The 115343-nt window shown below is 70.8% G+C and carries 71 protein-coding genes, 1 tRNA gene and 2 pseudogenes (1 of these 74 only partly in view); 36 read left to right on the top strand and 38 right to left on the bottom strand.

The annotated features are described in order from the left end of the window. The 5 genes from IE260_RS00860 to IE260_RS42515 all read left to right on the top strand — a co-directional run. Window positions 1-729, top strand: the final stretch of a protein-coding gene (locus IE260_RS00860) for an aldehyde dehydrogenase family protein (RefSeq protein WP_189868447.1). The gene continues 813 nt to the left of window position 1, outside the view; only the last 729 of its 1542 coding nucleotides appear in the window; its start codon lies beyond the left edge, outside the window; it ends in the stop codon at window positions 727-729. A gap of 196 nt (window positions 730-925) precedes the next feature. Beyond that, window positions 926-1010, top strand: a tRNA-Leu gene (locus IE260_RS00855). 110 nt (window positions 1011-1120) lie between these two features. After that, complete coding sequence (locus tag IE260_RS00850; RefSeq protein WP_189868446.1) at window positions 1121-2224, top strand: effector-associated domain 2-containing protein; 1104 nt, start codon at window positions 1121-1123, stop codon at window positions 2222-2224. Window positions 2225-2343: 119 nt separating this feature from the next. Then, the gene (locus IE260_RS00845; RefSeq protein ID WP_506005111.1) at window positions 2344-2517 is read left to right on the top strand and encodes an FxSxx-COOH-like cyclophane-containing RiPP peptide; all 174 of its coding nucleotides are present in this window, start codon (window positions 2344-2346) and stop codon (window positions 2515-2517) included. 53 nt (window positions 2518-2570) lie between these two features. Next, window positions 2571-4457, top strand: a complete 1887-nt coding sequence (locus IE260_RS42515; RefSeq protein WP_189868444.1) for an HEXXH motif domain-containing protein — start codon at window positions 2571-2573, stop codon at window positions 4455-4457. Between the two features lie 34 nt (window positions 4458-4491). On the opposite strand, the gene fxsT is transcribed toward IE260_RS42515, so the two are convergent. From fxsT to IE260_RS00825, 3 genes are all read right to left on the bottom strand, one after another. Then, entirely contained in the window at window positions 4492-8541 is a 4050-nt protein-coding gene (gene fxsT, locus IE260_RS00835) for an FxSxx-COOH system tetratricopeptide repeat protein (RefSeq protein WP_268254908.1), read from the bottom strand. 50 nt (window positions 8542-8591) lie between these two features. Further along, window positions 8592-10079 (bottom strand): VMAP-C domain-containing protein, encoded by a 1488-nt coding sequence (locus IE260_RS00830; RefSeq protein ID WP_189868442.1) that lies wholly within the window; start codon window positions 10077-10079, stop codon window positions 8592-8594. 102 nt (window positions 10080-10181) lie between these two features. Continuing rightward, the gene (locus IE260_RS00825; RefSeq protein ID WP_189868441.1) at window positions 10182-10490 is read right to left on the bottom strand and encodes a trypco2 family protein; all 309 of its coding nucleotides are present in this window, start codon (window positions 10488-10490) and stop codon (window positions 10182-10184) included. Window positions 10491-11059: 569 nt separating this feature from the next. On the opposite strand from IE260_RS00825, the gene fusA reads away from it, so the two are divergent. The 5 genes from fusA (at window position 11060) to IE260_RS00800 (ending at window position 15639) form a co-directional block, all read left to right on the top strand. Further along, window positions 11060-13105: an elongation factor G gene (gene fusA / locus IE260_RS00820; protein ID WP_189868440.1), complete on the top strand. Its 2046-nt coding sequence runs from the start codon at window positions 11060-11062 to the stop codon at window positions 13103-13105. A gap of 240 nt (window positions 13106-13345) precedes the next feature. Further along, entirely contained in the window at window positions 13346-13744 is a 399-nt protein-coding gene (locus IE260_RS00815; RefSeq protein WP_189868439.1) for a hypothetical protein, read from the top strand. A 49-nt stretch (window positions 13745-13793) separates the two neighbouring features. Next, a complete protein-coding gene (locus IE260_RS00810; protein WP_189868438.1) occupies window positions 13794-13946 on the top strand; it encodes a hypothetical protein in 153 nt (50 codons plus the stop codon). Between the two features lie 78 nt (window positions 13947-14024). Further along, window positions 14025-15140, top strand: a complete 1116-nt coding sequence (locus IE260_RS00805; protein WP_229880284.1) for an ADP-ribosylglycohydrolase family protein — start codon at window positions 14025-14027, stop codon at window positions 15138-15140. Between the two features lie 58 nt (window positions 15141-15198). Continuing rightward, on the top strand, window positions 15199-15639 hold the full coding sequence (locus IE260_RS00800) for a hypothetical protein (RefSeq protein WP_189868437.1): 441 nt from the start codon (window positions 15199-15201) through the stop codon (window positions 15637-15639). Window positions 15640-15745: 106 nt separating this feature from the next. On the opposite strand, the gene IE260_RS00795 is transcribed toward IE260_RS00800, so the two are convergent. From IE260_RS00795 to IE260_RS00775, 5 genes are read right to left on the bottom strand one after another with little or no spacing between them, the layout of a single operon-like run. Continuing rightward, the gene (locus IE260_RS00795) at window positions 15746-18691 is read right to left on the bottom strand and encodes a DUF5682 family protein (RefSeq protein ID WP_189868436.1); all 2946 of its coding nucleotides are present in this window, start codon (window positions 18689-18691) and stop codon (window positions 15746-15748) included. Beyond that, window positions 18688-19809, bottom strand: a complete 1122-nt coding sequence (locus tag IE260_RS00790) for an ATP-binding protein (protein WP_189868435.1) — start codon at window positions 19807-19809, stop codon at window positions 18688-18690. The genes IE260_RS00795 and IE260_RS00790 overlap by 4 nt, the downstream gene beginning before the upstream one ends. A 48-nt stretch (window positions 19810-19857) precedes the next feature. After that, the gene (locus IE260_RS00785) at window positions 19858-21282 is read right to left on the bottom strand and encodes a vWA domain-containing protein (protein WP_189868434.1); all 1425 of its coding nucleotides are present in this window, start codon (window positions 21280-21282) and stop codon (window positions 19858-19860) included. Then, complete coding sequence (locus tag IE260_RS00780; RefSeq protein WP_189868690.1) at window positions 21279-22670, bottom strand: hypothetical protein; 1392 nt, start codon at window positions 22668-22670, stop codon at window positions 21279-21281. Before IE260_RS00780 ends, IE260_RS00785 begins: the two co-directional genes overlap by 4 nt. Continuing rightward, entirely contained in the window at window positions 22670-23191 is a 522-nt protein-coding gene (locus tag IE260_RS00775) for a hypothetical protein (RefSeq protein WP_189868433.1), read from the bottom strand. The genes IE260_RS00780 and IE260_RS00775 overlap by 1 nt, the downstream gene beginning before the upstream one ends. Window positions 23192-23387: 196 nt before the next feature. Between IE260_RS00775 and IE260_RS00770 the strand changes: the two genes are divergently transcribed. From IE260_RS00770 to IE260_RS00760, 3 genes are all read left to right on the top strand, one after another. Continuing rightward, the gene (locus IE260_RS00770; RefSeq protein WP_189868432.1) at window positions 23388-25001 is read left to right on the top strand and encodes a phosphodiester glycosidase family protein; all 1614 of its coding nucleotides are present in this window, start codon (window positions 23388-23390) and stop codon (window positions 24999-25001) included. A 66-nt stretch (window positions 25002-25067) separates the two neighbouring features. Next, entirely contained in the window at window positions 25068-26078 is a 1011-nt protein-coding gene (locus IE260_RS00765) for an alpha/beta hydrolase (RefSeq protein ID WP_189868689.1), read from the top strand. 115 nt (window positions 26079-26193) lie between these two features. Beyond that, a complete protein-coding gene (locus tag IE260_RS00760; RefSeq protein WP_229880282.1) occupies window positions 26194-27852 on the top strand; it encodes an HsdM family class I SAM-dependent methyltransferase in 1659 nt (552 codons plus the stop codon). A 6-nt stretch (window positions 27853-27858) separates the two neighbouring features. On the opposite strand, the gene IE260_RS00755 is transcribed toward IE260_RS00760, so the two are convergent. The 3 genes from IE260_RS00755 to IE260_RS00745 form a co-directional block, all read right to left on the bottom strand. Continuing rightward, window positions 27859-29994: a UvrD-helicase domain-containing protein gene (locus IE260_RS00755; RefSeq protein WP_189868431.1), complete on the bottom strand. Its 2136-nt coding sequence runs from the start codon at window positions 29992-29994 to the stop codon at window positions 27859-27861. Between the two features lie 81 nt (window positions 29995-30075). After that, entirely contained in the window at window positions 30076-31326 is a 1251-nt protein-coding gene (locus tag IE260_RS00750) for an McrC family protein (protein ID WP_189868430.1), read from the bottom strand. After that, window positions 31323-33137: a DUF4357 domain-containing protein gene (locus IE260_RS00745; protein ID WP_189868429.1), complete on the bottom strand. Its 1815-nt coding sequence runs from the start codon at window positions 33135-33137 to the stop codon at window positions 31323-31325. Before IE260_RS00745 ends, IE260_RS00750 begins: the two co-directional genes overlap by 4 nt. A 253-nt stretch (window positions 33138-33390) precedes the next feature. Here IE260_RS00745 and IE260_RS00740 point away from each other — a divergent pair, with 253 nt between their 5' ends. Together IE260_RS00740 and IE260_RS00735 are read left to right on the top strand one after the other, a co-directional pair. Continuing rightward, window positions 33391-35586 (top strand): DUF2786 domain-containing protein, encoded by a 2196-nt coding sequence (locus IE260_RS00740; RefSeq protein WP_189868428.1) that lies wholly within the window; start codon window positions 33391-33393, stop codon window positions 35584-35586. Between the two features lie 23 nt (window positions 35587-35609). Then, on the top strand, window positions 35610-35891 hold the full coding sequence (locus IE260_RS00735) for a hypothetical protein (RefSeq protein WP_229880280.1): 282 nt from the start codon (window positions 35610-35612) through the stop codon (window positions 35889-35891). 45 nt (window positions 35892-35936) lie between these two features. On the opposite strand, the gene IE260_RS00730 is transcribed toward IE260_RS00735, so the two are convergent. The 5 genes from IE260_RS00730 to IE260_RS00710 all read right to left on the bottom strand — a co-directional run bounded on the left by IE260_RS00730 (window position 35937) and on the right by IE260_RS00710 (window position 46368). Then, the gene (locus IE260_RS00730) at window positions 35937-36434 is read right to left on the bottom strand and encodes a hypothetical protein (protein WP_189868427.1); all 498 of its coding nucleotides are present in this window, start codon (window positions 36432-36434) and stop codon (window positions 35937-35939) included. A 957-nt stretch (window positions 36435-37391) separates the two neighbouring features. After that, window positions 37392-38042, bottom strand: a complete 651-nt coding sequence (locus tag IE260_RS00725; protein WP_229880278.1) for a hypothetical protein — start codon at window positions 38040-38042, stop codon at window positions 37392-37394. Then, window positions 38039-42580, bottom strand: coding sequence for a DUF6531 domain-containing protein (locus IE260_RS00720; protein ID WP_189868426.1), 4542 nt, complete (start codon window positions 42578-42580; stop codon window positions 38039-38041). Before IE260_RS00720 ends, IE260_RS00725 begins: the two co-directional genes overlap by 4 nt. A gap of 95 nt (window positions 42581-42675) precedes the next feature. Beyond that, complete coding sequence (locus IE260_RS00715; RefSeq protein WP_189868425.1) at window positions 42676-43146, bottom strand: ATP-binding protein; 471 nt, start codon at window positions 43144-43146, stop codon at window positions 42676-42678. Window positions 43147-43263: 117 nt separating this feature from the next. Continuing rightward, window positions 43264-46368 (bottom strand): type ISP restriction/modification enzyme, encoded by a 3105-nt coding sequence (locus IE260_RS00710; RefSeq protein ID WP_189868424.1) that lies wholly within the window; start codon window positions 46366-46368, stop codon window positions 43264-43266. Between the two features lie 1338 nt (window positions 46369-47706). On the opposite strand from IE260_RS00710, the gene IE260_RS00705 reads away from it, so the two are divergent. Continuing rightward, entirely contained in the window at window positions 47707-49173 is a 1467-nt protein-coding gene (locus IE260_RS00705; RefSeq protein WP_229880276.1) for an FAD-dependent oxidoreductase, read from the top strand. A 375-nt stretch (window positions 49174-49548) separates the two neighbouring features. Here the strand turns inward: IE260_RS00705 and IE260_RS00700 are convergent. The 6 genes and pseudogenes from IE260_RS00700 to IE260_RS00675 all read right to left on the bottom strand — a co-directional run bounded on the left by IE260_RS00700 (window position 49549) and on the right by IE260_RS00675 (window position 67579). After that, a pseudogene (locus IE260_RS00700) lies at window positions 49549-49936 on the bottom strand (hypothetical protein). 583 nt (window positions 49937-50519) lie between these two features. Beyond that, window positions 50520-52781 carry a competence protein CoiA family protein gene (locus IE260_RS00695; protein ID WP_189868423.1) on the bottom strand — a complete coding sequence of 754 codons (2262 nt, stop codon included), beginning with the start codon at window positions 52779-52781 and terminating at the stop codon, window positions 50520-50522. A 251-nt stretch (window positions 52782-53032) separates the two neighbouring features. Next, window positions 53033-54283, bottom strand: a complete 1251-nt coding sequence (locus IE260_RS00690; RefSeq protein ID WP_189868422.1) for a hypothetical protein — start codon at window positions 54281-54283, stop codon at window positions 53033-53035. Window positions 54284-54350: 67 nt separating this feature from the next. Then, complete coding sequence (locus IE260_RS00685) at window positions 54351-58334, bottom strand: Eco57I restriction-modification methylase domain-containing protein (protein ID WP_189868421.1); 3984 nt, start codon at window positions 58332-58334, stop codon at window positions 54351-54353. Next, complete coding sequence (locus tag IE260_RS00680; protein ID WP_189868420.1) at window positions 58334-61312, bottom strand: DUF8741 domain-containing protein; 2979 nt, start codon at window positions 61310-61312, stop codon at window positions 58334-58336. Before IE260_RS00680 ends, IE260_RS00685 begins: the two co-directional genes overlap by 1 nt. 30 nt (window positions 61313-61342) lie before the next feature. After that, window positions 61343-67579 carry a protein kinase domain-containing protein gene (locus IE260_RS00675; RefSeq protein WP_373303302.1) on the bottom strand — a complete coding sequence of 2079 codons (6237 nt, stop codon included), beginning with the start codon at window positions 67577-67579 and terminating at the stop codon, window positions 61343-61345. 785 nt (window positions 67580-68364) lie between these two features. On the opposite strand from IE260_RS00675, the gene IE260_RS00670 reads away from it, so the two are divergent. The 9 genes from IE260_RS00670 (at window position 68365) to IE260_RS00630 (ending at window position 83491) form a co-directional block, all read left to right on the top strand. Next, a complete protein-coding gene (locus IE260_RS00670; protein ID WP_189868418.1) occupies window positions 68365-71427 on the top strand; it encodes a sigma-70 family RNA polymerase sigma factor in 3063 nt (1020 codons plus the stop codon). Between the two features lie 65 nt (window positions 71428-71492). Then, complete coding sequence (locus IE260_RS00665) at window positions 71493-74630, top strand: helicase-related protein (protein WP_189868417.1); 3138 nt, start codon at window positions 71493-71495, stop codon at window positions 74628-74630. Beyond that, the gene (gene drmB / locus IE260_RS00660) at window positions 74627-76489 is read left to right on the top strand and encodes an MrfA Zn-binding domain-containing protein (protein ID WP_189868416.1); all 1863 of its coding nucleotides are present in this window, start codon (window positions 74627-74629) and stop codon (window positions 76487-76489) included. Before IE260_RS00665 ends, drmB begins: the two co-directional genes overlap by 4 nt. Next, window positions 76486-77571, top strand: coding sequence for a DEAD/DEAH box helicase (locus IE260_RS00655; protein ID WP_189868415.1), 1086 nt, complete (start codon window positions 76486-76488; stop codon window positions 77569-77571). Before drmB ends, IE260_RS00655 begins: the two co-directional genes overlap by 4 nt. A 130-nt stretch (window positions 77572-77701) precedes the next feature. Continuing rightward, a complete protein-coding gene (locus IE260_RS00650; RefSeq protein WP_189868414.1) occupies window positions 77702-78241 on the top strand; it encodes a hypothetical protein in 540 nt (179 codons plus the stop codon). A gap of 149 nt (window positions 78242-78390) precedes the next feature. After that, complete coding sequence (locus IE260_RS00645) at window positions 78391-78861, top strand: GNAT family N-acetyltransferase (protein WP_373303301.1); 471 nt, start codon at window positions 78391-78393, stop codon at window positions 78859-78861. 104 nt (window positions 78862-78965) lie between these two features. Next, window positions 78966-80471 carry an ABC transporter substrate-binding protein gene (locus tag IE260_RS00640; protein ID WP_189868412.1) on the top strand — a complete coding sequence of 502 codons (1506 nt, stop codon included), beginning with the start codon at window positions 78966-78968 and terminating at the stop codon, window positions 80469-80471. 3 nt (window positions 80472-80474) lie between these two features. Then, window positions 80475-82262, top strand: a complete 1788-nt coding sequence (locus IE260_RS00635; RefSeq protein ID WP_189868411.1) for an ABC transporter permease subunit — start codon at window positions 80475-80477, stop codon at window positions 82260-82262. After that, window positions 82259-83491: an MDR family MFS transporter gene (locus tag IE260_RS00630; protein WP_189868410.1), complete on the top strand. Its 1233-nt coding sequence runs from the start codon at window positions 82259-82261 to the stop codon at window positions 83489-83491. Before IE260_RS00635 ends, IE260_RS00630 begins: the two co-directional genes overlap by 4 nt. Before the next feature lie 326 nt (window positions 83492-83817). Here the strand turns inward: IE260_RS00630 and IE260_RS00625 are convergent, their stop codons facing one another. Further along, window positions 83818-84111 carry a hypothetical protein gene (locus IE260_RS00625; RefSeq protein WP_189868409.1) on the bottom strand — a complete coding sequence of 98 codons (294 nt, stop codon included), beginning with the start codon at window positions 84109-84111 and terminating at the stop codon, window positions 83818-83820. Window positions 84112-84153: 42 nt separating this feature from the next. Beyond that, window positions 84154-84453: a hypothetical protein gene (locus IE260_RS00620; RefSeq protein WP_189868408.1), complete on the bottom strand. Its 300-nt coding sequence runs from the start codon at window positions 84451-84453 to the stop codon at window positions 84154-84156. A 471-nt stretch (window positions 84454-84924) separates the two neighbouring features. Here IE260_RS00620 and IE260_RS00615 point away from each other — a divergent pair, with 471 nt between their 5' ends. Beyond that, window positions 84925-87159: a penicillin acylase family protein gene (locus tag IE260_RS00615; protein WP_229880268.1), complete on the top strand. Its 2235-nt coding sequence runs from the start codon at window positions 84925-84927 to the stop codon at window positions 87157-87159. A gap of 178 nt (window positions 87160-87337) precedes the next feature. Here IE260_RS00615 and IE260_RS00610 read toward each other — a convergent pair whose 3' ends face one another. Next, window positions 87338-88099 carry a CDP-alcohol phosphatidyltransferase family protein gene (locus tag IE260_RS00610; RefSeq protein ID WP_189868407.1) on the bottom strand — a complete coding sequence of 254 codons (762 nt, stop codon included), beginning with the start codon at window positions 88097-88099 and terminating at the stop codon, window positions 87338-87340. A gap of 110 nt (window positions 88100-88209) precedes the next feature. On the opposite strand from IE260_RS00610, the gene IE260_RS00605 reads away from it, so the two are divergent. The 5 genes and pseudogenes from IE260_RS00605 to IE260_RS41380 all read left to right on the top strand — a co-directional run. Next, the gene (locus IE260_RS00605; RefSeq protein WP_189868406.1) at window positions 88210-89196 is read left to right on the top strand and encodes a zinc-dependent alcohol dehydrogenase; all 987 of its coding nucleotides are present in this window, start codon (window positions 88210-88212) and stop codon (window positions 89194-89196) included. Between the two features lie 107 nt (window positions 89197-89303). Continuing rightward, window positions 89304-89702 (top strand): 6-pyruvoyl trahydropterin synthase family protein, encoded by a 399-nt coding sequence (locus IE260_RS00600; protein ID WP_189868405.1) that lies wholly within the window; start codon window positions 89304-89306, stop codon window positions 89700-89702. Next, window positions 89699-90922 carry a glycosyltransferase family 4 protein gene (locus tag IE260_RS00595; RefSeq protein WP_373303297.1) on the top strand — a complete coding sequence of 408 codons (1224 nt, stop codon included), beginning with the start codon at window positions 89699-89701 and terminating at the stop codon, window positions 90920-90922. Before IE260_RS00600 ends, IE260_RS00595 begins: the two co-directional genes overlap by 4 nt. Before the next feature lie 299 nt (window positions 90923-91221). Next, window positions 91222-92220 (top strand): class I SAM-dependent methyltransferase, encoded by a 999-nt coding sequence (locus IE260_RS00590; protein WP_373303300.1) that lies wholly within the window; start codon window positions 91222-91224, stop codon window positions 92218-92220. Continuing rightward, window positions 92193-93161, top strand: a pseudogene (locus IE260_RS41380) (lysylphosphatidylglycerol synthase transmembrane domain-containing protein); the annotation flags it as partial. The gene IE260_RS00590 and the pseudogene IE260_RS41380, both read left to right, overlap by 28 nt. 59 nt (window positions 93162-93220) lie before the next feature. Here the strand turns inward: IE260_RS41380 and IE260_RS00585 are convergent. Beyond that, window positions 93221-93997 carry a creatininase family protein gene (locus tag IE260_RS00585; RefSeq protein ID WP_189868402.1) on the bottom strand — a complete coding sequence of 259 codons (777 nt, stop codon included), beginning with the start codon at window positions 93995-93997 and terminating at the stop codon, window positions 93221-93223. 41 nt (window positions 93998-94038) lie between these two features. Between IE260_RS00585 and ribA the strand changes: the two genes are divergently transcribed. Continuing rightward, window positions 94039-94701, top strand: a complete 663-nt coding sequence (gene ribA, locus IE260_RS00580) for a GTP cyclohydrolase II (RefSeq protein WP_189868401.1) — start codon at window positions 94039-94041, stop codon at window positions 94699-94701. Here ribA and IE260_RS00575 read toward each other — a convergent pair. Continuing rightward, entirely contained in the window at window positions 94691-95920 is a 1230-nt protein-coding gene (locus tag IE260_RS00575; protein ID WP_189868400.1) for a serine hydrolase domain-containing protein, read from the bottom strand. The two genes, ribA and IE260_RS00575, sit on opposite strands and share 11 nt — an antisense overlap. A 127-nt stretch (window positions 95921-96047) precedes the next feature. Between IE260_RS00575 and IE260_RS00570 the strand changes: the two genes are divergently transcribed. Then, a complete protein-coding gene (locus IE260_RS00570) occupies window positions 96048-96485 on the top strand; it encodes a PPOX class F420-dependent oxidoreductase (RefSeq protein ID WP_189868399.1) in 438 nt (145 codons plus the stop codon). A gap of 72 nt (window positions 96486-96557) precedes the next feature. Here IE260_RS00570 and IE260_RS00565 read toward each other — a convergent pair whose 3' ends face one another. Both IE260_RS00565 and IE260_RS00560 read right to left on the bottom strand, forming a co-directional pair. Continuing rightward, on the bottom strand, window positions 96558-97910 hold the full coding sequence (locus IE260_RS00565; protein ID WP_189868398.1) for an MFS transporter: 1353 nt from the start codon (window positions 97908-97910) through the stop codon (window positions 96558-96560). Window positions 97911-98072: 162 nt separating this feature from the next. Next, window positions 98073-98738 (bottom strand): TetR/AcrR family transcriptional regulator, encoded by a 666-nt coding sequence (locus tag IE260_RS00560; protein ID WP_189868397.1) that lies wholly within the window; start codon window positions 98736-98738, stop codon window positions 98073-98075. Between the two features lie 165 nt (window positions 98739-98903). Between IE260_RS00560 and IE260_RS00555 the strand changes: the two genes are divergently transcribed. Both IE260_RS00555 and IE260_RS00550 read left to right on the top strand, forming a co-directional pair. Continuing rightward, complete coding sequence (locus IE260_RS00555) at window positions 98904-99782, top strand: shikimate dehydrogenase (protein WP_189868396.1); 879 nt, start codon at window positions 98904-98906, stop codon at window positions 99780-99782. A gap of 22 nt (window positions 99783-99804) precedes the next feature. Then, on the top strand, window positions 99805-101601 hold the full coding sequence (locus IE260_RS00550) for a bifunctional sugar phosphate isomerase/epimerase/4-hydroxyphenylpyruvate dioxygenase family protein (protein WP_189868395.1): 1797 nt from the start codon (window positions 99805-99807) through the stop codon (window positions 101599-101601). Here the strand turns inward: IE260_RS00550 and IE260_RS00545 are convergent. From IE260_RS00545 to tkt, 7 genes are all read right to left on the bottom strand, one after another. After that, on the bottom strand, window positions 101588-103051 hold the full coding sequence (locus IE260_RS00545) for a membrane-associated oxidoreductase (RefSeq protein ID WP_189868394.1): 1464 nt from the start codon (window positions 103049-103051) through the stop codon (window positions 101588-101590). The two genes, IE260_RS00550 and IE260_RS00545, sit on opposite strands and share 14 nt — an antisense overlap. 90 nt (window positions 103052-103141) lie before the next feature. Continuing rightward, the gene (gene gnd / locus IE260_RS00540; RefSeq protein ID WP_189868393.1) at window positions 103142-104023 is read right to left on the bottom strand and encodes a phosphogluconate dehydrogenase (NAD(+)-dependent, decarboxylating); all 882 of its coding nucleotides are present in this window, start codon (window positions 104021-104023) and stop codon (window positions 103142-103144) included. A 1-nt stretch (window position 104024) separates the two neighbouring features. Continuing rightward, a complete protein-coding gene (gene pgi, locus IE260_RS00535) occupies window positions 104025-105677 on the bottom strand; it encodes a glucose-6-phosphate isomerase (protein ID WP_189868392.1) in 1653 nt (550 codons plus the stop codon). Further along, window positions 105670-106605, bottom strand: coding sequence for a glucose-6-phosphate dehydrogenase assembly protein OpcA (gene opcA, locus IE260_RS00530; RefSeq protein ID WP_189868391.1), 936 nt, complete (start codon window positions 106603-106605; stop codon window positions 105670-105672). Before opcA ends, pgi begins: the two co-directional genes overlap by 8 nt. Continuing rightward, window positions 106602-108359 carry a glucose-6-phosphate dehydrogenase gene (gene zwf / locus IE260_RS00525; protein ID WP_189868390.1) on the bottom strand — a complete coding sequence of 586 codons (1758 nt, stop codon included), beginning with the start codon at window positions 108357-108359 and terminating at the stop codon, window positions 106602-106604. The genes opcA and zwf overlap by 4 nt, the downstream gene beginning before the upstream one ends. Further along, window positions 108356-109498 carry a transaldolase gene (gene tal / locus IE260_RS00520; protein WP_189868684.1) on the bottom strand — a complete coding sequence of 381 codons (1143 nt, stop codon included), beginning with the start codon at window positions 109496-109498 and terminating at the stop codon, window positions 108356-108358. The genes zwf and tal overlap by 4 nt, the downstream gene beginning before the upstream one ends. Before the next feature lie 22 nt (window positions 109499-109520). Beyond that, complete coding sequence (gene tkt, locus IE260_RS00515; RefSeq protein WP_189868389.1) at window positions 109521-111596, bottom strand: transketolase; 2076 nt, start codon at window positions 111594-111596, stop codon at window positions 109521-109523. A 157-nt stretch (window positions 111597-111753) separates the two neighbouring features. Between tkt and IE260_RS00510 the strand changes: the two genes are divergently transcribed. Further along, complete coding sequence (locus IE260_RS00510; RefSeq protein ID WP_189868388.1) at window positions 111754-112665, top strand: helix-turn-helix transcriptional regulator; 912 nt, start codon at window positions 111754-111756, stop codon at window positions 112663-112665. Window positions 112666-112725: 60 nt separating this feature from the next. Here the strand turns inward: IE260_RS00510 and IE260_RS00505 are convergent, their stop codons facing one another. Both IE260_RS00505 and IE260_RS00500 read right to left on the bottom strand, forming a co-directional pair. Continuing rightward, window positions 112726-114123 carry a glycoside hydrolase family 16 protein gene (locus IE260_RS00505; RefSeq protein WP_189868387.1) on the bottom strand — a complete coding sequence of 466 codons (1398 nt, stop codon included), beginning with the start codon at window positions 114121-114123 and terminating at the stop codon, window positions 112726-112728. A 204-nt stretch (window positions 114124-114327) separates the two neighbouring features. Beyond that, window positions 114328-115338, bottom strand: coding sequence for a L,D-transpeptidase (locus IE260_RS00500; RefSeq protein WP_373303296.1), 1011 nt, complete (start codon window positions 115336-115338; stop codon window positions 114328-114330). Window positions 115339-115343 lie beyond the last annotated feature (5 nt).

Genomic DNA, 115343 nt, shown 5'->3' with positions numbered 1-115343 from the left:
CACACCGACTGGGAAGCACTCACAGCGGTGATCCCCAAGCTCTTCGACTACGGCAAACAGCGCTGCACCGCGTACCCGCGCTTCGTCGTCCAGCGCGAGCTGTTCGCCGACTTCCTCGCGGCGTACCTCCCGGCGGTCCGTACCGTGCGCGTCGGCCACCCGCTCGCCGTCGAGCGGCCCGGCGATCCCTACCCCGCGCTGGACTTCGGACCGGTGATCAACGCGGCCAAGGCCAAGGAACTGCAGGACCAGGTCACCGAGGCCGTCGACCGCGGTGCCGTACCCCTGCACCGCGGCGACGCGTCAGAGGCACGGTTCCTGCCGGGCCAGGACACCTCCGCCTACGTCCAGCCGGTCACGCTCCTGAACCCGCCGCCGTCCTCCCCGCTGCACCACGCAGAACCGTTCGGCCCGGTCGACACCATCGTCCTGGTCGACACCGAGGCCGAGCTGCTCGCCGCGATGAACGCCTCCAACGGCGCGCTGGTGGCCACGCTGTCCACGGACGACCGGGAGACGTACGAGCGGCTGGCGCCGCAGATCCGCGCGTTCAAGGTCGGCCACGGCACACCACGCTCGCGCGGCGACCGGGACGAGCTGTTCGGCGGACTCGGCGCCTCTTGGCGCGGCGCGTTCGTCGGCGGCGAACTGCTGGTGCGCGCCGTCACCCGGGGGCCGGCCGGCGAGCGGCTGCCCGGCAACTTCCCGGAGTACCAGCTCATCCCGTGAGCGAGCCGCCTGCCACCCGGAGACCGGCTCCGGGTGACAGGACCGTCACTCGTGGTGCACCCGCGGGCGCATCCCGGCCACCGGGCCCGGAGCGCCGCCCCGGGGACGGAAACGCAGGTGAAAGGCACTGCGAAACCTTGGTATGGTTGTCCATGTCGCCGCGGGGAACACCCCCGGTCACGGCGGCAGACACCTGGTCCGGGTGGCGGAATGGCAGACGCGCTAGCTTGAGGTGCTAGTGCCCTTTATCGGGCGTGGGGGTTCAAGTCCCCCCTCGGACACTCGTGAGAGCGATCTGCGGACGAGGACCCCACCCTTACGGCCGGGGTCCTCGCTCGTTTCCCGGTCCCACCCGTATTTGTGGAGCCGCCCTCTGGGGTAGAAGCTCCGCGTGGGGGAGCAGCAGCGTGCATACCGGGGGCTGGAGATCGCCCGGGTCGCAGAGGTGATCGCGGGCCTGCCCGGCGGCGCACCGGGCCGCCGTGGCTCCGGCTACCGGGTCGCCGAGCGGTACGTGCTGACCGCGGCCCATCTGGTCCAGCCCCCGCTCGCCACCCTCCGGGTCCGCTTCGACGCCGACCGTCCCGCCGAGTGGGACACCCGCGCCCAGGTCGTCCTGCACTCGGGCCCCGCCGACCTGGCCCTGCTGGAACTGACCGACCCGCCTGCCGAGGCCCCGCCGGTGCACCACGCCCCCCGGTACGCGGTGCTGCCGGAGGCCGACGTCACCTTGTCCGTCACCGCTGTCGGATTCCCCCTGTTCAAGATGCGCGAGGACATCGCCCCCGCGCTCCGCGTCCCCGGCGGCACCCTCGGCCGGTACCGGGACTCGTGCCACGTGGAAGGCACCGTGTCCGTCCTCTCCAACCGGCGGGAGGGAACCCTGGAGGTCGCCGTGCCGCCCCCGGCCGACGAGGTCGGTCCGGGCCGGTCGCCCTGGGAGGGCATGTCCGGCGCCGCCCTCTGGTGCGACGGCGCGATCATCGGTCTGATCACCGCCCACCATCGGTCCGACGGCCCCGGACGGCTCGCCGCGGTGCGGGTGCAGCGGTGGTACGAGACGCTGGCCCCCGCCGAACTGGAGCTGCTCCGGATCCGCGCCGGCCTGCCGCAGCAACCCGGCCCGGCCGCTGCCCGCCCCGTCTCCGCGGTGGCGGACCTGCCGCATCCTCGCTCCCCCTCCCTCGACTCGCTGCCGCACACGCTGACCCTGACCGATCTCAGGGACCTGGTGGACGCGTTGACCGCCCTGCCCACACTGCGCAGACCGAACGGCCTCGACGCCGTCCTGGAGAGCGTCGATCCGCGGGTGGCCGCCCACCGGCCCCGCGACGACCGGCTGCGGTTCGAGGTGTACGGCGTGCTGCGCACCTGCCTGCGCTACCCCGGCACCCTGGACGGGTTCATGGCGGCTCTGCGGACGTGGGAGGAGGACTCCGTGGAACTGCGGCGAGTGGACCGGGCGGCAGCCGAACTGGCCTCGCGGCACAGCTGACTTGCCGGACAACTGGCCGGTACGCAGGGTTTCGGCCCACCTTCCCGTGGGCCATCATGAAAAGGGGAACGACTGTGCGGTGCGGACGAGCAGACATACGGGGAGGGGACTTGGCAGCCGTGGAGCGGGCGACGCCGGCCTTCGAGTCCGGACTCATGGACCTCTCAGGAGTATCACTTGAGGCGTTGCGTTCTCTCGACGGTCCAGCCATGTCCGAATCGCTCGAACGCTTACTGGGCAACATCGACGATCCCCATGCGATCACGGTCGCCGGCGTCAATCAGACGCACTGAGAAGCTGGGACGGAGAACGGCGACCGTGGGCGGGGAGAATGCCAGTGCGTCCGGTGGGCAGCACACCCGAGGACCGATCCGCATTTCACAGCATCTCGGCGACCGGCCTGCAGCAGCTCCTCGGAGGCGGTGGCGACGGCGCCGTCATCGATGAGCTGCTGAACGCCGAACGCAGTCGCCGATTACTGCTCCTGCGCGCCCTCCTGGACCGGAGCGTCAGCGGTTCCCCCGGCTCCGCAGAACCGTTCCTGTCGGTCCCCGACGCCTGGGGGCTGCTCGAGCGTGCCCAGACGAGGGACCCCCGGGCGGTCGAGGAGGTCCTGATGGCTCCCGGCACCGGTTCCTGGGTGTCATCGGCTTTGCGACGCCTCAGGGGCGCCCCGCACGGTGACACCCCGGTCCCCGTGTTGCTGGGGCACCTCTCCTGTCTGGCCGCCGCCGCGGCCGCCGCGGCCCGCATCGCGTTCACGGTGTCGGTACCGGCGCGAGGGGGAGCCGTCTTCCTTCCGGGGCTGGGCTGCGCGTCACTCCCGGCCGAAGAGGAGTGGACGACCGCGCGCGTCACCGGGGACGGGCAGTGCCTGCGGATCACCGGCGCGGGCGGCGAGGTCGTCGTGGGGCCCGACTGGGAGCGGCGGTCACCGGGCTGGCGGCCCACCCGGCGGCTGACGCTGGAGCGGGGCGGCCCCGGCACGCTGACCCTCGAAGAGCACGACCCCTATCGCACCTTCTCCGGGCCCGGTGCGCCACGGGCCCTGTCCGAGTCGGAGGCACGGTCCTGGCAGTCCGTGCTCGCCCGGGCATGGCAGATACTGCAGCGCGACGAACCGTCCCACACCGAGGCGATGCGTCGCGGGCTGATGTCCATCGCTCCCGTCCCACGGGGAGAAAGGTTTCGGCCTTACAGCAGTTCCTCCGCGGAGGCGTTCGGCGGTATCAACGCCTCGCTGCCCGACAGCGCCTCCGACCTGGCCGCGACCCTGGTGCACGAGTTCCAGCACATCAAGCTCGGCGCGCTGTCCCACCTCGGCCCCCTGGTACGACGGGCCGAGAAGACCGACGAAGCGCCCGAGCTGTTCCACGCGCCGTGGCGGGACGACCCCCGGCCCCTGGAGGGCCTGCTGCAGGGCATCTACGCCTTCTTCGGCGTCACCCGGTTCTGGCGCGCCCACCGCCACACCGCCGACCCGGCCCACGCGCCGTCGGCGCACTTCGAGTTCGCCCTGTGGCGCGACGCGGTGTGGTCGACGCTCGGCAGCGTACGAGGCCACGCACGGCTGACGCCCCTGGGGCACCGGCTCCTGGAGTCGTTGGCGCGCAGCTGCGCGGGGTGGCTGGGCGAGCACGTACCCGAGGCGCAGGCGCGGCCGGCCCGGGAAGCGGCGGTCAGCCACCGCGCCCGATGGCGCGAGCACCATCTGCAGCCGCCGCCCCACCTGGTGGACGAGGCGGTGCGAGCGTGGCGACGAGGCGACCCGTGTCCGCCTTCCGTACACGGCGCACCGTCGGCCTTGTCACCCGACGAGGGTGCCCGTTTCCTGGACACCGCGGCGGTCCTGGCCAGGCACTGCCTCACGGACCCGGACGGTGCCTGTCGGGACCCCGGCGCCGCCGCGGACCAGGTGCGCGGCGCCGGGCCGGCCGACGTCCTCCTTGCGCGCGGGGACCGGGCGGCCGCCCGGCAGATGCTGTCGGACCAACTGCTGGACGCCGGCCCCGTGGTGGGGGCATGGGCAGCACTCGGCCGGGCCCTGGACGGTGATGCGGAGCAGCGGGCCGCCCGCCGGTTCCTGCTCCGGTCGCCCCAGTGGGCCCGGGCCGTACGGAACGCGCTGGAGCGCGAGTACGGGGAACGGCCCGATCCGGTGACCCTGGCGGCGTGGCTGGCCGGTGCCGCGGCAAGGCCGCGGGAGCAGGGCCGAGCGAGCGCCCGGCCGTAACCGCACGGCCCGTGACGGCCCTCGCCTCACACCCTCACAGGGGCATGGGGTCGATGTCGCAGTTCGCCCGGGCGCCGTTCGAGAAGTCCACGATCGCCGGGTGGGGGGTGGCCTCCTCCTGGTCACCGTGCCGGGTGTCGAGCACCCGGCCCATGCGCTCGCGGGTGTCGAGCCGCAGGGCAGACGCCTCGCTCTCCAGCCCCAGCGACGTCAGGTCGAGCGCCAGGTTGCCGGCACAGGCCAGAGTGGTCGGGTGGTCGGGACCGAAGGTCTCCCGGCACCGCGCCAGCGTCTCACGTCCCCTGCGCGCCGCTTCCTCGTGCTCCCCGAGCGCCGCCAGGTCGCTGGCCAGGTTCACGGCCGCCACCAGGGTGAAGGGGTGGCCGGCACCGAGGCCCTCGGACAGCGCGACGAGCGCCTCCTCGTCGAGCCGGCGGGCCTCCTCCGCCCTGCCCAGCAGGCGCTCGGACACCGCGAGCCCGACGTCCGCGGCCAGGGAGTACGGGTGCTGGGAATGGAAGACCTTGCGGTATCCGGTGCAGGCCTGGGCCCCGCGCGCCCGTGCCGCTTCCAGGTCGCCGTTCTGGCGCAGGGCGATGGCGAGGGGCAGCGCCGTGGCCAGGGACTGGGGATGGGTGTCCCCGTACCGCCGGGTGAAGGACTCGTGGGACTTGATGGCCAGTTCGAGCGCACGGGAGTGGAGACCGGCCTTGCGGCACGCGATGCCCAGTTCCCGTTCGGTGCTGATCGTGGCCGGGTTGTCGTTCCCGAAGACGGTCCGGAAGGCCTCCAGCGCGGCCTCCTGGAGCCGGAGCGCGCCGATGTAGTCCCCCGACTCGCGCACGTCGATGGCGATCGAGTTCTCCGTGATGAGACTGCGCTGGTCGTCGCGTCCGAACAGACGCAGCTTGAGGTGCCAGGTGTTCCGGTCGAGCTGCAGCGCCTCCCGGAACTCCCCGGTGAGGCGCAGGCTCACGCCGAGGTTGTGCGCCATGTTCAGGCTGGCCGGGTCGTCGTCGCCGAAGGCGCGGTGTGCCCGTTCGTAGACGACTCTGTCGAGTTCGGCACCGTCGAGGAAGCGCCCCTGGACACGGCGTACCGCGGCCTCCATCTGGGTGGCGTCCAGGGCCTCCTCGCTGTCGGGCTGCGACACGCGTTCGTGGACGCCCCGGATGCGCTCCACCAGGGTCGACGCGTCGCTGTACCGGCCGACCATCAGGTAGACGAAGACCAGCCACCGCCCCATCAGCAGGGTCTGCACGTCCTCCTCCCCGAAGATCTCCACCCAGGTGTTCCAGGCGTTCTCGGAGAAGTCCAGGGAGACCTCGTGGTCCCCCCAGTAGTAGAGGTACTTGGCGATGTTCATCACCAGCTGGCGCATCCACGGCTGGTCGGAGGTGACCGCGCGGGAGGCGATGACGTGCGTGTACAGCTCCGCATAGCGAGGCCAGCTCTCCGGGTCGGTCGGCGTCCTCGGATCGGCGGACGCCATCAGGGCGTGGGCGCCTTCGCGCATGCGGCTCTGCTCCTCTGGGCTCATACGGTTGATCAGTACGTGCTGGACCAACCGGTGCATCTCGATGGAGTTCGTTCGGTGGTCGATTCGGGCGAGCGAGTAACGGTTGATCTCCCGTATCGCGCGTGCGAGCTTCATCGGGTCGTTCAGAGCCGCGTCCAGCTCGGGGAAGATGGTGTTGTATCCCGGGCCGGACAGGATTTGCCTGGAGATCGGGTCGGGGGCGAAGTACGAGCACAGCTGCAGCAGCCGCAGGGCGGCCGGGCTGCGGGTCTCCAGGTGGTCGAGCGAGACGTTCCACGCCGCGGCGACGGGCAGCTGGTAGTCCGGCGGCGGAGCCGTCTCGAGGAGCTCGTTCTGCTTGCTCTCGAAGAGCCGCAGGTACTCGGAGGCCGGCATGCCGGTCTCCGCCCGCCAGGCGGCCGCCTGCACCAGGGCCAGCGGCAGGTCGCCCAGAGCGTCGGCCAGCGCCTCGGCCTCGCTGTCCGCGAGTTCGGGCCCCGAGCCGCGGAGCAGTTCCTTGCTCTCCTCGCGGGTGAACACGTCCACCTCGAGGGAGCCGCCCACGAGCCCCCAGCGGCGGTTGCGGGACGTGACGAGGATGGTGCCGGTGCCGCCGGTCGGGAAGTAGGGCCGCACCTGCTCCGGGCTGTCGGCGTTGTCGAAGATCAGCAGCCACCTGGAGTACGGGCGCCCCTCACGCAGTGCCTCCCGGACCGCCGGACCCGCGATGTTGGCCTCGGATGTGGTCACCAGCCCCAGCCGCTTGGCCAGCTCCACCAGGGACTGGCCGATCTGGCCCGGCCGCTCCGAGGGGATCCACCACACGATGTCGTACTCCGACTGGTGCCGGTACGCGTACTCGATCGCCAGCTGCGTCTTGCCGACGCCGCCCATGCCGTGAATCGCCTCGGGCAGGACCGTGGTCGTGCCCTCCCGCAGCCGTTGGTCGAGCAGGTCGAGAAGCTCGCTGCGGCCCGTGAAGTTCTGGTTCCGCGGCGGCAGGTTCCCCCACACACGTGGCTGTACGGTGCGCTCTCCCCCCGTGGCCGTGGCGTGCTGGGGCGTGGTCGACATCGGCGGGACTCCTTCGGTGACTCCGGCAGTGGTGGGTGGTGTCAGGGGGGCACCGGTGGGCGGGACCTTGGCGAGCGGTACTGCATACCGCTGATCGTGCCATTTCAACGCATGTCGCAACAATTTGGCGCGCTGAAGGTGTGACACGGACAAAGCGTCCAGCGCCGCCAGCTCCACGCGGAGGAAGGGGGCGTTCTTCCGCGTGACGTGGGGCGGTGACGCCTTGTTCAACGGCTCGTCGGGCGGAGGCAGGAGCGACCCGGTCTCCCGGGTCGAGGCCAGCACCTCGCGGACGTCACGGAGCGTGCGGATGGTGGCGCTGCGGCGCCCCAGCGCGAGCAGTTGCTCGCGGACGTCGGGGAGGAAGTCGTAGACCACCGTCCCCGGGGCGTCGTCGTGCGCACCGGTGGGCCGGACCAGGCCGCTCATGAAGAACTCGGCAGCGTGCACCGGCCCCGCCTCGGGCGTCGACCGGATCACTCTGCGGACGACCGGCAGACTGAGCGGTGCCGCGGCGAGACGGGTGCCCAGATGGAAGGCCGTGGGCGACGCCGCGGCACGAAAATCGAAAACGCGGTCGATGGCCGTCGGCGGGTCCGAGAAGTCGGCCGCCCACGGAAAGGCCCGGGCCGCGTCCGGCCGGCCCTTCCAGGCGTTGGCCGGCATCGCGGGCAGGTCGAGCCGGTGCGGTTCCGCCCGGGTCAGTATGTCGGCGAGGGCACGGGACCCGTGGTGGGTCAGCGAGAGGACGGGAACCACGACCGGGGAGTCGTCGTCATCGGAATCGCCGACGGTTCCCGCCGCGTCGGGAGCCTCGCCCCGCAGCGCGGCGGGAACCTCCCGCTCACGCCAGTCCCACTCGGCGTTGGGGGCCCAGTACCTGGGCGCCTCGATCTGGACGTGCAGCACGTCGAGGCCGGTACGGAACCAGATGTGCGGCGGCAGCAGGTCGACCACGGCGACGGGCCAGGACCGGCCCCACCGGCGCAGCAGCGGCTGCACGGCACCGAGGTGCCAGCCGGCCGCCAGACCGTCCGTGACCACCAGCACCACGCGGCGCGTTCCGTCCGGCGGCATGCCGAGGGAGTGCTCGGTGCGGACGTGGGCCGGAAGCGCCTCGTCCGTTCCGACCAGAGCCACGCGGCGCACCTCGGCGAAGCTCTCGCGCAAGGCGTCGGACAGGTCGTCGACGACCTGGTCCCAGACCCGCATCGTCACATGGGAGTCGACGGCGAGGACGACCTCGCGCGGTGCCGCGTCGGCCTCGGCGCGCCAGCGACTCCACAGCGGCGCGAGATCCGTCCCGGCCCGTAACCGACTGCGTCGGGCGTTGTCACTGGCCATGGTCACTCTCAGGGCGTCGCTGGTGTCGCGGTGACGGGGACGGAACGCCTCCGGCTCCCGCTCTGGTCCCGGTCGAGCCGGCAGTGCCGTGCGAGGGCCGGCCTGCCCACGGTCCGGGCGGGCGGCCGGGCCTTCCGGTCGACGCACATGGCCTCACGGAGCGCGCTCCCTTCTGTCCCCCGTCCGCGGTCAACGTCTCATCCGGCACTGTCGGAACCGCCACCCGCAGTCGAGGGCCCGGGCATGCGTTCCGGGTCGTCCAGCAGGAGGGCCAGATGACGGCCCACGTGGCGGTGCCATCCCTCGGGACCCAGCGCGAGTGCCTGGTCGCGCCACCGCCGGGTGCGTTCCAGTACGCCGGCCAGGCCGCGTTCCTGCAGGATGTCGCCGGCGGCCTCCCGGAAGGCGGTCCCGGAATCGCCCCGGTCCCACAGGATGGCCGGGATGCCGGCCCGCAGCGCCGCCACGAACTCCTGCTGGGCGAGGGGCGAGTCGGAGCCCGGCGGTGCGCTGAGGACCAGACAGACGATCTGCTGGTCGTCCTTGAGCTCCCTCTCGAGGTGGAAGGCGGACCGGTCCGGCGAGCTCCAGAACGAGCGGCTCTCCGCGGGCCTGTCCTTCAGCTGCCGCCAGCGGTTGTTCCAGGGCCGGTGCCAGGCCGTCCTGCGCAGCCGCTCGAAGCTGCGCACCACGACGGTGTAGTCCATGACCAGGGGAGTGGGCACGGCCGCGTCGGCCTCCTTGTGCCACCACTCGACGGGCTCCGCCAGCAGGGTCCACGGCAGGATGAATTCGATCACGACCGGCTGGCGCAGGTCGGACCAGCGCTCCTCCGCCTGCTCGACCAGACGGTCCACGGCGGCGGGGAGTTCGTCCCGGTGCAGCTTGACCGTCTCGCCGGGCAACGGGTGCCAGCCGTCGGCGTCGGACTGCCGCCAGTGGGCCATCCAGAAGTTGTCGGGGTCCACCCCGTCCGGTTCGAACTGGATCAGCAGGTACGCCGGAAGCAGCGAGGGTTCCCCGGGCGGCGGGAAGTCCTCCTGCCGCCAGCCGGCCATTTCCTCGGTGAGGCCGCGGAGCCGTGCCTGCTTCCGGTTCCACCGGCGTAAGTCCTCCGCCTCCTCGGTGCGTCCCTCCTTCACCAGGTGCTCGGCGGCGAGGGAGAGGAAAGCCATGGACGGGGGGAGTTCGTCCACCGCCATGTTGTTCCCCGCCAGGTGCAGGAAGACCTCCCAGCCCGTGTCGCACCATGCTTCGAGCTCCTGGGTGCGCGAGTGGCTCGCCCGGCGGGCGAGGGTGGTGAGCAGCGAGGTGGAACGGATCTCCCGGAGGACGGGCCGCAGGGGACGCAGGTCGATGTCCTTGAAGAAGGCGGTGGCCTCCCACTCGTCCACCAGACGCCACAGCGCGAGCACGTTCACCGATCCCTGCTCGGCGTAGTTCAGGCAGCGGGCCAGCGTCTGGAGTCCCTCGTCGGCCTCGGCGCACCGCTTGACCAGATGCCGGGACCACAGCCCGAGCGGCTGGTCCTGCCGCGGGTCCAGTGACAGCCGTAGCTCGGCGGACACGTCCTGGACCAGCATCTCCGCGCCGGCCTGCCGCCGCACCGTGTCCGTTGCCGCGAGCACACCGGCCATCTCGGCCAGGAGTTCGTTGCGCACGCGTGCGGCGCTGCGCCCCTCCACCTCGTGACCTCCCCCGGCCGTCATCGAGTTCGTTCGCGCCCGGTCCGGACAGCGTACGACTAGCCTTCCCGCTGCGTCAGCGGCGCGAACAAGGCGGAATCCTCAACGCTCCCCGCCCGCCTCGTCACCCGACACCAGCACGCGCCGGTGGGTGCCGTCGGGCGCCACCAGAGTGGGCTGGAGGGTCAGAGTGATGCGATGGGTACGGGAGGCCGTGACGGACGTGTCGGCACTGGCCTCCACCACCCAGAAGTTCACCTTGCCGCCGACGCCGCCGGAGCGGTCGACCACGACGGTCGCCTCGATCTCCACAGGACCGAGCTCGAAGCGCAGCGGCCCCGGACCGGCCTCCGCCAGGCCGGCGTTGAGCTGGTCCCTCAACTCGCGTATGACGTCCGTCAGTTCAATCATGAGCATCCCCCACACAGGTCACGAGTGGTGATCGTACAGAGGGTCGCGGTCCTGCCGGGCCACTCCGGTTCAGGAAACGTTCGGAGGGGTGAACCCGGACTCGGGCTCGCGGGGCACTCTCGGGTGAACACGGCGCGATGCGACCGAGGTCGGGGGCCTTCACGGACGAACGGCACGCGTTCCGCCGGAACGGCGTCCGTCCCGAGGGTCGGCAGGGCGCCGACGGGACAGAAAATGCCGTGCCCCGTTCCCACCCGGCTCCCTACACTCGGCTGGCGACCGCGCGCCGTCCGGCACAGCGGCGCATCGAGCCGACCAGTGAGGGGAGTCCGACCGTGCGTCACCGCACCGCCGTCGCCGCTCCCCGTTCCCGGTACACGGTGATCCTGGTGTCCTCGTCCGTCCGGTACCCGCTGCGCGGCCGGTACCGGATGTCCGTGACGCCCGCCTGATCCTCGCCGCATCCCGCAACGCCCGTTCCGGGCCCGTTCGCCGGGACCGCGCGCGCTCGGCACGCGTCCGGGGAATCGCGCTGCCCTTTTCCGGAACACCCGAAAGGCCACGGGGCCATGCGCACCAACCCTCTCGCCACCGTCCGCAACCTCGGCATCCTCGCCCACGTCGACGCCGGCAAGACCACCGTCACCGAGCGGATCCTGTACGCCACCGGCACCACGCACAAGCGTGGTGAGGTCCACGACGGCACCACCGTCACCGACTTCGACCCGCAGGAGCGCGACCGGGGCATCACGATCTTCGCCGCCGCCGTCAGCTGCGACTGGGACGGGCACCGCATCAACCTCATCGACACCCCGGGGCACGTCGACTTCGCCGACGAGGTGGAACGCTCCCTGCGCGTGCTCGACGGTGCGGTCGCCGTGTTCGACGCCGTCGCCGGGGTGGAACCGCAGAGCGAGTCGGTGTGGCGGCAGGCGGACCGGCACGGTGTGCCGCGCATCGCGTTCGTCAACAAGATGGACCGGGCCGGCGCCGAGCTCGACGCGGCAGTCGCGTCGATCCGGGAGCGGCTGCACCCCGCACCCCTCGTCGTGCAGCTGCCGATCGGCGCGGAGGACACCTTCACCGGCGTCGTCGACCTGCTGCGCATGCGGGCACTGACCTGGACCGACGGCGGTGACGCGGTCGCCGAGGCACCGCTACCGGACGACCTGCGGGAGGAGGCGCACCGTCGGCGCAGGCTGCTGGAGGAGGCCGTAGCGGAACTCCATCCGGGCGCGCTGGAGGAGTTCTGCGAGAACGGCGCTCTGGGCGCCGGCACGCTCGCCGCCGCCCTGCGCGACCTGACCCGCAGCGGAGACGGCGTGGTCGTGCTGTGCGGCTCCGCCTACCGCAACCGAGGTGTCGAACCCCTGCTGGACGCCGTCACCGCCTATCTGCCGTCGCCGCTCGACGTGCCGTCCGTACGCGGCACCCGCGACGACGGCACCGAACAGCAGCGGCCCGCCGACCCGGCGGCACCGCTCACCGCACTCGCGTTCAAGGTGAACGCCACCGCCACCGGGCGCCTCACCTACCTGCGCGTCTACTCCGGGACCATCGAGAAGGGAGACACCGTGTGGGACGCGACCGCGCGCCGCACCGAGCGGATCGGGCGCATCCTGCGCGTCCAGGCCGACCGGCACGCCCAGCTCGACCGGGCGGTGGCCGGGGACATCGTGGCCGTCGTCGGCCTGAAGTCCGCCCGCGCCGGCTCGACCCTGTGCGCCCCGGACGCCCCGCTGGTCCTGGAGCCTCCGGGCGTGGCCGAGCCGGTGGTCTCCGTGGCGGTCGAGGCGCTCAAGGGCACCGAGACGGGGCGCCTCGCGTCGGCACTGGCGCGGCTGGCCGAGGAGGATCCCTCGCTGGTCGTGCGCACCGACCCGGAGACCGGTCAGACGGTGCTGTCCGGGATGGGCGAGCTGCACCTGGAGGTCGCGGTGGAGAAGATCCGGCGGGACCACGGGATGGGCGTCAACGTGGGCCGTCCGAGGGTGAGTTACCGCGAGACGGTCGGGCGCGGGGTGTCCGGGTTCGTGCACCGGCACGTCAAACAGGACGGCGGGGCGGGCCAGTTCGCCCACGTGGTCCTCGACGTGGAGCCGCTGAACGCCGGTACGGGCTTCGAGTTCCGCTCGTCCGTCGTCGGTGGGCGCGTACCGCAGGAGTACGTCCGCGCGGTCGAGGCCGGCTGCCGGGACGCCCTGGAAGAGGGCCCGCTGGGCGGTCATCCGGTCACCGGTGTGCGGGTCACGCTGACCGACGGCCAGACCCACGTGAAGGACTCCTCGGACACCGCCTTCCGCACCGCCGGCCGGTTCGGTCTGCGTGAGGCCCTGCGGGCCTGCGCGATGGTGCTGCTGGAGCCGGTCGCCGAGGTCACGGTCACCGTGCCCGAGGACGCGGTGGGCGCGGTGCTCGGCGACCTGTCGGCCCGCCGCGGCCGGGTGAGCGGCTCGGCGACCCGGGCGGGCGCCACGGTGGTCACCGCGACCGTGCCGCTGGCCGAACTGTTCGGCTACGCGACCCGCCTGCGCAGCCGCACCCAGGGCCGCGGCACGTTCACGGCCCGGCCGAAGGGGTACGCACCGGCGCCGGTGCCGGCACCGCTCCGCTAGCCGACGGGCGGCCCTTCCCGCGCACACCCGGGAGGGGCCGCCCCGGCTCGCCCGCATCGAGCGGGCCCGTCCTCAGGGGCCGGGAAGGGCACCCGGCACGGCTGCGGAGGCATGCTGTGGGCGCAGCCGCCGGCTGCGTCTCGAAAATACGTACGTGTGTCTGCCGTGAGCCTGGCACGATGGGGCGCTGCACTGCTGTGCGTTGCCGGTGGGCCGTGTCTTTGGACCGAGAGGGAAACCGTGGCGGACTGGATCTACATCCTCAATCCGAACAAGGACACGCTGGACGGTGAGCCGTCCGACAAGGACACGATTCGCCGACTGGCCGAAGAGGAACCGGAACTCGATCTCTGGCTCGGCCGCCGGAATCGTATGAGGCCGGGCGACCGCCTCTGGATCTTCTTCACTCACCCGGAGGCGGTGGTGGCCGCGGTGGCCGGCGTCGACGAGGAACCCCGGGACGACACCGACGACCCCGACGTCCCCTATCTGGTTGCCGTGACCCTGCTGACCGAGGCGACGAAGGCGCTGTACCGCGACCCCGTGGCCCGGGACGAACTGGGCCTCGGACAGGTGAGAACGGTCCAGAAGGTGAAACCGGAGGCCCTGCCCGTCCTGCTGGAACGGGCGGGTCTCTGAGAACCGCTGCCGCAGAGGGCGGACGGCCGGCGGTCGGTAAGGTGACCGCATGCCGTCCGCGCACCTGCCGATCACCGGGGACCGCCCCGAGGGGGGTGACGACCGAGCGGCGGAGCCGCTGCTGCGGTCGTACGGCGACGCCACCGACGCCTGCCGCCTGAGCCGCCAGGCGGCTCGCACCACCACTTCGCGCGGGACCTGACAGGCCTCCCTCGCAGGCCCCGCACGAACCCCCCTCACTCGAATATGTGTCCGCCAGAGAACAGAGAGGCGCGCTGCCTTGCCCCACGCGAAGGACGACCAGAGGGAGTTCTTCTCCAGGCAGTCCCGTGTACGCGGGATGATGCTCGGCCTGGCGCTCGGGGACACCCTCGGAGTGGCCCGGGGCAAGCTGCCGGCCACCGGTCCGCTGCGGGCCGGAGTCAGCACCCAACTGGCCTGCTTCACCGCCGAGGGCATCGTCCGCGCGCAGGTACGCGGACACCACAAGGGCATCTGCTACGGGCCGGGCGTCGTGCTGCACGCCTACTGCCGGTGGGCTCACCTCCAGGGCATCGAGGTGGAGAAGATGCGGCGCCGCTGGAACTCCCACGGCTCCGCGGCGTGGCCCGACGGCTGGCTGGCGGGTGTGCCCGCGCTGGCCGAGCGGCGCGGCAGCGCACCCGCGACGGTGACGGCCCTGTCCCGGATAGAGGATGGGTACGAGCGCATGGCCACCGGCAGCCGGGGCTGTCACGCCCTGACCCGGAGCCTCCCGGTCGCGGTCACCGGAACCGGGGGCATCGCCCAGGCCGGAGCGCTCGCCGCGCTCACGCACGGCGACCCCGCCGCCCAGGCCGCCACCGTCCACGCAGCCCTACTGGCCCACCACTGTCTGACCCACGTCCTTCCCCAGGGCGGCGGCCCGTCCGCCCAGTCCGCCGGATGCGTCCGGGAGGCGCTGCACGCGGGTATCGCCGCCCTCCCGGCCGTGGGCGGACGCATCGGCGACGACGAGCACGGCCGACTCGTGGCGGCGTTCCGGCACGCTGTCGACGAGCCGGCGGACCCGGGACGGCTGGCACGGCTCGCGCCGGACGCCACCGCACCCGCGGCCCTGCTCGGCGGCGTCTACGCCGCCGCCTCCTTCCCGGACCGTGCCGGCTTCCGGGCCGCGCTGGAGTTCGCGGCGAGCGCCCCGGACGGGGACTCCGTCGCCTGTGTCACCGGCGCGCTCCTCGGCGCCGCACACGGCGCGGAGGTCCTGCCCGTGGACCTGGTCAGCCGTCACGAACTGGCCTGGGTCCTGGACACCCTGGCCCGCGACCTGCTGCTCGAACTCGACGACTCACCGAGCGGCAGCGAGTACGTCCCCGGATGGGACCCGCACTGGTGGAGCCGCTATCCCGGCTGGTGACGCTCCCCCTCCCCGGACCACCCGCCGGACGTGACGCACCGGTTCGTAGCCTTTGGCCGTGGCCGACATCTACGAACTCCAGCTCACGCTCGACCTGCCGGACTCCCTCCTGCCCGCTGACCTCGCCCTGCTCCGCTGGCACTTGGGGGAGGAGGACGGCCGGCAGGACGAGGGGTACGAGTACCCCCTCTGGGACGCCCGAGGGCCGGCACGGCGGATCGGCGGCGTCCTGGTCGGTGAGCTGCACTCCGACCACGGGGGCTGGGCGCTCACCGTGCGGCAGGAGGCCCATCCCGACGAGTTCGACGACCTGCGCAGGATGGTGCTGTGGCTCGGTGCGCGTACGACGAGCTGGGGCGCCATCGGGTACCTCCGCTTCTACGAGTCGCATCTGCCCGACATGCTGATCGCTGAGCGCGGGGCGGTGAGCAGTGCCGTCCTGCGGGTGGAAAAGGTCGTCCGGTCCCCGACCGAGGTGATCCCCGACCCCTATGCCTGACGCAGGGCGACGGTGTGCCGGGGGCCGGGGGCCGGGGGCCGGGGGCCGGGAGCCGGGGGCGGAGGAGGACGGCCGGGGCCGGGAGACCCGGACCCGGCCGTCGACGTCATCTGCCCGCGAGCAGGGACTCCAGGGCCGCAGCCGTGGACGGGTGACGGCTCGTGAGCGCCGCGCCCGAGGAGGACGGGCCGGCCACCGCCCACGTACCGGCGCAGCCCAGCAGGCCCGCCATCGCGTCGCACGTCGCCGGATGCGCGGCCAGCAACGCCGCGCCCGACGGGACGGTGACCTCGGACCGCGTCCATTCCGGTGGGCACCCCAGCAGTCCGGCCACCGCGTCGCACGTCGCCGGATGCGCCCTGACCAGCGCGGCCCCCTGCGGGCCGTCGCCGCCGGGAGCCGCCCGGCGGGCGGCGGGCCCGGCCGCGGGCGTACGCCACGGCGGCACCCACGCGTCCAACGCCGGGAGCCGGCCAGGGAAGATCCGTCCTGCCTCGCGGATCAGCAGCGGAGCCAGCTCCGCCGCTCCTGACCGCAAGGTGGTGATCAGCAGCGGCAGCCACGGCAGCAGCACCGCGTCCGGCAACCGTCCGAACGCGTTCGACACCGCCTCGACGACCACGTCCGCCAGCCCCGGAACGGGCTCCAGCGCGTGGACGAAGCCGCTGAGGTAGCGCGGATACGCGGGCACCACCAGCGGATTGTCCAGCAGTTCGTCGCACCGCGCCCGCAGCTCGGCCCGGGACAGGGTGCCGAGCTGCACCTGCGCCGCCCACAGCAGGGCCGTCTTCGACGGGTCCTCGGGGTGCGACTGGGCGACCGCCAGCTCCAGCTGGGCCCGGTCGCAGCCCAGCGACAGGGCGAGGCTCTCCATGCTGAACAGGAAGCCGAGCATCGCCGCGACCTGGCCGACCGTCGCGTCCTCGTCCTGGAACGCCGTCGGCAGCAGCGTGCAGTAGTGGGCGTAGCCGGTCTTGACGAAGGACTCGATCCACGCAGGCAGCACCGGCTCGCTCGTGCGGTAGTACGCCAGCAGGCCGCGCGCCCGGCGCAGCACCTCCGGCGCGCCGTCCACGCTGCGCTCGGTGCCGAGCACCTTCAGCGCGTGCGTGCCGAGTTCGTCGGCGAGGCGGCGGCTGCGCAGGTACAGCGTCGCGTCCTCGACCGCTGCCAGCACGGTCGCCGTCGTCGCCCGGGGAGCGTACGCGTCGCGCCGCAGCCGCTGCTCCAGGACCTGCTCGATGCTGACGCCCTCGTAACCCAGCTCGATGAGGGCCCGCTGATGGGTGCCGAGCGCCAGGTCCCACGACTCCTGGATCGAACGCTCACCGAGCCGCCGCTCGCCCATGATCGGCCGTGCCGCGCCCTGCGGCATCAGGCGCCGCAGCATCCACAGAACGTCGGAGCAGGCCCGGAGCTCCGGCCGGGCGGCCATGTCCAGCAGTGCCCGCTGCACGCCCCGCTGCTGCAGCTTCAGGCCGAGCGGTGCCAGCCGGTCGTGCACGTCGCGGGCGAGCGGCGGCAGCGCGTCGTAGCCGACCTGGCCGATCCGGTCGCCGCCCATCATGATCTCGACGAGACGCCGCACGTCCCGCCGCCCGGGGACGGTGTCCTTCTCGATGCAGGTGACCGCCGCGTCCTGGAAGTCGTACGGCGTGGGCTTGGCCCGGTCCCGCATCCCGGCGAGCAGGATCGACGTCTCGAACACCGCGATGGCGTCGGCGGTGGAGGCGAGATAGCCGTTGCGCCGGGCCGCGCGCACGATGTCCACCGACCAGCCGAGCAGTTCGGCCTCGTCCAGGCCGTCGAGCACGGGCGGCCTGCGCAGGAAGCCGGACAGCCGGTCCGCGGCGGCGGAGTCCGGCGCCGGGACGACGGCTTCCCCTTGAGTCATCCTCGCAGGGGTCTTCTTGGCTGCGGACTTCTTCGCCGGGGTCTTCTTCGCACCCGCCTGGCCCGCCAGCCGGTAGGGCTGCACGCGGGTGCGCTTCAGGCCCTTCGCCCACTCCGTCGAGGCGATCGACACCGAGCCGGCGGCGAGACCGAACTGCGCCTCGATCGCCGCGTGGCTGGAGGGGATGAGCCCGTACTGCCAAGCGGTCGCGGTCCGCGGGGAGATGGTGAACGTGTCGGTACCGTGCACGCCGAACTCCGCGACACGGCTGGCCGCATGGAACGCCCCGCACACGTACAGGCAGTCCGCCGGATCCGTACCCGTCGCCGTCAGGTGCTCGCGCATCCGGGTCCACATGTACCGCTCACGGTCCTCGTCCACGCGGACCCGGGCGCCGTCACCGGGGGCGAGCCGCCGGAACAGGCTGCCGATGAGGAACATGACCTGGCGGTAGGTGTCGTGGTCACTGTCGCCGAGCGGCACCTCGACGTACTGGTGCCACCACTCCGACCAGTGCCGCACCTTGCCGTGGCGCAGCAGGTGCTCCTCCAGCTCGGCGAAACGGGGCCGGAGGTCGCCGATCTCCACGCCGACGGCCTCACCGTGCAGCGCGGCCTCGGCCGGAGCATCGGCGTCCCTGGGCCCTTCCGCCTCGGGCCCCGGTGCCCGTTCGCCGCCGGTGTCCCACTGGAAGACGTGGTCGGACGACCGGTCGACCAGGACCAGTTCGACGCCCGGGGTGTCGAGGGCGTACGCGATGGCCTGGTACTCGGCGGAGGCCTCGGTGATCGGCGCGACGACCGACAACGGCGCCCATTCGGCGGGGAAGCCGTCGACCTCACCGGCGAACGCCTGCACCGCCACCGGCAGCCGGCAGTTGCGCAGCTCGGTCAGGAGCGGCGCCATGTCCTCGCACAGCTCCAGATACACCACCTTGGGCTGTTTCTCGCGCAGACGGCGGGCCATGGCCGTCGCCGAGGCGGGCGAGTGGTGGCAGACGGGGAAGATCTCCAGCGGCTCGCCCACCGCCCGGTCGACGTCGTCGACCATGCCGAGGAGGATGCTCTCCAGGGCGTCGGGCCCGCCCGCGAACGTGGCCGCGGCCTCCTGCAGCTGCCCGCGCAGCGCGGCGAACGTGCTCTCGTGCGGCCCGCTCATGACAGCGTGGCGATCGCGTCGCGGCCGCCCTCCAGGAACTCGGGCCAGGAGCCGCCCTCCTCCTTGCTGCGCGGCTCGACGACGCCGTGCAGGTACTTGTTGAGGATGGCCAGGTCCTCGGGCTCGCGGCGGGCGAGGGAGCCGACCAGCGAGGAGGCGAGGGTACGGGCGGTCAGCGCGCGCTCGCCGAAGAAGTTGCTGTGCAGGACGGCGTCCTCCAGCACGCCGATCTGCTCGGCCGTCGACAGCGCGGACTCCAGCTTCTCGTCGTCGCTGCCGGCCGCGGCGGCGGACGCGCGCAGGTCGGCGAAGCTCTGCAGGAGCACGTCGAGAAGGGTCGGCGGCACCTCCAGGTCGATCGCGTGCCGGCGGAGCAGTTCCTCGGTGCGGAAGCGGACGATCTCCGCCTCGCTCTTCCTGTTCGTCACGACCGGGATACGGACGAAGTTGAAACGGCGCTTGAGCGCGGAGGACAGGTCGTTGACGCCCCGGTCCCGGCTGTTGGCCGTGGCGATGATCGAGAAGCCGGGCTTGGCGAAGACGATGTTGTCGCTGCCGCCGCTCTCCAGCTCGGGAACGGAGATGTACTTCTCGGAGAGGATGGAGATCAGCGCGTCCTGGACATCACTCGTGGAGCGGGTCAGCTCCTCGAAGCGGCCGATGGCGCCGGCCTCCATCGCGGTCATGATCGGCGAGGGGATCATCGACTCCCGCGACTGGCCCTTGGCGATGACCATGGACACGTTCCAGGAGTACTTGATGTGGTCCTCGGTGGTGCCGGCCGTGCCCTGCACCACCAGCGTCGAATTGCGGCTGATCGCGGCGGACAGCAGCTCGGCCAGCCAGCTCTTGCCGGTGCCGGGGTCGCCGATGAGCAGCAGACCGCGGTCGGAGGCGAGGGTGACGATCGAGCGCTCGACGAAGCTGCGGTCGCCGAACCACTTCTGCGAGATCTCCCGGTCCAGGCCGTCGGAGCGCTCGGAGCCGAGGATGAACAGGCGGACCATCTTCGGGGACAGGCGCCACGAGAACGGCTTGGGGTTGTCGTCGATCGACTCCAGCCAGTCGAGCTCCTCGGCGTACTTGATCTCGGCGGGGGCGCGCAGCAGGTCGGACATGAAGAGGTGAGCCTTTCTGAAGGGTGGGTGTGGGGAGGAGCGGCCGGGTCAGGTGAGGAACGTCTTGAGTTCGTGCACGAGCTTCTTGATGTGGCCGGAGATCACCGGCGTGCCGAGGTCCTTGAACTTCTCCCGGAACCAGGGGTTGACGCTGCCGCGGCCGGAGCTGGTCACCGAACCCACCGGGATGAACTTCGCCCCCGAGCGGTGGATGGCGGCCATGCTCTCGAACAGCTCGTCGGTGCGCCATTCGTAGAAGTCGGAGATCCACACCACGACGGTGTTGCGCGGCTCGGCGATCTTCGGCTGGGCCAGCGCCATGGCGACCGTGCCGTCGGTGCCGCCGCCGAGCTTGGTGCGCAGCAGCGTCTCGAACGGGTCGTGCGCCCAGGGAGTGAGGTCCAGCGCCTGTGTGTCGTAGGCGATCAGGTGGACGTCCACCTTCGGCAGTCCGGCGAAGATGGATGCCAGGATGGTGCAGTTGACCATCGAGTCGACCATGGAACCCGACTGGTCCACGACGACGATCAGTCGCTGGGGCGTCGTCTTGCGGCTGGTGTGCCGGTAGTAGAGACGGTCGACGTAGAGCCGTTCCTCCTCCGGGTCCCAGTTGGTGAGGTTCTTCCAGATGGTGCGGTCGAGGTCGAGGTTGCGGAACACGCGCTTGGGCGGCACGGACCGGTCGAGCTCGCCGACCGCGGCCTTCTCCACCTGGGTGCGCAGCACTTCGGTGACCTCGTCGACGTAACGGCGGATCAGCGCCTTGGCGTTGGCCAGGGCCACACCGGAGAGGTTGTTCTTGTCGCGCAGCAACTGCTCGATGAGGGACATGCTCGGCGTCAGCCGGGAGGCGAGCTGCGGGTCGGCCAGCACCTCGCGCAGGTGCATGCGCTTGACGAGACCGGCCTCGATCGAACCGAGCTCCGGGCCGATCGCGGGGATCAGGCGACTGAGGTCCGGCGTGGGGCCTCCGATGCCGGTACCCGTCGGGCTGACCCCACCACCGGCACCCGCCCGGTTCGCGCCGCCGCGACCACCGCGCAGTTCACCGGGCCGGCAGCCCAGGGCACGCTCCAGCCAGCCGGCGTCGGACTGCCAGCGGGCCAGCTGCTCGGCGGTGACGGTGCCGGGGCGGGAGGCGAAGACGTTCAGCAGCACCTTCGACGCGAGTGCCGCGCGCCGCACCTCGGCGGCCCGGTCACGTGCGCCGTCCGCCTCCGGCTCCGGCGTCATCAGCCCGTCGAACTCGGCGGCCAGCTCCGGGTGCCGCTGCACGACGGAGTCGACGGACGCGCCCGGGTCGAGCAGTGCGGAGGGCAGGCCGATGTCCTCCACGACGGCGAGACTCGCCGATTCCAGGGAAGGCTGCTCCTCCTGGTCGAAGAGACGGGCCAGCAGCCGCCAGTAGAGGACCTGCCGCCGGTTGTCGTACGGATCGGGCTCCGGCGTCCGGCCTGTCGTGTGCTCGGTCATTTCCGCAGCAGCTTTCCGGCACGCTCGCGCAGCACCTTGACGGCGTCGGTGGCCGCCTTCTCGGCCCGCACACCGGCCTTGTCGGTCGTGCCCCCGGCCCAGGCCCCGGCGTGGACGGCGGCGGCCTTCTTCCGCACGGTCCTCTCCACGGCGAGCGGCTGCAGAAGGAACTGGCCGGCGTCCCACCTCAGCAGCCCGACACACGCGCCGGACCCGGCGACGGCCTCGGGGGTGAGCGGACCGGCGGCCGGCACCCGGCCACTGTCGACACGCAGCCGGCACCCGGCGACCTCGAAGACAAGCCCGTCGTCGCCTTCTTCGACGCCGTACCCCTCCAGCAGTACCGGCACCGCGATCCGGGCCGGATGCCGGTCCAGCGGCGAGACGGCGAAGGCGGCGGCGGTGGGCAGGGCCACGCGCGCGGTGGCGAACACGTCGGCGGGCTCACCGGCCCGCGCCCGGGCGTCGTCCCATATCAGGTCACCTTCGGCGGTGACGGGCATGGCGTCGAGATCCATGGCACGGCCCTCGCTCACGGCGGCCAGCAGGGACATGTGCGGCCGGAGCAGCTGCCACAGTCCTGCCCCGACGACCGTGTCCGGCTTCGGTGCGGACACCGAGGCCAGCACCAGCCGCGGCGTGGTGCCGTCCGCGGGCTCGAACACCGCGTGGACCTGCGCCTGTACGGCGGTGGCGTGCTCCTGGAGGTCGACGCCGAGCGGCAGCAGACGGCCGGTCGCCTCGGCGACGGAGGAGGTACGGGCCGCGCCGGGCAGCGTCAGCAGCAGGGCACGCGACCACAGGTCGGCCCACCGGCGCACGGGGAAGCGCTCCAGGGTCGCTCCGGGGCAGGACGCGGCCAGTTCTGCGGCGAAACCGTCGAGCAGCGTGGCCAGGCGGCGCAGCGCGGGGTCGGGCAGCATCGCGGAGACGACGGGCGCGGCACCTGCGACGAGTTCGTGGTCGATGCCCTGCCAGCCGGCCCGCGCCAGGTCGCACAGCCAGCTGCGGGCGGCGGCGTGCAGGTTCGCCGCGTACTCCTCGCCGGGCGCGGGGGCGGCGGCCTCATCGGTGCGCGGCCGGCCGGTGGCCTCCTCCACGCGGGCGGTCAGCGCGTCGTGGACGGAGCCGAGCAGGGCGGTGCGGGCGGCGGCGAGCGCGACGAAGTGGTCCTCCCCGGCGGCCCCGGCGGCCGTCTTGTCGGCGGCCTCGGCCACCCGCGCGGCCAGCGGCGACCCGGCGACGGCGTCGGCGAGCCCGGACAGCCCGTCGGTCTGGCCCGGCTGCGGACGGAGCAGACCACCGACGAGAGCCTCGTCGAAGCCGTCCACGGCGGCGAGGGCTTCGTCGAGTCCGTCGACGGCGTCGGTGAGCAGATCGGCACGCATCAGGCCGCCACCGCCCTCGTCGTCGGGAACCACTGCATCTCGGGCAACGGATCGGTGGTGGGCGCCAGTTCGAGATAGGAGAGATGCCGCAGGAACCGGCTGAACACCTGGGCCGCCGCCGAACTGTCGCCCTGCGCGGGCCGCGCGGCCGTCATGACGGAGGTGACGGAGTGCGCGTCGGGCTCCGCCGCGTCGACCTCGACCTTCAGATACCGGGCCACGCGCTCGGCGCCGTACTGGAGCACGGCCTCGCCGACGAGCGCGCGGATGTGGTTGCAGAACATCCCGCGGGCCCCGCCGCAGGGACGGTTGTTGTTGGTGCTGCACGCGAACGCGTACGTCCCCGCCTCGATCGAGGACACGTACACGCGCCCGATGTCCGACCCGCTGGACACGACGCCCTGCAAACGCCCGTCGGCCAACTCCACGAACGGCACCTTCGCGAGCTTCCGTGGCCGCGCGGACGGCACCACCCGCGCCGTGCTCGACCTCTCCCAGACCGACAACGCACCATCTCCCATGCATGCGAAAGGGGGGCGTTCGCGCCACCTCGGCGGAACACGATCGAATCTATCGGCGACCACTGACAACGCCCCGCCGGCGGACGACGGCGAGGGGAGAGGCGGTCACGTGTGCCTTGACGGGCGCCGGAACCGGTCGATACTTGTGCAGCGTGCGTGAGTCGGCTGGCAACTGGGTCGCATGAGGCGGGGGCGTATGAAGAAGAGACTGTGTGCCACGGCTGCCGTCATCGGCGTCCTCGCGTCGTTCGGCGCCTTGCCGGCCCAGGCGGACCCACACCCACGACAGGATCGGCAGGCTCTTCCGCTCGGTCCCTCCGACCTCACCGAGACCCGTACCACCACGACCCTGCAACCGGGCGTCACCCTCACGCGCATCGTGCGCGGTGCCGATGCCCCGGCGACGCACTGGACGGTGGAGGTCTCCATCCCCGGCGGTGACACGTCACCGGATCCCGACGCGCCGCCGACCGCGCTGAAGGACAAGGCCAGCGCCGAGGAACTGGCCGCCGAACTCGAACGCGGCGGTTTCTCGTCGCGGGTCGAGGAGGTGACGACGTCGAAGGCGGCCGACTACGCCGGAGGCACGCTCGGTTGGCGGGTCCGCGTCGGATCGTTCGACTCGCAGTCCGCCGCGACCTCCGAACGCGCACGTCTCAGGGCGGCCGGATACACAGGATCCGCCGTGTACACCGGCTGGGACGGCGACGCCACGGACCGCGGCCCGTGGCGCGTCGACGTCCTCACCATCGACCCGCGCCACTTCCGCGGCGCTCTCGAGGCGTCGTACGGCCCGGATCTGGAGAACCGCGAGACGACGAGCGAACTGTCGAAGACAGCCGGTGCGACGGCGGCGGTCAACGCCGGATTCTTCGTCCTCGACCCCAACGCGGGCGCTCCCGGCGATCCGGCAGGCGTGGGAGTGTACGACGGACGCCTGCTGAGCGAACCGGTCGGCGGACGCCCCAGCCTGGTGGTCCACGACAACGGCCGGCGCACGGACATCGCCCGGCTCACCTGGCGGGGCCGGGTCACCGGACGGGACACCTCGCTGAGCCTGAACGGCATCAACCGGGTACCTGGCCTGGTCAGGAACTGCGGCGGCACGAAAGGCGACGTTCCGACCTCGCTGCCGCTGCACGACGTGACGTGCACCAACGCCGACGAACTCGTCGCCTTCACTCCCGAATACGGCCAACGCACGCCGCAGGGCGAGGGACTCGAGGCGGTCCTGGACGCCCACGACCGAGTCGTCGAACTGCGCTCCCCACGCGGCGGCCCGCTCCCGGCCGGTGGCAGCTCCGTGCAGGCCACGGGCCGACGCGTCGCCGAGCTGACCGGTCTGGCCCGCGTCGGTGACCGCCTGCGTGTGCGGACGACCCTGCTGGACGAGCGCGGACACACGGCCACGCCGTCACCCGGGACGGACATCCTGAACGCGGGCCCCGAACTGGTCCGCGGCGGACGGCTCCACGTCACCCCCGCCACCGACGGCATGGTGCGCCCCGGCGACCCGAGCTTCTACTACGGCTGGGTGCACAAGCGGAACCCGCGCACGCTGGCCGGGGTGGACGCGGCGGGCCGCACCGTGCTCGTCACCGCCGACGGACGCGACACCGACGCCCTCGGCCTCAGCATCGACGAGAGCGCACGCGTGGCCAAGGCACTGGGACTGCGCGACGCCGTGAACCTCGACGGCGGCGGCTCGACCACGATGGTGACCGACGGCACTGTGATCAACGACCCCTCCGACGCCGCAGGCGAGCGCCCCGTCGGGGACGCCTTGCTGATCCTGCCCACCAGGAACTGACCCAGCCCGGCCGAACCGTCCGTGCAGCGACGAACCGCACCGCAGGGAGCCGCCGTGTTCACGCCCGTGACCGCCGTCCTGACCCTCCGAGCCCGTGTCCTGCTCGTCCTCGCCGTACTGCTCGCCACCCTCGTACCGACCGCACCCGCGCTGGCCGCCTCACCACCGGTGGACACGTTCGCCTCGCAGGGGCGCGGGGCCGAGGTCGTCGCGGTCACCCAGGTCGCGGACCGGCAGGTGGACCTGTCGGTGCGGTCGGCGGCCCTGGGCGGCCGGACCGTCAAGGTCCGCCTCCTCACCCCCGACGGCTGGAATCCCGACGACCGACGCCGGCACTGGCCGACCCTGTGGCTGCTGCACGGCTGCTGCGGCGACTACACGTCGTGGACCAGCCGGACGGACGTCGCGGAGATCGCGAGCCTGCGTGACGTCCTCGTGGTGATGCCGGAGGCCGGCTGGAACGGCTGGTACAGCGACTGGTGGAACCACGGCCAGGGCGGCGACCCGGCCTGGGAGACCTTCCACACGGTGGAACTCCGGCACCTCCTGGAACGCGACTGGGGCGCCGGCAGCAACCGGGTCGTGGCCGGCCTGTCCATGGGCGGCCAGGGCGCCCTGCTGTACGCCGCCCGGCACCCCGGAATGTTCAAGGCGACCGCGGCTTACTCGGGCTCCGCCCATCCCCTCCTGAACGACGAGTCGGTCAACCGCATCATGGGCTTCTTCGCCGGCCAGGGCAACGACCCGCTGCGGGTCTGGGGAGACCCGGTCGCGCAGCGTGGCATCTGGGAGGCCCACGACCCGTTCCACCTGGCCAAGCGACTGAAGTCGCTCCCCGTGTACCTGTCCTGCGGCGACGGCACCACCGGCCCCCTGGACCCGCCGGGCAGCACGAGCGCGCTCGAGGCCGACTTCAACCGGCAGAACCAGGCCCTGGCCGCTGAGCTGCGCCGCGTGGGCGCGAAGCACGTGACCACGAACTTCTACGGCCCGGGGACGCATGGGTGGGCGTACTGGGAGCGGGAGTTGCATGCGTCGTTGCCGGTGTTGCTGGGGGCGCTGCGGGGCGACGGCTGAGTCCCCGACGCTGATTTCGGAACGTTTACTGGTACCTCGGTGCTGTCAGCCGTTAGCGCAGTCAACAAGAAAGGCTCATTGAAGCGCAGGTCGACGCTGTGTACGGTTGCGTATTATGACAGACACCCCCGCGGCCCCGGCCGGCCCCATGGTTACCGGCTCCGAGATCGCCCGGCTGGCAGGCGTCACCCGTGCCGCCGTCTCGAACTGGAGACGACGCTACGACGACTTTCCCGCGCCCGCCGGTGGGAGTGTGAACAGTCCGCTCTTCGCTCTCACAGAGGTGCAGACGTGGCTCAGCAAGCAGCGGAAGGGCCACGACGTCTCGCAAGAGGTGCAGCTTTGGCAGGCGTTGCGGGCTGCGTACGGCGACGACATGGTCGGGGGGCTGGCAGCGGTTGCCCAGCTCCTGGCCGACGCCGACGAAAAGACCTGCAGCACGTTGCCGGAGGAAGCCGTCCGCCTGGCGCTTGTCCTCGCTGAGCACGGATCGGCGGGTGAGGTGGTAGAGGGCCTCGCCGAGCGTTTCACGGACTCCGTGCGCAGGGCCGGATCGGATCAGGTCACCTCGCCTCGCATCGTCCGCGCCGTCCGGCACTTCGCAGGCACGGTGCCATCGGACGCCACGGTCTTCGATCCGGCCTGTGGCATCGGCACGCTCCTGCTCGCCGTCGGCCCGGAACGAGGGCCGAGACGGTGCGGTCAGGAGACGGATCCCCGCAGCGCCCGGCTTGCCCAGTTGCGCGCGGACCTGACGGGTCGCACAGGGGTGGATGTCGTCGCCGGAGACTCCTTGCGCGATGACGAGTGGCCAAACCTCAAGGCCGACCTCGTCGTCTGCGATCCTCCCGTGGGAGACACCGACTGGGGGCGGGAGGACCTGCTCCTCGACTCCCGTTGGGAACTGGGAACACCTTCGCGCGCCGAAGGGGAGCTCGCCTGGCTTCAGCACGCGTACGCGCACACAGCCCCTGGCGGCCGGGTCATCATGGTCATGCCCGCATCGGTGGCCTACCGCAAGGCCGGCCGTCGCATCCGCGCCGAGCTCGTACGGCGCGGCATCCTCACACAGGTCACCGCCCTGCCGGCCGGCACCGCCGCCTCGCACGCCCTCCCGGTGCATCTCTGGCACCTGCGTCGCTCGTCCGCCGTAGGCGATGCCGCGACGAGCGTCCGCATGATCGACCTGACGTCGAATGATCCGGACGGAGCCCTGGATCCGGCACCCGACCAGATCGCGGACGTCCCCCTCATCGACCTCCTCGACGACACGGTGGACCTCACGCCCGGCCGCCACGTCGAGGAATCGCACCGCGACTACGCGACCGAGTACGCGGCGGTCCGCCAAGAGCTGGCCAAGGAGGTACGCCAGCTTGCCGAGCTGCTGCCGGCGCTGATCGCGGGAGAAGGCCCTGGTGCCCTGGACGGTTCGTCGGTGAGCGTGGCCGACCTCGCTCGTGCTGGTCTCGTCGAGCACGGAAGCCCGGAACCCGTCTCGACCAGCGACCAGCTGGACACGGACTTCCTGAGAGGCTTCTTGCGCAGCGCGGGCAACACCCGACGCTCCACGAGCGCCAGCGGCACCTTCCGGCTCGACGGCAAGGGCGCCCGCATCCCGCAGATGGACATCACCGAGCAGCGCCGCTACGGTGCCGCCTTCCGTAGACTCCAGGAGTTCGAGGAACGGGCGCGACGGGTGGCCGAGCTCAGCAGGCAGGCCGCTGAGCTGGCCCGCGACGGTCTCGGCAACGGAGCGCTGGCTCCGCAGGACTGACGCCCGTCACGAGACGGCCGGAACGAACGGACTGACCGCTCCGCTCCACGAGACGGCCAGCGCCTCGCGCGCCCTGGTGCAGGCGACGAACAACAGGCACCGTTCCCGGAGCAGGTCGGACTCGTGTTGCAACGCGTCCACGGCGGCGGGCGTCACCTCGCGGCCGAACGGCACCGCCCCCGCCGTCACCCCGAGCACGGCGACGCAGCGGAACTCCAGCCCCTTCATGGCGTGCATCGTGGCGAGACGCACCCCGTCCACACCGGCCCCCGGATTGTCCTTGACTCGGGCGACAGGCACCCCGGCCGTCGTCAGCTTGTCGTAGGCCTTGTCCAGCAACACGTTGAACCGGGCGCACACGCCGATCTCGGAGGGGCTGATGCCCTGCGCGATCCAGCCCTGTACCCGCTCGACGAGCGCCGCGACCTCCGCGTGCTCCGAGCCGTGCCCCTCCACCTGCGGCCTGCGCCCGTGCAGCAGCGAACGGTATCCGGCGAGAGTGTCCATGCCCTCGCCTCCCAGGTCGTCGACGGAGACGGGGCTGAGGATGCCCGCCGACCAGGCGAGGATTTCCTCTGTGCTTCGGTAGTTGATGCGCAGCCGGTGAGTGCGTCCGGCAACCGCGATGCCGAGAGAACCGAGCGAGACCTTCGAGTCGTAGATCCGCTGATGCGGGTCGCCCGTGAGAAAGAGGTCGTCACTGCCGGGCGCCACCGCGCCGCGCAGCACGCGCCACTGGGCGGGATGCAGGTCCTGCGCCTCGTCGACCACCACGTGGTCGTGCGTCGGCGCCGACGCGGCCAGAAGTTCGGCGGCCCGAGCACACACTTTGAGGTGCGTTGTCACCTTCTGGTCGCGCAGCATCGACTCGAACAGCTCGATGGCGGGCCACAACTGCTCCCTCCGGGCCGGCGACAGCGCGCTGCCGCGGCCGCGCCGGGAGGCGGCGCGGTACGCGTCAAGAGTGCGCAGATCCTGGGCGAGGACGACATGCCGGTACTCCTGCGCCAGGAACTGCTCCGTCCACGGCAGCGCGAGTTTCTTTGCGACCCGCTGCCACAGTTGCCGCTCCTCCCGGTCGCCGATGGGGGAGGGCACCTTGCCGTCGAGACGGGCCACCACACCGTGTGCGTACGCGTTGACCGTCGTCACCTCGACCCGGCCGAGCAACGACTCGTCCCCGTCCAGCAGAAGGCCGAGGTTTTCGCGCAGTGAGGCGGCCAGCGCGTTGGTATAGGTCGTGAGCAGGATCCGGGTGTCGGGCGACCGGGTCAGGAGGTGCTTGACCCGGTGCAGGGCGGCGACCGTCTTGCCCGTACCCGGGCCGCCCGTGACCTGCACCGGACCGCCGTACGACACCCGGTAGGCGACGCGGCGCTGCGACGGGTGCAGGAACACCCGCCAGGCGGCGAACGGCTTCTCCAGGATGTCGGCGAGCTCGTCCGGCCCGCTTACCAGCGTGATCCGGCTGGTGGTATTGGCGATGGCGGCGGCTAGAGTCTCGTCCGGGTCGGGGCCCGCGTCCACGGGGCGGCGCACCGCGACCACGTCCCGGTACACCTCCTTCGGGCTGAATCCCTCGGCGAGGTACTGCAACACCTCGAACTGATCCTCCGGCAACAGGGTGCCGAAAGCCTCCAATTGGGCCTTGTCGATTATCGTGCGCACCGCCCGCAGAACCTGGTCGTCGACGCCCAGCTCGCGCAGGACCGTGTCCGAGTACTTGGCGAACAGCAGTGATTCGGCCGTGGCGGCCGCCTTCTCGAGCTGCGGGGTCAATTGCTCGATCGCCCGTACGTTGCGGACCTCCAGCGCCCGCGTTGCGGAGTTCGTGGTGTACAGCCGCTTGGCCGCCCAGGAGTACGCGTCGTCGTGCGGAACCACATTGACCAGCAGGAACACGTCACTGCCGTCGTCCGGCGCCAGTACGACACCCCGCCAGAAGTCGTTGATGCGGATGGTTCGCATGCGGCGGTCGGCGGCCTTCTCCACCGACTCCAAGTGCAGCCCCTTGTCCTGCTGCAGCTCTGGCACAGTAAGCTGCTGGAACTTCTGCATCGCCTTGCGAACGCCGCTCCTGACGGGCTTCTCGAGAGCGTCGTAGCTCTCCCAGAAGCTGTTGGCAAACGCAAGCTGCGGCACGACGCGCACTCCCCACCCCGGACTGACCCTGCGTGGTCGATCATACGGGCGGGATGCAGGGGCGGGCCGGGCGCGGTCGCGTCAGCCGGCCCCCATCCGCCGCGCGACCTGAGCGATGTCGGCGAGCAGGCCCGCGGGATCCTGGTCCAGGTCGAGGGCGTGCTGGTGGATGAGGATGCCTGCCTTGCGCACTCGGTGGGAAACGTGTGGGGCATTGCCTTTCGCGTAGACCAGATGCCCTTCGCCCAAGCCGAGAGCCGTACAGTACGCCAGCATCTGGTACAGGTCGGCGTCCGGATATCCGCCCCGTCTCTCCGCCTTGTACTTGGCGTCCGCGACCGCGCAGGGGACGCCGTCCGGCCCGTACAGCACGTAGTCCGGACGCATGCGGATGACCGAGTCCTCGTCGAGGTGGTGGCTGTCCTGGAGACGGACCTCCTGGCCCGCCCCGCGCACTGCCTCACGCAGGGCGACGGTGACGAAGTCCTCGAAGAGCCTGTTCATGTCGAAGAGGAACCCGTCGATGCGCAGCCCGCCGGGTCCTTGCTCGGCAGAGGCACCGCGGAGACAGACCTGGGCGAGACGCAGAGCGTTGTGGTATCGGGCGTTGAGACGGGTCGGGTGCCAGCCGGGCAGCTGCTGCCCCCGCATGACCGGCGTCACGTCGACGAGCCGGGCACGCTGGTGCAGCAGCCTGCGCCGTACCTCGCGCGGAACGCCGGGAAGGCGCAGCAGGCGATCGACGGCCGTGAGCAGAATGCGGTTCTCGGCGATGTCGGTGGTGAACTCGTCGTACGCCACCTCGACCGGCAACACCGTGCCGAACCGGCGCCGGATCTGTTCCGCCTCCCTGATCCGGCCGCGGACAACCAGAGAGCTCTCCTCCGTGGACCGGTAGCCCTGCAGCAGTCCCTGACGCAGTGCGCGGTCGACCTGACGCTCGACTGCATGGGCGAGGGCGGGCAGTAGGTCGCGGTGCTCGGCCACGTCCACCTCCCCGTCGCGCCAGCCACTTTTGGGGTCGAGGCTGTAGCCGAGGAGGAAGAAGAGCCGGGCGATGGGAACCTTGGGGCCCACGCGCACGGTGAACGGCTCCCGCAGCCCCGGCACGGCGATGTTCACTGTCCCGACCTTGCTACCGGCCCGCAATGACCATCGGCCCGGTGTGTACGGGTCAGGCGCCGCGTCGACGACGTCTCCGGCGGCCAGTGCGCGGCCCACGCCGTCGGGCAGGGCGAGGCCCACCGCGGTCCCGTACTCGACCAGGTCGACGCAGGACCGGACCTTCGCCGCTACGGGCCCTGTGCAGGAACCGTCAACGGAGGCCGTCATGCCAGTGACTCTCGCAGAGCGGCCAGCCCGTACCGGGTCTCGATGTCCACGCCCTCGCCGTAGTGGTGTTCCTCCAGCAGTGGCAGGATCTTCGTCCGCCAGGTCCGCTCCAGCCCGCCTTCCCGGTAGACACCCTTCTTCATCAGGTACGAGGGCCCGATACGGAAGTCCGGATCATCGATCCGGGAGTTGAGCGCGTCGAGCAGGTGGGCGGGCTCGGGGTCCCTGCCTTCCTGCTTCAGCCATCGGCGCAGCAACCCACTCGTCGGCTCGCTGCGCGGCGACAGCTCCACGAAAGCGAACCGCCGCCGCATGGCCGCGTCGACGAGGGCGATCGACCGGTCCGCCGTGTTCATCGTGCCGATGACGAACAGGTTGGGCGGCAAGGCGAAGTCGTCACCAGAGTACGTCAGACGCACTGACTTGTTGCGGTACTCCAGCAGGAAGTACAGCTCACCGAACACCTTCGCGAGGTTGGCGCGGTTGATCTCGTCGATGATCAGGAAGTGCGGGATGTGCCGGTTGCCCTCGCGGGAGGCGAGGTCGGCGAGCTCCCGCAGGGGCCCGGCGGTGATCCGGAAAGCCACCTGCCGCGTCTGTGGATCCTCCTGGGGCCGGAAGCCCTCGAAGAAGTCCTCGTAGGAGTAGGACGGGTGGAACTGCACGAGCTTCACCTGCTCCGGGCCGCCCCCGAGGAACTCGGCCAGCTTCACGGCCAGATACGTCTTGCCGGTGCCGGGCGGTCCGTACAGCACCAGCTGGCGCTCGTCCCAGAGCAGGTCACGCGTCTCACGCAGCCACTCGACGTCGTGGACTAGCAGCTCGGTGGCCAGCTCCTCGGTGGGTTCGGGCAGCTCGAGCTCCCGTCGGGCGGCGAGCGCGGGAATCTCCACGCTCGGGTCCCGCTCCTTCATCCCTGCCTCCTCGACCAGCTCTTGGTCGGTGAGTCCGAGACCCTCGATGTGTGCCTGGACGGAGGACAGGTCGACGACGTCGTGCTGGACGGACAGCTTCTGCTGGAGCTCCTCGGGCAGTTCGTCGTAGGGGAAGCCGGACAGCTGCCAATCCACAGGCCGACCCAGGTTGGACCGGCGGTCCTCGGACTCTGTCTGCTCGGCCTCGCCGGTGATCTCGCCGACGTACAGCCGGCCGCCGGATATCGTGCACACGGTGTCGCCGGGCTTCATGCGCGTCAGGAAGGCGTGGAGGTCCCCGACGAGCTGCTGTCGCTGGCTGTACGTGGCGGTCGACTCGTAGTCCTCCTGGACCAGTGTGCGGAGCTCGTCCTTGCTGATGCCCTGCCGGACTCCCTGCCGCAACCGGGAGGCAGCGAGGGTGACGCGTCCCTCGGGCAGCCACAGACGCTGGACCAGATCCAGGCCGGTGACGTTGGAGCCACGCACGAGCCACGGCCGGTTGGGGCCGGCCCAAACGCCGGACATGAAGTCGGACAGCGGCCTGTCGTCCTCGGTCCGCCATTCCTCCCACCCGTTGCGCGGCGCACCGACCAGCACGACAGCGGCGAAGGAGGGGGAACCGAACACCACGTCCTCGGCCAGCTCCAGCCAGCCCGGCCAGCGCGCCGACGGCACCAGCGTGCCCCGCGCCCGGAGCTCCTCACGGCGTTTGGTCGGCGCCTTGAAATGCTTGCCCAGCGAGGGCATCACATGGTCCCGTGCAGGGGAGCCGGCTCGCACGAGGAACTTCCGGCTGCCGTTGGTGCCCGTCTCGTCCAAGAGCACTCCGCGCGCCCGGTCGATGCCGTCACCATTGGGCAGCCGGAGCCGGAACTCCGGGTATTCGTCGGCCATGGGACCCCCTTGCACCTGCTGGCCCGATCTTGCCTGCAGCGTACTGGCAGGCACCGACAGTCCGGCTTTCGTCGTTTGCTCCAACCCCGCTGCCTAGGATGATCCACCTGTGCCAGTGCATGTCGGAGGGGGACACGTGACAGACGACAGATGGGGCGGCCCGGCGGCCGAGGAGTTCAGGCGGGCGCGCTGCCAATGGCTGGAGGGCAGGGTTCAGGACCTCGCCACAGTCCTGGAGACCACCACCCCAGCCTTGTACAAGCTGTTGCCCACCGACCTCGGCGACCAGCGCACGGCAGCGGCCGTGACCGTCGCGAGGATGGCGGCGGACGAGTCGCGGGCACAACCGGTGGCCGAGTCCGTCGGCTGGCTGGAGCGGCTGATACCTGGTGGCTACCAGCACGACCTGGCGGCGGAGGTTCGCACAGTCCGATCGCTGATCGCGGGCAACGGCGAGCCTGCCCTGTGGGCATGGAACGCCGAGGGCTGGGAGGAGATGCTCCTGTGGTGGTGGCGACGCCACCAGCCGCGAACGGGCGACTCCGAACGGGATTTCGCGGAGTGGCGGGCACGCTGGTCCGCGGACGTTCCCTGGAACGGCGACATCGACCGGCCGGAAGCAGCGCCTCGCAGCCATGGCCGTACCCTCGTTACCCCCATGGACTTCTTCGTCCGCGAGCCAGAGCCGCTCCGTCTCCTGGCACAGGCGGTCCTCGGGAAACCCCGTACGGTTGCGGCCGTCGAGGACGCCGTGCTCCTGCGCGAGGAGCACCTTCAGGGCGCAGGGCATCTCAGGTGGCTGGCCGAGCAGCAGGCCTGCGTCGAGCAGATGGAGGCATGGCGGCGCGAGCACCAGAAGACCGGCTCGGAGGCCACGCGGGCGTTTCTCGCCGAATTCTCCGAGGCGGTCAAGCGTTACATGTCGCTCGTCCTCCAACCCGTGATCGATGCCCTTTCCAACTGTGAGCGCGCCCTGCTGGCCGACAGCAGACCTGGTACCCGGCGCACGGCAAGCGATTACCTGGAAGCGTTCCTCGACTGGCACGAGCAGCCGGATGAGGACGCCTGGCAGGACGATGACCTGGGTTACGACATCGCCTGGGAGGCGCGGGAGCGCCATGAGCGGAACGAGACGACATGGCATGCCGTGGTCGGCACCGTCCCCGTCTGGTACCACATCGTCACCTCGCGACAGGAGAGAGCGGCGGCTCTGGCCTACTCAGGGCAGCCCTCGACATCTGTCGTCCGTGTACGAACAGGCGAAGAGGAGCCACTCGTAAGCCTCGACCTGTGGGACGACGAGACGTGGGGCCAAGGCGAAGAAGAGACCGACTGGTATCCGGAGCCCGGTATCACCGTTCGCTACCAGCCCGACGACGCCTCCGGTCTGTGCTCACTGCTTGCCGCGGCACAGCTCGGCCACACACGCCTGGAATTCTTCGTTCCACAAGCTGACGGCAGCATGGGTCGTCTGCGCACGGTTCGCGCGCGAGTCCGCAAGGACGACGCAGACGCCTGGCGACGGTGGGCGCTCGCTGCGCTGGCCGAACTCGCACCCGATCCGGAGGACCTGGCCGATCTGATCAGCGGGTTGGGCGAGGACGAGGAAGAAGAGAGAGACGAGTCGGAGGCGGACGCCCCCCGTCCCAGCGCCTCTGGCCCCAGCCCCTCCAGTGCCGGCGCCGGGACCACCCGCGGCGCCATGTCTCCTGAACTGCTCACCAAGGTCAAGGCGCTGTTGCGCAAGGCTGAGGACCCAGGAGCGACGGAGGAGGAAAGCCGCGCCTTCCTGGACAAGGCCATGGAGCTCATGGCCAAGTACGGCATCGAACGGGCCATGCTCGACGACGTCGGCGAGCCGGCCCGGCCCATCGACAGGATGATCGACGTGCACCCTCCGTACGCCAAGGAGGTACGCCGACTGCTCAGCCGGATCGCGCAGGAGATGCGCTGCCAGAGTGTGCTCATCGACACCAAGGACAACCGGCGCCGACTGCACTTGTTTGGCTACGAGTCGGACATCCAGGCGAGTGAAGTGCTGTTCGCCAGCCTCCGATTGCAGATGCTCGTCGGCGCGGACCAGGCCGACCGGCAACACCGGCCGGCGGGCGAGGACGCCCGCGCCTACAAGCGCTCCTGGATGCTCGGTTTCATTCGAGAGGTGACCGCGCGTATCGGCGCAGCGCAGCGGGCGGCGAGCGAGGCAGCGGACCAAGGAACCGCGACCGGCGCAACCGGTACGGCCGGACGCAGCGTCGAACTCGTCCTCGCCGACCGGTCGGCCGTCGTCGGGGCACGGCTCAGCGAACACTATCCGAAGCTGGGGAAGGCACGTCCCACGAAGTTCAAGGGAACCGGCTACTGGCAAGGAGTCGCCGACGGGCGCATCGCCGACATCGGCAGGCCGGCCTTCGGCGACGAGGGGGACGACCCACCGTTGACTCGCTGAACGCCACCAAGCTGCTCGCCTATGTGTACATCTACGAAGGCGCAGCCGACTTCCGCACCCTTGGAGGTGTCGTCACCGTCAGCGCACCGAACGGCACCTGGCGCATCCATCTGGACGATTCCCCGGCCGGAGCCACCTCCTGCGCCATCGCTCTGCTCACCCCGGGGCAGGGCGCCGTCACTCTCGACCTGCGGCGCGAGGTCCGCTGGTTCACCGCCGAGCCCCTGCTGTCGAATCAGCAACTCATCGACCGAGCCTACGGCTTCGGCTTCGACTGGGTGCCAGGGGCCAAGCCGCCCCTGTAGTCGGGCGCCATCGAGAGCCGGCTCGCGACCTTGCCGTGTTGGCTGTCAGGAGTAGGTCCAGCGCCACGCGTTCGAGCTGTATGTGCACGTGATCCGAGTGCCGCGAGCGGTCGTCGTCGTGGCTCCGTGGTCGCTGTTCCGGCAGTACTGCCCCGCCTGGTAGCAGTTGCCCGCGTTGGAGACGATGGAGCAGCTCCCGGAGCCGCTGTCGCTGCTGCTGCCGGCGCTGTCGCTGGTACCGGATCCGGCGGCCCGGGCCGTCTTGGTGACGGTGACGGTCGGGCCGGGTGTCGTGACCTTCTTGGTCTTGGTGACCGTGGGGACGGGTTCAGGCTTGGGAGTGGCAGTGACGGTGGCCGTGGTCGTGACTGTCGGCGCGGGCTTGGCTGCCAGCGCCTGAGTGGCGTTGACCTCGTCCTGCGCGGACAGGCTGCCGCCGAACGCACCCAAGGCGAACAAGGCGGCACCGACGGCCCACAGACTCTTGCGCTTGTGCAGTGGCCGTATGTCGGACGGGCGCTGCGGGTGGTTCTGCGGATTCACGGTCTCTCCCCGGGAAGTGAGTGGAGGTAGGCGCACAGCAGTCGAGGCGCGTGGCGCGGCCAAGCCGGTTGCGTTGTTGTGAACTGGAGCATGACGCAGCCTTGTTAGCGATGTCAACAGGTTGCACTTCCGTGCATCCGTGTAACGTGGTCGACATGGGCGGCCGTCGAGGTGAACGGTGGCCATGAGGCGCAGAACACCAGGGGATACACGACTCATCAGCGCGGTCTGCGTGAACAGACGCTGTCCATCGGAGAGTCGTCCAGCGTCGGGAGGTGCGCCGTGCCGGTGAAACTGCCCGCCCGCATCGGCCCCTACCGGCCGACCCGGCACCTCGCAACCGGCGGCATGGGCACGGTCCACTACGTGACCGACCTCGACGGCGGACTTCCCCTTGCCGTCAAGGCAGCAACAGGACTTCGCCGCCGGCCCCACCCATCGGGCCACTTCCGGCGTGAGCACGATGCTCCGCAAGATCACGGGTCCCTAGCGCGTCCGCTCGTCGACGCCGACCCCGACGCTCTCGTGCTTCGGCTGGCGACCGCTTACGTCCACGATCGACACGGCAGCACCGCGCTGGTGCCCTCCGCGATGATTCCGGAGCGGCCGCATACGCCCCGGCCTCCAGGCCCATGGCCACCACGCGGTCGCCGCACAGCATATGCAGGTAGTCCTCGTCGGAGGTGAAGACGGTGACCGGCCCCGGCTGCCGCAGGGCGACGGCGCCCAGGCCCCGTCGAGGTCCCCTGGGTGCAGCCGAGTGCTGACGCCACGGTGTGCGAACAGTTCGGGGATTGACGCCCTCGACGTCGACGGAAGCTCCGGCGTGGTGCCGTGCCCAGTCGGCAGAATGGTGCGGCCGCCGAGTCGCGGCCCGTCTGGTCCGCAATCATGTTGCGTGTGGGCGTGGCGACGGTGGTGCGCCGCCACAGTGTCCGTCCGACCCGCCGGGCACCCTCAGATACCCCACGGGTCGGAGTGCGGCACGGCCGCCGGATCCTCGGACCAGAGCAGCCGGGCCTCGATCTCGTCACCGGTGAGATCGATCAGCCGTTCGACCGCCCATCCGTTCCACTGGACGGCACCGGGGAACTGCGGCAGACGGAAGGCCGGCAGGCGCACGGGGACCGCGTCTGTGCGGTACACCGCCTTCTTGACCTCGCCATCCACCTTCTTCGGCTTGGACGACCTGCGCAGATCCAGGCAGTCCACGACCTGTTCGACAAGGAGGAGGTAGTACTCGTCCCCTTTCGCGCCGTCGATCTCGACGGGCACCAGGCTGCCGGCCGCCCGCAGCGGTTCGGCGCCGAATCGATCAATGACACGTCGGCTGAGCACGGGAGCGCCCGGATAGCCGGAGGGAAAGTCGCCCTTGGGCCAGCGCCGCTCTCCCATCCATTCCGCACGCAGCCGGTCGGGCCGGTCCTCGTCGGCTCCCAGACGCTGCCAGCGCTTGAGCCGACGCAGGTCCCATCTGTTCGGGTCGAGCTGCTGGTACTCGGCCAGGCTTGGCAGAAGCCGGTACACCGCCAGGCCCCTCTCCGGCATATCGGCCATTACGTCACCATCCATGTTCGTTGTCGCGTCGGATCTGGTGCGCTCCATCATGCCGTCCACACGGCGCCCGGCCCCGGTTGTCCGCCTGCCAGCTCTCTTTCGACTTGCTGCCCGACGGAGCGCAGTTCTTGACGTAGTGCACCGCGAATGGCGCGCGCGCCGTAACCGGCCTCAGTCATCGTCTCCGTCACGTCCTTGAGATGCGCATTCAGGCGCAGCAGGAAGGCCTTGCGGTGTGTGAAGTTGTGCGGCCGTGGATGTCCGAGGGGAATGCCGTTCGCCGCGTCGTTGATGTCGACGCCGTACCTTTCCAGCAAGGCTCGGGTCTCTGCCGCCTTGTTGCGCTTCATGCCGGACGGCACGATGTGTGCGGCAGCCTGGCCCGGACCTTTGGCCCGGCCCTCCCTCGCGAGGTTCTTCGCCAGCTTCTCCGCGTTTTCGGCGCAGGTGAGAAGCCCCAGATAGTCGTACCAGGACAGCGGGTTGCTCACATACGACCGAGGGTTGGGTCCCGCATCGAGTCCCAGCGGGTCGGCACTGATGTACGCCGCGGCAATCGGGTCGTAGGAGCGGAGGAAGTTCTGGTGGAGCTGGGACTCGGGATCGAAGTACTGGCCGGGGAACCGCAGCGGAGTCGACGCTCCACGGTCCTCGTCCGCCATGAGGCCCCAGAGCGTGGCGTCCGCGCGCCAGACGACCTCACCGGCCTCGGAGACAAGTTCGGTCGGGGTGCCGACGAGGTCGGTGGCGATGGCGTAGAAGCGCTCATCGACGACGTGCTGGGGCGCGTCGGCAAGGGTGGCGCGCTCCGTCTGGGTCAGCGGACGCACGCCGTCGCGTTCCCAGGTCAGTGAGGACACCTCGGACGAACCCGCACGGGTCGTGACCTGCTCCACCAGGTGCGGGCCGTCCCAGGTGAACCGGGTCTCCTCGGCCACACCCTGCCCGTCGGCCGTCAGCCGTTGCTTGGCGATGCGCCTGCCGAGGGGGTCGTAGAGGTAGCGCCAGACCGTGCCGTCGGGGGTCACGACGGAGGTGAGCCGGTCGTCACCGTCCCAGGTGTAGCGCCAGATGTCGGCCTTGCGGGACAGCCGGGTCCTGCGTCGCAGCACGACTCGTCCGGCTGCGTCGTACTCGTAGTGTATTCCTCCCGCACGCAGGACACGGTTGCCCCGGTGGACACGTTCGCCCCGGGCCCCCTGGGCGGGGTACCGATCCGGCCAGGAGGCCCGGGTCTGGTTGCCGTGCTCGTCGTAGGCATACGATTCGGTCCACTCCTCCGCACGCACGGTCAGCACACGGCCGGTGGGGTCGAGGTCGAACGTGCGGCGCCCCGATCCGCGGTCGTCGAGCGCGGTCACGTGGCCGTCCGGCCGGTAGGTGTAGGTCCGGTGGGTCAGTGGTCGCGCACAGCTCGTGGAGGTCAGCTGCTGGCTGGTCAGACGGTCCCCGGCGTCCCAGCTCAGGGTGAGCGCGAGGCCGGTGTCGGTCCTCCTCTCCGTCTCGCGTCCCAGACGGTCGCGCGCGATGGACAGGGTGTGACCGGCGGTGGCGAGCGCGGTGCGTTGGCCGGCTTCGTCGTATGTGTACCTGGTGACGACACCGCTCGGAGTGGTCCGGGCGACCGGGCGGCCCACGATGTCGTACGCCGTGGCGAGGGTCCGCCCGTCGACGCTCTCGGCGGTGATCCGTCCCTCCTCGTCGTAGGCGTATACGAGCGTGGCGTCGGGGCCGATGGCCCGGACGAGACGACCCGCCCGGTCGTGGTGATAGGTGGTGACACTGCCGTCGAGTGCCACCTCCGCCTGATTGCCGACCGCGTCGTAGGAGAAGACAGCCGTCTGTCCGACGGCGTTCGTGCGGCTCACCAACTGGCGGGCGGCGTCGTAGGCATAGGCGAGGGTTCGGCCGTCGAAGTCCGTCTCCGACACCATGTTGCCGACCGCGTCGTAGTGGTAGTCCCAGGTCAGTCCGCGTGAGTCGGTCACCTGGGTCACCCGTAGCTCGGTGTCGTGAGTGAAGGTGTGCCGGACTCCGTCCGGTGTCGTGCGTGAGGCGAGCAGGTCGAAGGCGCCGTAGGTGAAATGGGTGGTGCGGCCCAGCTTGTCCGTGTGGGTGAGCTGGTTTCCCTCGCCGTCGTACGTCCAGTGCTCCGAGGTGCCGTCCGCGTCGGTCAGTGATGTGAGAAGACCTTCCGGGGACCAGGTGCGACGGACCTCACCGCCCAGAGGGTCGATGACGACGGAGTTGCGGCCGAAGGAGTCGTAAGCGTACGTGACCACAGCTCCGACGGGGTCGACGGCCGAGATCGGCTGTCCGGCGGGGTTGTTGGCGAAGCGGTGCACAGCGCCGAGCGCATCCGTGAGCGAGGCCAAAGCCCCCGACGGCTCGCGGGTGAACCGGGTGGTGGCACCGTCGGCTGTGGTCACCGATATGCAGTTGCCGCGCTCGTCCCATTCCTGTCGCAGGACCGCACCGTCGTACTCGGTGATCTCCACCGGAAGCCCGAGGTCGTTGTAGCGGGTCGTCGAGACGGATCCGTCGGGCAGCCGGACCGCCGTCAGCCGCCCCGCCTCGTCCCATTCCAGGTGCAGGGCACGGCCCAGCTGGTCGGTGCGGCACAGCAGGCGGTCACGGTCGTCCCACTCCTGGACGACCGTGTGCCCGAGCGCATCGGTCTCCTCGACCAGCTGGTAGGCGTCGTTGAACCGGTAGTGCGTGGCGTGTCCCAGCGAGTCGACGGCGACGGTGCGACGGGAGAGGTCGTCGTAGGCGAATGTGTAGGACAGGAATCCGTCCATGCCGTGGCCGGCCACACAGCGGCCGGCCGCGTCGTAGTCGAAGCGGTACCAGACTCCGTTGCGGTCCTCCCAGCCGGTGATGCGCCTGCTGTCGTCGTAGGTGAACCGCAGGGGCAGGCCGGAGGAGTTGTACACGGCGGAGAGGTTGCCGCGGTCGTCGTAGCCGTACCGGACCAGGGTCGGCTGCTCGGGATGATTTCGCAGCACCAGCTCGGTGATCCTGCCGTTCTCGCAGGTCACGCCGACACGGTAGCCACCGTGATGGATGACTTCCTCGGGTGTGCCGTCAGGCCGGTAGGCCACGTCGATGGTGTTGCCGTTGCGGTCGCTGATCGATGCCACGTGCAGTTCGGCGGGTGACCGGTCGGGCAGAGGACGGAAGTGCAGCCGGTGTCCGGTCTCGGGCCGGTGCACGACCAACTCGCCGTCAGCGGTACCGTCCCAGCTCAGCGGCCACTGCGGACCGGTGACCGGCAGAACCGGAGCATCTGCGTCCGGGACCGGATAGTGCAGCACCATGCCGTCGTCAGCAGCGAACCGCACACCTGTGGCGTCCAGCACCAGGCGCTGGTCGAGCGTGCACGTCCAACTCGGGCCAAGAAGGCGACCGCTGCGCGTGCGGGTGCGGTGGTGACGCTCCAGCACCAGCGGCAGCAGACCGTCCAGTGACACGTCCGTGGCGGACATGACCATCTCCCCGGTAGCCAGATCGACCGGATCGCCGCGAGTGACGAGCTTCTTCATCTGACGGCCGAGGGCGCCGACGCTCCTGCCGAGCCCCTTGACCCCGAGCGCCATGCCTTTGAGACCGGTCTTGCCGAGGGCTTTGAGGCCCTTGGCAAGACCGCCGAGGCTGGTCAGGCCCTTCATGCCGGGGATGCAGTCGAGCGCGGCCAGGCCTACGTCCCACAGGGAGGCTTGGCCTTTGGAGTATTTGTAGAGGGTGTCGGCGAGGACGACGAGCGCGGCGACGAGCACGATCGCGCCGAGGATGGGCCCGCCGATAATCATGGCGACGATGCCGACGACCGCGACGACGATCTTGCAGGCGGCGACGATGCTGTCCCAGTTGTCGGTGAACCAGTCGCCGATCTCCTCCCACCACGACCGGTTCTGGATCCCGGCGTCCGAGGCCTCGTCGATCTTTGACTTCGCGTCCCGGGCGGCCTCCTCACGCATCTTGCGTGCGTCCTCGGCCATCTTCTTCGCCGCCGCGAGGGCGTCCTGGGCATCGGAGACGTCAGACTGAGCCTTGACCTGGGCGGACTTGGCGTTCTGCACGTCCCGGGTGGCGGCCCGGACCTTGGCCTCGTCCGGCTCGTCCGCGTCCGACTTGGAGCCGGTGGGGTCGTCCTTGTACTTGTCCGCTTCCTTCGTCGCCCGCCCCACCCAGGTCTCCGCCGAGGACAGCCGCGACTGGGCCGAGGACAGGTCGGCGCGGGCCTCGCGCGCCTTGGCCAGCGCCTTGTCCGCCAGCGCCTGCGCCCGCTCCAGCTTCGGCCAGTAGTCCGTGAGCGCGTCGCCGCACATCTCGTACGACTTCTTCAGCTTCCGGAAGTTCTCCGGGACCCCGGAGAACTCCTCCTTGAACACGGTGGCCGACTTGCCCGCCCACTCCGCCAGCGTGCCCTCGCCGGCCATCCCCTTGACAAGGCGCAAGGCCTCGGAGACGTCGTCGGCGAAGTCGTGCAGGAACTTCGCCAGTTTGCGCACCCGCTCCGGGTCACCGGGGGTGGGATCCCTGTCCAGATCCAGGACATGCCAGTCACTTGGTCGATGGCCCACCATGCCGTAACCCCCGTCACACGCACATCACGAGCACCTTTATGCACGTGTGAACTTACACAGCACAGTAGTTCGACGAAAGTCCGCTCCTTGGCGTCTCACCGCGCGGGACGCGGCTGCACTTCGCTCGACGGCCGGTGGGACACCTCCGCCCAGGCGGGCTTGCCGCTCGGCGGATACGGCTCCGTGCCCCAGCGATCGGCCAGGGCGGTGACGAGGAGCAGGCCGCGGCCCGACTCGTCGTCCGGCGGTGTGGCGATGTCCGTCACGGGTGACGGCAAGCGGTCCCCGCGGGCGTCCGTGACCGCGATGCGCAGGACGCTGGCAGTCGGGTCGTGAGTGAGGGTGAGACGGAAATCGCGGCCCTGGACCCTGCCGTGCAGCGCCGCGTTGGCTGCGAGCTCCGCGACGATCTGCTCCGCGCGGTCGGTGACGTCTGGCGGCGTCTGCCAGATGCGCAGCTGTTCGTAGGTGAGCAGGTGGGCGAGGCGGGCACCGCGGCGGGTGGACGACAACTGCTGCGTGAACGTCCGTACGGCGGCGGGAAGCTGGGGCGTGGTTGCGCTCATGCGGACACGGTGACGGGCGTACGGGGGCGCGTTCCAGAGGCATGGCCCGTACGTTGCGTCACCGTACGAGCACAGGATGTGCTGGTGCGGGCGTCGGGCCCTCACACTGGTGCGGTGTCAGTTCGGAAGGGCAATGGTCTCCTGTCCAGGCCCGGCGGTGCGCCGAGACCTCCGTGGCGGCTTCGGCTCCTTGGCCGCGTGGGGAGCTACGGGCAGGATGCCCTCGTCGCGGAGATCGTCGATGGTGATGAGCGGCCGGTTGCTCACGGCATCCAAGAGCTGGGCCTGTCTGGGCTCGAGGGCTACGAGGAGGCCGAGCGCGTTGATGAGGTCCAGGAGGTCAAGGGTCCAGCGGGAAGGCCAGGTCGGAGGCAGAATGTCGTTCAATGGGGTCTGCCGCTCCACGTCCGGCTTGCGTTTGCGGAAGCTGAACCACTTACGGATCACCTGCACCCCGCCGATCCGGTAGTCCCACACTTCCGGCGTCACAGGACGTATGGAGCCGGTGCCCACCGTGAGGGTTTGCGTCGTCGCGTCGTAGGAGATGCTGTCCGGCAGCCCTTCGTTCTCCCCGATCGCGACGATGCATTCGGGTTGCTCTGCGGGCGGCAGCCTTGGGGTCGGTCCGGGTGGGCTGTCGTGGTGGTGAGAAGCGAAGCGCTGGCCGTATGTGTGGATCCAAACCGTACGTCTGCCCACCTCCACCACCTCCGACCACAAGGCCGAGTCGCGCGTCAGCGGGATACGGGCGCCACGTTCGGCCAGGTACGCGGCGAAGCGGCGGGTGTAGCCGCTGTGGCCGGCTATGCCCGCGATGTACGCGAAGAGGTCTTCGCCGGTCACCGTCACGCCGTGTGTCTTGGTGAGCAACTGCAGCAGTCCGGGCGTCACGTTCGGTTCCGGCAGGTGAGGGTGGCGGTAGAGGGGCGCGATGCGGCCACCTTCGGTGCCTTTGAAGTGATGAACGTCAGGGAGAAGGGCGGTGAAGCTCACCGCCGGGCCCGGGCGACTTGACTCTGTGTGCAGTTCGGACAGGTAGACCTGACGACGGTCGTTGTGGGCGAACCACAAGGCAGGCCGCGGCCGGTCGATCACTCTCCTGTCCGCAATGATGTACTGCCGGTCGAAGGTCATCCGTCCGTACCGGGCGATGACCGGCACCGTCTCCTTTTCCGCGGCGAGAGTGCCCTTCTCCTGCTGGCCGGGCAGGGGTGGTTCCAGTTTATCCGGACGGCGGTCTCTAGTGCTCTTCATCAGGGCCGCTTTGGCTTCTGCGGGAGCCTCGACAAGCCTTCGCCATCGCCTTTCCAGAACCTCCCGGCTAGGTGAGACGGGCCAACTGCGGTTGTTGGTGTTGCCGGAGCTTGTCCATGGCAGCAAGGCGTCCACCGCGGGCATGGCTGTCCACTCGGAGGCGGACGTGACGTGAAAGGGAGCCGTCCACTGTGCGGGACACAGCTGCCAACGAGTCCCGTTCCGGTGGCCCTCGAGACCGAGACCTTCCAGCCAGCCGAACTTCTCCTCGCGCGTTCCCGCCGGTACGTCGAGTCGCCACACCCGCGCCGGGTTCCTCGGGTCGGGAGATCCACGACGGACGAAGACGGCGATGCAGACCTCTCGCTTCACGTCCTGGAAGACCCGGGTGCGTGTGTCGGAGTAGGGGCCTTCGGGGGAGAGACCGATGACCCAGCCTTCGTCGGCCGCCTCGCGCAAGTAGTGGCGCATGCCGGCCGCGCCCTCACTGTCCAGGTATCCGGAGTTGGTGATGAGCGCGACGACTCCACTGGGTGCCTTGGGTGTGCCCGAAGCCGTCACCTGGTCGAAGACCTTCCAAGTGGACCACGCCCAGAAATAGACGTAGAGGTTGTCGAGGGCGTATCCGACGCGCCCGTTGTCCTCGGGATGGAAACGGGCGAGGATCGGACCTTGATCATTCGGGTTCCCGTCGGTGACCCAGCGTCCGACGCCTGACTGTTTCGCACCCCGCAGATAGGGCGGATTACCGATGACGACCATGACCTTCTCGTCTGCCTTGATCTTGTTCGCCATACGGCGGTGCCGGGCGATCGCCTCGTACATCAAGCCCAAGTGGTGCTCGACGGAGGGATCATCGAGTGTGTCGGCCACCAGAAGTCTCGGTGAGTGACGCGTGACATCAGCGTCGTGGGACTGGAAGGCGTGGTGTACACGGAGCTCGGCCACAGCGTACGGCCCCGTCTGTTTCTCCAGACCGACGAGCCGCCCCGAAAGCTCCCGGAGGAGGCCGGACTTCAGAGTCCTGCCGTACTTCAATGACAGGTCCTTGGCGACATGATCGATGATGTTGATGAGGAAGGTCCCGGTTCCCATGGCGGGGTCGACCACGGTGACGTCCTCACTCCCGTACCCGTCCTCCTGGCCGAGCCGGTCACGCAGCACCTCGTCGGTGAACCTGACCATGAAGCGGACGACCTCGCCGGGTGTGTAGTACGTCCCTGTCCGCCGTCGCAGTTCCGGGTCGTAGGCGCTCAGGAAGCCCTCGTACAAGTGGAGGTAGGCGTCTCCGGTCTCGTCCTTGAACATCTCGGGATCGACGGCGGATATGACGTCGATCAACGTGTCGATGACCCCTCGCAGATCGTCGAGGGCTTCGTCCGTCAGTACCGCCAGCGCCTTGCCCATCAAGGAGTGCCGTTTACCCAATCGGATCGCGACATCGGGAAGGGAGAGCTTGTCCAGATCGATGTGCTCCAGGCGGGCCAACAGGATGGCGAAGGTCAGCGTCTGGCTGTAATGGTCGGCGAACTCCGCCGGACGAGCATCGGGGAAGAGGAGGTCCTTCCAGTTCCCGGCCAAAATCGAGAACGCTGCGTCGGCCTCTCCATGTTCCTCGCGAGTGAGGCGCTCGGTGACCTCGTCGCGCAGCAGGGCACAGATGCCCGCGATGCGCTTGACCAGTTCGTCGATACTGTCGTGGGTGAGAGGCGCCGGCGTGAAGAAGTGCGTGAGGACACGCTCGAACCCGTCGTCCGCGACGACGACTTGCCGACTACCGCTTTTCAGGTCTCCCACCAGGCGGCCGGTAGGGCCGATTTGCACGCCGAAGCGGTAGACCGCCCAGTCGTTCCCGTCGGTGTACAGGACATTGTGGAGCGCTTTGATCTTCTCCCACTGCCTGCGGTCGTGGCTCCTCGCGGACCACTTCTGCGGATCGACCCCTCTGCCCGGCTGCTTCAGCTCCACGTGCCCGATGGTCCTCCCCCCGCAGCTGATGGCGAAGTCGGGCCGAATCCCGAGTCGCTTGACGCGGGTCTGACCGTGGGCGATCAGTCTCATGCGTTGCCGCCAGGCCATGCCGCGCAGCAGGTGCTCCACCGGTGCTGTGAGGCTCTCCTCCTTGCCGCTGACGGCTCCGGCAGGACCTTGAAACTTGGCTCTGACCTCCTGGCCGAACTGTGCGACGAGTTCGGCGACCGATCGAGTGGTGCTTTTTCCTGTCCAGGCATCCCCTCGTGACATCGGCCCCCCAAGGCGGTGCGCACGCGCGGTGATCAGACCCCTACAGATTGCCCATGGCCTCTCAACTCGTAAACACATATGACATCTACGTTGATAGCGGCAGCGGTGGAACAACTCGCAGCGAACGCCTGCTGGGTGATGTGGTACGTCGGCTGCCGGGTGGGGATGTGTGGTCGCGAGTGCGGCAGATGGTTGCCAGCCATCGACGAGCCCATCACGCGGTCCCGGCCTGCTGGTTGCCGACCGCCAAGTGGCCACGTTCATCGCGTCCAACAGACACTCACCCCTGCCCCACCGTCCGCGTCGGCGTACACGCGCTTCACCGCCATGGCGCTCCTCGGATGAGGTGCGGTGTCGGGGATCTCAAACCGCGGAGCCTCCGCTGGAGGGACGATGAAGCCCAGCGCGTTCATGGCCGCGTGAGCGCCGATTCGCGCCGTCAGCATGCCCGGGTGCCGGGGATGGCTCCCCGGGACCCGACGGCCCGGTTCGGGCGTTTGCGACGGAAGTTCCGGTGACCGGGATTTGCGTGTTCTCCACGCCACGGGCGGCGTCCTAGGGTGCGGCCGACTCACCGCGGGCCGGGGACGTCGGTTCCCGTCGGACGAGCGGGATGAAGCGGGACCGTGCACGCGCGCGTCCCCCTACGTCCCGGCAAAAAACGGAGGAATGGTGATCACGCGATGTCGTTGACCGGGCAGCGGCCGCGCCGGCCGATGGACGGTACAGCGAGTGCGACGTCCTCGTCGTCGGCTCCGGGGCCGGTGCCTTCACGGGAGCCCTGGTCGTGGCCCGCAGCGGCGCCTGACCTCAGCCTGCCGGAGTCCTTCCACAGCTGCGGCGAGTTCCTCCGCGACACCTCACTCACCGACCCGTGCCTTGCCCCAATCAGCGACGGACCCTACTACGCGGCGCCGCCCGTGCCATGACGGGCGACGGTACGCCGACGGCCGGCAACGGCTGAGTGCACGTCACTTCTCCTGCCTGTGGTGCGCCGGCCCTCAGAGCCCGCGCACGGCAGGCACAGAAACCAGGACCGCACCGACAAGGAGCGCAGAAGAGATGACGACGACACAGATGACCGGCCACCCCGCGGGCGGATGGGACATCGAGGCCGATGTGGTCGTGCTGGGCTTCGGCGCGGCCGGCTGCGCGGCCGCCATCGAGGCGCACGACGCCGGCGCGTCGGTGATCGTGCTGGAGAAGATGGAGGAGGGCCTGGAAGGTGGCAACACCCGGGTCTCCGGCGGCATCTGGTTCGACAACCGGGACCCGGAGCGGGCCGCCGTCTATCTGCGCAGTCTGTGCGGGGACAACCCGCTGCCGGAGCCCGTCGTGACGGTCTGGGCGGAGGAGACGTACCGCAACACCGCCTGGCTGGAGGGCCTCGGAGCGAAGATTGGCAGCCACGGCGCGTACCCGCCGGAGTACCCCGAGCTGGAGGGCAGCGATGCCTTCGGCGGCTACCTCGGCGTCGAGGGCCGGATGGGCGATGGACTGCTCTACGACGTGCTCACCAGGGCCGTGCGCGCACGCGGCATCGAGGTGAGGCTCGCCACCCCGGCCCGCGAGCTGATGCAGGACACCGCCACCGGCGCCGTCCACGGCGTGCTGGCCACCGGCCCGGACAGCAGCCCGCTGCGGATCCGCGCCCGGCGCGGTGTCGTGCTCGCCACCGGCGGATTCGAGGCCGACCAGCAGATGGTCCGCGACTACCTGCGCCTGCCCGACTCGGTCGTCTGGGGCACGCCCGCGGCGACCGGCGACGGCCATCGGATGGCCATGAAGGCCGGCGCCGACCTGTGGCACATGGACAACATGATGACCGTCACCGGCATGCGCGCCCCTGGTTTCCGGAGCGGCTTCTACACCCCGTTCTTCCTCGGGAAGAACTTCCTCTACATCGGCAAGGACGGCACCCGCCTCGCCGACGAACAGCCCCAGGTCGGCCACGGCCAGGCCGTGCTGCACGGCAACTACGAGCTGTTCCCGGTCCGCCCGATGCACGTCATCTTCGACGAGAACGCCCGGCTGGCCGGACCTGTCTCACCCGGCCGGGACATGCTCCCGGTCGGCTGGAACCTACTCGTCGAAGGCTACGAGTGGAGCGCCGACAACAGTGCCGAGATCGAGAAGGGCTGGATTCACCGGGCCGACACCCTGGAGGATCTCGCAGGCATCCTCGGCCTCGACCCGCATGCCCTCCTCGCCACGGTGCAGCGCTGGAACGCCGCCTGTGCGGCAGGTGTGGACGACCAGTTCGGCCGCGACCCACAGACTCTCGCACCGCTCGACCGGGCGCCCTACTACGCCTTCAGCTGGGGCCCGATGGTCGCGTGGAGCAACGGCGGCCCGCGACGCGACGAGCGGGCCCGGGTGCTCGACCCGTTCGGTGCCGTGATCCCCGGCCTGCTTGCGGCGGGCAATGTCAGTTCCACCTACAGCTGGGCCAAGGACGGCGGCATGCACATCGCCGACGCCCTCGCTTTCGGCCGGGTCGCCGGCCGCACCGCCGCCGCGGGCGAATAGTCCCTCGGTGAGGGCCGGTGGCCGTCTCCGCGATAACCACGCCTCGCATGACACGCAGGCCACCTACGCCTACGCAGTCGTCGCAGCGCTACGCGTTGTCGACGCCCGCATCGCCGACTACGACCGGATAGACCGCCGAAGGCCGTCGGATCTACATCGCCTTGCAGGCGGCGCCCAGGACGTTCCGGACATCGAGGGCCGCCGGTTGGGGACGGTGACAGGTCGGGCCGACAGCGGCGTTCATACCCTCCGGATGAACACAGGAGGCGTTCGGAGCCGCGGCCTTACCAGCGAGAGCGCCTGGACGGCCCGGGGATCTCCTCGGGCCCCTTGGCGTCACATCGCGCCAGAGCCTCAGTGTCTGGGCCGGTCGTTCTACAGACCCATGACCACCACGCGGTCGCCGCACAGCTTGCGCAGATCGTCCTCGTCGGAGGTGAAGACGGTGACCGGTCCCGGCTGTCGCAGGGCGAGGGCCGCGTCGATGGCGTACTTGGGCCCGTGCAGACCGGCTTCCTTGAGGAGACCGATGGCCTCATTGGCGATCTCCTCGGTCACCGGCTCGACGTGGATACGGGAGCGTGCCCAGCACCACGTCGAGGTACGTCCGCACGTCGTACGCCTCGATCAGTGTCATGGAGGTGGTCATGACACGAATGCCGAGCCGGTGGGCGTCCTTGACCCGGATGCCCGTGCGGCGCTCGCCTCGCACCCAGCGCGACAGGCCGTCGCAGTCCAGGAGGTAGACGGTGCCTCCCCTCACGCTGCAGTCCCCCGCTGCTGTTCAGGCACAGGCTCGACCGGCTCACCGGCGGCCACTCGCCGGGCACGAGCCCCTCGCCGTACTCCTTCTCCCACCAGGCGACCGCTTCCCCGAGACGGTCCTGCTCCCGCCGGCGCTCTATGGCCTGCGTGACATAGCGGCTGAACCCGCCGGGACCCACCTCGGCGCGAATGGCCTCAGCCAGCTCTTCTGGAAGAGTGACGGTGTACTTCTTGGTTGCCATACCAATGACCATGCCGGTGGCTACGTGGGGTGACCAGCCGGTGCTGGAACGACTCACGCGTAGTGGGTGTCGAGTGTCCGGTGCGATGGGGAGGGTCGGACGGGGAAGGTAACTGGTTCCAGGAGTGGGAGACTGGCGTCGAGCTTTGCGTGAGCCCGTACGCTGGGTCAGCGACCGAATACGTTCGGTGGACTGTACCAATTGGGTTTGGCCCTCTGGGTGTTCTCGATCAGGGACTGATGGTCGCGATTCGTGGCCTTCGCAGCGGAGGCATGACAGTGGCGTGTCACCGTGGCGGGCGCTGAGGTGCCCGACGCCTGACACATGGAACTCCAGCTCCTATGCCTCCGTGCGGTTCGCGGACGACGCGTATGCGGCAAACGCGCGGGCCTGCTCCGCCTTGCGGATGCGGCTGAGTTCGATCGGAAACGAAGAGTAGGGGCGGCCCAAGTACTTCAGGATGTCCCCGAAGTACGGGACAGGCAGGTTCCCCGAGGAAACCACGAGGGACGACAGCAGTACGCCGTCAGGACCAGCGGCGCGATCCACGTCGATCAGGATTGATGCACGTGTCGGGTCGCGGAGAGCTTCCGGCCTGATACCTGCCGCTGATGCCAGCGTCTGCCAGCTGACCCTCATCCGGCGCTCCGCCGCCGAGACAAGTGCCCTGCGCACAGCCTTCACCACGGTCTTTCTCTTGATGCCCAGATTGGCCCAGAGGCCGTGGTCGTCCCTGAAAGGAGAAGGGGGATTCTTCGAGGCGGATGCCGCCTTGGCCACCAGAGCGTACGCACGGTCACGCTCTGCCGGCCACGCTGTTTCGGGGGAACGTGGGGTGGAGCCGGATGTCCAGCCGAGTTCCTTGAGAACTTCACCGAAGAACGGGGCTGGTCCGGTCGCCTGACCGTCCAGCTTCACCAGAGACGACAGGACGGGACGCTTGCTGCTGTACGACCCGTCCACCGCCACAAGGAGCCGGACACGGGCGCTGGGGGTGATATCGGCTGAGCGGGCGCCCGTCAGTTTCACCAAGGTCGACCAGTTGATGAGGGTGCGTCGGAACGCGACGCGTCCCAGTTCCGTGCGGAACCGGCTGATCAGGTCGCTGTCGACCGGCGCGGTGCCCCCGGTGGAAGCGGTGTTCTTGGACGGCGTTTCCCCGCGCACCAGGTCGTACGCGGTTTTCCGCTGGCGTTCCCAGATGTCGCGAACCTTTTCCGGAGAGAGGTCGGCACTCCAGCCGAGACCGGCCAGGACTTCATGGAAGTGGGCCGCAGGCCCCGGCTCTTGATGAGCCAGTCTCACCAAAGAGGAGAGCACCGGCTTGTCGCTCGACCGGGGATGGTCGACTGCCACGAGGAGACGCACCCGGTCCTGCGGGGTGAAGTCTCCGGGCGCGTATCCCTTGTAGCGGAGGAGAGTTTCCCAGTTGATGACACCGCGCGAGTGAGCGGTCTGCATGAGCTTGTGGCGCAGGAACTTCACCAGCGCCTCGTCCTTGGCAGGTGCGGTCTCTTCCGGGGCTGGCGCTGTCCGGGGTTCGGGCGCGGGACGCAGGTCCGGCCAGCGCGGATCACTCTGCGTGGGGAGAGGGGAGAAGCCGGCGGCCTCGATGAGCCAGCTCGGCCGGTCGGTGCCGGCGTCGGGCAGGGGGATGAGGTGGGCGGTGCTCTCAATGACGTTGAGTCGGTGAGGGGAGGGTGGCACGGAATGGACCGGCAGCGCGATCCGCATACGGGTCATCACTGACCCGGCGGGCTGGACGTCCGCGTCGTAAACGCGGCGTGCCGTGACGGTCTGTTCCTCGGTGGGGACAGCCGCGGTGAAAGCGAGTCGACCGGGGGCGATGGGGAAGGCGAGCTCGGTCGTCGTATCCGTGCCCGCGTCCGCTTCTGCGGCCGTGGACGGCTCGTCGGGGAGGTGTGGAGTGACGATCCCCTCGTCCGTCAGGTGGCACTCGTCCAGAGTGGTCAGCTTGACGCCGTGGTCAGGGCCCTGAGTGCCGACGTAGACCTTGCGTGTCCCACCCTCGGTGCGACAGGTGAAGCGGATGGCATGTCCCTCGACCTTCACTTCGTTGTGCGTGATTCCGCTGCTCGGCCCGTAGACCCACTGGACGCGCACGTTGCCTGCGGCGAGCTGAGCGCGGGTCGCCTCCCATCGTTTGAGAGACATGCGGTCCATCTGCACCCGAATGAGCCGTGTGCCGTCACCGAAGCGGACTTCCACGGCTCCGCCCGGCCCCGAACCGAGGTCCGGGTACGACACCCTGACCATCTGGTGTCCCTGTCGGCGCAGCCAGTGCTGGAGCGCCTGACCGATGTAGAGGTGGTCGGCGCTGTCCTCGCCGGTCTGCGTACGGCGGCAGTGCACGGGCGGCCGGTGGGCGAAGTGGCACTTCTTGTGCAGGTACCGCTTCGCGGTGAGCTTCTTGCCACAACCGCCCAGCAGGGTGCCGCAGTAGAAGTCGTCACGACTGCGGCCGAGCATGAACCGGTCGAAGTCGTCATGGTCGAACGGCAGGAAGGCGGGCAAGTCGGAATCGGGCTGGCCTATGACTGCGGTCTGGACCTTACGGGTGTCTTCCTCGTAAGGAGGCATCGGGTCTCCGGGCAGGGGTGTGGTGCAGTGGGGCAATTGCCGACCCTGTCGGGTCCTCAGGAAGAACTTCAGTGAGGGGCGCAGCGACAGGGCCGGCTGGGGGTACAGGTCAGGAGGAGCGCCAGCGGTTGCGTGTCGTCAGACCCGGGGCTGCAGACCATAGGGGTTCCCGCCTTGGTCACGCCGGTGGCACCGGGCTGGGAGCAGAAGGATCCGGGGTGCACGTGCCGGCGTCGCTGCCGCCCTCGGACTCAGCCTTCCTCGGGGCGGCGTTGCTCCTCCCCGCGCCGACGGCGCGCTCGCTCGGCGATCCCGCTGGAGATCTTGCCCTTTACCGAGCTGGCCCGGTCGAGGGTCTCGTTGCCGAGGCTTCTGGCGGAACTGACGCCCTTCGCTCCTGTCTCGAGTGCCTTGTCCTTCACCTCCGCCGCCGCTTCCACCCATCGTCTCGCCTCCGATGACTGGCGACCGGACTCGATCCCGAGCCGCGCGTGGAAGTCATGGACACCGGTCACGACATGGTTGCTCGACTGGACCACAACCGGGGACTTGGTCGGGTGCAGCAACACCTTCGCGTTGGCCGCGTCGGCAGCCGAGTTCATCCGGGCCATCAGACGCTCGGTGCTTCGTGAGATGAGATTCAGCCGGTTCTGTCGGGCGGCCCGAAGCCCGAGGCGATGTTGGTCCAGCTGATCCGGATTCGCGTCCAGCACCCGGTCGAGTTCGAGCACCGCGATCGCGTCCTGCAGTTGGAAGCAGCGAGCCAGAACAGCGAGCCACTCTCGAACCTTGGGCTCAACTTCCTTGACCGTCGTCGCGAGATCACCGATCTTGGGCTTGCCTTCCAACTTCTCCGCGAGGGCATTGAGTTGACGCAATGCGTACGCCTGAGTTTCCGCGATCGTCGTCGGCGCGGTCTGCACCTTCGACCACGTGACATCGGAGACTCGGCCCACCTGCTCTCGGATGGTCATGGTCTCCTCGATCACGAGGTCCATTCCGATCATGCGGGACAACACAGCGTCCTTCTGGGCGCGGAGCACGTCGTCGACCTTCTCGTCGATCGTGGCGAGGTAGTCGGTGATCTCGTCCATGGTCTGCTGCATCGAGCGCTGTGCCATGAGCCCTGCGACACCAGCCAGACGCGCGGGGTTGGTCAGGAACGAGCCAGCCCCCTTCTCGATCTGGAGCCAATTCTTGATCGAGCCAGGTTTTCCTATCATCGCATGGCTGACGCCTGGCGTCTTGCTTTCCATCAGCCCGAACTTCTTGACGCGTTCCGCAGACTCCTTGGTCAGCTTCACCCAGCGACCGGAGTTGGCGGCGATATCCGAACCCGCCTGCGCGACTGCGGCCCCGGTACCGAAGATGGACTTGAGCCGTTGCGCTCCGAGGTCCTTCGACGGCAGTCCCTCCGAGGCGAGGAAGCGTTCGACGTCCGTCGCATTCCCGATGACCGCCAATCCGTCACCGTCACTGATCAGCTGAATCTCGTTGTCCATTGCCCACTCCTGAAGTGGATTCTTGCAGTTGAGGGTGGTCGGGGTGCCTGCGGCGATCGCCGGGCGGTCAGGCGGGGTGCCGGGGGCCGTGGCCCGGGGGTGGGGTGAGGGTGGAGGTGTAGTTGTCGCCGTCCACCAAGGGGTTCTCCAGGCTGACGCCGGCTGCGGCCATGCGGTCGTACTCGGCGAGGATCAGATCCTTGGTGTGGTACGTGCCGTACTTGGCCTCGTCCTTGCGCTTGACGATGGAGAAGGTGTTGAGGATGCAGTTCACGTCTTGACGGGCGATCCCGTACAGGTGGAAGAAGAGCGCGTCCAGCTCGGCTCTCATCACCTGGCGGCGCATGTCATCCCAGCGGAAGGCGGTTCCAGTGTCCCCAAGGTCGGAGGCAAAACCCGACAGGTCGTTGGCTGTGTAGCAAAGCTCTAGAACGCGAGTCGAGATCCAGGTGTCCCACTTTTTAGTCTCTTGTGCCCCCGGGTTGAATGGAACGATCGGTTGTTGATAGGTCAGGTAGTCGGAAAGGTGAGTCCCGGCCAGTCTTTGGCGGTAGCTATAGTTGAAGGCGAAAGAGTTGAAATTCGCGATGATGCGAACAGCTTCTGTCGGATCGGTGACGATCAAGCGCACCGTGTAGTCAGTGGCCGCCTTGGGGAGCACGGTCGCGATCATGGTGTGTTCATCGGTGCTTCGGGCGATGTCACGAAAAGCCGGAACCCAGTCCGTGAAGCCCAAGTCGGCATGGATGGATTCCAGGGTGCCGCGTTCCATCTCGTAACGACTATCTACGTGCGTCATTGCCGAGTAATGGTCGAGAGGCTGCGTTTCGCCGTTGACGTACGTTGCGTAGCGGTGATCGTAAGCATGGAAGAGCTTTGCTTCATAGACTCGATACCAGTCGCTGCAATCGCGATGTCCTCTTTCTCGCAGAAATCCCTGTGTGGTAGCGCGGGCCAAGTCGCTCAACTCGCCAAGCCTTGTTACTCGGCGTGTTGTTCCTCCGCCTTCGATCAGACGATATGCAACTCCTGATCTCTGCATGCGCAGAGCTAGTTCTGCATCACGCCGCGAGCGGAAGACCGGGCATGTTGACGTGTTCGGGTTGAGGAGGGTGATCTCCTCCGGAGTGAGGGTGAACGTCTTCTCCGCGTTGTCCAGTTCTGTCGGGTAGTGAAGAAAGAAGGCGAACCGTGCGGCTGCTTCGCGCAGGGCGCGGCCGGTAAGGGACAGGATGCTGAACTTGAACGAGCGGTGAACATCAGGAAATAGTGGTGCCGCGTTCTCGAAGTCGTACAGTGCCGCAATCGACGATTTCTGTACCAGTTCCTTGAAGAAGAACTGCGTCGTTGCATCAGTCGCAATTCCAGTTGGCACAATGACGCCCATGCGGCCGTATGGTCCGGTCATGATGCGGTCGGTCTCAGCAAATACAGCGTAGGTGTTGATATCGCCCCGCCCGGTTAGCGGGTAGCGCAGTGACATGCGCAGGAACTGGCTCTCGCCGTCGGCTTGGCGCTTGGCGGCGGTGAACTCGGCGAAGAGATCGGGGTTCGTTTCCGGCAGGGCCGCGATGAGACGCTTGCGGGTTGCGGCGTTCGGTGCGTTGGCGATGGCCGGGTCCCGTTGAGCGAAGAACTCTTGTTCCTGAAGCTTGATCCGCTCCCAAGGAGGATTACCCAGAACGCAGGAAAAGCCTCCAGTCCACCCCACGGAGGGATCGCTGTCACCGTCGTCCGCAACATCGGAGACGGTGAAGACTTCCGGAAACTCCAGGTGCCAGTGGAAGAACTTGTACTGCTGGGCGAGCCGGATGATCTCGTCGTTCGTGCTCACCGGAATGCCCGCGCCCGCGCTCTGGAGGTCGCGGAAGACACCCTCGGTGACCGGCGTCGGCGCGCCCTGGACCTTGGGCCAGACGAAGGCGGCGCACCAGGCGTCGCTGATGTGCAGGGCGCGGAGGTAGTCCGCCGACTGCTCCAGGTCACGGAAACGGCTGGACTGGAGGCGGACGTCGCGCAGGGTGTCGGCCGTGGTCGCGGTGATCTCGCGCAGGCTGGCCGCGAAGGCCGTGTTGGACACCCAGATGCGTTCCTCCGTGTGGAAGCTCAGTTGGCCGCCGCGCTCCGCCGCGTTCCGCTTCCTGATGGCCGTCGCGATCTTCTTGTCGTCGCCCTCGATCGGCTTGAAGGCGTCGTCCGGGATGCCCTTGGCCAGCAGCGCCGGCGTGGCCCCGATCAGCGCGTTGCCGTGCTTGATGTGGGCGTCCAGGAAGCCCAGCGGCTTGCCCGGCTCCAGGGCCTCCAGCCACAGTGACACCTTGGCCAGCTCGACCGCCATCGGGTTGAGGTCCACGCCGTAGATGCACCGCGCGACCACCTCGTGCAGCGCGTGCCGCACCGCGTCGATCGTCGGCTCGGGGTTCTGCTCCCTTACTGCAGCCACGCGCTTCGCGATCCGTCGCGCCGCAGCAACCAGGAAGTGGCCGGATCCGCACGCCGGGTCGCAGACCGTCAGGTTCAGCAGCTCCTCGACGATGGCCGGGCCCGGGTCGGGCTGGCCCGAGCGCGTCGCGCGGATCTCGCCGCGCTTCACCGCGTCGTCGATCACCGGGTCCAGCGCCGAGTCCAGCAGGCATTCGATCAGCGAGGACGGGGTGTAGTAGGAGCCCGTCGTCTTCCTCGCGTTGCCCGCCAGCTCGACGAGTTCGAAGGTGCGCTCGGTTGCGTCGTGCTTTGGGACCAGCTCCAGCAGGGACTCGTAGATGGAGCCCAGCTCCTCGGCGTCCAGGTGCCGGTAGTCCACCACTCGGTTCCGCTTGCTGCCGCTGTCCCGGACGATCGACAGCGCGCGCACCGCCTCCAGCAGCGGCTCGTTCGACAGGGACAGGTCGTGCAGGAGCTTGTCCGCCTCCGTGTCGTCGAAGATGCCGCCCAGGCCGGGCAGGCCCAGCTCCGGGAGACCGTCGTCGTTGCCCAGACCCGACAGCACGAAGCGCAGGGCCTGGTACAGGTCGCCGTGGGCCGTACCACGACGCCGCTGGGCGTGCCGGCGGAGGCGGGCCGAGGAGAAGTACGTGGTGTACCGCTCCTTCGCCGTCTCGTCCGCAGACGGGGACAGCAGCACCTCCCGGTCCTCGGCGACGAAGAGGAAGAGCAGGCGGTAGACCAGGCGCAGGAGCGCGTAGTGGAAGGTCTTGACCTCCAGGGTCTCGCGCAGCTCCCGGTTGTCCGGGTGCTTCAGGAAGCCCGTGCCCAGGGTCGTGATCGCCCGCTGGACGCCCTTGCGGAGCTGGTCCAGGGCACGCGTGCCCTGCGCGATCGCCTCCGTGCGCCACTTCTCCAGCCAGCACGTCGACGGCGCCGCGTCCTCCGCGACCTCGAAGCGGGACACGTGCAGCAGCCGGTACAGCAGCACGAACTCGCTGAACAGCTCACCGTCGAAGATGGCCTCGAGGTCGAACTCGACGTACGACGCCGTGGCCAGCGCGCTGGAGTCGCGCAGCAGACGTATCTGACGGCCGTTCGTCAGGACGCCCCACAGGTGGGCCTCCGTCCGGTTCAGGCACTCCTGGAGCATCGACTGCGGCGGCACCGTGCCCGCGCCGCCCGGACGCTTGTCCAGGTTGGCGTTCCACGGCGTCTGGTGGATGAGCGCGTGCTGCCAGCGGTGCGAGACCTCGAACCGCTTCTCCGCGTCCGAGTCGGCCTGAACGCCCTCCGTGCCGATGGGCGTCAGACGGCCGAAGCCCAGCTCCCGCCACAGCGGCGCGAGCCAGTCGGCACCGGCGCGGCCCGTGGGGTCCGTCGCGGGCAGGCCCGTCTCCCGGTCCTCGGGCAGGTGCTTGCGCAGCTCGCGCCAGAGCGGCTTCAGGTACTCCCAGCTGCGCTCCGCCTCGTCGCGGACCGAGCGGGACGACGGCAGGCCATAGTCCGCGGGCTTCGAGCCGGGGACGTCCTTGCCTTCGGAGATGCGCAGCAGCATGTCGGCCGGCAGCAGACCTCCGACCGTGTGGACGGCGGTGAACACCTGGTGGCGAGTCGTGGCGGACATCAGGCGGACGCTCCAGAAGCAGCAGCAGGGACAGCGGTGGGGGCGGCGGAGGGGGCAGCAGGGTCGGCGGGCAGGTAGAGGTACGCGCCCAGGACGTCGGCCGGCTTCTGGGCCGTCACCGACAGACCCCGGACGATCTCGCCGGACGCCTGGCGCACCCTGCGGTGCGAGGTGTCCAGCTCGGCGGCCAGGTCGTCGCCGTACGACTCCAGGTGGGCGTTCGTCTCGGGGAGCTGGGCGAGGATGCGCTTGATCATGCGCTCGCCGAAGTGCGGGTCGGTGTTCTGGGACGCCGTCGCCTCCAGCAGCGCCGCCGCACGCTCCGGCGACAGCCACACCGCGTTCTTCGGGGAACCCTCGAACGCCAGCAGTCGCGCGTCCTCGGCGACCAGCTGCTTCTCGCCGCTCCGCGACGGCAGGGTCAGATGGAACCGGTACCGGACCAGCAGCAGCGTCGTGCCCGTCGTCACCGCGTCCGTCGTGATGACCCCGCAGCGGCGCGCCGGGCGGGCGCCGTCCGCCTGCGTGTCCAGGGCCGCGTTCAGCACATGCGACGCCAGCGCACCCACCACCGGGTCCGTGCGCACCAGCGCCGCCTCACCACGCGCCACCGCCGGATCGTCCCGGAACGGGATCGGGCGGTCTCGCTCGATCACCTCGGCGCCCACGACCGTGGCGAGGGCGTCCCGCAGGCCCGCGGGCGTGCCGCCCACCTGGGCGGTGAAGTCCTCCGCCTCGTCCGCGCCGCGCAGCACCGCGCCCAGCGCGCCCAGGGACTCCCGTACGAACGTCTTGACCTCGCCCGTGCCGCCCAGCGCCTCCCGGATCGCGGCGACCTCGCGGGCCACCTCCTCCGGGTGGATCGAGCGCTGCGCGAACCGGGAGCGGGAGGCCTTCTCGCGCTCGGCCGCCGAGTTCCAGTCGCTGTCCAGCTTCGCCGTGCTCACCTTGAACGCGTCCGCACTGAACAGCGCGCCGTCGTCCTCCCGGCCGCGCATCAGCAGCCACTCGACGATCGCGTCCGTCACGCCGGTCGACAGCTCGTCGGGAACGGACACCGAGATGCCGAGGTCCTTCTTGATCTGGCGGTGCTTCTTGATGAGGACCTCGAGGACCTTGCCGTCGATGCCGTTGTCCTCGCCGTACAGGGTGATGACGCGGACCTCGTCCCGCTTCTGCCCGTACCGGTCGACGCGGCCCTCGCGCTGGTCGTGGCGGGTGGGGTTCCACGCCAGGTCGTAGTGGATCACGGCGTCGAAGTGGTGCTGGAGGTTCACGCCCTCCGACAGGCAGTCGGTGGCGATCAGCACGCGGCGCGCGGCGGCGTCCTCGCCGGCCTCGGCGGCCAGCGCCTCGATGTTGTCGATGCGCTGCTGCGGCGAGAGTTCGCCGGTGACCGCCTTGACGACCGTCTTCGCGCCCAGCGGGCCGCGCTTCTTCGTCTCGGGGTCGTTCGCCAGCTGATCGGCCAGGTACTTGGCCGTGGGGATGTAGCGGCAGAAGACGATGGGGTTGTAGCCGTCGGCGAGCAGCGCCTTGAGGTGCTTGATCAGGGCCTTCAGCTTGAGGTCCTGTGCCGGGCCCTCCAGTTCCGCCGCCCGGTCGGCGAGTTCGGCCAGCCGCGAGCGCGGATCGTCCTCAGCGATCTCGGCTCCCGGCGCGACGTCCATGCCTTCCATAGAGTCGCTGTCGGCCGCGTCGCTGTTGAGCGGGGCGCCCAGCTTGTCGGCCTCCTCCGCCGACGACGCGACCGCCGCGGCCGAACGCGTCCGCAGGGTCTGCGCCGCCGCCCGGGGTGAGGACACCAGCGAGCGCAGCAGCGCGATCGCCGACCACCACGCTATTCGGGCCTCCCGGCGGCCCCGGCTGTCCGCCTCCTCGACGCGCTCGCTCGCGTAGGCGATCGCGTCGTCCAGCAGGGCCCGGTACTCCGGGGACAGCTTGTACGTCTCGTCCTTGAAGTAGCGGTCCGAGGGGAACGCGGTGCGCTCGGCGAGCGAGTCGTCGGCGAGGCCGTCCTCTTTGGTGAGGTACTGGCGTACGTCCGCGCGCTTGCGGGCCACGAAGTGCTGGGCCAGCAGCTTCCTGCCCGCCGCCGACTCCAGGTCCACGTGAGCCAGTTCGGGCTTGACCAGGCCCAGCAGGTTGCGGAACGCGGACTCCTTGCCGCTGTGCGGGGTCGCCGTCACCAGCAGCAGGTGCCGGTTCGCGTCCTCGGCGACGCGGCGCAGCAGCTCGTAGCGGAGCTGGTTCTGCGAGCCGGCCGTCGCGTCGTCGGCGGCCACGCACGTGTGCGCCTCGTCGACGATCACCAGGTCGGGGCAGTGCCGTACGAAGTCGTCGCGGTGGCGCGGGGACTTGATGAAGTCCGTGGAGACGATGACGTTCGGGTAGCGGTCGAAGAGGGACTGGCCCAGATCCAGTCCGCGCTCCAGGCGGGTGACCGTCGACGCCAGCACCAGCTCCGCGTCGATGCCGAACTTGCTGCGCAGCTCCTGCTGCCACTGCTCCGCCAGCGCGGGGGAGCACAGCACCGCCAGGCCCGAGGCCTCGCCCTGTGCGAGCAGTTCGCCCGCGATCAGGCCCGACTCGACGGTCTTGCCAATGCCGACGTCGTCGGAGATCAGCATGCGGACCGTCTTCTGACGCAACGCCATCAGGAGGGGGACGAGCTGGTAGGCGCGCGGTTCCACCGCGATGCCGGCGAGCGAGCGGAACGGGCCCGCGCCCGAGCGGAAGCCGACCCGCAGGGCCGTGCGCAGCAGGCCGGCCGCCCGCTGGTCGCCCAGGTCGCTCGGCTCCGGCGCGGCGAAACGGGCCTCCTCGACCGTCTCGAACGCCGGGAAAACGGCGGCGATGTCGTCGTCCGAGCCGCCGAGCGGCCTGAGGACGAGCAGGTCGGGCTTGCTCTCGGGGAGCACCACCCATTCGCGGCCGCGGGCCTTCACCAGGGAGCCGGCGGAGTACGTCAGTGCCATGTGTGTCGTCTAGTCCTCGGAAATGAGTGGTCAGTTGGCGGCGGGGGAGCCGAAGTAGCGGGAGTTGGCGGCGGCGATGGCGTCCCAGTCCTCGCCCTGCGGGAATCGGACGACGTCCCAGCTCGCGCCGAAGAGACGGTCCTCGGCGTCCTCGTCCCGGAAGGTGTCCTGCTCCTTGTCGGGCGTGTCCACGAACACGGCCACCTTCGCGCCCGGCAGCCGGTACACGAAGTCCGGCATGGCGTTCGCCTCGGTGAGGAACGGGCCCGCCTCGTCCGGCAGGTTCAGCCCACGCGCCTTCGCCCAACCCAGGAAGTCGCCCCGCGCGGCCAGTTCGGCGGCGGCCGACGTCTCCACCGGGGTCGGTGCCGCCGGGGCCTGGTCGAGCAGCCGGCGGTACTGCTCCGAGCGCGACTCGCCGCGTGCCTCACGCTCTGCCGTCGCCGACGCGAAGCGCACCAACAGATGCCGGGCCGCGTGGCGGTTGATCAGCGCGTGGTCGAGCTGGTTGCCGTAGGTCAGCAGGCACTCGTAGCAGCCGAGTGCGCACGGGCGGTCCGGGTGCGGGCCGCCCAAGTCGGTGCCGTCCTCGTCGAAGTGGCAGATCGACAGGGCGTACCGGGCCGCCTTCGCCAGCGCGCCCGGCTCCGCCTGGAGACGGCGCAGCACGCCCGCGCCGCCCTCGGCGGCCTCCATGAACAGGAACCGATCCCACGGTCCGCCGTCCGGCGGCAGCAGCTCGCTGGACAGCTCGGCGTCCTCCAGCTCGAACGCGGCCTCGATGCCCCGCTCCAGCGCGTACATCAGGGACAGCGCCTCGGGCTCGGGCAGGGCCTCGTCGAGGGTGAGGACGAGGATGTTGCGGCGGTCCTCCACGTACGGGATGACCCGCTTCTTGCGGCGGCGCTCCTTGCCGTCCTCCTCGACCACCGGCAGCTCGCTGGAGTCACCGGAGGCCTCGGCGGCGTCCTTGTCGTTCATCCAGCGGCCGTCGGCGAGGTCGAGCCAGTAGCCCGCCGGCTCGTCCTTCTTGGCACGCACCCGGCCGAGGTTGGTGATCCGGACGGTCGCCGAGTCGCCGTACGCCAGCTCGGCCAGCGGGGCGGCCGCGCTGTCCGTGACGGAGGCGTTGAGGCGGCCCTTGCGGGCGCCGTGGTCCTGGAAGCGGTACGACGTCTCCAAGCGGTAGCCGGCCCTGCGGCGCTCTTCCTCGTCGGAGGAGATCCGCTCCCGGCGCGTGGTGTACACGGTGTGCAGCTGGAGCAGGCCGTGGGTCGCCGCGCCCAGCGGCTCGTCGCACATGTGGCAGCGGTCCTGGCGCTCGGCCGGGTCGTGGTGGTAACCGCAGTGCGCGCAGCGGCGGGCCTCGCTGGTGGCCAGGTCGCCGGAGGAGTCCGGCGGCAGCTGGATGCGGGTCACCTGGTAGCGGGCGCCCTCGTGGTAGATGAGCGCGCCGGGCCCGAACTCCCGGATGGCGAGGAAGCGGGGCCGCTGGAGGTAGTCGCCCTCACCGCGGCGGCGGCCCACCGTCGGGATGTACGCGGCCAGCGGCAGGCGCGGGAAGCTGTAGCCGGGCAGGAAGCCCTCGGAGGCGAGGTAGCGGTACGGGTTGAAGTCCGACAGCACCGACTTGCTGTCGACGCTCTCGTTCATCAGCAGGTTCAGCTGCGTCTCCGCCTCGCGGCGGCGGGCGTTGGCGCGGTTGCGGTCGCTCTCGGTCAGGCTGTAGTCCAGGCGCCGCCTGTTCTGGATGTACTGGTCGTCGAGCGCGGCACGGAACAGCTGCCGCCACCGGTCGAAGGCCCGGTCGAACCGCTCCGGCACCGTGCGCACACGGTCCTGGATCCAGTCGTCGTGCCACCACGTCGTGTCGGCGAAGTCCGGCAGCAGCGGGCCCAGCACCCGCAGCGCCGCGTCCACCGTGCGGTGCTGCGCGCCCTCGTCCAGGGAGGCGGCGAGGATGTCGGGCAGCAGCTCCAGCGCCGGGTTCGGGCGGTCACCGGTGTCCGGGTACGACACGTCCAGGACCTCGGGTATCGCGCGGCCCAGCTTCAGGCCGGCCTCGGCTATCCAGACGCCCTGGAGGTGCGAGAGGACCAGGTCCTCGTTGGCGAGGTCCAGGCGCGGCGGGGCCACCGCGCCCGCCACCATCCGCTCCGAGCGGCGGAAGTAGTACTGGTCGTGGCTGTTGCCCGTCGCGCAGTACGTCGTCACCAACGCCGGCTGCCCGCTGCGGCCCGCGCGGCCGGAACGCTGGGCGTAGTTGGCGGGGGTGGGCGGCACGTTGCGCATCATCACCGCGTTGAGGGAGGAGATGTCGACGCCCAGCTCCATCGTGGGGGAGCAGTACAGCAGCTTCAGCTCCGCCTTCCGGAACGCCTCCTCGCGCTTCTCCCGCTCCTCCGGGGCGACCTGGGCGGTGTGCTCGCGGGCGAACAGCCCGGACAGCGCGCTCGCCGCCTCCTTGTACAGGTCCCGGAAGAACGTGTTCACCCGCGGGCCGTCGCCGCTCGGGTAGGTGCGCGTCAGCGGGTCGTGCGTCCCCGTGTCGCCCTTGCCCGCACGCCAGACGAGCGACTGGGCGGCCACCCGATAGCCGGTCGTGGCCGGGGTGCTCGTCCTGCGGTAGCGGCCCGTGCGCTGCGGGGCCTCCGCGACCTCTTTCACCAGGCCGTTGGCGGCCAGGACCTTCAGCAGCTCGGCGATGACCAGCTGCAGGTCGTCGGGGGAGAGGTCCTTGAAGGAGGTGTCGGCGCGCTTGAGGTACTTGCCGAACTTGCCGCGCGCCGAGAGGAAGAGCCCGGAGCGGTCCATCCCCCGGCCCGACGACGGGTGCGGGTAGGCGGTGCCGACGCGCGGCCGGTCGGAGGCCGACAGCACCCACGGGTCCACCAGCCGCTCCTCGCTCGCCCGCTGCAACGCGTCGAAGTCGTCACGGAAGTACGACACGTCGATGGCGAGCGAACGGCGCATCTCGTTGAGCAGCGCCTTCATGATCTCGGCGCGCAGGGCGGGGTCGGCGTCCCGCAGCGCCGCGTAGGTGTCCGCCCAGCGGTCCTGCTTGTCGGCCACCCACTGCAGGTCGGCGTAGTCGATCTCCAGCAGGCCCGTCTGCTCCAGGTTCGGCATGGTGATGCGCCAGCCGCGCTCCAGGTCGAGATAGAGCCGGAAGGCGACCACGTCGCGCAACGTCTTCGCCGCGGACTTGGCGAGCGTCGGTGGCTGGTCGCGTTCGCCCGAGTAGTCGACGGGGTCGATCGCGAGCGCGTTCGTCACCGCGGAGGCCAGCTCCTCATGGGTGAGGCCCTCCGCGCCCGCGTCGAGCGCGGCCCGGTACAGAGCCCCGCGCAGCTGCGTGATCTGCACGAAGTCGTTGAAGTGACCGGCCTGGAGCGAGGCGTCCTGACGGTTGTCGACGAAGGTCAGGAGCTTGCGGGCCTCCGCGTCCAGGGCTTCCTCCGGCACGGACTTCAGGGAGCGCACCACGGAGGCGGAGATGAGCGAGGTCGCCGACGACCGGCCCTCCTGGTCCAGCGTCGCCAGCTTCGCGAAGTCCCGGCCGCGCGTCTGCTCGTAGGCCACACCGCAGTGCAGGCAGAACAGGAACGGCGACGGGATGAAGGCGGCCTGCAGCTCGCCCCGGCCCTCGTGGCCGAGCGGGTCTACCGTGACGGCGCGCGGCACACGGTCGCGGAACGTCTTCCTGACGACCTCCTGGCCCCGGTCGTCCAGCTCCAGCCAGGACTCCGGCAGCCGGCGGTCGTCGACGGCGTACTGGGTGCTGGACGGCCAGGGCCGCTCGTGGTCGACGAAGAGGTAGCCGTCGCCCTGACGTCCGCCCGTGGCGGAGGTGTCCCGGCGGGCCTCGTAGCGGACCTCGCCGTCCTTCTCGGTGCGCCAGACGGTCAGATACTCCTGGCCGCACTCGCGGCAGAACGCCAGCGGCATCAGCAGCTTGCCGCCGCTGCCCGGCTGCTCCAGCTGGTAGGAGCGGGTCAGATGGCGGGAGAGCTTGTCCTCCAGGGTGACGTACACGGTGTCGCCCTTGGAGAGGAACTGGTGCAGCCGGAACGCGAACAGCGGGCGGTCGGTGACCGGGTGCCGGGCCTGCGAGCCGGCGTCCAACGTCGCCTCAATGGCCTTGGCGCAGTCGGCCTTGGAGACTCCGGACTGCTCTGCCAGCTCACGCGCCGCCGCATCGATCGTCGTCGGCCGCCGACGTACCAGCCGGCCCGTCGCCTCGTCCGTGGCCAGGCCGAAGCGCGTCTCGATCCAGCGGGCCAGTGGGTCGCGCACCAGATCGGCGTACGCGCGCGGTGCGGCAGGCGAGGTCAGCCGCTCGGCGGGAACGGCGCCGGGCGCCTCGTCGGTGGCGCGCACGAGCGTCTCGCCGATGACGTGCTCGGGGCTGACCGGCGTACCGAACAGCCTGCTCGCGACACCGGCGACGACCTTCTTCTGGTCCTCGACGGTGCCCTCCGTCGACATGGTGGCCGACGTGCCGATGCACTGCACGTCGGGCGCCTGGCAGGCCTCACGGACCCGGCGGATCAGCAGCGCCACGTCGGCGCCCTGCCGGCCCCGGTAGGTGTGCAGCTCGTCGAAGACCAGGAACTCCAGGCCCCTGGCCATCTTTATGAGGCTGGCCCGGTCGGCGGGCCGGGTCAGCATCAGCTCCAACATCACGTAGTTGGTGAGCAGGATGTCCGGCGGGTTGTCGCGGATCTCCTTGCGCCTCTGGTCGTCCTCCTGGCCCGTGTAGCGGGCGAAGGTGACCGGCTCACGGCCCTGGCCGTAGCCGTCGCGAAGGTACTTCTCCAGCTCCTTGAGCTGACTGTTCGCCAGCGCGTTCATGGGGTACACGATGACGGCGCGCACCCGTTTGACCGCCTTCGGACCTTCGGAGTCCCGCTCATGAAGCACGCGGTTCACGATCGGAACGATGTACGACAGCGACTTGCCGGAACCGGTGCCGGTCGTCAGCACGTACGAGGCACCGCGCGCGGCGGCGTCGATGGCCTCGCGCTGGTGGCGGTGGAGGGTGAGCGGCCGACCGTCCGGGACCGTGCCGCCCTCCGTTTTACCCGCCTGGAAGATGCGAGCGCACTCGGGGTGCAGCACCTGCTCCCCGACCAGTTCGGCGACCGTGCCGCCGCTCTGGAAGAACGGGTTGAGCGACAGCCACGGGTCCGGCCACTGCGACTTGTTGTTGAGGTCCGTCTCCACGAACGCGGCGATGCGGTCGTCACGGATGACGGTGCCGCCCTCGGTGAAGTCGCGGTAGTCCTTGATGAGCGCGCGGTGCACGCCGAACACGTCCATCGCCGTGCCGGAGGCGGTGACCGGTGCCGGCCGCGGGGCGGGCTCGGACGGGGCGGCGACGGCGTGCGTGCCGGCGGCGACCAGGGGCCGCGTCGGGTCGAGAGCGCTCCAGTGGGGGAGCCATGGCGTGTTCCCGTCCCGCACGGCCAGTGGATGCAGGGCGTCGCGGACTTCGGCCGCGCTCGCCGGACGGTCGGCCGGGTCCTTCGCCAGCAGCCGGCCGACGAGTCGGATCAGCTCGGTGGGGATCTGGCTGCGAATGACGCCGAGGGGCGTCGGTTCGGCCTCCAGGTGCTTACGGGCGAGTTCGAAGGGCGACTCGCTCGTGAAGGGCGGTACGGCGACGAGCATTTCGTACAGCACACAGCCGAGCGCATACAGGTCCGCGGCCTGAGTGACCTGGCGGGCCTCGAACTGCTCGGGTGCCATGTAGCGGGCCGTGCCGACGCTGACGCCCGTGCTGGTCAGACGTGCTTCATCCGGGTCCTCGACGATCCGGCCCATACCGAAGTCGAGAAGCTTGACGGTTCCGCCGCGCGTCAGCATGACGTTCGCGGGCTTCAGATCGCGGTGCACCACATCGGCCGCGTGTGCGGCGGACAGCCCGTCGGCGATCTGGGCGCCGATCGCGGCGACCCAGGGAACGGGCAGCTGGCCCTCTTCCTCGATGAGGTCCCGCAGTGTCTCACCGTCCAGGAACTCCATCGCCAGGTACGGCAGTCCGGCGTCCTCGCTGACCCCACCGGCGATGAGCCGGGTCAGATTGGGGTGCTCCAAGCGGCGCATGATGCGAACCTCGCGCGCGAAACGCTCGACCGACTTGGTGTCCGCGCCGGTGTCGATCAGAGCGCCCGTGCGACGGCGCAGGATCGTCTTGACGGCTACCGAACGTTCGGCGCTGCCCTCCGGAGCCTGAAGGTCCTCGGCCCGGTGGACCTCTCCCATGTTGCCCTTGCCGACAACCTGTCCGACTCGGAACCTGCCATCGATCAGCTCCTGGCCCACGGTTGCCCCTCTTCCCTCACTTCGTCGCCCCCGTTCAGGCGCTTGTCTGTCCCCTCGATGGGCCCTGTCGCACCAGTTTGACGTGCCGTCAGGAGGCGGAAACTTCCGGCACCGTACACGATTGGCGACAACTCTGCCAGACCTTGCGTCTGTTGACGCTGTTAACGCGTCACGTTAGTGTTTGATGCGTCCTTGGGTAGGGGGTGGAGGTCGTGGGGCGTCGACAGGCCGGTGATTCCGGTACGTCTGTGTCGAGGGCGTCGCTGAGTGAACTGCTGGTGCGGTTGCGGCGCGTCGCTGTCAACGGCGTCGTGCCGGAGCGCGAGTTCATAGAGGGCGTACGCGCGCTCGCCCTGAGTGGCGACGAACGGTCCCGGTTGCGCGACGAGCTGGCTCGGCTTGACCTGCTCGTGCGCGATTTGCCTGTGCACGCACAGGACGACTCACCTGATGGTGAAAAGGTTGTAAGTGGCAGTGAAAAAAATGTGTCCCCGCGTGTCGCGAGGGCGCGAGTGCTTCTTTCGCGGTATGTCGACCCCTCTGGGTGCGTGACCCCCCAGGTTGTCGACGGTGTCGTACGGCTTGCGGGGCTTGATGACCGAGAGGCCGCCCAGCTGCGGGTGGGATTCGCGGTCCGGCCAGGCGTAGATGCTGTCGATGAGGGAAATTCCGGACGTACCGGGGCTTCGCCCTCCAGTGGAGAACCACGTCCGAACGAGGCACCTATGGCCACCGTGCCGTCCACGACGGATGAGGCATCGGGAGCGGCAGGCGGCGACCTTGCCGACGCCATCGCCGCGGCGATGGCCGTGCTGGAGGCGGACCGGTTCGAGCGGCGGCCGGGCAAACGGCTGCTGAGCGCCGAGGCCGAGGTGGGACTGGCCGCGCTGGTCCGGGGCGGGCCGGAACGGATTGCCCAGGAGCCCGACGAGGACGAACTCAAGTCGCTGCCGAGGGGCGATCTCCGGGTCCGGGCCCGCGACTGCCTCGTCCTCCACAACCAGGGTCTGGTGCACTCACTGGCCCGGACCATGCTGGAACAGGGCTTGGACTACGAGGACCTGTTCCAGCACGGTGTGCTCGGGCTGATGCGGGCAGCGCGAAAGTTCGACCCGCTGATGGGCAACAAGTTCTCCACGTATGCGACCTGGTGGGTCCGGCAGTCGATCACACGCGCCATCGCCGACGAGGGTGCTGTCATCCGGATCCCCGTCCACATGCACGAGCAGATGCGCAAGGTGGCGAACGCCGAGCGCAGTCTCGCCGCGCAGGGCCGGCCGACGACCGCGGCGGACGTTGCGGTGGCCTGCGACCTGAGCCTGGCGAAGGTCGAGGAGATCCGCAGGCTGAGCCGGCGAACCGACTCGCTCGACCGTGTCATCGGCGACGGGTCCACCCTCGCCGACTTCGTCGAACGAGCCCAGCCGCTGCCCTCGGTGGAACGCGACGTGCTGAGCGCCATGCACGTGCAGGAGATCATAACCGTGGTGAACACGTTCACCGGGCGCGATCACCGGATTCTCGTGCGCCGTCTGGGGCTCGACGGAGACGACCCGTCGACCCTGGACGAGGTGGGCCGGGAGTTCGGCGTGACCCGGGAGCGCATCCGGCAGTTGGAGCAGAAGCTGCGGCCCGCGTTGGTGGAGCGGATGCGCATGGCCCGCGTCTTCGGCGTCCGGGCCCTGGCGGCCCGCACGGAGCCCGACAGGACTACTGCCGGCAGAGGCAGGGCCGCCCATGGCAGCGGCACCAAGGCCCGGCCGCCGGCCCGTGTTCCGACTGCCCAGGCCGCGCCCGCTGTACCCGCGAACACCGGTGCCGAAGCGACGCCTCCGGCGGTGGCATCGGAGGCCTGGGACCGTGCCCGCCGTCTGGCCAAGGAACCGTCCGGCCAGAGCTGGCTCGCCGAGTACGCGCTCACGGCCATGGGCCACGAGGCTCTTGTGGTGGTCCTCGGACAGTCGGCGGCTGATGCGGCTCTGCGTATCGCCCGGGACCGGGAGCCGGCCGACCGTCTGGTGCTGACGGCGCTGGAAGTGCTCCGCCGCGTCTTCGACAACGTCGCCGAGCTCGGTCTGCGCCCCGAGGACTTCTTCGACCGCCCCGCCGAAGCGCTCCGCGGAGTTACGCCCCGTACCTACCTCGCGAGCCGGCCGTTGGTGAACGGCGAGTCGCGACTGGCCGTGCGTGACGCGCTGCGGGAGTTTCTCGCCGCGACGCCTCCGCGTCCCCAGGAGCCGGAGGAGGTGGACGAGAGCGAGGAGGAAGCGCCGGAGGTGGAACGCGTGGACGATGCGCGTGATCCCGACGGACACCCGCTGACCGCTGTGGACGCTCGCGAAGCGCCTTCAGCCGACGCAGACGCGGAAGATGAAGACGCGGAGGGGGAGGACGCGGGCGCGGAGCCGAAGACCGTTGTCTCCGTGGGTGCACCGCAGGCCACCGCCGACTGGGAAAAGGCCCTGACGCTCACACGCCCGCCCCTGGGCGGTGGGGTGGCCTGGCTCGCCGAGTACGCGCTGCTGGCCCTGGGGCATCTGCAGCTGTCCGTACTGCTCGGTGCGTCCGCCAGGGACGCAGTGGTACGCGCCGCGCGGGAACGGGGCATGCTCGACCGGCCCGTCGTCACAGCCCTGGAACTACTCCAGGGGATCTTCGACGCGGTAAAGGAGCTGGGACTCCGGCCCGAGCACTTCTTCGAGCGGCCTGCCGAGGCGCTGGCCGGGGCGACGCCTCGGGCGTACCTGGCCACGAAGCCCCTGGTAGGGACCGAATCGCGCCTCGCCGTCCGTGACGCCCTGCGGGAGTTCGCCGAGGCACGCCCGAAACGGACCGAACCCGCGCCCGAGAACAGTGACGGAGGCGTGAGCACGTCCGGGGAACCAACGGCGATCCCCGAGAAGGCGCAGCCGGCCTCGTCCGAACAACCGTCGGTTGAAGAACCGCCGGTCGACGCCGACCGGTTGCTCGCCCAGGTCCGTGCCCAGCACGAGGCCGTACTCGCCCAGCTGGCGCAGGAGCACGAGCGTCGGCTGAGCGAGGAGCGGAGCAGTGCCGAAGACCGCGTTGCGGCCGCCCGAGCGGAGGCCGAACGGCAGCTCGACGCGCTGGAAGAGGAGCTGCTGAAACGCGCGGACAGAGCATGGGAACGGCGCGAGAAGCACGTGCGGCACCAGGCCGACGAGCACCTCACGCATCTGAGGGAGCAGCATCGCAGGGCGTACGAGGCGCTGCTGCGCAGGGCCGAACACGCAGAGGAGGCCGCCCGGCAGGCGGCCGGCACCCAGCAGCGGATCCACGACCTCGAGCAAAGACTGCGGGAGTACCGCGAGGACGCCGAGGCCCGCATCAGAGACCTCGAGTCGCGGCTGAGACAGGCTCACGCGGCTGCCACCGAGCGCGAACGTGCCGCCGGGGCCTGGGTCGCCGAGTTGGAGACCAGGCTGCAAAAGGCCGAGTCAGACGCCGCCGAGCGGGAGCGTGCAGCGGCGTCTGCGCGGGAGGAGTACCGCCAGGGTGCTCAGCTACGGGTCGCGGAAGTGGAGGAGCGGCTGAGGGAGGCCGAGGCGGCCGTCGTGCAGCGGGACATGTTCGTCGAAGCGGCCCGTCGGCGCGCCGAGGAGGCCGAGCGGCAGGCGGCACAGCGCATCGCACAGAGCGAGCACAACGCCTGGATCCGCATCACCGACCTGGAGACGCAGCTCGGCGAGGCCCAGGCACAACTCGCCGCGGCGCGGGAAGCGGCCCAGGGCCGCACCTCGCTCCGGGACCGCTGGCGCCGGCCCTGAGCCGCGCGTCCGCCGTTCCCGCGACTCCGTCCGAGCACATCACAGCCCCGACCACCAGGAACACCATGGATCCCCGACAGGAACTCGTCTCCTACCTTCGAAGGCAACTCGTCGGCCCGGCCGAAGGCGAACACGAGACGCTCGACGCCCCGCCCGACCGCCAGTACCTCATGGGCACCCTCTACCCGCAGGAGGCCGATCTCCAGCGCCAGTTGGACGCGGCCGCCGAGGAACTGGAGGGGGCCGGTACGGAGGTCCGGGCGGAGGACACCGCGCCTGCCTCCGACCCCGTTCCCGAGTCCAACTCCTGGCTCCCCTCCTCCCTCGGTTTCAGCTTCTACACCGATGCGGACACCGTGGAAATCGACTGCTCCGCCGCCCGCTACGAAACCCGCGCCGGCACGAGCGAGCGCGGCCGGTGCTGGCAGCGCATCCCCCTGCCGCCCGAAACGCACCGGCTCGCTCCGGGCCAGGATCAGGTGTCAGTCCTGGACGGGCGCGCTGAACTCCGGGTGCGACTCCGTGGCTTCGGCACCGGCCGGCTCGTCACCGTCGCCTTGGTCAACGCCGCTCGGCACGAGCCCGGACTGGGCAAGGCCGCCCACTGGAACCGGATGCTGTTCCAAGTGGAGCTGCGGGCCCGGCCCGTGGACGGCAGGGTGCTCCAGTACCCGAGCGTCCGCCTGGCCAGCCGCGACCCGGAGGAGCAGGAACTCCGTCTCCAGTACCGGCACGTCCGCACGCACGCCGTGGGCCACGGATGCGCGGTCGCGGAAGGGTACGACGACGCCGGGGGACAGGTGACCGAGCTGAGCGCGGCCGTCATGCCCGAGGCCGAGGTCACCGGCGTACGGGCCGCGGGGCTCAGCGGGTCACCGGTGCTCAACCTCCTCCACCTCGCCGACCCGGACGTACCGGTCGAGCAGCTGCAGGAGGAACTGGCCGAGTTCGCCGCCGACTACCGGGCGTGGTACGTCGGGCAGCTGAACGAGGATGTTCCCGAGTGGGGGCGCGAAGCCGCCGAACGCATCCTCGACCGCATCGGCACCGCCGTCGCGCGGATCGAGGCCGGCGTCCGCACTCTCTGTGACCCGCGCCGGCCCGAGCTGCTGCACGCCTTCCGCACCGCCAACCGTGCCATTGCCCTGCAGATGCGCCACTCAGCACCCGACCTCGCCGGCGCACGACGCCCCCGCCGGGAAGCCGTACCCCCTGCCCCGGAGCCGTACCCGGACGCCACCTGGCGCCCCTTCCAGCTGGCGTTCTTCCTGCTCTCCGTCGACGGCATGGCCGACTCGCGCCACGCGGACCGGGCCGTAACGGACCTGATCTGGTTCCCGACCGGCGGTGGCAAGACCGAGGCGTATCTGCTGCTGGCCGCCTTCGCGATGGTGCTGCGGCGTGAGGAGCCGGGCGGCGGGGGCACGGCCGTGCTCAGCCGGTACACCCTCAGCCTGCTTACCACCCAGCAGTTCCAGCGGGCCGCCACCACCGTCTGCGCACTGGAGACACTGCGACGCGCGAATCCGGCGGTGTACGGAGCGGAGCCGTTCTCCATCGGCCTGTGGGTCGGCGAGACCACCACCCCGAACACCTACGACAAGGCCCGCACGGCTTACGAGAACGCACGCCAGGCCGCCCAGCCCGACGACGTCTTCATCCTCGACCGGTGCCCGTGGTGCGGCACCCGCATCCTGCCCGCCCACAAGTCGCCCGACATCGGCGACTACGGCGTGCGCGCCGCGGCCGACTCCTTCAGCTTCTTCTGTCCGAGGGAGGAGTGTGTCTTCCACGACGAACTACCCGTCGCCGTCGTGGACGAGCACCTCTACGACCGACCGCCGACGTTCGTCCTCGGGACCGTCGACAAGTTCGCTCGGCTCGCCTGGGAACCCCGCGCGGGACGGCTTTTCGGGGCGGGCGGCGCCGACGGCACCGGGAATCTGCCGCCGTCGCTCGTCATCCAGGACGAGCTGCACCTGCTCACCGGCCCGCTCGGCACCACTGTCGGACTGTACGAGTCCGCCGTCCTCGGGCTGTGCACCGGCCCCGACGGCACCGGCCCCAAGGTGGTCGCGTCCACGGCGACCATCCGCCGCTCCGGGGAGCAGGTCCGCGCCCTGTACGGCGGTGGAGTCCAGCTGTTCCCGCCCGCCGGGCTCGACGCACGCCACTCGTACTTCGCGGAACCCGACACCTCCCGGCCCGGCCGGCGCTACCTGGGCGTCATGGCCCAGGGCCACACGGCCGGCCGTGCCGCCGTGGCCACCGCCGCTGCCCTGCTCCAAGGGGCCTGGGAGCTGCCCGAGAAGCATCGGGACGCCTACTGGACCCTCGTCGCCTACCACCACAGCCTGCGCGAGCTGGGCCGTACGGTCACCGCCGCGGCCGACGACATCCCCGCCCAGCTCGCCGGCCTGGACGCGGGCAACGGCACCAGGAAACTGACGGACCACCAGGTGCAGGAACTCACCAGCAACCTTCCCCGCGCCGAGCAGCCCGTCCTGCTGGACCGGCTGGAGAAGAGCTGGGACGACCCGCAGTCGGTGTCCTTCCTGCCCTGCACGAACATGCTGTCCGTCGGTGTCGACGTCAAGCGGCTCGCGCTGATGCTGATGCAAGGCCAGCCCAAGACGACCGCCGAGTACATCCAGGCCACCAGCCGGGTCGGCCGGCACACGGTCCCCGGACTCGTCGTGACGTTCTTCAACGCCACCCGCCCCAGGGACCGTTCCCACTACGAGACCTTCGACGTGTACCACCGCTCCCTCTACCGGCACGTCGAACCGACCAGCGTCACGCCGTGGTCCGTGCCTAGCCGGCGGCGCGCCCTGCACGCCGCCCTCGTCGTCCTCGTACGGCACCGGCTCGGTCTTGCCGCCGAGAACCAGGCCGGGAACATCCTCGATCGCCTTCCCGAAGCGGAGTCACTCGCCGAGACGTTGGCCGTGCGCGCAGAGGCCGCCGACCCGGCCGTCGGCGACGCGGTCCGCAAGGAGCTCGCGGGCCTGATCGCCGACTGGGAGGACGCGGCGCGCGAGGCCCGCAAGGACGGCCGCGAGTTGTACTACCGCAGCCAGGGCAAGGGCCAGTCCAACCTGATCAAGAGCTTCGAGCAGAACTACGGCCTGTGGGAGACACCGAACTCCATGCGCAACGTGGACCGGGAATGCCAGGTGACGGTGAAGGGAGCCGACCTGTGAGCCGCACACTGCGGGTACGCCAGTCGCAGACGGTGGTGCCGTTCGGCGTCGGTGCCGTCTTCGACATCCAGGGCGAGTCCTTCGTCGCCACCGGCATCGGAGACTGGCCGGCCAGGGGCAGGCAGAGGATCGAGTCCGCCCGTCTCGCCCTCCGGCTCGGAGTCTCCGGTTTCTACGCCGCCCCCGCGACCGCCAACGACCGATTCGACATCCCCGACGCCCCCGGTGCGCCGTACATCCGCTTCCCGTCCTGGCTGTTCTGCGGCTCCTGCCGTCGGATGAAGCGCTGGCGGATCGCCGACGAGAAGCCCGGGCAGCCGCCGCGTTGTCCGTCCTGCTCGCCGGCCCGGACGCTGGCGCCCATGCGGTTCGTGCAGATCTGCCAGGCCGGGCACCTCAGTGACGTCGACTGGTGGTTCTGGGCCCACTCGCGGCGCGACGGCGGTGAACGACGGCGGTGCGAGGAGCGCGACAGGCTGCGCTTCCTCGTCTCCGAGCGGGCCTCAGGCCTCGAGGCGCTGTCCGTGGCCTGCACGGCCAAGGGCTGCGGCGCGTCCCGGGACCTGCTCGACATTCTCGGCACGCACGGCATGCGCTGCTCTGGGCGCAACCCCTGGCAGCGGGCGAACGAGCGGGTGGAGTGCCCCCGGCCGGTGCAGATCGTGCAACGCACGGCCGGCAACCTGTACTACCCGATCGTCCACTCGGCGCTCGACATCCCCGAGACCGACGTACCGGCAGCCCATGCCGACGAGGAACTTGCGGCGAAGGTGAGGGAACACGACCTGTGGGTGTCGCTGTGCAGGGTGTCCGCCACGCCACGCGCCACCGTCTTCCGGACGATGATCCAGGAGGACACCGGCGCCGACGACGCTCTTCTGGACGCGCTGATCGCCGAGGAGACGGGGCAGGGTCCGCCATCCACGGACCCGGTGCTGGCCGTTGCGCACGCCGGCCCCGCCCGCCCCGACCTCAGCCGCGAGGAGTGGGCCGCCTTCAACGCCCCGACCCCGCCCGCCACCCGGGACTTCGCGCTGCGCGAGACCACCCTCGGCGTGGCCGGGGAGACCGCCGAGCCGTGGGCCGCCCTCGGCCGCCGGTTCGGCAGGATAGTCCTCGCCGACCGACTGCGTGAGGTGCGCGCCCTGTCCGGTTTCAGCCGGGTCTCCCCGGACGCCACCGTCGTACCGGCCGACACCGCCCGCCGTCTCAAGTGGCTGCCGGCCGTGGAGGTCTTCGGCGAGGGCGTCTTCCTGACTCTGGACCGGGCCGAGCTGACGGCTTGGGAGGCCGACCGGGAGGTGCGGCAGCGCGTCACCGGAATGCGGACCGACCTTGACCGGTCCTTTCAGCGGGACCGCCTGGAGGCCCTGACCGGCCCGGAACTCACCCCTCGATTCGTGCTCCTGCACACGCTCGCGCATCTGCTGATCCGCCAGCTCTCCTTCGAGTCCGGATACACCACGGCGAGCCTGCGCGAGCGGATCTACGCCCGTCCCGAGCAGGACCAGTACGGCATCCTCGTCTACACGGCCGCCGGTGACGCGGAGGGCACGCTCGGCGGACTCGTGCGCCAGGGCGAACCCCCGCGGCTGGCCGAGACGTTGTTGCGGATGACGGAGGCCGCCGCCTGGTGTTCCGCCGACCCGCTGTGCGCCGAGCACACCGGCCAGGGCTTCGGCAACCTCAACCGTGCGGCTTGCCACGCCTGCGCCCTGCTGCCCGAGACAAGTTGCGAGACCGGCAACACCCTCTTGGACCGGGCCCTCGTCGTCGGTGGCGAGCACGTGACCGGCTACCTGGAGTCGATCGTCAACGCGGCGCGTTCCGCCGCGGCCACCGCCCTGGAGCAGCAGTGACCGTCACCTACCTGGACCTCACGCCGTCCCAGCGGGCCGCCCTCGACGGTCTGCCGTTCGAGGGCAACCACCTGGTCAGCGGCCCGCCCGGAAGCGGCAAGAGCATCCTGGCCGCCCAGCGGGCCGTGATGCTCGCCCTCACCGGCACCCCGGTGGTCCTGTTGACCCGATCGAATCTGCTGCGACAGGCGCTCGCCGGGGTCGTCCACGTACTCGGGCCTTCCGACCGCTCGGTCCGCGTCACCACCGCCCACGGGTGGCTCGCCGAGTGGTACGGAAACAGGCCGGGCGGCGACGGCGACGGCTGGTACGACTGGAACGCCCTCTTCGACCGGGCCGCCGAAACCGGCCCGGCGCCCGGATTGACCCTGGTCGTCGACGAGGGACAGGACCTGCCTCCCGAGTTCTACCTGCTCTGCCGCATGCTCCAGGCCCGTACGACCGTCTTCGCGGACGAGTGTCAGCGGCTCACGGACACCAACTCGACGCTCGCGGAAGTCGCCCGCAACCTGGGCAGGTGTACACGCCACGAAGTCGACGGCAACCATCGCAACACCCAGCAGATCGCGGCCTTCGCCGCCCATTTCCACACCGGCGCCGGCATACCTGACCTGCCTGAACGACAAGGGCCGGTGCCGCGTCTGCACCGGTTCCACGAGCGGGGCGCCGCCGACCTGCTGATCCTGCTGGCAGAGGCACATCCCCGTAAGCGCATCGGCGTGATCGCGGGCTCCAAACACACCCAGTTCTCCGTGCTGGGCAGCCTCCAGCGCCGGGCACCGCGCCTCAAGTCGCAGCTGTACACGTCCGAAGCCAAGGGTGGCCAGTACCGCAACCTCGACTTGGCCCGCCCTGGCATCGTGATCGTCCACCGCGCCAGCGCCAAGGGCCTCGACTTCGACACAGTCGTCATTCCCGACACGCACCACGACGCCTCGACCGACCCGTCCTCCGCCGCTGTGCGCATGAGCTACTACGTCCTCGCCACCAGAGCCCGTCATGAACTTCACCTCGGCTACGAAGGGGAGACGGAACCACCCCTTCTGGCACAGGTGGGCAGCAGGGACTTGCAGCGAGGGTGAGCTGTGCAGGCTCGCACTGTCACGCGATCGGGTGATCGTCCTCGGCGTGGGCACGTGATCGCTTCGCGGCCCGTTTGATCCAGCGACGAGGACGCCTGGTTCCTCCTCGTCGCGGACCACGGGAGGGCACATGGGTCTGAGTTTCCACCGCAATCCAGACGGTACGACGACCGGTCGGAACGAGAGCACGGGCTTCGCGGTGACGCACGTCGACGCGGAAGAGGTCAAGCGGCTGCTGTATGAGGACGCCGGATGGGAGTACACGCCACCACCGCCTCCGGTACCGCCCGGCTTCCACCGGTTCTCGCTCGTGCACGACGCGTTCGGCCACGTCGGGTTCGGGGACGAGCGGTACGCCGGGCTGCGGACGGACCCACCGGAGGGGTGTGTACCGGTCGACCGGGGATGCTTCGCCCTGGAGTGCGAACGCCCGGGGAAGACGCTTCTGGACGCGGTCGCCGGGACGGTCTCGGAAGTGCGCCGTCGGTACGGGGTGGTGATGAACAGCCTGGGTATCGACAAGCCCCAGGAATGGTTCGACGTCGGCAAGAACGGCTACGCGGCGGAGATCCTCGCGCACCTGTGGCTCATGGCCGCTGACCGTGCCCGCTTGCTCGGCTACGGACGCAAGGACCTGGTGCGGCTCCTCGACGCGACGGGCATCGAGTAACGGGGGATTCGCCTCTTCCGCCGTGGCGGGCATCTCCCACCCTCGTTGATCAGCTTCGGAGGCTTAATGCATATGATGCGCAAGTGCATCATCGCGACTACAACATCAGGACCGCCACCCAGGAGGACCTCGACGGCGCCCGAGCCGTGATGCTCGACACCGTCTACCGCGACTTCGGCACCGGGTACGTGCCCCGCTGGCACGGCGACATCATCGACCCGGCCGGTGCGTACCTGGTGCCGGAGCGGCACACCCTGCTCGTGGCCGTCGATAAAGCCGGTGAGGTCGTCGGCACCGGTGCGCTCGACTCCCGGGGGCCGGCTCATCCGCCGAACCCCCGGCACGTCGCCGAGCGCTACCCGTCCGGGGTGACCGCGCAGCTGCGGCGCGTGTACGTCCGGCCCGGGCATCGTCGGCGTGGGCTGGCCCGGCGGCTCGTCGACGAGTTGCTCGCGTTCGCCGCCGCGGACGGCGGATATCGCGCCGTCTACCTGCACACCGACCCGGCTGTCACCGGTGCCGAGCCGTTCTGGCGGTCGCTCGCCAAGGTCGTGCACGACGAGCGCGAGGAAGCCGGGGGCGGGGAGGGGATCGTGCACTTCGATGTGCCGATGAGGTGAGCGGATCATGGAAATGGTTTTCATGTAGGGTCTGATTTCCAAGCTGCACGCCACGGCGTCACGCACGCCTGCGACCCGCCCCGACCTGAACCGAACCGAGGACCATGCGTTCCCACCGCCGCTCCCGGCTGCTCGCCCCGCTCCTGCTCCTGCCGCTGATATCCAGCTGCTTCGCCTCGGGTGGTGGCGGCGACTCCGGGTCCGGCGCCGAGGACGGTGACGGCTCCCGCCTCCGCGTCGGGCTCGCCTTCCCGCCCGCCGAGAACCTGTCGCCCTACGGCGCCGACGCCACCCTGCTCAGCCGGCTCGGCGTCACCGAGGGCCTCACCGTGCTCGACGCCAACGGCTCCGCCGCTCCCGCGCTCGCCGAGTCCTGGCGCAGGGACGGAGACAAGGCGTGGGAGTTCACCCTGCGCGACGCCACCTTCCAGGACGGCACCGACGTCACCCCGGCCGCCGTGGCCGACTCCCTCACCCACGCCACCAAGGCCGAGCCCGCGCCCGCCGCCCTCTCCGGCGTGAGCCTCACCGCCGAGGCCGACGGCGACCGGACCCTGCGCGTCACCACCGCCGAGCCCGACCCGGTGCTTCCCCTGCGGCTGTCCAGCCCCAGCCTCGCCGTACTGTCGGCCAAGGCGTACGGGAAGAGCGGCAAGGTCGATCCCGTCGGCACCGCCACCGGGCCCTTCGAGATCACCAAGGTGAACGGGGACACGTCCGCCACCCTCGACCGGTTCGACGAGTACTGGGGCGGACGCGCCCAGGCCTCCGGCGTCGACGCCCGCTTCATCGCCGACGGCACGGCCCGCGCCAACGCCCTGCGGACCGGCGAGTTCGACATCACCGAGGCCGTTCCCGTCGCCCAGGCGGCGACGCTGGATAAGGAGACGCGGCGGGACACCGCCACCACCCGGACCACCAGCCTGCTGCTCAACGCCTCCCAGGGGACGTTCGAGGACGCCGGGCTGCGGGCCGCCGCCCGTGCCGCCGTCGACACCTCCGTCCTGGCCAAGGACGTCTACGAGGGGTACGCCGACCCCGGCGCCGGCATCTACGGGCCCGCCGTCACCTGGGCCGAGGACAAGCGGACCGAGCCCGTCGGGCGCGCGGCGGCCGGCAAGCCCGACGGTGAGACCATCACCCTCGCCACCTACGACAACCGGCCCGAGCTGCCCGAGGTGGCCCAGGTCGTCGAGCAGCAGCTGGAGAAGGCCGGGTTCACGGTGAAGCTCACCGTCCGCGAGTACTCGCGGCTGGAGAGCGACGCGCTGGAGGGCAAGTTCGACGCGTTCGTGCTCGCCCGCAACACCCTTCTCGACACCGGCGACCCCGTCGCCATCCTTGCCAGTGACTACACCTGCGACGGCGGCTACAACATCGCCCAGCTCTGCGACAAGGACGTCGACCGCGCCGTCGCCCGGGCCGCCGGGATCGCCGACGGCGACGAGCGGCAGGACGCCGCCATGGCCGCCGAGGCCCGCGTCCTCGGCAGTGACGCGGTCGTGCCGCTGGTGCACCAGCGCATCATCACCGGCGTCGGCACCTCGGTGAAGGGCGTGATCCTCGACCCGTACGAGCGCACCCTCGTCGGCACCGGCACGCGGCGCTGATCCATGCGGCAGCAGGCGGCCACCGTCGTGTGGCGGGTCGTCCTCGCGGCCGGGCTGGTGTGCGGGATCGGCCTGTTGCCCTGGCTGACCCGGACCGACCCCGCGTCGACCGTCCTCAAGGCCCGGTCGGCGGAGCGGGATCCGTCGCCCGACGTGCTCGCCGACATCCGTGAGCAACTCGGTCTCGACGACGGGCCGCTGCACCTGCTCACGCGGTGGGTGGGCGGGCTCGTCCGCGGTGACGCCGGGCAGTCGTGGATCTCCGGCTCCGACGTCATGCCCGACGTCCTCCAGGCGCTGGGGGCCTCCCTGCTGCTGATGGCCGTGGCGCTCGTCGTCGCCGCCGTCACCGCCGGGCTCGTGTGTGCCCGCACGCTCCGGCTCGGCGCGCGGCGGCGTCTCGACCCGGCCAGGCGCGGCGGCACCGGCTCCGCCGTCGTCGCCGCGCTGCCCGAGTTCCTCGTCGCCTCCGTGCTCGCCACCGTCGTCGGCGTCCAGCTCGGCTGGCTGCCCGCGCTCGGCTGGTACGGGCCCCAGTGGACGGTGCTGCCCGCACTCGCCCTCGGGCTGCCCGCCGGGGCCGTGCTCGGGCGGCTGCTCGACGACCTGCTGCCCGGCGCCTTCGGTGAACCCTGGGCGCTGGCCGCCGCCGCCCGAGGACTGACCGGGCGCCGCATCGCCCGCCAGGCGCTGCGGCGCTGCGTGCCCGCCCTGCTGCCCAACCTCGGGCTGTTCGTCGTCGGCCTCACCGGCGGGGCCGTCGCCGTCGAGCAGATCTTCGACATCCCCGGCCTCGGCCGCACCACCCTCCAGGCCGCCCTCGCCCAGGACCTGCCCGTCCTCCAGACCGGCACCCTCGCTCTCGTCCTGCTCGCCGCCCTGGCGACCGGCGCCACCCGCCTCGCCGCCCGCCTCCTGACCGGACCGGTCCAGCGCGACGGCGCCCTGTCCTCGCTGCACCGGCCCACCCCGCCCGCCCGCGGCCTCCAGCCCCTCCTCCTCGGCGCCGTCCTGCTCGCCGTCGTCGCGCTCGGGCTGCCCCGCGACCCGCTCGCCGTGCACACCGGCGACCGGCTCCACGCGCCCTCCCTCGACCATCCCTTCGGCACCGACGCCCTCGGCCGCGACCTGCTCGCCCGCGTCGCCCACGGCGCCCTCGACACCCTGCTGCTCGCCCTCGGCATCAGCGCCGCCGCGCTCCTCACGGGTGTGCTGCTGGGTCTCGTACCCCGGGTGTCCGGGCCGCTCGTCGACACCGTCAACGCCGTGCCGCCCGTACTCGCCGCCCTCCTCGTCACCGCCGTCGCGGGCAGCGGCGCGGTCACCCCCGCGGTCGCGGTGGCCGCCGTCGCCTGGGCGCCGCTCGCCGCGCACACCTCGGCGCTGCTGCGGCAGGAACGCGCCACCCTCCACGTGACGGCCACCCGCGGGCTGGGAGCGGGCCGTTGGTACCTGCTCCGCCGGGAACTGCTGCCCGCCGTGCTGCCGCCGGTCGTCCGGCACGCCCTGCTGCGCCTGCCCGGCGTCGCCCTCGCGCTCGCCTCGCTCGGCTTCCTGGGCCTGGGCGCCCAGCCGCCGTTCCCCGAGTGGGGCCTGCTGCTCGCCGAGAACCAGCCCTACGCCGAACGGGCCCCCTGGGCCGTCCTCGCCCCCGCCGCCGTCCTCGCCCTGCTCGGCGCGCTGGCCGTCACCGCGGCGGGCGGGCTGCGCCGGCCCCGCCGGCGTGTGCGTGTCCCGGCCGTCGTGCAGGAGGAGCCCGCCGAGGAGCGGGAGCCGGTGGCCTCCCGATGACCGCGCCGCCCTCGCCCGGGCGCCTCGTCAAGGGGGCCGGGCGCAGGTCGCTCTCCCCGCTGCTGCGGCTGCTCGTCCTCACCCAGCTCGCCTTCAACATCGGGTTCTTCGCCGTCCTGCCCTTCCTGTCCGAACACCTCGGGCAGGGCATGGGCATGGCCGGCTGGCTGGTCGGGTTCGTGCTCGGGCTGCGCACCTTCAGCCAGCAGGGACTGTTCGTGGTCGGCGGGGCGCTGGCCGACCGGTACGGCGTCCGGCCCGTGGTGCTCGCCGGATGCGTGCTGCGCATCGCCGGTTTCGTGTGGCTCGGGTACGCCGAGCGGACCTGGGCGGTGATCGGTGCCGTGCTGCTCATCGGGTTCGCCGCCGCGCTGTTCTCGCCGGCCGTCGAGTCGGAGGTCGCCCGGCAGGCCGTGGCCCGGGAGGAGGCCGGCGGTGGGCCCCGGACGCGGGTCCTGGCGTTGTTCACCGTCGCCGGACAGGCCGGGGCGTTCGTCGGGCCGTTGCTGGGCGCGCTGCTGCTGGCGGTGGACTTCCGTACCGCGTGTCTGGCGGGGGCCGGGGTCTTCGTGCTCGTCCTCGCCGGGCACGCGTGGCTGCTGCCCCAGCACATCCCCGGGCGGCCCCGCACCCGCGTCAAGGGCGGGGCACGGATGCTGCTGCGCAACCGCCGGTTCCTCGCGCTGTGCTGTGCGTACGGCGCCTACCTGCTCGCCTACAACCAGCTCTACCTCGCCCTGCCCGCCGAGGTGGAGCGGGCCGCCGGGTCGCAGGCGCCGCTGGCCTGGCTGTTCGCGCTGTCCTCGCTGCTGGTGGTGACGGCGCAGTTGCCCGTCACCCGGTGGGCGGGGGAGCGGCTTGCGCCACGCCGGTCGATGGTGGCCGGGCTGGTGCTGATCGGGGCCGGGTTCGGCCTCGTCGCGCTCGCCCGGCCCGCCGGGTGGACGGGGGGTGCCGGGCTGGTGCCCGCCGCCGGGTTCGTCGTCCTGCTCACCCTCGGCCAGATGCTCGTCGCGCCCGTCGCCCGCGCCTGGGTCCCCGACCTCGCCGAGAACGGTCGGCTGGGCCTGTACACGGGGGCGCTGTCCTCCGTCTCCGGGCTCATCGTGCTGCTCGGCAGCTCGGTGACCGGGTCCCTGCTGGACAGCGGCCTGCCGCCCGCCGTGCCGTGGCTCGTCCTGGCGGCCGTGCCGCTGGCCGCGGTCGGGCTGCTGCCGCGTCGTCACTGAGGAATGAGTTCCCGTACCAGGGTTCCAGTGTCCATACCAGGGTTTCGGCGCGTCCCGACCGGCTTGTCGGTGTCGCGGCCGGTGCCGACCTGCGCACCGGCGTCACGGTGGTGGCCGACTGCCGCACCGTCGTCCCGAACCCGGAGCGGTAGCCTGCCGCGGCCCCGCCGAGGCGTCCCGGCGGGTGCCGACCCGGAGCGGCAGCCTGCCACGGCCCCGCCGAGGCGTCCCGGTGTGTGCCGACCCGGGAGCGGCAGCCTGCACGGCCCTGCCGAGGTCGGATCGTCGCCGGTAACCCTGCTCGACGCGGATCCGGTCACCATCGGTCACTCTGTGCCGACGTGGGGCTGGATCTCCACCGTGAAGACGCTGTCCTCGGGGCCGGTGCCTTCTTCTCCCGCCCACACGATCACCCGCACGTGCTGCTCGCAGATGCCGTTCACCCTCCACTCGGTCACCAGGTCGGTGAGGACGAGCGCGGCGACGTACTCGGGGCCCTGCCTGGGGGTGTCGGTGGTGATCCTTCCCCGCCAGCGAGGGGAGCGGCCGCCGAGGGGGCGCCAGCCGGCGGAGCCGTGCGGCTCCTCGACCCGGTACGCCCACGCCCTCTCGGTGCCCATGGCACCAATGCTGTCACCGTGAGGAGCCCTACGCGCCGGAGATCATGCCGCGTCGATGTCCGACCGGGGCCGGACCTCCACGATGAAGTCCGCCTCGTTCATGTCACCTGCCTCGTCGTGCCAGAGGAAGACCCGCACGTGCATCGCGTGATGGAGACCGATCCCCTCCCACTCGGTCATCAGATCGCCGATGATGCGGCTGATGGCGTACTTGGCGCCCTCGGGCGAGTCGGGGGCGGTGATCGCGCCCTGCCACCGCTCGGGGTCCCTGCCGTACGGGCGCCAGCCCTCGGAGCCGTGCGGCTCGAACACCCGGTACGCCCAGTCCGTCTCGGTGTTCATAACACCGATCCTGCCACCGGGGAGCCTCGCGCGCCGCATGGGAAACACTCACCCCGGACCCCCGCGGACGACACCCCACAGGTGTCCGCGTTCGCCGCCGGTCGCCGCCCCGCAACGACCGGGAAACGTGCGGGAGTTGAACCCCGGGCGATGCGGGACGGCGTTCCGTTCACCGTCGATCGAGGTCTTGTCAGTGGGCCGTGTGGCGGATAAGACTGCCGATGTGAGTGATCACCGGAGATCTGTGTCACCTGCTGTGGCGGTTGCTTCCCGTGTGGTTGCTGCCGTTGCGGTGGGCGGGCTGCGGTCCACCGGTGCGACTGTCCGCAGTGGAGGGGCGGCGCCGCGGTGATGTGACGCGTGTGCGCGCCGACGGCCGAAGGCGTAGTGGTCCCCGAGCGTGGCCCGCCCTCCTCCCGAGCGTGTGAACTGCACGATCCGTTGATCTCCGGATGGAAGGTGGGGCAGCTCGTGGGTCAGGTACGCAAGGCGGGACTGAGCCGGCGGCGGGTGCTGGGCACGGCAGCCGGACTGGCCGCGACCGCGGCGGGAGCGCCGTCCGCGGTCGCGTTCGCGGCACCGGAGCAGACGCTGCCCGAGAAGGCCCGCTGGCGCAGACACGCCGCCCGCGTGACGATCACCCGGGACCACTGGGGCATTCCGCACATCGTGGGCGAGACCGATGCCGACGCGGTGTTCGGAATGATGTACGCGCAGGCGGAGGACGACTTCAACCGGATCGAGCGGAACTACCTCGTCGCCCTTGGCCGCCTCGCCGAGGCCGAGGGGGAGAGCGCCATCTGGCAGGACCTGCGCCAGCGGCTGTTCCTCGACCCGGAGGCGCTGAAGACGGACCACGCGAAGTCTCCCGCGTGGCTGCGCACCTTGATGCAGGCCTGGGCGGACGGGCTCAACTACTACCTCGCGACACACCCCGAGGTGCGTCCGCGCGTGCTCGACCGGTTCGAGCCGTGGATGCCGCTGAGCTTCTCGGAGGGCAGCATCGGCGGCGACATCGAGTCGGTGCTGCTCACCCAGCTCGAAGCCTTCTACGACCAGCGGAACGTGCCGATGACCGACGAGGAACGCGGGCTGGTGCTGCGCGAACCCACCGGGTCGAACGGTTTCGCGATCGCGCCGAGCCACACGCGTGACGGCCACGCGTTGCTCCTGATCAACCCGCACACCAGCTTCTTCTTCCGCTCGGAACAGCACGTGACGAGCCGCGAGGGGCTCAACGTCTACGGTGCCGCCACCTGGGGCCAGTTCTTCATCTACCAGGGCTTCAACGCGCACACGGGGTGGATGCACACCACGGCCGGCGTCGACAACATCGACGAGTTCGCCGAGACGATCGTGACCGGGGCCGACGGAACCCGCTACTACCGCTACGGCGACGGACTGCGCCCCGTCACGACGACGACGATCACGTTGTCCTTCCGTACCGAGGACGGCGGACTGGACGAACGCAGCTTCACCACGTTCGCCACCCATCACGGCCCCATCGTGCGCGAGGCGGACGGTAAGTGGATCGCGTGTGCGCTGATGAACAAGCCGGTCGAGGCGCTGAAGCAGAGCTTCCTGCGCACCACGACGGGGAGCTACGCGGACTATCTCCGGGTGGCGGGCCTGAAGGCGAACAGCTCGAACAACACGCTCTTCGCGGACTCGAAGGGTGAGATCGCCTTCCTCATGCCGCAGTTCATGCCGGTCAGAGACGATCGCTTCGACTACCGCAGGCCCGTCGACGGCAGTGATCCGGCGACCGACTGGCAGGGGCTGCACAGCCTGGACAGCATGCCGCACGTCGTGAACCCGAAGAACGGCTGGGTCTTCAACGTGAACAACTGGCCGTGGACCGCCGCCGGCGCGGACAGTCCCCAGGCGGCCGACTACCCGCGGTACTTCGACCGGGTCGGCGAGAACCCGCGCGGGCCACAGGCGGAGCGGGTGCTGTCCGCACGCGACGACTTCACCCCGCAGACATTGATCGAGGCCGCGTTCGATCCGTACCTGACGGCCTTCGCGCGGCTGGTCCCCGGGCTCGTCGCAGCGTGGAACCGACTGCCCGGGGGCGACGGACGGAAGGCGGCGCTGGCCGGCCCTGTCGGTCTGCTGCGTGACTGGGACCACCGGTGGGCCGCGGAGTCGACCGCGACCTCGGTGGCCGTGTTCTGGGGTGAGGACCTGTGGGCGCTCACGTCCCAGGCGGCGGCGGCCGCGGGAATGTCGGTGTGGGACTACATGGCCGACCGCGCCAGTGACGCGCAGCGACTCGACGCGCTCGAGACCGCGACACGCCGACTGGCACGGGACTTCGGCAGCTGGAAGGTGCCGTGGGGCGACATCAACCGCTACCAGCGCAACGACGGAGCGATCGTCCAGCGGTTCAGCGACGCCGAGCCGAGCATCCCGGTGCCCTTCCCCTCGTCGCGCTGGGGCTCCCTCGCCTCGTTCGGAGCGAGGGCGTACCCGGGAACGAAGCGCTACTACGGCACCAGCGGCAACAGCTTCGTCGCGGTGGTGGAGTTCGGGCCGCGACTGCGTGCCTGGGCGGTGACGGCGGGCGGCGCCAGCGGACACCCCGATTCCCCGCACTTCGACGACCAGGCCGAACGCTATGCCAAGGGGGACCTGCGGCCGGTCTACTTCTATGAGGACGACCTCGAGGGTCACATCGAGCGGAGGTACCGTCCAGGCAGGTGAGGCCGGATCGTGGGTGCGCCGGCGGTCAGAAGCCCGGACCGCATGTGCCCTGCTCGGCGAAGGGCAGGCCGTCGTACCCGGAGACGTCGTACCCGGAGATGTCGTACGACGGCAGTGAGCCGTCGGCGATGGCGTTCAGCGTGCGGCGTCACCGGACCGGGCCCGGCGAGCCCGCCCGTCAACCGGCGACCAGTTCCCGCGACTCGCCGACCGGGACCGCCGCCGGCACCCGCGACCTCCGCCACAGCCACACCACGTCCCGCCCGAACGACCACGCCAGCAGCCCGAGCGCCAGCAGCACCACCCCGGCGTTGACCGTGTGCGGCAGCAGATCCGCGCCCGCCAGCAGCAGCAACACCCCCTGGAGCGCGGCCACCGTCTTGCGGGCCGTGCTCGGCGGAAGCGGGGCCGTCAGCCACGGCCACACGCGGGCCGCGGCGACGAACACATACCGCATGCCGCCGATCAGCAGCACCCACGGACCCAGGTCCATCGCGACGTACACGCTGAGCACCAGGATGAGGAACGCGTCGACCTCCATGTCGAACCGCGCGCCCAGCGGGGAGCACGTGCCGGTGCGGCGGGCGACCTTGCCGTCGACGCCGTCCAGGATCAGGGCGACCGCGGTCAGTCCGACGAGGAGCGAGACGGGCGGTGAGCTGCGGAACGAATCGGCGACCAGCGCGGTGACCCCGCCGACCAGGGTGGCCCGGCCCAGGGTGACCCGGTTGGCCGGACCGAACGACGGTGGCCGGGAGCGATGGACGGCCCGCGAGAGCACCGCCCAGGTGGCGAACGCGAACGCGAGCCCGGTCAGCCAGCCCGCCGTGCCCATGCCGACCGCCGTGCCCAGCAGCGTCAGCAGCAGGACCTGCGCGCCCGCCCCCACGGCGGTCTCCTGCTGTACGAGCCTCGCGTCGTAAGTGTTGTCCAGGGCCACCGAACATCCTCCGGCCGTGTGTGACAGAGTCCATCGACGCCGCTGCCAAGGGCGCGGCCTGTGCACACCTCGGTACGTGAACAGCTTCCCGATCGTTCAGGAGGACCCGGATGACACGCGCCGCACATGCGTTCTGGCTCGACTCGCCCGGACGAGGCGGCATCCGCGAGGTCGCCCTGCCCGACCCCGGCGCGGACGAGGTGCTGGTGCGCACGCTCTTCACCGGCGTCAGCCGCGGCACGGAGACGCTCGTCTTCGGCGGCCGGGTGCCCGAGAACCAGTACGCGGCGATGCGCGCGCCGTTCCAGGAGGGCGACTTCCCGGGGCCGGTGAAGTACGGCTACCTCAACGTCGGCGTGGTGGAGGAAGGGCCGGACGCCCTCGTCGGCCGTACCGTCTTCTGCCTCTACCCCCACCAGACCCGGTACGTCGTCCCGGCCGCCGCCGTCACACCGGTGCCGGCCTCCGTGCCCGCCGGTCGCGCCGTGCTCGCCGGCACCGTGGAGACGGCCGTCAACGCCCTGTGGGACGCGGCCCCCCTGGTCGGCGACCGCATCGCCGTGGTCGGCGGCGGCATGGTCGGCTGCTCGGTGGCCGCCCTGCTGGCCCGCTTCCCGGGCGTCCGCGTCCAGTTGGTGGACGCCGACCCGGACCGGGCCCGCGTCGCCGAGGCCCTCGGCGTCGGTTTCGCGTCACCCGCCGACGCCGTCGGCGACTTGGACCTCGTCGTCCACGCCAGCGCCACCGAGCAGGGACTCGCCCGGTCCCTCGAACTGCTGCGGCCCGAGGGCACCGTCGTCGAACTGAGCTGGTACGGGGACCGGCGCGTCGCCCTCCCGCTGGGCGAGGCCTTCCACTCACGGCGCCTGACCGTCCGCAGCAGCCAGGTCGGCACCGTCTCGCCGGCCCGCGCGGCGACCCGCGGCTACGCCGACCGGCTCGCCCTCGCCCTCGACCTGCTCGCCGACCCCGCCCTCGACGCGCTCGTCACCGGCGAGTCCGCCTTCGCGGAACTGCCGGACGTCATGCCGGGGCTCGCCTCCGGGGGGATCCCCGCCCTGTGCCACCGGATCCGGTACGGCGACGACTTCGCCTGACGAGGAGAGGGCAGGGCTGAACAAGGGAAGGAACGGAGCCGTACTAGACGGCATCCCGCGCAGCCGACGGCGGGGGATCAGACGTGCCACACCTGGAGGGTCGTCCGTTGTTCAGCATCACCGTCCGCGATCACATCATGATCGCCCACAGCTTCCGCGGCGACGTCTTCGGGCCCGCGCAGCGCCTGCACGGAGCGACGTTCCTGGTGGACGCCACGTTCCGGCGCGAGCAGCTGGACGAGGACAACATCGTCGTCGACATCGGACTGGCCACCCGGGAACTGGGTGCCGTGGTCGGCGAGCTGAACTACCGCAACCTCGACAACGAACCCGACTTCGCCGGGGTCAACACCTCGACGGAGTTCCTGGCCAAGGTCATCGCCGACCGGCTCGCCGAGCGCGTCCACAAGGGCGCGCTGGGCGAGGGCGCCAAGGGCCTGGCCGGGCTCACGGTCACCCTGCACGAGTCGCATGTCGCGTGGGCGAGTTACGAGCGTGCGCTGTGACCGACACCACGATCGACGTGACCGGCAGGACCGCAGGCGCGACCGGCAGGGTACCCGGGCGGGCCCGGCTCGCCCACGTGCCGGCGCAGACGCCCGTCCCGAGGCACGGCGAGATCATCCCGATGTCCCTGCGCTCCGTGCACTTCGTCATGCCGGGCGGGGTCGACGACCCTGCCGCGCCCAGCGGCGGCAACGCCTACGACCGGCGGGTGAGCCTGGACCTGCCCGGCTTCGGCTGGCGGGTGCGGGGGATCGCCGTGGACGGCTCCTGGCCCCGGCCGGGGCAGGGTTCCCGTACGGAACTCGCCCGTGCGCTGCGCCGGCTGCCCGACGGCGCCGTCGTCCTCCTGGACGGGCTGGTCGCCTGCGGCGTACCGGAGATCGTCGTGCCGGAGGCGGAACGGCTGCGCATGGCCGTCCTGGTCCACCTCCCGCTCGGTGACGAGACCGGCCTCGACCCCGCCGTCGCCGCCGACCTGGACGCCAGGGAGCGCACGGTGCTGCGGGCGGTCCCGGCCGTCGTCGCCACCAGCGACTGGGCGGTCCGCCGCCTCGTCTCCCATCACGGCCTCGCCCCCGACCGGGTCCATGTCGCCGTCCCCGGCGCCGACATCGCGCCCCTCGCTCCCGGCACCGACGGCGTGTCCCGGCTGCTGTGCGTCGCCGCCGTCACCCCCCGCAAGGGACAGCACCGGCTGGTGGAGGCGCTGGCGGCGGTGACCGACCTGCCGTGGAGCTGCGTGTGCGTCGGCGGGCTCGGCCAGGACCCGGAGTACGTCGAGCGGCTGCGGGCGCTGATCCGGCGGTACGGCCTCACGGACCGGCTGGAGCTCGCGGGGCCGCGGGCCGGCGCGGAGCTCGACGCCAGTTACGCCGCCGCCGACCTGATGGTCCTCACCTCGTACGCCGAGACGTACGGCATGGCGGTCACCGAGGCCCTCGCGCGCGGCGTCCCGGTGCTGGCCACGGACGTCGGCGGCCTTCCGGAAGCACTGGGACGCGCCCCCGACGGCGGCGTGCCCGGCATCCTCGTCCCGCCCGAGGATCCCGCCGCGCTCGCCGCCGAGTTGCGCGGCTGGTTCGGCGAGGCGGACGTGCGGCGCCGGCTGAAGGCCGCCGCACGCGGCCGACGCGCCGCCCTGAACGGCTGGGCGACGACGGCACGGAGCCTGGCCGCGGTACTGCGCCGGCTGCCGGACGAACCGCGGAGGGCGGCATGAGGAAGACGACGGCATCCGCCGGGGGGATGATCCCGTCCCAGCCGGGCCCGGAAAACGCTCCCGACTCCACCTCCGGCGACGAGCTCACGAACGGCGTGATTCCCGGCGCGGGCCCCACCGGCCGCCGTACGCCCACGGCCACGGACCGGCCCGCCGCCCCACACGGCGACCGGTTCACCGAGCCGCCCACCGACCGGACGTCGGACCGGTTCGCCGGGGAGCCCGCCGGCCCACTCACCGACCGGCGCAGCCACTCCGCTTCCGGCGACGACCCCACCGGCCGCCGTGCGGCCACTGACCTGCCCGACGACCGGACCTCGGACCGGCCCGCCGCCCCACACGGCGACCGGCCCGCCGGACAGCCCACCGACCGGCCCGCCGGACGACCTGCCCCTTGCCCCGGCGAGCGGAGCACCCTGCGCCTGCGGGACACCCGCGAGTCCGGAGAGACCGGGGAAGTGGCGGAGACGCCGCGCTACGCGCCCGAGTGGCTGCAGTTGCGGGAGGGGGCCGATGCCGCCGCGCGGGCGCACGACCTGCTCGACCCGTTGCGGATCCGGCTCGCCAACCTGCCCGGCCGGGCGGACGGGCTGGTCGTGCACGACCTGGGGTGCGGCACCGGCTCCATGGGCCGCTGGCTCGCCCCGCTGCTCGACGGCCCCCAGCACTGGATCCTGCACGACCGGGACCCCTACCTCCTCCACTTCGCCGCCGTCGCCTCCCCGCGTTCCGCCGCCGACGGCAGCCGGGTCACGGTCGAGACGCGGCGCGGAGACATCGCCCGCCTCACCCCGGACGCGCTCGTCGGCGCCTCGCTGGTGACGGCGTCCGCGCTGCTCGACGTCCTCACCCCCGAGGAGGCCGCTGCTCTCGCCGCCGCCTGCGCGGGGGCCGGCTGTCCCGCGCTGCTCACCCTCTCCGTCGCAGGACGCGTCGAACTCGCCCCCTCCCACCCCCTGGACACCGAGATCACGGAGGCGTTCAACGACCACCAGCGGCGCTCCGGACTGCTGGGACCCGATGCCGTCACGGTGGTGGCCGAGGCGTTCGCCGAGCACGGCGCGACGGTACGGGCCCATCCGAGCCCCTGGCGGCTCGGGCCCGGCGAGGCCGCGCTGACCGCCCAGTGGCTGCGCGGCTGGGTCGGCGCGGCGGTCGAACAGCGTCCGGAGCTGCGCGAGCGTGCCGACCGGTACCTGGCGGAGCGTCTGGCGGCCTGCGTCGCCGGGAAGTTGCGCGTCCTGGTCCACCACAGCGACCTGCTGGCGCTGTGCCGGCCGACGGGCGGAGCCTCGTGAGCGCACCGACGGTCCGGGCGGGCCTCGCGCCGGCGGCCGTACGCCGGGACGCCTCACCCCGCCGCCCCCGCCCCCCGCGCGTGCCCCGTGCCCTGCGCTCCCACCTCGGCACCGCCGCCGGAGTCGCCGTCCTCGCCGTGCTGCTGTGGCGCCTGGGCACCGGCGCCTTCCTGGACGGGCTGCGCAGGATCGACGCGCCGGCCCTGCTCGCGGCGCTCGGCATCGGGCTGGTCACCACGGTGTTCAGCGCCTGGCGCTGGGCGCTGGTGGCCCGGGGGCTGCGCATCCGGCTGCCGCTCGGACCGGCCGTGGCCGACTACTACCGCGCGCTGTTCCTGAACGCGGCCCTGCCCGGCGGCGTCCTCGGCGACGTCCACCGCGCGGTACGGCACGGACACAGCGCCGGCGACGTCGGCCGGGGCGTGCGGGCGGTCGTGCTCGAACGGGCCGCCGGGCAGGCCGTCCTGACGGGTGTCGGGGTGGTGGTCCTGCTGACGATGCCCTCCCCGGTGCTGACCGAGGCCCGGGACCTCGCCCCGCTGCTCGCACTCGCCGTGCCGGCCGCGTTCGCGATCGCCCTCGCGCTGCGTGCGGACCGGGTGCCCTCGCGCCGCGGCCGGGCCCTGCGGGCCGTGCTCGGCGAGGCGCGGGAAGGGCTGCTGTCCCGGCGGAACTGGCCGGGCGTCGTGGTGTCCTCCGTCGTCGTCCTGGCCGGGCACCTGGCGATGTTCGTGCTCGCCGCCAGGGTCGCCGGAAGCGCCGCGTCCGTGGCGGTGCTGATGCCCCTCGCCGTCCTCGCGCTGCTCGCGATGGGACTGCCGCTGAACGTCGGTGGCTGGGGTCCCCGCGAAGGCGTCACCGCCTGGGCGTTCGGCGCCGCCGGACTGGGCGCCGGCAACGGACTGGGCGTGGCGGTGGTGTACGGGGTGCTCAGCTTCACGGCGAGCCTGCCGGGCCTCCTCGTCCTCGTCGCCCGCCGCGGGGGCACGCCCGGCGGGCACTATCCGCGCACGCCTCCCGGCGCGATGCCGCCCGTGCCGGCCGGCCGGGCGACTTCCGTCAGCAGGGAGAAATACGCGCCGAAGGAATCCGCGAGGCTCGCCAGGAGTTTCTTCCCCTTTTCCGCCGAACCCAGCGAAGGACGTCCGACGACACCGGAATCGGTATAGGCGGACATACCGAGGGAGAGCAGATGACGCCGGTCGTCGGCGATGAAATCGGCAGTTTCATGACCGGGCCGGACCCATTCCGGGTGCGCGTGCAGAAGGATGGAGGTCTCGATTTCCCCCGCGTGCATGTCGGTGAGCAGCGACGTGACCACCCCCGCCCGCTCGCGCGCCGTCTCCCAGTCCTCCGCGGCCGGGAACAGCGCCATCCGCTCGCCGCGCGCGGAGGACTCCTGAACGACGTTGCCCAGTACGTAGTTTCCGCCGTGCCCGTTGACCAGGACCAGGGCGTCCACGCCCGAACGGCGCAGCGAGTCCGCGATGTCCCGTATCACGGCGTGCAGGGTCACCGAGGAGATGCTCACGGTCCCCGGCCAGGCCGCGTGCTCGTGCGAGCAGGCGATGGTCACCGGAGGGAGGAGGTGCACCGGGTGCGCGGCGGCGATCTCCCGTGCGACGGCGCAGGCGACGAGCGTGTCGGTCGCCAGCGGCAGGTACGGGCCGTGCTGCTCGTAACTCCCCACGGGAAGCACCGCCACCTGCCGCGCGGCACCGGCCCCCCGCTTCCTCACGTCCTCCGTGGTGTCCGCCGGTATCAGTGAACCATCCATTCCCGCACGGCCTTTCGTCTCTGTTGAGGAACTCGAGAATGATGACAGAAAAAATTGGCGTACTCGGTAAGAAAGCACAGCAGCGCACGGACGTGGAACGTGTCGTGGTGGCGCCGCTGCCCACCGTGTACGGGGAATTCCGCGCCATAGGTTACTTCGACCACGAGCGCGGCGACGAGCAAGTGGCGCTCGTCCACGGAGACCTCGGCACGGAGGGCGTGCTCACCCGCCTGCACTCGGAATGCCTGACCGGGGACGCCTTCGGCTCCCGGCACTGCGAGTGCGGCGATCAACTCGCCTCCGCGTTGCGGGCCGTCGTCGCCGAGGGCAGCGGCGTCGTCGTGTACCTGCGGGGGCACGAAGGACGCGGCATCGGCCTGCTGGCCAAGCTGCGGGCGATGGCGTTGCAGGCGGAGGGCCTGGACACGGTGGAGGCGAATCTCGCGCTCGGTCTGCCGGTCGACGCACGCGACTACGGTGTGGCGGCCCGCATCCTCGGCGACCTGGGGGTGAGTTCGGTGCGGCTGATGTCCAACAACCCCAGTAAACGCGAGGCGTTGGTGCGGCACGGCATCCAGGTCGCCGAGCAGGTGCCGCTGCTGATACCGCCGTGCGAGAGCAACATCACCTATCTGCGCACCAAGCGGGAGCGCATGGACCACCATCTGCCCCACTTGGACGCGGCGACGGCCGTCAGCCCGTGACGGCCTCGTGCACGAGCCGCTTCAGGTCCCGGTAGACCGTGTGCTCGGACTTCGGCCGCACCTGCGTCATGAACTGCACGGTCAGGTCGCGTCCCGGGTCGACCCAGAAGGTGGTGGTGGCCACGCCGCTCCAGCCGTACGTGCCGAGGCCGGAGGGCGCCTGGGTGCGGGCCGGGTCGATCACGACGGAGACGCCGAGGCCGAAGCCGACGCCGTCGTTGCCGGGCCTGTCGTGGGCCGGCCGGCTGCCGAAGGCGCGCAGGTCGGCGCCGCCGGGCAGGTGGTTGCGGGTCATCAGGTCCACCGTGCCGGGGGCGAGCAGGCGGACGCCGTCGAGTTCGCCGCGGCGCCGCAGCATCTCCATGAAGCGGTGGAGGTCGTGCGCGGAGGCCACCAGCCCGCCGCTGCCGGACAGGAACCTCGGCCGGCCCCGCAGGGGCAGCCCGGCGATCGGCTCGATGCCGCCGCCGTCCTTCTCGCCGTACAGCTCGGCCAGCCGTCCGGCCTGCTCGCCGGTGACGTGGAAGCCGGCGTCCGCCATGCCGAGCGGGCGGAAGACCCGCTCGGCGAGGAACACGTCCAGCGACTGCCCGCTCACCACCTCCACCAGCCGCCCCAGCACATTGCTGGCCACCGAGTAGTTCCACTGCGTGCCGGGCTCGAACTGCAGCGGCAGGCTCGCGTACAGGTCGACCGTCTCGGCCAGGTCCGCGCCCGGGCGCACCGACGACTCCAGGCCGGCGGCGCGGTAGAGGGCGTCGACGGGGTGGGAGTGGTAGAAGCCGAATGTCAGGCCGGCGGTGTGGGTCATGAGATGCCGGACGAGGACCGGGCCGGCGGCCGGGCGGGTCGTGACGTCGGGCGGGGAACCGTCGACGTAGACCCGCGGTTCGGCGAAGGCGGGGAGGTGCCGGGCGACCGGGTCGTCGAGCGAGAGCCGTCCCTCCTCCACCAGCATCAGCGCGGCCACGGACGTGACCGGCTTGGTCATGGAGTAGATCCGCCACAGTGTGTCGGCCTCGACGGGCAGCCGGGCGGCGACGTCCCGCAGGCCGTACGTGGTGAGGTGGGCGACGCGCCCGCCGCGGGCGACGGCCACCAGGAAGCCCGGGAGACGGCCCTCGTCCACCTCGCGGGCACAGTGCCGGTCGAGCCGGTCCAGTGCCTTCCCGTCCAGTCCGGCCTCGTCCGGGTCGATCTCCTGCCGCAGCCGTGCCATCGCCGTCCTCCGTGACTCGTCACTCGCCGAGGTGCGTCCGGCCTACCCAGTCCTCGCGGGCTCAGACCTCATCGTCCGGGGGAACGTCCTCGGGAACACGCGGACGCGCCCGCCCGTTGACCGAGGCATGACCGATGACGCCATGCAGGACGCGCTGCTGAAGCTGTTCTCCGAGGAGCGGGGCGGTGTCCTGGTCACGCTCAAGCGGGACGGCCGGCCCCAGTTGTCGAACGTCATCCACACCTACGACCCCGCCGGGCGGATCATCCGGGTCTCGCTCACCGACGACCGGGCCAAGACGCGGAACCTGCGCCGCGACCCCCGCGCCTCCTACCACGTGACCACGGCCGACCGCTGGGCCTACGCGGTCGCCGAGGGCACGGCCGACCTGTCTCCGGTCGCCGCCGACCCCCACGACGAGACCGTCGAGGAACTGGTCCGCCTCCACCGTGAGGCCATCGGCGAGCATCCCGACTGGGACGACTACCGCGCCGCGATGGTCCGCGACCACCGTCTGGTCCTGCGCCTGCGGGTGGACCGGGTCTACGGCATGCAGCGCGCCTGAGCCGGGCGTGCCCGGTCCCCGGAGCCCTGCTCGCTCCGGGGGCCGGACCTCCGCCCGTGCGCGGGGGCGGGATCAGGCCGTCACCGTATCCGGCTGTGCCGCCTCCCGGCGGGCCCGCTCGCCCAGCTCCTCCGTCGGCACCCGGTGCGTCTCGCGGGCCGACAGCGCGGCGATCACCGGCGGGACGCACAGCGCCGCCGTGAACAGGGCCACCGCGAACCAGTCGTCACCGTCCGGACCGGCGATCTGCGCCGCGAAGGTCACCGCGAACCCGGCCACCGCGAAGCCGATCTGCGTGCCGATCGCCACGCCGGACAGGCGGACCCGGGTGGCGAACATCTCGCCGTAGAAGGCGGGCCACACGCCGTTCGCGGCGCTGTAGACGACACCGAAGGCGAGGATGCCCGTGAGGAACGTCAGCGGGTAGGAGCCCGACGAGATCGCCCACAGGTACAGGAACATCGTCACCGCGCTGCCGACCGCGCCGATCAGGTACACCGGGCGGCGGCCCAGACGATCTGACAGCGTGGCCCACAGCGGGATCGCGGCGAGCGCGACGACGTTGGCCAGGGCACCCACCCACAGCATGGCGGTACGGGACATGCCGACCGAGTCGCTGGTGGCGTACGCCAGCGCCCAGACGGTGAAGATCGTGCTGACCGAGGCGATGAGCGCACCGCCGATCACCCGCAGTACGTCCGCCCAGTGGTCGCGCGCCAGCACCGCCAGCGGCATCTTCGCGACGCCCTCCGTGGCGGCCTGCTGGGCGAAGGCCGGCGTCTCGTCCAGCTTGCGGCGGATGACCCAGCCGACGACGGCGACCACGACGCTCAGCCAGAACGGCACGCGCCAGCCCCAGGACAGCAGGTGCTCCTCGGGGAGCGCGGCGACCGGGAGGAAGACCAGGGTGGCGAGCAGCTGGCCGCCCTGGGTGCCGCTGAGGGTGAAGCTGGTGAAGAAGCCGCGCCGGTCCGGTGGCGCGTGTTCCAGGGTCATGGAGTTGGCGCTGGCCTGCTCGCCGGCCGCCGAGATGCCCTGCAGGACGCGGCACAGCACCAGCAGGACGGGGGCGAGGGTGCCGACCTGGGCACGGGTGGGCAGACAGCCGATCAGGAACGTCGACACGCCCATCAGGACCAGCGTGAACACCATGATCTTCTTGCGGCCGAGCCGGTCGCCGATGTGCCCGAGGAAGAACGCGCCGACCGGGCGGGCGGCGTACGCGACGCCGAACGTGGCCAGCGACAGCAGGGTCGCGGTGGCCGGGTCGGACTCGTCGAAGAAGATCTCCGGGAAGATCAGGGCGGCGGCGCTGCCGTAGATGAAGAAGTCGTAGTACTCCAGGGCGCTGCCGATCCAGGCGGCGGTCGCGGCCTTCTTCGGCTGGCCGGGCGGGGCGGCGTCGCGGGGTGCGGGGACGGACACGGCGTTGCTCCTTCGGGGGGACTCCACCGTAGGCGGAGTGAGCGGAGGGGAGAAGTGCCGATCGGCTAATTAACCCACTGGATAGTTAGTCGCGGTGGGTAGGGATGTTGCGCCGACGTGTCGCGCGTGTCAATGGGTGGTGACGTACGGAAGTCGCCGCGGTCAGTCCGCGGCACGCTCCGCGGTGAGGTAGGCGATCACCATGTCGCCCAGCATGGCGCGGTAGTGCTCGCGCTGGTCGGGTGCGACCAGGTCGCGGCCGAAGAGGGCGCCGAAGGTGTGCCGGTTGGCGACCCGGAAGAAGCAGAAGGAGCTGATCATCGCGTGCAGGTCGACGGCGTCCACGTCGGCCGTGAACAGGCCCGACTCCTGACCCGCCGCCAGGATCCGGCGGATCACGTCCAGTGCCGGCGAGCCGATCTTCCCCAGCCGTTCCGATGCGGCGATGTGCTCGGCTCCGTGGATGTTCTCGATGCTGACCAGGCGGATGAAGTCCGGGTGCTGCTCGTGGTGGTCGAAGGTCAGCTCCGCCAGGCGCCGGATGGCGGCCACCGGGTCCAGGTGCTCGACGTCGAGGCGCTGCTCGGCCTCGCGGATCACGCCGTAGGCCCGCTCCAGGACGGCCGTGAACAGCTGTTCCTTGCCGCCGAAGTAGTAGTAGATCATCCGCTTGGTGGTGCGGGTGCGGGCGGCGATCTCGTCGACACGGGCCCCGTCGTAGCCGGCCCGGGCGAACTCCCGCGTGGCCACGTCGAGGATCTCGGCCTGGGTGCGGGCGGCGTCGCGGATGCGCCCGTTCGGTCGTGCCGGTTCGTCGACGCTGGTCATCGGGTTCCTTCGGCTGGGGCGTGGGCCAGTGCGGTGATTGTAGAAGCCCGCTCGGCGGGCCGGTCGGGGGACGGTCAGGTCTTCCCCTGTCCCTCACCTGGCTGCTATGACTAACGTACTGGTTCGTACATTAACTCTCAGGCGTGAGCCGCTCAGGAGGTCCAGGTGGCCAAGGACTCGTATCTCGTCGGACTCATCGGTTCCGGCATCGGCCCGTCGCTCACCCCGGCCCTGCACGAGCGGGAGGCCGACCGCCAGGGTCTGCGCTACCTGTACCGGCTGATCGACATCGACACCCTCGGCGTCCCGCCCGAGGCGGTGGGCGACCTGCTGCGCGCCGCCCGCGACCTGGGCTTCGACGGGCTGAACATCACCCACCCCTGCAAGCAGCTCGTCATCGAACACCTCGACGCGCTCTCCCCGCAGGCCGAGGCGCTCGGCGCGGTCAACACCGTCGTCTTCGACGACGACGGCCGGGCGACCGGCCACAACACCGACGTCACCGGCTTCGCCGCCTCCTTCGCCCGCGGGCTGCCCGACGTGCCCCTGGAGCGGGTCGTGCAGCTCGGGGCCGGCGGAGCGGGCGCGGCCGTCGCGCACGCCATGCTCACCCTGGGCGCCGGGCGGGTCACCGTCGTCGACGCGGTGCCCGAGCGGGCCGCCGACCTCGCCGCCTCCCTCGGCCGGCACTTCGGCGAGGGCCGGGCCTCCTCCGCGACCCCCGACCGGCTGGCGGAGCTGCTGGGGACGGCCGACGGCATCGTGCACGCCACGCCCACCGGCATGGCCGCCCACCCCGGGCTGCCCCTGCCTGCCGGCCTGCTCCACCCGGGACTGTGGGTCGCCGAGGTGGTCTACCGCCCGCTGGAGACGGAGCTGCTGCGCGCCGCCCGCGCGCTGGGCTGCGCCGTCCTCGACGGCGGCGGCATGGCCGTCTTCCAGGCCGTGGACGCGTTCCGCCTGTTCACCGGGCGGGAACCCGACAGCGCGCGGATGCTCGCGGACATCGCCGACCTGGCGGGCGCCGTGGCGGCCGGCACATAGGAAACAGAAGAGAGGTACCGACGTGCGGACGTCCATCGCCACCGTCTCCCTCAGCGGATCCCTCACCGAGAAGCTCACGGCCGCCTCCCGGGCCGGCTTCGACGGCGTGGAGATCTTCGAGAACGACCTGCTGGCCAGCCCCCTGCCGCCCGAGGAGATCCGCGCCCGCTGCGCCGACCTCGGCCTGACCGTCGATCTCTACCAGCCGATGCGGGACGTCGAGGCGCTGCCCCCGGAGGAGTTCGCCCGCGCCCTGCGGCGCGCCCGGCACAAGTTCGAGCTGATGCGCAGGCTCGGCGCCGACACCGTCCTGGTGTGCTCCAGCGTCTCCCCGCTCGCCGTGGACGACGACGCCCTCGCCGCCGAGCAGCTGAGCGCGCTGGCCGACCTGGCCGGGGAGTCCGGCATCCGCGTCGCCTACGAAGCGCTCGCCTGGGGCCGTCACGTCAGCACCTACGACCACGCCTGGCGCATCGTCGAGACCGCCGGCCACCGGGCGCTCGGCACCTGCCTGGACAGCTTCCACATCCTCTCCCGCGGCAGTGACCCCAAGGGCATCGAGGACATCCCCGGCGAGAAGATCTTCTTCCTCCAGCTCGCCGACGCCCCGCTGCCCGCGATGGACGTCCTGCAGTGGAGCCGCCACTACCGCTGCTTCCCCGGCCAGGGCGGCTTCGACGTGGCCGGGCTGCTGCGGCACGTCCTGCGCACCGGCTACGACGGCCCGCTCTCCCTGGAGGTCTTCAACGACGTCTTCCGCCAGTCCGAGGCCGGCCCCACGGCCGTGGACGCCCAGCGCTCGCTGCGCGTGCTCCAGGAAGCGGTGGGCCTCACCGCGCCGCCCGCCCCCGTCGTCCCCACCGGCATCGCCTTCGCCGAACTGGTCACGCCCGACGCCGAACCCGTCACCGCCCTCCTCGACGCCCTTGGCTTCACCCGCACCGCACGGCACCGCGGCAAACCCGTCGACCTGTGGCAGCGGGGCGAGGCCCGCGTCCTGCTGAACACGGGACCGGCCGAACGCCGCGACGGCACCCGGCTCGCCGCCGTCGGCCTGGAGTCGCCCGACCCCGCGGGCGCCGCCAGCCGCGCCGAGGCCCTGCTGGCCCCGGTGCTGCCGCGCCGCCGCGCGCCCGAGGACGCCCCGCTGGAGGCGGTCGCCGCCCCGGACGGCACCGAACTGTTCTTCTGCGCCACTCGTGACGACCGACTGCCCGACTGGCGCGCCGACTTCGAGGACACCGGAACCGCTTCCGGAGCCGGGGACGGCTGGCGCGTCGACCACCTCTCCCTCGCCCAGCCCTGGCACCAGTTCGACGAGGCGGCGCTCTTCCACCGCAGCGTCCTCGGCCTGCGCGCCCAGGAGAGCGTGGACGTCGCCGACCCCTACGGCCTGCTGCGCAGCCGCGCGGTCACCAACGACGACGGCAGCGTCCGGATCGTCCTCACCGTCGGGGCGGCCCCGACCGACGACACCGCGCACGCCCAGCACATCGCGCTGGCCACCGACGACGTGGTCGCCGCGGCCCGACGCTTCCGTGCCGCCGGCGGCCGGCTGCTGCCCATCCCAGCGAACTACTACGACGACCTCGCGGCCCGCTACGAGTTCGCCGACGGCGAGCTGGAGACCTACCGGGAGCTGGGCATCCTCTACGACCGGGACGCGCACGGCGAGTTCCGGCACTGCTACACCCGCACGGTCGGCCGTGTCTTCCTCGAACTCCTCCAGCGCGACGGCGGCTACCGCGGCTACGGGGCGGCGAACGCCCCCGTGCGCCTGGCCGCCCAGCACGCGGTACGTGGGTTCACTGGCGGCTGACGGTGCGGGTGACGCCGGCGACCACCGTGGTGGCCAGGATCCAGCCCGTGATGACCAAGGCGTAGGCCAGCGTCTGGTACCAGCCCTGCGGCGCGAAGGCGTTCTCCTGCCCGAAGGAGATCACCGGCAGCAGCAGGTCCAGTGTGTAGAACACCGGGTTGAACTCCGGTGACTCGGCCGGCTTGAGCGCCGGCGGATGGCGCAGTCCGTAGACGACCGAGCCGACCGCGAGCAGCGACAGCAGCCAGCCGCAGGCGCGCAGCGGGCGGAAGCCGTAGCCCACGGTGGCGTCCTGCAGGTGTCCCCAGGCGCGGGCGTACCAGGGCAGGGTGCGGCGGTGCCGGCGCTGTTTGGCGAGCTGGACCAGGCGGGCGGCGTCGTCGTCGCCGACGCGGCGGTAGGACTGCGTCAACTGCTCGTAGGCGAAGGGCAGGTACGCACCATCGGCCTGTTCCAGCATGGGCAGGCGGCGCCCGGCGGGCTCGTGCGGTATGAGCGAGGTGTAGGTGAGATCGCTCAGCCGCACCTCCCGCGGCAGCACCTCCGGCTCGCAGAAGAGCACCTCGATCTGGCTGCGGCGCAGATTCAGGGTGCCCTGCACCGCGGGGCCCTGACGCAGCCACAGCTCGCCGATCACACAACTGCTGGCACGCAGCGCGGTGCCGCCGGGGTTCCGCAGCCGGGAGTGCGACAGGTCCAGCCGGCCCGCTATGCGCGCGCCGCGCAGTTCCAGCCGGCCGTGGACCTCGCCGTTCCGCAGCAGTACCTCGGCCCCGGCGCCGAGCGTCTCCGCGTTCAAGGCGGTCCCGTCCGGCCGGTCGAACCGCGCCTCGTTGAGGTCGACCGACCCGGTGATCCGCGCCCCGTTGAGCCGTACCTCGCCCCGTGCCCGCATCCCCGGCGCCGAGAGGTCGTCCTCCACCACGGCGTGGTTGAGCTGCAGTGCGGGCTCGGTGCCGTCCGGGGAGGCGAACTCGGCCCGGTCGGCGAACAGCGCTCCGGCGATCTTCGCCCCGCCGAGCCGGACCGGCCCCCGGAACCGGCAGCGCGTCATCCGCAGCACGCCCTCGACGTGGACGGTCGCCGAGGTCAGCCCGGGCAGCACGGACCCGGTCAGGTTGAGCTGGCGCAGCCGGGCGCCGTAGAGGTTGGGCACGTCGCCGAAGTGGGAGTCGCTGAGCCGGACGGACGCGTCGACCGTCGCGTACCGCAGGTCCAGCACGCCGGTGATCCGGGCGCCCGCGAGCTTCAGGCCGCCGACCTCGCCCTCCACCCGCGGCGCCGTGAGCAGCAGGGCCCGCAGCACCTCGGCCCGTACGGTGCGCTCGGGTCCCCAGGCGTCGCCGAGCGCCGGATCGTCGTCGGCGGCGGTCCGGAAGTCCACGGCCTCGCCGCGGGGGAAGGCCCGCCACACCCGCGCCTCGGCCGGTGTCAGATCGTTGATCTCCATCGCGTGGGACTCTGACCCGGACCGGCCGGTCACGTCAACGCCCCCGCTCGACACGTGTGCCGAGCGGGGGCGTTGACGAGGAGCTGGGGGCTACTTCTTCGCCGCCTCCACCGCGTGGCCGCCGAACTGGTTGCGCAGCGCGGCGATCATCTTCATCTGCGGGGAGTCGTCCTGCCGGGACGCGAACCGCGCGAACAGCGACGCGGTGATCGCGGGCAGCGGGACGGCGTTGTCGATGGCCGCCTCGACGGTCCAGCGGCCCTCGCCGGAGTCCTCGGCGTAGCCGCGGAGCTTGTCCAGGTGCTGGTCCTCGTCGAGGGCGTTGACGGCGAGGTCGAGGAGCCAGGAGCGGATGACGGTGCCCTGCTGCCAGGAGCGGAAGACCTCGCGGACGTTGTCCACGGAGTCGACCTTCTCCAGCAGCTCCCAGCCCTCGGCGTACGCCTGCATCATGGCGTACTCGATGCCGTTGTGGACCATCTTGGAGAAGTGCCCGGCGCCGACCTTGCCCGCGTGGACGAAGCCGTACGGGCCCTCGGGCTTGAGCGCGTCGAAGACCGGCTTGAGGCGCTCGACGTGCTCCTGCTCGCCGCCGACCATCAGCGCGTAGCCGTGCTCCAGGCCCCACACGCCGCCGGAGACGCCGGCGTCGACGAAGCCGATGCCGCGCTTGCCCAGCTCCTCGGCGTGCTTCTCGTCGTCCGTCCAGCGGGAGTTGCCGCCGTCGATGACGACGTCGCCGGGCTTGAGCACGCTCGCCAGCTGGTCGATGACGCGCTGCGTGGCGGAACCGGCGGGGACCATCACCCAGACCGCGCGCGGCGCGGCGAGCCGGTCGGCGAGCTCGACCAGATTCTTGACGTCGGAGAGTTCTGGATTGGTGTCGTACCCGACGACCTCGTGGCCGGCGTTGCGCAGCCGCTCGCGCATGTTGCCGCCCATCTTGCCGAGACCAACAAGACCGATCTGCATGTCAGTGCACTTCCTTCAGTTCGCGGTAGGCGGCCACCAGCGCGGCCGTGGACGGGTCGAGGCCGGGCACCCGGGCGCCCTCGGTCAGGGCGGGTTCGACGCGCTTGGCCAGCACCTTGCCGAGTTCGACGCCCCACTGGTCGAAGGAGTCGATGTTCCAGACGGCGCCCTGGACGAACACCTTGTGCTCGTACAGCGCGATGAGCTGCCCGAGGACCGACGGCGTCAGCTCGGTGGCCAGGATCGTCGTGGTGGGGTGGTTGCCCTGGAAGGTGCGGTGCGGCACCTGCTCCTCGGGCACGCCCTCCGCGCGGACCTCCGCGGCGGTCTTGCCGAAGGCCAGGGCCTGCCCCTGGGCGAACAGGTTGGCCATCAGCAGGTCGTGCTGGGCCTTGAGTTCCTCGTTCAGCTCGGCGACGGGCCGGGCGAAGCCGATCAGGTCCGCGGGGATCAGCTTGGTGCCCTGGTGGATCAGCTGGTAGTAGGCGTGCTGCCCGTTGGTGCCGGGCGTGCCCCACACCACCGGCCCGGTCTGCCACTCCACCGGCTTGCCGTCGCGGTCGGTGGACTTGCCGTTGGACTCCATGTCGAGCTGCTGCAGGTACGCCGTGAACTTCGACAGGTAGTGGCTGTACGGGAGCACCGCGTGGGACTGGGCGCCGAAGAAGTTGCCGTACCAGATCCCCAGCAGCCCCAGGAGCAGCGGGGCGTTGGCCTCGGCCGGGGCGTTGCGGAAGTGCTCGTCGACGATGCGGAAGCCGTCGAGCATCTCCCGGAAGCGGTCCGGGCCGATGGCGATCATCAGGGAGAGGCCGATCGCCGAGTCGTAGGAGTAGCGGCCGCCGACCCAGTCCCAGAACTCGAACATGTTGTCGACGTCGATGCCGAACTCGGCGACCTTCCCGGCGTTCGTCGACAGGGCGACGAAGTGCTTCGCGACCGCCTTGTCGGCGCCGTCCAGGCCGGCCAGCAGCCAGGAGCGGGCCGAGGTGGCGTTCGTGATCGTCTCGATCGTGGTGAACGTCTTGGACGCGACGATGAACAGGGTCTCCGCCGGGTCCAGGTCCCGGACCGCCTCGTGCAGGTCGGCGCCGTCCACGTTCGACACGAAGCGGAACGTGAGCGCGCGGTCCGAATAGGCGCGCAGCGCCTCGTAGGCCATGGCGGGGCCGAGGTCGGAGCCGCCGATGCCGATGTTGACGACGTTGCGGATGCGCTTGCCGGTGTGGCCGGTCCACTCACCGGAGCGGACCCGCTCGGCGAAGTCGGTCATCTTGTCGAGCACGGCGTGCACCTTGGGGACCACGTTCTCCCCGTCGACCTCGATCACCGCGTCCCGCGGGGCGCGCAGCGCGGTGTGCAGCACGGCCCGGTCCTCGGTGACGTTGATCTTCTCGCCGCGGAACATGGCGTCCCGCAGCCCGAACACGCCGGTGGCGGTGGCGAGCTCCTGGAGCAGGGCCAGCGTCTCGTCGGTGACCAGGTTCTTGGAGTAGTCGATGCGCAGGTCACCGACGCGCACGACGTACCGCTCCGCCCGTCCCGGGTCCGCGGCGAACAACTCGCGCAGGTCCGGGTGCAGCAGCGCGCCCGCGCGGTGGTCCTCCAGGGCGGTCCACTCCGGCCGCCGGGTGAGCTTGGGTGAGTCAGACATGGACGGGGGTCTCCTTGGTGGCCTCGCCGCGCAGGGCGATGGCGTACATCTCGTCCGCGTCGAGGCGCCTGAGCTCCTCGGCGATGAGTTCGGAGGTGGGACGGACCTTCAGCGCGAGGGAGCGCGGGGGCTGGCCGGGCAGGGTGAGCGTGGCGAGCGGGCCTTCCGGACGGTCGATGACGATCTCGCCGTTCGCGGTGCCGAGACGGACGGCGGTGATGACCGGGCCGTCGGTGACCACGCGGTCGACGCGCACGTCCAGCCTGGCCTCCAGCCAGCGTGCCAGCAGTTCGGCGGCCGGGTTGTCGGCCTCGGCCTCCACGGCCGCCGAGATCACCGGCACCCGGGCCTGGTCCAGCGCCGCGGCCAGCATCGAGCGCCACAGCGTCAGCCGGGTCCAGGCGAGGTCGGTGTCGCCGGGCGCGTAGGAGCGGACCCGGGCCTGCAGCACCTCCATGGGGTGCTCGACCGCGTACAGGTCGGTGATCCGGCGCTGGGCCAGCGCGCCGAGCGGGTCCTTCGCGGGGTTGTCCGGCGCGTCCACCGGCCACCACACGACGACGGGGGCGTCCGGCAGCAGCAGCGGCAGCACGACCGAGTCGGCGTGCTCGGACACCTCGCCGTACATGCGCAGCACCACCGTCTCGCCGGTGCCGGCCTCGGAACCCACCCGGACCTCGGCGTCGAGGTGCGAGCGGGTGCGGTCGCGCAGGTTGCGGGCGTGCCGCTTGATCACGACCAGGGTGCGCGAGGGGTGCTCGTGCGAGGCCTCCTCGGCCGCCTTGATCGCGTCGTAGGCGTTCTCCTCGTCCGTGACGATCACCATCGTCAGGACCATGCCCACGGCCGGCGTGCCGATGGCGCGGCGGCCCTGCACCAGTGCCTTGTTGACCTTGCTTGCCGTGGTGTCGGTCAGGTCGATCCTCATGGCCTGCGCCAGCTCCGTCCGTCTCGTGCGAGCATCTCGTCGGCTTCCTCCGGGCCCCAGCTGCCCGACGCGTACTGCGCCGGCCTGCCGTGGGTGGCCCAGTACTCCTCGACCGGGTCGAGGATCCGCCAGGACTCTTCCACTTCCTGGTGACGGGGGAACAGGTTCGCGTCGCCCAGGAGGACGTCCAGGATGAGGCGCTCGTACGCCTCCGGGCTGGACTCGGTGAAGGACTCGCCGTAGGCGAAGTCCATCGACACGTCCCGGATCTCCATCGACGTGCCCGGCACCTTGGAACCGAACCGGACCGTCATGCCCTCGTCGGGCTGGACGCGGATGACGATCGCGTTCTCGCCGAGTTCCTCGGTGGCGGTGGTGTCGAAGGGGGAGTGCGGGGCGCGCTGGAAGACGACCGCGATCTCGGTCACCCGGCGGCCGAGCCGCTTGCCGGTGCGCAGGTAGAAGGGGACGCCCGCCCAGCGGCGGTTGTCGATCCCCAGCTTGATCGCGGCGTAGGTGTCGGTCGCGGAGGCCGGGTCGATGCCCTCCTCCTCCAGGTAGCCGGGCACCTGCGCGCCGCCCTGCCAGCCGCCCGCGTACTGCCCGCGCACGGTGTGGGTGCCGAGGTTCTCCGGCAGCCGCACCGCACGGAAGACCTTGAGCTTCTCGGTGAGCAGCGACTCCGCGTCGAACGCGGCCGGCTCCTCCATGGCCGTCAGGGCCATGAGCTGCAGCAGGTGGTTCTGGATGACGTCGCGGGCGGCGCCGATGCCGTCGTAGTAGCCGGCCCGGCCGCCGATGCCGATGTCCTCGGCCATGGTGATCTGCACGTGGTCCACGTAGGACCGGTTCCAGATCGGCTCGTACATCTGGTTGGCGAAGCGCAGCGCCAGGATGTTCTGGACGGTCTCCTTGCCGAGGTAGTGGTCGATGCGGAAGACCTGGTCCGGCTCGAACACCTCGTGCACGATCGCGTTCAGGTCGCGAGCGCTCGCCAGGTCGTGGCCGAACGGCTTCTCGATCACCGCGCGGCGCCAGGAACCCTCCGGGGCGTCGGCCAGCCCGTGCCTCTTCAGCTGCTGGACGACCTTGGGGAAGAACTTCGGCGGCACGGAGAGGTAGAAGGCGTAGTTGCCGCTGGTGCCGCGGGAGGCGTCCAGCTCCTCGACGGACTTGCGCAGCTGTTCGAACGCGGAGTCGTCGTCGAAGTCGCCGGGGATGAAACGCATGCCCTCGGCGAGCTGCTGCCAGACCTCCTCGCGGAACGGCGTGCGCGCGTGCTCCTTGACCGCGTCGTGCACGACCTCGGCGAAGTCCTGGTCCTCCCAGTCCCGGCGGGCGAAGCCGACCAGGGAGAAGCCCGGCGGCAGCAGACCGCGGTTGGCCAGGTCGTACACGGCGGGCATCAGCTTCTTGCGGGACAGGTCGCCGGTGACGCCGAATATGACCAGGCCGGACGGGCCGGCGATGCGCGGGAGACGGCGGTCGCGGGCGTCGCGCAGGGGGTTGCTCCAGTCGAGGGGCGCCACGGCCTCGGCGGCCTTCTCGTCCGCCCCGCCCCGGACGTCCTGCCCCTCCTTGGAAGGCTTGGCCCCCTTGGCCTTCTTGGCCTCGGCGGCCGCCCCGGCCGTCCGGGCGCCCTCGGGCCGCTCGGCCTTCGGGACCCCGGCGGCCTCCTGGGCCGACCGGGCCTCCTTCGCTTCCTTCGTCGCCTTGGTCTCGTCAACCGTCACAGCGGGAAGCTCCTCGCTCATTCCCCGTCAACTCCCTTGTCGTTGAGGGACTTCGTCACGGCGTCGAGCAGGTCCTGCCAGGCCACCTCGAACTTGGCGACGCCCTCCTGCTCCAGCTGCTCCACCACCTCGTCGTAGGAGATGCCGAGCCGCTCCACGGCCGCGAGGTCGGCCCGGGCCTGGGCGTAGCCACCGGTGACCGTGTCGCCCTGGACGTCGCCGTGATCGGCGGTGGCGTTCAGGGTGGCCTCCGGCATCGTGTTCACGGTGCCGGGAGCGACCAGCTCCTCCACGTACAGGGTGTCCCGATATGCCGGATCCTTCACACCGGTGGACGCCCACAGGGGGCGCTGGCGGGTGGCGCCGGTCCCGGCCAGGGCGGTGAAGCGGCCGCCGGCGAAGACCTCCTCGTACGCCTCGTAGGCCAGTCGCGCGTTGGCCAGGGCCGCCTTCCCCTTCAGGGCGAGGGCCTCCTCGGTGCCCAGCAGCGTCAGCCGCTTGTCGATCTCGCTGTCGACGCGGGAGACGAAGAAGGAGGCGACGGAGTGGATGCCGGACAGGTCGAGCCCGGCCGCCTGCGCCTTCTCCAGTCCGGCGAGGTAGGCGTCCATGACCTCGCGGTAGCGCTCCAGGGAGAAGATCAGCGTGACGTTGACGCTGATGCCGGCGCCGATCACCTCGGTGATCGCCGGGAGTCCGGCCCTGGTCGCCGGGATCTTGATCATCACGTTGGGGCGGTCGACCAGCCAGGCCAGCTGGCGGGCCTCGGCGATCGTCGCCGCCGTGTCGTGGGCGAGGCGCGGGTCCACCTCGATGGAGACCCGGCCGTCCCGGCCGCCGGTGGCGTCGTACACCGGACGCAGCACGTCGGCCGCGGCGCGGACGTCGGCGGTGGTCATCATGCGGACCGCCTCGTCGACGGTGACGCCCCGCACGGCCAGGTCGGCGAGCTGGTCCTCGTAGCCCTCGCCGGAGCCGATGGCGGCCTGGAAGATGGACGGGTTCGTGGTGACGCCGACGACGTTCCTCGTCCCGATCAGCTCGGCGAGGTTGCCGGACTCGATCCGGCTGCGGGACAGATCGTCCAGCCAGATGGAGACGCCCTCGTCGGACAGGCGCTTGAGTGCTCCCGCGGTCGCGGTTACTTCGGTCACTGTGATCCTCTTCTTTCTGGCGTTGCGATCAACCGCGGGTGGCGGCGACGGATTCCCGGGCCGCGGCGGCGACGTTCTCGGCGGTGAAGCCGTACTCGGTGAACAGGGTCCCGGCGTCGGCGGAGGCGCCGAAGTGCTCCAGGGAGACGATGCGTCCGGCGTCGCCCACGAAGCGGTACCAGGTCAGGGCGATCCCGGCCTCGACGGCCACCCGGGCCTTCACGGACGGCGGCAGGACGCTCTCGCGGTACTCGCGGGGCTGCTCCTCGAACCACTCCACGGACGGCATGGAGACCACCCGGGCGCCGATGCCCTCGGCCTCCAGGGCCTCCCGGGCGGCGACGGCGAGCTGCACCTCGGAGCCGGTGGCGATGAGGATGACGTCCGGGGTGTCCGTGGAGGACTCCTTCAGGACGTAGCCGCCGCGTGCCGCGTCCGGGTTCGGCTCGTAGGTCGGTACGCCCTGCCGGGTGAGGGCGAGGCCGTGCGGGGCCGGGTCGGTGGAGTGGCGCTTGAGGATCTCGGCCCAGGCGATCGCGGTCTCGTTGGCGTCGGCCGGACGGACGACGTTCAGACCGGGAATCGCACGCAGCGCGGCCAGGTGCTCGACCGGCTGGTGGGTGGGGCCGTCCTCGCCCAGGCCGATGGAGTCGTGCGTCCACACGTACGTCACCGGCAGCTGCATCAGGGCCGACATGCGGACGGCGTTGCGCATGTAGTCGGAGAAGACCAGGAACGTGCCGCCGTAGACGCGGGTGTTGCCGTGCAGGGCGATGCCGTTCATCTCCGCGGCCATCGAGAACTCGCGGATGCCGAAGTGGACGGTGCGGCCGTAGGGGTCGGCCTCCGGCAGCGGGTTGCCCTCGGGCAGGAAGGAGCTGGTCTTGTCGATCGTGGTGTTGTTGGAGCCGGCCAGGTCGGCGGAGCCGCCCCACAGCTCGGGGAGCACCGGGCCGAGCGCCTGCAGGACCTTGCCGGAGGCGGCCCGGGTGGCGACCGCCTTGCCGGGCTCGAACACCGGCAGGGCGTCCTGCCAGCCCTCGGGCAGCCGGCCCGCGACCACGCGGTCGAACAGCTCGGCGCGCTCCGGCTGGGCGCCGCGCCACTTGTCGAGCCGCTTGTCCCAGGCGGCGTGCGCCTCGGCGCCCCGGTCCAGGGCCCCCCGGGTGTGGGCGAGGACGTCGTCGGCGACCTCGAAGGACTTCTCCGGGTCGAAGCCGAGGACCCGCTTGGTGGCCGCGACCTCGTCCTCGCCGAGGGCCGAGCCGTGGGACGCCTCGGTGTTCTGGGCGTTCGGGGCGGGCCAGGCGATGATCGTGCGCATCGCGACGATCGAGGGGCGCCCGGTCTCGGCCCGCGCCGCCTTCAGCGCCGCGTACAGCGCGTGCACGTCGATGTCGCCGTTCGCGGCGGGCTCGACGCGCTGCACGTGCCAGCCGTACGCCTCGTAGCGCCCCAGCACGTCCTCGGAGAAGGCGGTGGCGGTGTCGCCCTCGATGGAGATGTGGTTGTCGTCGTAGAGGAGGACGAGGTTGCCGAGCTTCTGGTGGCCGGCCAGCGACGACGCCTCGGCGGAGACGCCCTCCTGGAGGTCGCCGTCGGAGACGATCGCCCAGATCGTGTGGTCGAACGGCGACTCGCCCGCGGGGGCCTCCGGGTCGAACAGGCCGCGCTCGTAGCGGGCGGCCATCGCCATGCCGACCGCGTTGGCGACGCCCTGGCCCAGCGGGCCGGTGGTGGTCTCCACGCCCGCGGTGTGGCCGTACTCCGGGTGGCCGGGCGTCTTCGAGCCGTGCGTGCGGAACGCCTTCAGGTCGTCCAGCTCCAGCTCGTAGCCGGCGAGGTAGAGCTGGGTGTAGAGCGTCAGCGAGGTGTGGCCGGGGGAGAGGACGAAGCGGTCACGGCCGGTCCACTCCGGGTCGGCGGGATCGTGACGCATCAACTTCTGAAAGATCGTGTACGCGGCAGGGGCCAGGCTCATCGCGGTGCCCGGGTGGCCGTTGCCGACCTTCTGCACGGCATCGGCCGCGAGAATGCGGGCGGTGTCGACGGCACGCCGGTCGAGTTCGGTCCATTCGAAGCTGTCCGCTGTCTGCGTGCTCATCTTCAAGAAATCCTCGATAGGAGCGAAGTTGCTGGTCTGACGTGTTCAAACTTAAAAGTATGACTTTTGAGAGTGAAGGTCGGAGTGTGCCAGCCTGTGGTGAAACTGGGACACGCCCCGGGGCTCCGGCGCCCGAGCGAGACGGCACGAGAAGGACATGGCGGACGAACACATCCAAGACGGCGACGGCGGTGGTGGCGACGGGATCAGAACCTTCCCCTTCCCGGTCGGTCTCAGCGTCCTCGGCGTCGGCATGCAGGTCGGCCCGATGGGCACCGGCCGCACCTGGCACGCCGATGTGCCGCTGCACCGCGTGCACCGCATCGACTTCCACGTCGTCATGCTGTTCACCGGCGGCCCGGTCCGCCACATGATCGACTTCGCCGAGTACGAGGCGACGGCCGGCGACCTGCTGTGGATCCGCCCCGGACAGGTCCACCGCTTCTCGCCGACAAGCGAGTACCGCGGAACGGTGCTGACCATGCAGCCCGGCTTCCTGCCCCGCGCCACCGTCGAGGCCACCGGCCTCTACCGCTACGACCTGCCGCCCCTGCTCCGCCCCGACGAGGCGCAGCTCACCGGTCTGACGGCGGCGCTGGAGCATCTGCGGCGCGAGTACGAGGACGCCACGACCCTGCCGCTGAGCCTGCACACGGCGGTCCTGCGCCACTCGCTGTCGGCGTTCCTGCTGCGCCTGGCGCACCTTGCGGCCAGCTCCGCCGAGGCGGCGCGGCGGACGGACGTCCAGGGCGACACCACCTTCACCCTCTTCCGCGACGCGGTCGAGCGCGGCTTCGCCACCAACCACAGCGTCAGCGCCTACGCCGAAGCGCTCGGCTACTCCCGCCGCACCCTCGTCCGCGCGGTGCGCGCCGCGACCGGCGAGACGCCCAAGGCGTTCATCGACAAGCGCGTGGTCCTGGAGGCCAAGCGCCTCCTCGCCCACACCGACATGCCGATCGGCCGGGTCGGCGCGGCGGTCGGCTTCCCGGACGCGGCGAACTTCTCCAAGTTCTTCCACCAGCACACGGACCGGACCCCGGCGGCGTTCCGGGCGGAGCTGCGCTGACTTCCTGACATGGCGAAGGGGGCTCCACGCGCGCGTGGAGCCCCTCGGCCACTTACGGGATCAGTGCCCGAAGCCGAACCAGTTGACGTTGACGAAGTCGGCCGGCTGTCCGCTGGTGAAGGTCAGATACACGTCGTGGGTCCCCGTGACGGAGGCGATGTTCGCAGGGATCGTCCGCCACGACTGCCAGCCGCCCGTGTTGCCCACGGCGAAGCTGCCGATCGGCGTGGCGGTACGGCTGTCCAGGCGCACCTCCACCAGGCCGCTGACGCCGGAACCCGCGCCGCTCGCCACCCGGGCGGAGAACTGCCGGGCCGGGTCGGAGCCGAAGTTCACGCCCTTGTACTGCACCCAGTCGCCGTTCGCGAGGGCGCCCAGGTTCTGGCCGCCGCCCGAGTCCGAGGTGGCCTCGGTCATCACCCCGGACTGGGCGTCGTACGACTCCGCCTGGATGGTGCCGTAGGCGTCGCGGTTGCCGGTCGGCGGTGGCGTGGTACCGCTCCCACCGGACGACAGCACCTGGACGTAGTCCACGAGCATCGAGTGGCCGGGCTGGGTGCCGGCGTCGGGGCCGCCACCGAAGGCGTTCGGGAAGCCGCCGCCCATCGCCACGTTCAGGATGATGAAGTAGCCGTGGTTCGTGGCGTTGGCCCATGTCGTGGCGTCGACCTGGTTGGCGCGCACCGTGTGGAAGTTGTTGCCGTCGACGTAGAAGCGGATCTCCTCCACGCTCGTGGAGCGGTCCCAGTCCACCCGGTACGTGTGGAAACCGGCCTGGCAGGTGGCACCGGGGCACGCGGTGCTGCCGCCGATGCCGCTGGTCTCGTTGCAGGGGCCACCCGGCGAGGTGCCGCAGTGCATCGTGGCCCACACGGTGTTCAGGCCCTGGGTGTTCTCCATGATGTCGATCTCGCCGACGGCGGGCCAGTTCCAGTAGTTGCCGCGGTAGGGCCCGCCGAGCATCCAGAAGGCCGGCCAGTAACCCTTGGCCGCGGCACCGGTGACGTTCGGGACCTGGATGCGCGCCTCCACGCGCAGCTTGCCGCCGGCCGGTGGCTGGAAGTCGGTGCGCCTGGTCTCGATGCGTCCCGAGGTCCAGTTGCCGGCGGCGTCGCGCCGCGGGGTGATGCGCAGGTTGCCGCTGCCGTCGAGCGAGACGTTGTCCGCCCTGGACGTCATCGTCTCGACCTCGCCGGTGCCCCAGTTGGCGGGGCCGCCCGGGTACGAGGTCCCGGTCGCGTACTGCCAGTGGGCGGTGTTCACGCCGGAGCCCGCGGCGCCGTCGAAGTCGTCGGCGAAGACCTGGGTCCAGCCGGACGGCGGCGGGGGAGCGGAGGCGTTGGCGGACGGTCCGGTGACGGCGGTGGCCGCCGCGGCGAGGCCGAGCGTGCCGACGACGGCCACGAGGGCCCGGCGCAACGGCCGCCGTCTTGCGGGCGTGCCGGAAGGATCTCTCATGTGGGGGTGCCTCTCGGTGTGCGGGAGCGGTGAGCACGAACGCCCCCGAGACGCGCACGGGGGCGTGAGAGCGCTCTCAGAGTGCGCCCAATGTGCTCTCCGGTCCTCCGGCCGTCAAGAGGTGAAGCCGAGAAAGTCGTTTTGCCGCAAGGGAGTTCATCCCGCGAATGGCCGATACGGGCCTGCGGGACCCTGCGTGGCGGCTCAGGCGCCGCCGAGTGCGCTGCCGGCCTTCCACTTCTTCCACGACAGGTTCCAGCCGTTCAGACCGTTGGCCGGGTCGACGGTCCGCCCGCCCGAGTTCTTCACGATCACCACGTCGCCGAGCCGGGAACCCGTGTAGAACGCGTGGCCCGCCGTGGCCTCGTCGTCCCCGCCCTTGGCGTCGTGCAGGCCGATGCAGCCGTGCGTGCTGTTGCCGTGTCCGAAGACCGAGGCGGAGGTCCAGTAGTTGCCGTGGACGAACGTGCCCGAGGTGGTCAGGCGCTGGGCGTGCGGCACGTCCGCGATGTCGTACTCGTGGCCGAGTCCGACCGTCGAGGACTCCATCCGGGTCTCCTCCAGCCGCTCGCTGATCACCATGATCCCGGACCAGGTGGTGTGGTCGGCGTCCCCGCCGGTGACCGGATAGGTGGCGACCGTCTTGCCGTCCCGCTTGACGGTCATCCGTTTCTTGGCCAGGTCGACGGTGCTGATCTGCGCGCGGCCGATCGTGAAGGAGATGTCCTCCGACCGGGCGCCGTAGACGCCGTCGGCGGCCCGCACGCCCGCGAGGCGCAGGCGCACCGTGACCTTCGTGCCGGACGCCCAGTACTTCTTGGGACGGAAGTCGAGCCGGGTGTCCCCGAACCAGTGGCCGACCACCTCGACGCCCGGGTCGGCGGTGACCGTGATCGCCCGCTCGACCGCGGCCTTGTTCGTCACGGCGTGCGAGAAGGTGATCGACACCGGCATGCCCACGCCGTACGTGCCGCCCGCCTCGGGGGTGACGGAGGCGGTCAGCGTCTTCCCGGCGGCAGTGGGGGTCCCCTCGGCCGCCCTCGCCGGACCGCCGCCCAGACCGATCAGTGCCGCCGCGACCGGCACGGCGCCGAGCGCGGCGAGCACCCCGCGCCGGGACCACCCGGTCTGCTGGTCGGCCCGGTCGGGTATGTGGGGGGTGCTCACGGCATGCGGCCTTTCTGTGACGAGTCGAGCGATGTGTGCAGTCTGCACCGTAT

The organism is Streptomyces viridiviolaceus (genome assembly GCF_014650995.1).
GTDB lineage: Bacteria > Actinomycetota > Actinomycetes > Streptomycetales > Streptomycetaceae > Streptomyces > Streptomyces viridiviolaceus.
This window is presented reverse-complemented; position numbering and strand designations above follow the sequence as displayed.

Coding starts and splice junctions, on each gene's coding strand:
- IE260_RS00560 (WP_189868397.1), bottom strand. CDS start 98,738: ATGACCAGCGTCGACGAACCGGCACGACCGAACGGGCGCATCCGCGAC.
- IE260_RS00690 (WP_189868422.1), bottom strand. CDS start 54,283: ATGGACAACGAGATTCAGCTGATCAGTGACGGTGACGGATTGGCGGTC.
- IE260_RS00725 (WP_229880278.1), bottom strand. CDS start 38,042: ATGATGGAGCGCACCAGATCCGACGCGACAACGAACATGGATGGTGAC.
- IE260_RS00510 (WP_189868388.1), top strand. CDS start 111,754: ATGGCGGACGAACACATCCAAGACGGCGACGGCGGTGGTGGCGACGGG.
- IE260_RS00585 (WP_189868402.1), bottom strand. CDS start 93,997: ATGGATGGTTCACTGATACCGGCGGACACCACGGAGGACGTGAGGAAG.
- IE260_RS00810 (WP_189868438.1), top strand. CDS start 13,794: ATGCCGTCCGCGCACCTGCCGATCACCGGGGACCGCCCCGAGGGGGGT.
- IE260_RS00640 (WP_189868412.1), top strand. CDS start 78,966: ATGCGTTCCCACCGCCGCTCCCGGCTGCTCGCCCCGCTCCTGCTCCTG.
- IE260_RS00760 (WP_229880282.1), top strand. CDS start 26,194: ATGACAGACACCCCCGCGGCCCCGGCCGGCCCCATGGTTACCGGCTCC.
- IE260_RS00675 (WP_373303302.1), bottom strand. CDS start 67,579: ATGGGAGAGGTCCACCGGGCCGAGGACCTTCAGGCTCCGGAGGGCAGC.
- IE260_RS00715 (WP_189868425.1), bottom strand. CDS start 43,146: ATGAGCGCAACCACGCCCCAGCTTCCCGCCGCCGTACGGACGTTCACG.
- IE260_RS00570 (WP_189868399.1), top strand. CDS start 96,048: ATGACCGATGACGCCATGCAGGACGCGCTGCTGAAGCTGTTCTCCGAG.
- IE260_RS00630 (WP_189868410.1), top strand. CDS start 82,259: ATGACCGCGCCGCCCTCGCCCGGGCGCCTCGTCAAGGGGGCCGGGCGC.
- IE260_RS00670 (WP_189868418.1), top strand. CDS start 68,365: ATGGCCACCGTGCCGTCCACGACGGATGAGGCATCGGGAGCGGCAGGC.
- IE260_RS00825 (WP_189868441.1), bottom strand. CDS start 10,490: ATGATTGAACTGACGGACGTCATACGCGAGTTGAGGGACCAGCTCAAC.
- IE260_RS00505 (WP_189868387.1), bottom strand. CDS start 114,123: ATGAGAGATCCTTCCGGCACGCCCGCAAGACGGCGGCCGTTGCGCCGG.
- fusA (WP_189868440.1), top strand. CDS start 11,060: ATGCGCACCAACCCTCTCGCCACCGTCCGCAACCTCGGCATCCTCGCC.
- opcA (WP_189868391.1), bottom strand. CDS start 106,605: ATGAGGATCGACCTGACCGACACCACGGCAAGCAAGGTCAACAAGGCA.
- gnd (WP_189868393.1), bottom strand. CDS start 104,023: ATGCAGATCGGTCTTGTTGGTCTCGGCAAGATGGGCGGCAACATGCGC.
- IE260_RS00650 (WP_189868414.1), top strand. CDS start 77,702: ATGGGTCTGAGTTTCCACCGCAATCCAGACGGTACGACGACCGGTCGG.
- ribA (WP_189868401.1), top strand. CDS start 94,039: ATGACAGAAAAAATTGGCGTACTCGGTAAGAAAGCACAGCAGCGCACG.
- IE260_RS00705 (WP_229880276.1), top strand. CDS start 47,707: ATGACGACGACACAGATGACCGGCCACCCCGCGGGCGGATGGGACATC.
- IE260_RS00720 (WP_189868426.1), bottom strand. CDS start 42,580: ATGGTGGGCCATCGACCAAGTGACTGGCATGTCCTGGATCTGGACAGG.
- IE260_RS00665 (WP_189868417.1), top strand. CDS start 71,493: ATGGATCCCCGACAGGAACTCGTCTCCTACCTTCGAAGGCAACTCGTC.
- IE260_RS00605 (WP_189868406.1), top strand. CDS start 88,210: ATGACACGCGCCGCACATGCGTTCTGGCTCGACTCGCCCGGACGAGGC.
- IE260_RS00775 (WP_189868433.1), bottom strand. CDS start 23,191: ATGGGAGATGGTGCGTTGTCGGTCTGGGAGAGGTCGAGCACGGCGCGG.
- pgi (WP_189868392.1), bottom strand. CDS start 105,677: ATGTCTGACTCACCCAAGCTCACCCGGCGGCCGGAGTGGACCGCCCTG.
- IE260_RS00680 (WP_189868420.1), bottom strand. CDS start 61,312: ATGGCACTGACGTACTCCGCCGGCTCCCTGGTGAAGGCCCGCGGCCGC.
- zwf (WP_189868390.1), bottom strand. CDS start 108,359: ATGAGCGAGGAGCTTCCCGCTGTGACGGTTGACGAGACCAAGGCGACG.
- IE260_RS00795 (WP_189868436.1), bottom strand. CDS start 18,691: ATGAGCGGGCCGCACGAGAGCACGTTCGCCGCGCTGCGCGGGCAGCTG.
- IE260_RS00745 (WP_189868429.1), bottom strand. CDS start 33,137: ATGGCCGACGAATACCCGGAGTTCCGGCTCCGGCTGCCCAATGGTGAC.
- tkt (WP_189868389.1), bottom strand. CDS start 111,596: ATGAGCACGCAGACAGCGGACAGCTTCGAATGGACCGAACTCGACCGG.
- IE260_RS00635 (WP_189868411.1), top strand. CDS start 80,475: ATGCGGCAGCAGGCGGCCACCGTCGTGTGGCGGGTCGTCCTCGCGGCC.
- IE260_RS00575 (WP_189868400.1), bottom strand. CDS start 95,920: ATGGCACGGCTGCGGCAGGAGATCGACCCGGACGAGGCCGGACTGGAC.
- IE260_RS00545 (WP_189868394.1), bottom strand. CDS start 103,051: ATGGAGATCAACGATCTGACACCGGCCGAGGCGCGGGTGTGGCGGGCC.
- IE260_RS00695 (WP_189868423.1), bottom strand. CDS start 52,781: ATGCCTCCTTACGAGGAAGACACCCGTAAGGTCCAGACCGCAGTCATA.
- IE260_RS00785 (WP_189868434.1), bottom strand. CDS start 21,282: ATGACCGAGCACACGACAGGCCGGACGCCGGAGCCCGATCCGTACGAC.
- IE260_RS00620 (WP_189868408.1), bottom strand. CDS start 84,453: ATGAACACCGAGACGGACTGGGCGTACCGGGTGTTCGAGCCGCACGGC.
- IE260_RS00780 (WP_189868690.1), bottom strand. CDS start 22,670: ATGCGTGCCGATCTGCTCACCGACGCCGTCGACGGACTCGACGAAGCC.
- IE260_RS00790 (WP_189868435.1), bottom strand. CDS start 19,809: ATGTCCGACCTGCTGCGCGCCCCCGCCGAGATCAAGTACGCCGAGGAG.
- IE260_RS00770 (WP_189868432.1), top strand. CDS start 23,388: ATGAAGAAGAGACTGTGTGCCACGGCTGCCGTCATCGGCGTCCTCGCG.
- IE260_RS00625 (WP_189868409.1), bottom strand. CDS start 84,111: ATGGGCACCGAGAGGGCGTGGGCGTACCGGGTCGAGGAGCCGCACGGC.
- IE260_RS00685 (WP_189868421.1), bottom strand. CDS start 58,334: ATGTCCGCCACGACTCGCCACCAGGTGTTCACCGCCGTCCACACGGTC.
- IE260_RS00645 (WP_373303301.1), top strand. CDS start 78,391: ATGCTCGACACCGTCTACCGCGACTTCGGCACCGGGTACGTGCCCCGC.
- IE260_RS00750 (WP_189868430.1), bottom strand. CDS start 31,326: ATGACGGCCTCCGTTGACGGTTCCTGCACAGGGCCCGTAGCGGCGAAG.